Source organism: Achromobacter sp. 10T422 (genome assembly GCF_056394065.1).
Map to the genome: position 1 here is coordinate 56,749 of NZ_JBFTHD010000010.1, position 115,343 is coordinate 172,091.

89 protein-coding genes and 1 pseudogene (2 of these 90 only partly in view) are annotated in these 115,343 nt (G+C 64.9%); 58 read left to right on the forward strand and 32 right to left on the reverse strand.

Translation table 11 applies throughout. The features are described from left to right. The 7 genes from AC1DB0_RS25430 to AC1DB0_RS25460 form a co-directional block, all read left to right on the forward strand. Positions 1-465 carry the 3' portion of an NAD-dependent epimerase/dehydratase family protein gene (locus AC1DB0_RS25430; RefSeq protein WP_476758217.1) on the forward strand. Its footprint begins 369 nt before the window's first position, so the window shows 465 of its 834 coding nt (coding positions 370-834); the start codon falls outside the window, past its left edge; it ends in the stop codon at positions 463-465. A gap of 57 nt (positions 466-522) precedes the next feature. After that, entirely contained in the window at positions 523-1,437 is a 915-nt protein-coding gene (locus AC1DB0_RS25435) for an SMP-30/gluconolactonase/LRE family protein (RefSeq protein ID WP_054428006.1), read from the forward strand. A 193-nt stretch (positions 1,438-1,630) separates the two neighbouring features. After that, a complete protein-coding gene (locus tag AC1DB0_RS25440) occupies positions 1,631-2,152 on the forward strand; it encodes a lipid-binding SYLF domain-containing protein (RefSeq protein WP_454668776.1) in 522 nt (173 codons plus the stop codon). A gap of 114 nt (positions 2,153-2,266) precedes the next feature. Next, positions 2,267-2,899, forward strand: coding sequence for a paraquat-inducible protein A (locus tag AC1DB0_RS25445; RefSeq protein WP_476758218.1), 633 nt, complete (start codon positions 2,267-2,269; stop codon positions 2,897-2,899). Positions 2,900-2,967: 68 nt separating this feature from the next. Then, the gene (locus AC1DB0_RS25450) at positions 2,968-3,531 is read left to right on the forward strand and encodes a paraquat-inducible protein A (protein WP_476758276.1); all 564 of its coding nucleotides are present in this window, start codon (positions 2,968-2,970) and stop codon (positions 3,529-3,531) included. After that, positions 3,528-5,192 (forward strand): PqiB family protein, encoded by a 1,665-nt coding sequence (locus AC1DB0_RS25455; protein ID WP_054428002.1) that lies wholly within the window; start codon positions 3,528-3,530, stop codon positions 5,190-5,192. The genes AC1DB0_RS25450 and AC1DB0_RS25455 overlap by 4 nt, the downstream gene beginning before the upstream one ends. Then, positions 5,189-5,797 carry a PqiC family protein gene (locus tag AC1DB0_RS25460; RefSeq protein WP_476758219.1) on the forward strand — a complete coding sequence of 203 codons (609 nt, stop codon included), beginning with the start codon at positions 5,189-5,191 and terminating at the stop codon, positions 5,795-5,797. The genes AC1DB0_RS25455 and AC1DB0_RS25460 overlap by 4 nt, the downstream gene beginning before the upstream one ends. Positions 5,798-5,860: 63 nt before the next feature. Here AC1DB0_RS25460 and AC1DB0_RS25465 read toward each other — a convergent pair whose 3' ends face one another. Together AC1DB0_RS25465 and AC1DB0_RS25470 are read right to left on the reverse strand one after the other, a co-directional pair. Further along, positions 5,861-6,226 carry a VOC family protein gene (locus tag AC1DB0_RS25465; RefSeq protein ID WP_054428000.1) on the reverse strand — a complete coding sequence of 122 codons (366 nt, stop codon included), beginning with the start codon at positions 6,224-6,226 and terminating at the stop codon, positions 5,861-5,863. An 81-nt stretch (positions 6,227-6,307) separates the two neighbouring features. Then, positions 6,308-6,790 carry a DUF2165 family protein gene (locus AC1DB0_RS25470; RefSeq protein WP_476758220.1) on the reverse strand — a complete coding sequence of 161 codons (483 nt, stop codon included), beginning with the start codon at positions 6,788-6,790 and terminating at the stop codon, positions 6,308-6,310. A gap of 191 nt (positions 6,791-6,981) precedes the next feature. On the opposite strand from AC1DB0_RS25470, the gene AC1DB0_RS25475 reads away from it, so the two are divergent. Continuing rightward, on the forward strand, positions 6,982-8,193 hold the full coding sequence (locus AC1DB0_RS25475; RefSeq protein WP_476758221.1) for a diguanylate phosphodiesterase: 1,212 nt from the start codon (positions 6,982-6,984) through the stop codon (positions 8,191-8,193). A gap of 101 nt (positions 8,194-8,294) precedes the next feature. On the opposite strand, the gene AC1DB0_RS25480 is transcribed toward AC1DB0_RS25475, so the two are convergent. From AC1DB0_RS25480 to AC1DB0_RS25505, 6 genes are all read right to left on the reverse strand, one after another. Next, positions 8,295-10,292, reverse strand: a complete 1,998-nt coding sequence (locus AC1DB0_RS25480; protein ID WP_476758222.1) for an acid phosphatase — start codon at positions 10,290-10,292, stop codon at positions 8,295-8,297. A gap of 114 nt (positions 10,293-10,406) precedes the next feature. Then, positions 10,407-11,096, reverse strand: coding sequence for a peptide-methionine (S)-S-oxide reductase MsrA (msrA, locus tag AC1DB0_RS25485; protein ID WP_476758223.1), 690 nt, complete (start codon positions 11,094-11,096; stop codon positions 10,407-10,409). Between the two features lie 32 nt (positions 11,097-11,128). Further along, positions 11,129-11,629 carry a peptide-methionine (R)-S-oxide reductase MsrB gene (msrB, locus tag AC1DB0_RS25490; protein ID WP_476758224.1) on the reverse strand — a complete coding sequence of 167 codons (501 nt, stop codon included), beginning with the start codon at positions 11,627-11,629 and terminating at the stop codon, positions 11,129-11,131. Positions 11,630-11,724: 95 nt separating this feature from the next. After that, positions 11,725-12,066, reverse strand: coding sequence for a pentapeptide MXKDX repeat protein (locus AC1DB0_RS25495; RefSeq protein WP_476758771.1), 342 nt, complete (start codon positions 12,064-12,066; stop codon positions 11,725-11,727). 41 nt (positions 12,067-12,107) lie between these two features. After that, on the reverse strand, positions 12,108-12,899 hold the full coding sequence (locus tag AC1DB0_RS25500; protein WP_054427995.1) for a molybdopterin-binding protein: 792 nt from the start codon (positions 12,897-12,899) through the stop codon (positions 12,108-12,110). A gap of 10 nt (positions 12,900-12,909) precedes the next feature. Next, on the reverse strand, positions 12,910-13,542 hold the full coding sequence (locus tag AC1DB0_RS25505; protein WP_175168537.1) for a cytochrome b/b6 domain-containing protein: 633 nt from the start codon (positions 13,540-13,542) through the stop codon (positions 12,910-12,912). Between the two features lie 149 nt (positions 13,543-13,691). On the opposite strand from AC1DB0_RS25505, the gene AC1DB0_RS25510 reads away from it, so the two are divergent. Next, positions 13,692-14,420 carry a response regulator transcription factor gene (locus AC1DB0_RS25510; RefSeq protein ID WP_054427993.1) on the forward strand — a complete coding sequence of 243 codons (729 nt, stop codon included), beginning with the start codon at positions 13,692-13,694 and terminating at the stop codon, positions 14,418-14,420. Then, a complete protein-coding gene (locus AC1DB0_RS25515) occupies positions 14,417-15,889 on the forward strand; it encodes a sensor histidine kinase (RefSeq protein ID WP_346551952.1) in 1,473 nt (490 codons plus the stop codon). The genes AC1DB0_RS25510 and AC1DB0_RS25515 overlap by 4 nt, the downstream gene beginning before the upstream one ends. A 64-nt stretch (positions 15,890-15,953) precedes the next feature. Here AC1DB0_RS25515 and AC1DB0_RS25520 read toward each other — a convergent pair whose 3' ends face one another. After that, positions 15,954-17,111 carry an NAD(P)H-dependent flavin oxidoreductase gene (locus tag AC1DB0_RS25520; protein ID WP_175168538.1) on the reverse strand — a complete coding sequence of 386 codons (1,158 nt, stop codon included), beginning with the start codon at positions 17,109-17,111 and terminating at the stop codon, positions 15,954-15,956. A 99-nt stretch (positions 17,112-17,210) separates the two neighbouring features. After that, a complete protein-coding gene (locus tag AC1DB0_RS25525; protein WP_476758225.1) occupies positions 17,211-17,939 on the reverse strand; it encodes an IclR family transcriptional regulator in 729 nt (242 codons plus the stop codon). A gap of 178 nt (positions 17,940-18,117) precedes the next feature. On the opposite strand from AC1DB0_RS25525, the gene AC1DB0_RS25530 reads away from it, so the two are divergent. Genes AC1DB0_RS25530 through AC1DB0_RS25540 form a run of 3 tightly spaced genes read left to right on the forward strand, consistent with a single transcriptional unit; the run spans position 18,118 to position 21,284 of the window. After that, positions 18,118-19,056 carry a hydroxymethylglutaryl-CoA lyase gene (locus AC1DB0_RS25530; protein ID WP_476758226.1) on the forward strand — a complete coding sequence of 313 codons (939 nt, stop codon included), beginning with the start codon at positions 18,118-18,120 and terminating at the stop codon, positions 19,054-19,056. Between the two features lie 39 nt (positions 19,057-19,095). Continuing rightward, positions 19,096-20,301: a CaiB/BaiF CoA transferase family protein gene (locus AC1DB0_RS25535; protein ID WP_476758227.1), complete on the forward strand. Its 1,206-nt coding sequence runs from the start codon at positions 19,096-19,098 to the stop codon at positions 20,299-20,301. Then, on the forward strand, positions 20,298-21,284 hold the full coding sequence (locus tag AC1DB0_RS25540) for a Bug family tripartite tricarboxylate transporter substrate binding protein (protein ID WP_054427987.1): 987 nt from the start codon (positions 20,298-20,300) through the stop codon (positions 21,282-21,284). Before AC1DB0_RS25535 ends, AC1DB0_RS25540 begins: the two co-directional genes overlap by 4 nt. Positions 21,285-21,414: 130 nt before the next feature. Here the strand turns inward: AC1DB0_RS25540 and AC1DB0_RS25545 are convergent, their stop codons facing one another. From AC1DB0_RS25545 to AC1DB0_RS25555, 3 genes are all read right to left on the reverse strand, one after another. Further along, positions 21,415-22,803: a tripartite tricarboxylate transporter permease gene (locus AC1DB0_RS25545; RefSeq protein ID WP_054427986.1), complete on the reverse strand. Its 1,389-nt coding sequence runs from the start codon at positions 22,801-22,803 to the stop codon at positions 21,415-21,417. Then, the gene (locus AC1DB0_RS25550; RefSeq protein ID WP_476758228.1) at positions 22,800-23,291 is read right to left on the reverse strand and encodes a hypothetical protein; all 492 of its coding nucleotides are present in this window, start codon (positions 23,289-23,291) and stop codon (positions 22,800-22,802) included. Before AC1DB0_RS25550 ends, AC1DB0_RS25545 begins: the two co-directional genes overlap by 4 nt. A gap of 92 nt (positions 23,292-23,383) precedes the next feature. Next, entirely contained in the window at positions 23,384-24,670 is a 1,287-nt protein-coding gene (locus tag AC1DB0_RS25555) for a hydroxymethylglutaryl-CoA reductase, degradative (protein ID WP_054428060.1), read from the reverse strand. A gap of 154 nt (positions 24,671-24,824) precedes the next feature. Here AC1DB0_RS25555 and AC1DB0_RS25560 point away from each other — a divergent pair, with 154 nt between their 5' ends. Continuing rightward, complete coding sequence (locus tag AC1DB0_RS25560; RefSeq protein ID WP_342065689.1) at positions 24,825-26,252, forward strand: aminotransferase-like domain-containing protein; 1,428 nt, start codon at positions 24,825-24,827, stop codon at positions 26,250-26,252. Positions 26,253-26,294: 42 nt separating this feature from the next. On the opposite strand, the gene AC1DB0_RS25565 is transcribed toward AC1DB0_RS25560, so the two are convergent. From AC1DB0_RS25565 to AC1DB0_RS25585, 5 genes and pseudogenes are all read right to left on the reverse strand, one after another. Next, on the reverse strand, positions 26,295-27,095 hold the full coding sequence (locus tag AC1DB0_RS25565; protein ID WP_342065688.1) for an anaerobic ribonucleoside-triphosphate reductase activating protein: 801 nt from the start codon (positions 27,093-27,095) through the stop codon (positions 26,295-26,297). Next, positions 27,061-27,246 carry an anaerobic ribonucleoside-triphosphate reductase gene (gene nrdD / locus AC1DB0_RS25570; protein ID WP_476758229.1) on the reverse strand — a complete coding sequence of 62 codons (186 nt, stop codon included), beginning with the start codon at positions 27,244-27,246 and terminating at the stop codon, positions 27,061-27,063. Before nrdD ends, AC1DB0_RS25565 begins: the two co-directional genes overlap by 35 nt. Positions 27,247-27,294: 48 nt before the next feature. Beyond that, positions 27,295-29,013, reverse strand: a pseudogene (locus AC1DB0_RS25575) (ribonucleoside triphosphate reductase); the annotation flags it as partial. A 179-nt stretch (positions 29,014-29,192) separates the two neighbouring features. Beyond that, positions 29,193-29,537: a DUF3325 domain-containing protein gene (locus tag AC1DB0_RS25580; protein WP_420865352.1), complete on the reverse strand. Its 345-nt coding sequence runs from the start codon at positions 29,535-29,537 to the stop codon at positions 29,193-29,195. A gap of 2 nt (positions 29,538-29,539) precedes the next feature. Continuing rightward, positions 29,540-31,150 carry a PepSY-associated TM helix domain-containing protein gene (locus AC1DB0_RS25585; protein WP_427949091.1) on the reverse strand — a complete coding sequence of 537 codons (1,611 nt, stop codon included), beginning with the start codon at positions 31,148-31,150 and terminating at the stop codon, positions 29,540-29,542. Between the two features lie 261 nt (positions 31,151-31,411). Here AC1DB0_RS25585 and AC1DB0_RS25590 point away from each other — a divergent pair, with 261 nt between their 5' ends. The 5 genes from AC1DB0_RS25590 to AC1DB0_RS25610 all read left to right on the forward strand — a co-directional run bounded on the left by AC1DB0_RS25590 (position 31,412) and on the right by AC1DB0_RS25610 (position 38,709). After that, the gene (locus AC1DB0_RS25590) at positions 31,412-32,026 is read left to right on the forward strand and encodes a ferritin family protein (RefSeq protein ID WP_054427979.1); all 615 of its coding nucleotides are present in this window, start codon (positions 31,412-31,414) and stop codon (positions 32,024-32,026) included. Positions 32,027-32,035: 9 nt separating this feature from the next. Continuing rightward, the gene (locus AC1DB0_RS25595) at positions 32,036-34,438 is read left to right on the forward strand and encodes a catalase (RefSeq protein ID WP_476758230.1); all 2,403 of its coding nucleotides are present in this window, start codon (positions 32,036-32,038) and stop codon (positions 34,436-34,438) included. Between the two features lie 202 nt (positions 34,439-34,640). Beyond that, positions 34,641-35,168: a sigma-70 family RNA polymerase sigma factor gene (locus tag AC1DB0_RS25600; protein WP_054428058.1), complete on the forward strand. Its 528-nt coding sequence runs from the start codon at positions 34,641-34,643 to the stop codon at positions 35,166-35,168. A gap of 6 nt (positions 35,169-35,174) precedes the next feature. After that, on the forward strand, positions 35,175-36,152 hold the full coding sequence (locus AC1DB0_RS25605) for a FecR domain-containing protein (protein WP_476758231.1): 978 nt from the start codon (positions 35,175-35,177) through the stop codon (positions 36,150-36,152). 100 nt (positions 36,153-36,252) lie between these two features. Continuing rightward, positions 36,253-38,709 (forward strand): TonB-dependent siderophore receptor, encoded by a 2,457-nt coding sequence (locus AC1DB0_RS25610; RefSeq protein WP_476758772.1) that lies wholly within the window; start codon positions 36,253-36,255, stop codon positions 38,707-38,709. A gap of 52 nt (positions 38,710-38,761) precedes the next feature. Here AC1DB0_RS25610 and AC1DB0_RS25615 read toward each other — a convergent pair whose 3' ends face one another. Further along, on the reverse strand, positions 38,762-39,742 hold the full coding sequence (locus AC1DB0_RS25615; RefSeq protein ID WP_175168548.1) for a Bug family tripartite tricarboxylate transporter substrate binding protein: 981 nt from the start codon (positions 39,740-39,742) through the stop codon (positions 38,762-38,764). 42 nt (positions 39,743-39,784) lie between these two features. Further along, positions 39,785-41,203, reverse strand: coding sequence for a M20 family metallopeptidase (locus AC1DB0_RS25620; RefSeq protein WP_175168549.1), 1,419 nt, complete (start codon positions 41,201-41,203; stop codon positions 39,785-39,787). Positions 41,204-41,315: 112 nt separating this feature from the next. On the opposite strand from AC1DB0_RS25620, the gene AC1DB0_RS25625 reads away from it, so the two are divergent. Then, a complete protein-coding gene (locus AC1DB0_RS25625; protein ID WP_476758233.1) occupies positions 41,316-42,248 on the forward strand; it encodes a LysR family transcriptional regulator in 933 nt (310 codons plus the stop codon). Here AC1DB0_RS25625 and AC1DB0_RS25630 read toward each other — a convergent pair. The 4 genes from AC1DB0_RS25630 to AC1DB0_RS25645 form a co-directional block, all read right to left on the reverse strand. Then, the gene (locus AC1DB0_RS25630; RefSeq protein ID WP_476758234.1) at positions 42,233-45,373 is read right to left on the reverse strand and encodes a CheR family methyltransferase; all 3,141 of its coding nucleotides are present in this window, start codon (positions 45,371-45,373) and stop codon (positions 42,233-42,235) included. The genes AC1DB0_RS25625 and AC1DB0_RS25630 overlap by 16 nt on opposite strands. A gap of 244 nt (positions 45,374-45,617) precedes the next feature. Beyond that, on the reverse strand, positions 45,618-48,725 hold the full coding sequence (locus AC1DB0_RS25635; protein ID WP_476758235.1) for an efflux RND transporter permease subunit: 3,108 nt from the start codon (positions 48,723-48,725) through the stop codon (positions 45,618-45,620). Beyond that, a complete protein-coding gene (locus AC1DB0_RS25640) occupies positions 48,722-51,832 on the reverse strand; it encodes a multidrug efflux RND transporter permease subunit (protein ID WP_476758773.1) in 3,111 nt (1,036 codons plus the stop codon). The genes AC1DB0_RS25635 and AC1DB0_RS25640 overlap by 4 nt, the downstream gene beginning before the upstream one ends. A 20-nt stretch (positions 51,833-51,852) precedes the next feature. Beyond that, the gene (locus tag AC1DB0_RS25645; RefSeq protein WP_175168554.1) at positions 51,853-53,034 is read right to left on the reverse strand and encodes an efflux RND transporter periplasmic adaptor subunit; all 1,182 of its coding nucleotides are present in this window, start codon (positions 53,032-53,034) and stop codon (positions 51,853-51,855) included. Between the two features lie 150 nt (positions 53,035-53,184). Here AC1DB0_RS25645 and AC1DB0_RS25650 point away from each other — a divergent pair, with 150 nt between their 5' ends. Next, positions 53,185-54,132, forward strand: a complete 948-nt coding sequence (locus AC1DB0_RS25650; RefSeq protein WP_175168555.1) for a molecular chaperone DnaJ — start codon at positions 53,185-53,187, stop codon at positions 54,130-54,132. A 38-nt stretch (positions 54,133-54,170) separates the two neighbouring features. Here the strand turns inward: AC1DB0_RS25650 and AC1DB0_RS25655 are convergent, their stop codons facing one another. Then, positions 54,171-55,415, reverse strand: a complete 1,245-nt coding sequence (locus tag AC1DB0_RS25655; protein ID WP_441372027.1) for an NnrS family protein — start codon at positions 55,413-55,415, stop codon at positions 54,171-54,173. A gap of 248 nt (positions 55,416-55,663) precedes the next feature. On the opposite strand from AC1DB0_RS25655, the gene AC1DB0_RS25660 reads away from it, so the two are divergent. From AC1DB0_RS25660 to AC1DB0_RS25780, 25 genes are all read left to right on the forward strand, one after another. Beyond that, on the forward strand, positions 55,664-56,926 hold the full coding sequence (locus AC1DB0_RS25660; protein ID WP_175168557.1) for an MFS transporter: 1,263 nt from the start codon (positions 55,664-55,666) through the stop codon (positions 56,924-56,926). Between the two features lie 27 nt (positions 56,927-56,953). Next, on the forward strand, positions 56,954-58,339 hold the full coding sequence (locus tag AC1DB0_RS25665) for a NarK family nitrate/nitrite MFS transporter (protein WP_342065675.1): 1,386 nt from the start codon (positions 56,954-56,956) through the stop codon (positions 58,337-58,339). Positions 58,340-58,499: 160 nt separating this feature from the next. Beyond that, entirely contained in the window at positions 58,500-62,261 is a 3,762-nt protein-coding gene (locus tag AC1DB0_RS25670) for a nitrate reductase subunit alpha (protein WP_346551937.1), read from the forward strand. Next, positions 62,258-63,826, forward strand: a complete 1,569-nt coding sequence (gene narH / locus AC1DB0_RS25675; RefSeq protein WP_054427762.1) for a nitrate reductase subunit beta — start codon at positions 62,258-62,260, stop codon at positions 63,824-63,826. The genes AC1DB0_RS25670 and narH overlap by 4 nt, the downstream gene beginning before the upstream one ends. A gap of 14 nt (positions 63,827-63,840) precedes the next feature. Then, positions 63,841-64,503, forward strand: coding sequence for a nitrate reductase molybdenum cofactor assembly chaperone (gene narJ, locus AC1DB0_RS25680; protein WP_054427760.1), 663 nt, complete (start codon positions 63,841-63,843; stop codon positions 64,501-64,503). Between the two features lie 18 nt (positions 64,504-64,521). Further along, on the forward strand, positions 64,522-65,205 hold the full coding sequence (gene narI / locus AC1DB0_RS25685; RefSeq protein WP_054427758.1) for a respiratory nitrate reductase subunit gamma: 684 nt from the start codon (positions 64,522-64,524) through the stop codon (positions 65,203-65,205). A gap of 23 nt (positions 65,206-65,228) precedes the next feature. Further along, positions 65,229-66,038 (forward strand): peptidylprolyl isomerase, encoded by an 810-nt coding sequence (locus tag AC1DB0_RS25690; RefSeq protein ID WP_441372024.1) that lies wholly within the window; start codon positions 65,229-65,231, stop codon positions 66,036-66,038. Further along, on the forward strand, positions 66,038-67,117 hold the full coding sequence (locus AC1DB0_RS25695) for a GTP 3',8-cyclase MoaA (protein ID WP_342065739.1): 1,080 nt from the start codon (positions 66,038-66,040) through the stop codon (positions 67,115-67,117). The genes AC1DB0_RS25690 and AC1DB0_RS25695 overlap by 1 nt, the downstream gene beginning before the upstream one ends. A gap of 1 nt (position 67,118) precedes the next feature. Further along, positions 67,119-67,778 (forward strand): carbonic anhydrase, encoded by a 660-nt coding sequence (locus AC1DB0_RS25700; protein ID WP_342065673.1) that lies wholly within the window; start codon positions 67,119-67,121, stop codon positions 67,776-67,778. Then, positions 67,775-68,332 carry a molybdopterin-guanine dinucleotide biosynthesis protein B gene (gene mobB / locus AC1DB0_RS25705; RefSeq protein ID WP_427945558.1) on the forward strand — a complete coding sequence of 186 codons (558 nt, stop codon included), beginning with the start codon at positions 67,775-67,777 and terminating at the stop codon, positions 68,330-68,332. Before AC1DB0_RS25700 ends, mobB begins: the two co-directional genes overlap by 4 nt. A gap of 81 nt (positions 68,333-68,413) precedes the next feature. After that, complete coding sequence (locus tag AC1DB0_RS25710) at positions 68,414-70,351, forward strand: type IV pili methyl-accepting chemotaxis transducer N-terminal domain-containing protein (protein WP_054427745.1); 1,938 nt, start codon at positions 68,414-68,416, stop codon at positions 70,349-70,351. An 11-nt stretch (positions 70,352-70,362) separates the two neighbouring features. Next, on the forward strand, positions 70,363-71,025 hold the full coding sequence (locus tag AC1DB0_RS25715) for a response regulator (protein ID WP_054427743.1): 663 nt from the start codon (positions 70,363-70,365) through the stop codon (positions 71,023-71,025). A gap of 516 nt (positions 71,026-71,541) precedes the next feature. After that, positions 71,542-83,523: an ESPR-type extended signal peptide-containing protein gene (locus tag AC1DB0_RS25720; RefSeq protein WP_476758774.1), complete on the forward strand. Its 11,982-nt coding sequence runs from the start codon at positions 71,542-71,544 to the stop codon at positions 83,521-83,523. Positions 83,524-83,607: 84 nt separating this feature from the next. Next, positions 83,608-84,069 carry a DUF4019 domain-containing protein gene (locus tag AC1DB0_RS25725; RefSeq protein WP_175168564.1) on the forward strand — a complete coding sequence of 154 codons (462 nt, stop codon included), beginning with the start codon at positions 83,608-83,610 and terminating at the stop codon, positions 84,067-84,069. Positions 84,070-84,143: 74 nt separating this feature from the next. Beyond that, positions 84,144-85,160 carry a ubiquinone anaerobic biosynthesis protein UbiU gene (gene ubiU, locus AC1DB0_RS25730; RefSeq protein WP_476758239.1) on the forward strand — a complete coding sequence of 339 codons (1,017 nt, stop codon included), beginning with the start codon at positions 84,144-84,146 and terminating at the stop codon, positions 85,158-85,160. Continuing rightward, on the forward strand, positions 85,151-86,068 hold the full coding sequence (locus tag AC1DB0_RS25735) for a U32 family peptidase (protein ID WP_476758240.1): 918 nt from the start codon (positions 85,151-85,153) through the stop codon (positions 86,066-86,068). Before ubiU ends, AC1DB0_RS25735 begins: the two co-directional genes overlap by 10 nt. Beyond that, the gene (ubiT, locus tag AC1DB0_RS25740) at positions 86,065-86,484 is read left to right on the forward strand and encodes a ubiquinone anaerobic biosynthesis accessory factor UbiT (RefSeq protein ID WP_054427732.1); all 420 of its coding nucleotides are present in this window, start codon (positions 86,065-86,067) and stop codon (positions 86,482-86,484) included. Before AC1DB0_RS25735 ends, ubiT begins: the two co-directional genes overlap by 4 nt. 169 nt (positions 86,485-86,653) lie before the next feature. Next, positions 86,654-87,898, forward strand: a complete 1,245-nt coding sequence (locus AC1DB0_RS25745) for a class I SAM-dependent methyltransferase (protein ID WP_476758241.1) — start codon at positions 86,654-86,656, stop codon at positions 87,896-87,898. A gap of 12 nt (positions 87,899-87,910) precedes the next feature. Further along, positions 87,911-88,972, forward strand: coding sequence for a fatty acid desaturase family protein (locus AC1DB0_RS25750; RefSeq protein ID WP_476758242.1), 1,062 nt, complete (start codon positions 87,911-87,913; stop codon positions 88,970-88,972). A gap of 35 nt (positions 88,973-89,007) precedes the next feature. Beyond that, positions 89,008-89,880 carry an alpha/beta hydrolase family protein gene (locus AC1DB0_RS25755; RefSeq protein WP_054427725.1) on the forward strand — a complete coding sequence of 291 codons (873 nt, stop codon included), beginning with the start codon at positions 89,008-89,010 and terminating at the stop codon, positions 89,878-89,880. Further along, on the forward strand, positions 89,877-90,866 hold the full coding sequence (locus AC1DB0_RS25760) for an alpha/beta hydrolase family protein (RefSeq protein ID WP_454668799.1): 990 nt from the start codon (positions 89,877-89,879) through the stop codon (positions 90,864-90,866). The genes AC1DB0_RS25755 and AC1DB0_RS25760 overlap by 4 nt, the downstream gene beginning before the upstream one ends. Beyond that, complete coding sequence (locus AC1DB0_RS25765; RefSeq protein WP_476758243.1) at positions 90,866-91,744, forward strand: alpha/beta fold hydrolase; 879 nt, start codon at positions 90,866-90,868, stop codon at positions 91,742-91,744. The genes AC1DB0_RS25760 and AC1DB0_RS25765 overlap by 1 nt, the downstream gene beginning before the upstream one ends. 118 nt (positions 91,745-91,862) lie before the next feature. Beyond that, positions 91,863-93,197 carry an MFS transporter gene (locus AC1DB0_RS25770; RefSeq protein WP_054427717.1) on the forward strand — a complete coding sequence of 445 codons (1,335 nt, stop codon included), beginning with the start codon at positions 91,863-91,865 and terminating at the stop codon, positions 93,195-93,197. Then, a complete protein-coding gene (locus AC1DB0_RS25775; protein ID WP_476758244.1) occupies positions 93,194-94,213 on the forward strand; it encodes a histone deacetylase family protein in 1,020 nt (339 codons plus the stop codon). The genes AC1DB0_RS25770 and AC1DB0_RS25775 overlap by 4 nt, the downstream gene beginning before the upstream one ends. Positions 94,214-94,277: 64 nt before the next feature. Beyond that, positions 94,278-95,249: a LysR family transcriptional regulator gene (locus AC1DB0_RS25780; protein WP_447577680.1), complete on the forward strand. Its 972-nt coding sequence runs from the start codon at positions 94,278-94,280 to the stop codon at positions 95,247-95,249. A 36-nt stretch (positions 95,250-95,285) separates the two neighbouring features. Here the strand turns inward: AC1DB0_RS25780 and AC1DB0_RS25785 are convergent, their stop codons facing one another. Together AC1DB0_RS25785 and AC1DB0_RS25790 are read right to left on the reverse strand one after the other, a co-directional pair. Then, positions 95,286-97,445, reverse strand: a complete 2,160-nt coding sequence (locus AC1DB0_RS25785; RefSeq protein ID WP_476758245.1) for an ABC transporter permease subunit — start codon at positions 97,443-97,445, stop codon at positions 95,286-95,288. 123 nt (positions 97,446-97,568) lie between these two features. Next, the gene (locus AC1DB0_RS25790) at positions 97,569-98,606 is read right to left on the reverse strand and encodes an amino acid ABC transporter substrate-binding protein (RefSeq protein ID WP_054427714.1); all 1,038 of its coding nucleotides are present in this window, start codon (positions 98,604-98,606) and stop codon (positions 97,569-97,571) included. Positions 98,607-98,775: 169 nt separating this feature from the next. On the opposite strand from AC1DB0_RS25790, the gene AC1DB0_RS25795 reads away from it, so the two are divergent. From AC1DB0_RS25795 to AC1DB0_RS25805, 3 genes are read left to right on the forward strand one after another with little or no spacing between them, the layout of a single operon-like run. Then, positions 98,776-99,915: an aminotransferase class V-fold PLP-dependent enzyme gene (locus tag AC1DB0_RS25795; RefSeq protein WP_476758246.1), complete on the forward strand. Its 1,140-nt coding sequence runs from the start codon at positions 98,776-98,778 to the stop codon at positions 99,913-99,915. A 36-nt stretch (positions 99,916-99,951) separates the two neighbouring features. Continuing rightward, positions 99,952-101,247 (forward strand): O-acetylhomoserine aminocarboxypropyltransferase/cysteine synthase family protein, encoded by a 1,296-nt coding sequence (locus AC1DB0_RS25800; protein WP_054427711.1) that lies wholly within the window; start codon positions 99,952-99,954, stop codon positions 101,245-101,247. 3 nt (positions 101,248-101,250) lie between these two features. Then, positions 101,251-102,069, forward strand: a complete 819-nt coding sequence (locus tag AC1DB0_RS25805; RefSeq protein WP_254600400.1) for an alpha/beta fold hydrolase — start codon at positions 101,251-101,253, stop codon at positions 102,067-102,069. 68 nt (positions 102,070-102,137) lie between these two features. Here AC1DB0_RS25805 and AC1DB0_RS25810 read toward each other — a convergent pair whose 3' ends face one another. Then, positions 102,138-103,064 carry an AraC family transcriptional regulator gene (locus AC1DB0_RS25810; protein ID WP_054427785.1) on the reverse strand — a complete coding sequence of 309 codons (927 nt, stop codon included), beginning with the start codon at positions 103,062-103,064 and terminating at the stop codon, positions 102,138-102,140. A 222-nt stretch (positions 103,065-103,286) separates the two neighbouring features. Between AC1DB0_RS25810 and AC1DB0_RS25815 the strand changes: the two genes are divergently transcribed. Genes AC1DB0_RS25815 through AC1DB0_RS25835 form a run of 5 tightly spaced genes read left to right on the forward strand, consistent with a single transcriptional unit; the run spans position 103,287 to position 107,901 of the window. Continuing rightward, positions 103,287-103,841, forward strand: a complete 555-nt coding sequence (locus tag AC1DB0_RS25815; protein WP_054427708.1) for a carboxymuconolactone decarboxylase family protein — start codon at positions 103,287-103,289, stop codon at positions 103,839-103,841. Continuing rightward, on the forward strand, positions 103,841-105,037 hold the full coding sequence (locus AC1DB0_RS25820; RefSeq protein ID WP_476758277.1) for an acyl-CoA dehydrogenase family protein: 1,197 nt from the start codon (positions 103,841-103,843) through the stop codon (positions 105,035-105,037). The genes AC1DB0_RS25815 and AC1DB0_RS25820 overlap by 1 nt, the downstream gene beginning before the upstream one ends. After that, on the forward strand, positions 105,034-105,831 hold the full coding sequence (locus tag AC1DB0_RS25825; RefSeq protein WP_054427707.1) for an ABC transporter ATP-binding protein: 798 nt from the start codon (positions 105,034-105,036) through the stop codon (positions 105,829-105,831). Before AC1DB0_RS25820 ends, AC1DB0_RS25825 begins: the two co-directional genes overlap by 4 nt. Before the next feature lie 34 nt (positions 105,832-105,865). Beyond that, positions 105,866-107,056 carry an ABC transporter substrate-binding protein gene (locus AC1DB0_RS25830; RefSeq protein ID WP_346551919.1) on the forward strand — a complete coding sequence of 397 codons (1,191 nt, stop codon included), beginning with the start codon at positions 105,866-105,868 and terminating at the stop codon, positions 107,054-107,056. 14 nt (positions 107,057-107,070) lie between these two features. Beyond that, positions 107,071-107,901: an ABC transporter permease gene (locus AC1DB0_RS25835; protein ID WP_476758247.1), complete on the forward strand. Its 831-nt coding sequence runs from the start codon at positions 107,071-107,073 to the stop codon at positions 107,899-107,901. 31 nt (positions 107,902-107,932) lie between these two features. On the opposite strand, the gene AC1DB0_RS25840 is transcribed toward AC1DB0_RS25835, so the two are convergent. After that, the gene (locus AC1DB0_RS25840) at positions 107,933-108,502 is read right to left on the reverse strand and encodes a surface-adhesin E family protein (RefSeq protein ID WP_476758248.1); all 570 of its coding nucleotides are present in this window, start codon (positions 108,500-108,502) and stop codon (positions 107,933-107,935) included. Between the two features lie 147 nt (positions 108,503-108,649). Between AC1DB0_RS25840 and AC1DB0_RS25845 the strand changes: the two genes are divergently transcribed. Then, entirely contained in the window at positions 108,650-109,972 is a 1,323-nt protein-coding gene (locus AC1DB0_RS25845; RefSeq protein WP_427949514.1) for a hypothetical protein, read from the forward strand. A 34-nt stretch (positions 109,973-110,006) separates the two neighbouring features. Here AC1DB0_RS25845 and AC1DB0_RS25850 read toward each other — a convergent pair whose 3' ends face one another. Both AC1DB0_RS25850 and AC1DB0_RS25855 read right to left on the reverse strand, forming a co-directional pair. Further along, positions 110,007-110,426 (reverse strand): universal stress protein, encoded by a 420-nt coding sequence (locus AC1DB0_RS25850; protein WP_346551915.1) that lies wholly within the window; start codon positions 110,424-110,426, stop codon positions 110,007-110,009. Further along, a complete protein-coding gene (locus tag AC1DB0_RS25855) occupies positions 110,423-111,430 on the reverse strand; it encodes a TerC family protein (protein WP_476758249.1) in 1,008 nt (335 codons plus the stop codon). The genes AC1DB0_RS25850 and AC1DB0_RS25855 overlap by 4 nt, the downstream gene beginning before the upstream one ends. A 146-nt stretch (positions 111,431-111,576) precedes the next feature. Here AC1DB0_RS25855 and nhaR point away from each other — a divergent pair, with 146 nt between their 5' ends. Beyond that, positions 111,577-112,509, forward strand: a complete 933-nt coding sequence (nhaR, locus tag AC1DB0_RS25860) for a transcriptional activator NhaR (RefSeq protein WP_476758278.1) — start codon at positions 111,577-111,579, stop codon at positions 112,507-112,509. On the opposite strand, the gene AC1DB0_RS25865 is transcribed toward nhaR, so the two are convergent. Beyond that, positions 112,506-113,195 carry a GntR family transcriptional regulator gene (locus AC1DB0_RS25865; RefSeq protein ID WP_476758250.1) on the reverse strand — a complete coding sequence of 230 codons (690 nt, stop codon included), beginning with the start codon at positions 113,193-113,195 and terminating at the stop codon, positions 112,506-112,508. The two genes, nhaR and AC1DB0_RS25865, sit on opposite strands and share 4 nt — an antisense overlap. A gap of 124 nt (positions 113,196-113,319) precedes the next feature. Between AC1DB0_RS25865 and araD the strand changes: the two genes are divergently transcribed. Both araD and AC1DB0_RS25875 read left to right on the forward strand, forming a co-directional pair. After that, positions 113,320-115,050: an L-arabinonate dehydratase gene (gene araD, locus AC1DB0_RS25870; RefSeq protein ID WP_476758251.1), complete on the forward strand. Its 1,731-nt coding sequence runs from the start codon at positions 113,320-113,322 to the stop codon at positions 115,048-115,050. A gap of 71 nt (positions 115,051-115,121) precedes the next feature. Beyond that, positions 115,122-115,343, forward strand: the start of a protein-coding gene (locus AC1DB0_RS25875) for a ribonuclease activity regulator RraA (protein ID WP_476758279.1). It continues 489 nt past the right edge of the window; the window shows 222 of its 711 coding nt (coding positions 1-222); the start codon lies at positions 115,122-115,124; its stop codon lies off the right edge, out of view.

The following is a 115,343-nucleotide window of genomic DNA, read 5'->3' on the forward strand; positions in this document are numbered from 1 at the left end:
CACCGCAGGGAAAAATTTCTGGACAACAGTGTGGAACCCCGGCCGGACTCGCTGTACGGCGTCTCGAAAGTGTTTGGCGAGGCCCTGGGCAGGATGTATGCCGACAAGTACGGCATGTCGGTTGCCTGCCTGCGCATCGGCACATTCCGCACGCCCGACCGCCCAAGCGAAGCACGCCAGCTCCTGACCTGGCTCAGCCACCGGGACATGGCGCAGTTGGCGCGCCGCTGCATCGAGCACGAGTCCTATCACTTCGTTGTGGTCTATGGCGCGTCGAACAACCTGCGCAACCGGTGGGACAACTCCAACGTCAAATTCCTGGGGTACGAGCCGCAAGACGACTCCGAAGTTTTCGCCGCGGAAATACTCGCCCAGAACGTACCCGAGGACCCCATCGCCGCCCAGTTCCATGGCGGCTTCTATTGCCCCCTGGAGTTCGTTGGCACGACCGACCGCATTTCTTGAGCGGCCCGCGTAGAAATCGTTGCCGTCCACCAGCCATAAACCAGTTGCCGGGAAACCATGTACGCCGCACCGCCTGCCATTCAAGCCGAAGTCTTTGCCCGCCTGCCCGACGCCTTCCGCAAGCCGGAAGGCACGTCCGAGTGGCATCGCTACCAGCCGGGTAACCAGCCGCCTCATTCCCTGCTGGAGGGGCCGTCTTTTGACGCACAAGGGCGTCTGTATTGCGTGGATGTGCCTTGGGGCCGCGTGTTCCGGGTGGACACGCAGGGCGGGTTCGAATTGATCGCCGAATACGACGGCGAACCCAATGGCCTGAAGATCCACCGGGACGGGCGCATCTTCATTGCGGACTATGCGCGCGGCATCATGCAGCTTGATCCCGAAACGGGCAAGGCAACGCCCGTGCTTGAACGGGTGCACCTTGAGCGTCTGAAGGCCGTGAACGACCTGGTGTTCGCGTCTAACGGCGATCTGTATTTCACCGATCAAGGCCTGACCGGCTGGCACGACCAGACCGGCCGGGTATTCCGGCGTCGGGCCGACGGCCGTGTTGATTGCCTGTTGGACAATATCCCCAGCCCCAACGGTCTGGTGCTGGACCCCAGCGAATCGGTGCTCTATGTGGCGGTAACGCGGGCAAACGCCATCTGGCGCGTCCCGCTCACTCGCGAGGGGCAGGTGACCAAAGTCGGAACCTTCATCCAGATGTCCGGCGGAGGCGGGCCGGACGGCCTGGCCATCGATGAAGACGGCAATCTGGCCGTGGCGCATGTGGGGCTGGGCGCGGTCTGGTTGTTCAGCAACCGGGGCGAGCCCATGTTGCGCATCAATTCGCCGCTCGGGGCATTGACGACCAATGTTGCCTTCGGCGGCCCGGACCGCAAAACGCTTTACATCACCGAGTCCGAGTCAGGGTCCATCCTGCGAGCCCCGATGCCCACCGCGGGCCGGGTCATGTATTCGGGTGTTTGAAGCCCCTGGTTGGCATCAAATGGCAAGCTTGCCCTGAGACGTACGTATAGAGTACGTCGCGCTACGGCCAGCCACGCACACACATCGTTGGCGGAGCGCGCGTACAACCAAATCAGGGTTTTCCAAGTTCATGGCAAGTCATAAAAAGCTGAAATCTTTTCGACGCCCGTTTGCGCGTTGCCTGCGGTCGGCCTTGCTAGCGTTCGCCGCCTTGCTGCTGCCATCAGGCGTGGCCTTCGCCGATTCTGCACTCGCGATTCGCAATGAATCCGCCAATGCGCTGAAGCACCTTTACGCGGTCGAACCCAGCACGAAAGAACTGGGCGACAAAGCGGTGGCCGTCTTGGTTTTTCCCAAGATCTATAAAGCGGGCTTCGTGGTGGGCGGCGAGCATGGGCAAGGCGCCTTGTTCAAGGGCAAGGAGCCTATCGGTTACTACGAAATCTCTGCGGTGTCCTTGGGGCTTCAAGCCGGCGCCCAGACCTTTGGCTATGCGCTTTTCTTCATGAACCAGAAGTCGCTGAACTATCTGGAGAAGAGTGACGGCTGGGCGTTGGGCAGTGGCCCCAGCCTGGTGGCTTGGGATAAATCCATTGCTTCCACCTTGTCGACGACAACCTTGTCTCAGGAAGTGTTTGCCGTGCCCTTCGGCGCCCAAGGGTTGATGGCGGGTATGGGGCTTGAGGGCTCGAAGATTACCCATATCCGCCCCTAAGGCCCGGCGTCTGCGTCAGACGGCTTTCATGGGCAGGCCTGCGCAAGGCAATCGCAGCAGCCGCCGCCGCCGCCGCAGCAGCAGCAGCCGGCGCAGCGTTATGCCGCCAACGATATGAACATTTACCCACACCTGGTGGCCTGCGAGCATTGCGACAGCGTGTACCGGCGTTGCACGCTGGCGGCAGGCGAGGTCGCGCGTTGCCGTCGATGCGACGCCGTGCTTGAGCGCGCCAACCCGCTGGATGCAGACCGATGGCTGGCATTGACCATGACGACGGCTGTCGTATTTCTGATCGCAAACGTTTGCCCCATCGTCCGCATCAGCCTGAATGGCACGCACCGGCAGGCGACGTTGTGGGAATTCGCTTGGGCCTTGGCCCAGGGAAGCGTGGCGCCCCTTGCCATCGTTGCAGGCCTAGTGATGATCTTGGTGCCGCTTGCCCAGATCGCCTTGCTGACATGGGTGCTGAGCTATGCGCGGGTTGGCCGTCGCGCACCGGGCTTTTCCCGGGCGTTGAGGGCGCTGGCGATCTTGCGTCCCTGGAGCATGGTCGAGGTGGCCATTTTTGGGATTCTGGTGGCGATCATCAAGCTGGTGAGTCTTGTGGACGTGACGCTTGGCGCAGGCGTCTGGGCGACTGCCGCCCTGATGGTATTGCTGACGGTGATTGCTCACCGAGACCTGTCTGCGCTGTGGGATCAGACCGAAGATGAATCGGCATTGCGACGTGGCGGCGCGGCGTGAGCAGGACGCCATTCGCAAGCGATTTGTCGGTAGTGGGCTGCCACACATGCGGGCTGGTTTGCGAACGCGTGGACACGCCCGGGCGAGACGTTCAATGCCCTCGCTGCGGCGCAACGCTGCATCAACGGCGTCCCAACGGGTTTGCTCGCGCGTGGGCGCTGCTTGTGGCCGCCATCATCTGCTACATCCCCGCCAATGTGCTGCCGGTCATGCATTCCAGTCTGCTGGGCAGGGGCAGCAGCAGCACCATCATGGAGGGGGCCGTGGAGTTCTGGACATCGGGCTCCTATGGCATCGCGTTCGTTATTTTCATTGCGAGCGTGGCGGTGCCTTGCGCGAAATTCCTGATTCTTGGGCTGTTGCTCGTCACCTCACAGCGGCGTAGCCGATGGGCGACACGTGAGCGCGCCAAGTTGTACCGCTTGGTGGAGTTTGTGGGGTACTGGTCCATGTTGGATGTGCTGGTGGTGGGGGTGGTGGCTGCCTTGGTGCAATTCCAAGGCCTTACCGATATATCGCCGCGTGTCGGCATCCTTTTCTTCGGCATGGTCGTGATTTTCACCATGCTCGCAGCCATGTCGTTCGACCCCAGGCATATCTGGGATGGTGAAATCAATGGTGGTGCTGAATGATTGAATCTTCCAAGGATCTTCACGGGCTGGATGCGCCCACGGTGATCCCCCGCAGAACGTGGCGGATCTCGCTTGTCTGGCTGGTCCCCCTGATCGCCGCGTTGGTCGGCCTTTCCATGCTGGTGCAAACCTGGGTCACTGAAGGCCCGGTCATCACGATTACGTTTCGTACTGCCGCCGGTTTGGAAGAGGGCAAGACCCTTGTGAAATACAAGGACGTGAATGTGGGCACGGTGACGGCAATCAGCCTTAGCGAAGACGGTTCCCGTGTGGTGGCAACGGTGGCGCTGGACAAGGATGCGGCCAGCCTGGCGCGCGAAGGCTCGCGGTTCTGGGTGGTGCGCCCGCGCATCGGCATTGATGGGGTTTCCGGCGTGGATACGTTGCTGTCGGGGGCATACATCGGCGTGGATCGCGGGCAATCGGCGGAGCCTGCAAAAGAGTTCACTGGCCTGGAAAGTCCGCCCACTGTGATAGGCGACACGCCTGGCCGATCGTTCATTCTGCATACCGAAGATCTCGGCTCGCTGGATGTGGGGTCTCCTGTCTATTACCGACGCATTCAGGTCGGCCGCGTGGCGTCCTATCAGTTGGGCGACGATGGCAAGGCCGTCGCCCTGCGGCTCTTCATCAATGCGCCTTATGACCGCTTTGTCACCACGGCGACGCGCTTCTGGAACGCCAGCGGCGTGGATGTTTCGCTTGGCGCAGACGGGTTCAAGCTGCAAACCCAGTCTATTGCCACCATCCTGGCCGGGGGCGTGTCTTTCGGCACGGCCTTGGGGCTGACCGGTGAACCTGCCCAGGCGGATGCCACGTACGAACTGGCCAAGGATCAGCAGGCGGCGCTGGCGCCGCCTGACGGGCCATCGCAAACCGCTTATCTGGTCTTCGAGCAATCGCTGCGGGGGCTGGCCATTGGGGCACCCGTGCAGTTCGATGGCATGGACCTGGGCAAGGTCATCTCGATCAAGCCGGATTACGATCCCGACAGGCGGCGCTTCCAATCCAAAGTCGGCATCGTGGTGTATCCGCAGCGGCTCAATGAAATCATGGAAAAAATGCCGCCGTCCGACGGGACCGAGGAAGACAGGCTGGTACGCCTGCTGCAAGAAATGGTGGCCCACGGCTTGCGGGCGCAGGCCAGGACGGGAAACTTGCTGACCGGCCAGCTTTATATCGCCTTGGACTTCATACCCAACACGCCAAAGGTGGTATTCGATTCGCAACGGCGTCCGATCACGCTGCCCACGGTCAGTGGCACGTTCGATCAATTGCAAGAGCGCGTCGCCAACATCGTGGGCAAGATTGACAAAATGCCCCTGGACAGCATCGCGCGCAATCTTGATGCGTCGTTTGCCAACCTGAACAAAGCGCTGCTGCAAGTGAACGGCCTGGTTCTGCCACAGGCCACGCAGACCTTGCGCCAAGCGCAACAAACCATTGGAGCCGCCCACGGCATGCTGGCCGAGGACGCGACGTTGCGACAAAGCCTGGGACAAACCCTTCAGGAAATTCAGCGCGCCGCTCGTTCAGTGCGGACATTGACCGACCTGTTGAGCCGAAACCCCGAGGCGCTGGTGCGAGGCCGCCCCAAGAACGCCACGTTCGAGGCGTCCAGCACGCCTCCCGCAAGCACGATGGAGACGCTTCCGCGATGACCCGGTCTATTCGATTCAGCCTGTTTATTCTGACCCTGGGCCTGGCGGCTTGCACCACTTCTGCGCCGGTACGCTATTACACCTTGCTAAGCGCACAGGACGATGTCCGGCGCGAGGCGGCGCCCGCGCGCTTCCTGGTCGACGTGCTGCCTGTGACGGTGCCGGAATATCTGAACCAACCCCAACTCGTCGTCAGACAAGACGACAGCGGCATGCTCGCCGTCCTGGATGACGAACGCTGGCTGGGGCCGCTGGACGAAGAGATACGCAATGCGCTGTCTGCGCAGCTGGCCGATGGCCTGGGCACCCAGGACGTCGCCGGCTTGTCGTGGCCAAGCGATGCGCAGGTGATCAAAGTGAAACTTCAGGTCCGCCGCTTTGATGCATGGCCAGGAAAGCGCGTGCAGCTTGATGCGGGCTGGACCTTGCGGGATGCGCGTGACGCGGGCGGCGCCACGCTGGTTTGCCAAGGACGTTTTGAGCAACCTGCTGCCGCCGGTTATCCCGCGTTAGTGCAGGCGCAGCAGCGCTTGATTGCTGCGTTGGCCCATCAGATCGGCCAGGACGCGAAGGCGTGGATGGCTTCGCGGCAGTCGAAATGTTGACACTGGCCGCAACGCTCAACGACACGTCAACGTCTTTAACATCGACCTCTGCGCCTTCCTGATTCACTCTGGCTGATGGCACACGGCTTCCACGTTGTGGCCGTCCGGCCCGAGGACGAACGCGGCGTAGTAGTGGGGGTGGTAGTGCGGGCGCAAGCCTGGGGGGCCGTTGTCCTTTCCGCCCGCGGCGATAGCGGCTTGGTAGAACGCGTCGACGTCGGCTCGGGCGTGGGCGGCAATGGCGATATGCAAGGGCGGCGTCACGGCGGATGTGGCGTACAGCCACATTGATGGCTTGCCTTGCCGGCCCAAGCCGACGCTGTTGGGGCCTTCCATGGCCAGGCCCACGCCCAGCGGGGCCAGCGCCTGAAGAAAGAACTTGCGGCTTTCATCCATATCGCTCACGCCGAAACCAAGGTGATCAAACATGACGCCTCTCCGTTGGGGACGGCGGGCTTGCCGTCCATAAACCTAGATCGCCATTATTTCGCGTTTTCAGGCACGGGCGCTTCACTGAATCAGATTCAAGCTCAGGAACGCAATTCCGGTCCAGAGCAGCAGGGCGACATGGGTCAGTTGCAGCGTGTCTTGGCGAATCCAGTATCCAAACCACAAGCCGGCAAGATGCATGGCGAAGAGGCAGGCAGACATGGCGGCGAGCGCGCCATTCAGCCAAGGCCGTGCGGAGTCTAGGTCCCCCTGAATCAACAACAGGTAGCAACCCGCCCAGGCCAGTGCGGCGCCTATGGTTTGGATCAACAGCAACACACTAAGCGCCGCCCGATGCGCGTATGGCGCGGAAACGGCGCGGCTTAGCAAGGGAGTGGGAATGCGGGGCGGCTCTTTCAACGGCAGCATGGCCATCGTTGCGCCGACGGCTGCGGCGGACCCTAGAAAATCGCGACTATTGTTCAGTGCGGCAAGCGTGAGCCACAGCGCCAAGCCGACAGCCTGAACGGCCAGGAACAACCAAATGGCGGTAAACGGAATCAACAGGGCGCCTCTATTAAACAAGATCTGGCTTGCATAATATGAGCGCGGCTTTTTTCATGCGGTAAAGCCCCCGTGCGGGCTGGGGGCATTTGGCTCCCGATGCGACGGCAAGGTCGTGCAAGAGCGGGCTTATCCGGCCGTGATAGGCTTTTGGCATAAAACCGTCTCAATCGATGTAAGGGAGGACGCCCATGCTCTCAACCTTGATCTATCGCAGCCGCGTCGCGACGCCGCTTCAAGCGAATGACCTCAGCCGGTTAATGCAGAACGCTCAAGAACGGAACGCCGCGGCTTCGATTACGGGAATTTTGCTTTTCGATGGCGTGCATTTCGTGCAACTGCTGGAAGGCCCTCACGATGCCGTCGACGCACTGTTTGAAGTCATAAAACGCGATCCCAGGCACATCAACGTGGTCCATCTTTTGCGAGACGATGCACCAGATCGTCGATTCGATGGCGATGCGATGGCGTTGATCGACTTGCGAGACGCTTCGGAGGAACCCCGGAAGGCGATTCCTGCCAAGATGAAAGTCAGGGCGCATCTTGCCAGTAGTGACGACCGGGTGATCAAGATCCTCTTGATGTACGTGAACGCCCGCGGGATTGCGCACATCGTCGAAGGCGATCCCGCATCAGAATGGACCTTCGCGCCAGTCGCTTACCCCAGTCATCGCGATGGTGAGGAACCGGCGCACGGAAACCACTATCAATTTGCGCTTCAGCCGATTGTCGATCCGATGCGGCGCAACATCACCTCATTCGAATTTCTTATCCGCGGCCCGTCCGGCGGATCGCCTGAGCAGCTTTTTTCATCGCTTCCCACTGAGCTGCTTTATCAGACCGACCTTGAGTCCAAAGCACGCGCCTTTCAACTGGCGCATCGGCTCGGTCAGCAACACATCAAGATTTCGGTCAACCTGTTCCCGATGTCGTTGATTGCCATCCCCAATGCCGTGGACCTGCTGGTTGATCAAATATTGGCGAGCGGCCTATCGCCCAGCCAGGTGTTCGTAGAGGTGACCGAGCAGGAGGCCATTTCGTGCTTAGGCTCGTTCAGAGGCGCCATCAAGCAATTGCGCATTGCGGGCATCGGCGTGGCGATAGATGATTTCGGCGCGGGATACGCGGGGCTGTCGCTTCTGGCGGAGTTTCAGCCGGACAAGCTCAAGATCGACCGCAAGATCATCCAAGACATCCATACCGATGGGCCACGGCAAGCCATCGTGCTTGCCATCATCCAGGCATGCAAGGCAATGGGCATTACGCCGGTAGCGGAAGGCGTTGAGTCAGTGGAGGAGTGGTGCTGGCTGCAAGCCGCTGGCGTAGAGCGGTTTCAGGGGTATCTGTTCGCCAAGCCCGCGTTAAATCGCGTACCCGATATCTGGTGGCCGGAGCGCCGGTGACGGCCTCTGGCCCCTTCACTGAATGAGAACGGCGAAAAAATAGGCGGGGGAACCCCCGCCTATTTCTGACCCTATTCACTCAAGACAGGGAACGCGCCGACTCAGCTCGCAGCGTCCAGACGAACTTGCACGCTGTCTGCGTTGTAGATCGCCGTTGCCTTGAAACCCTTGACGGTGACGCCAGCAAATTGACCGTGCACCTTGCGCGCGCTCAACACCGTGATGGTCGAGCCCGCTGCGGGCGAGTAGCCCGGACGGAACTCGACGTTCAACTGGCCTGCCAGCGCGGCATCCGAACTCACGGCAAGTTGGCCGGCCTCATCATCGCCAATCGAGGCTTGCAGCGTGCCTGCGGACGTCTGGGTATAGCTCCCCTGGACCTGTACGGCCTCTTTTGCGTTCAGTGCCAGCACGCCTGCGCTGATGTACACCGCACCCGCACCCAACGCTTTGACCGAATCCGCCCGCAGCGTACCGGCCGCGACTACCGTGCCGCCTGTGTAGGCGTTCGCGCCAGCGATGGCCAACGTGCCGGTGCCGCTCTTGGTGAGCTTCCCCGCGCCAGAGATGTCGTTGCGCCACACGTCCAACGCGTTAAAGCCGCCAAGGCTGGCGTTCATCGTGACATCCACGTCGCCATTGAACGCGCCATAGCCGTCTGCGGCCGCAAACAGGTTCATGCGGCCAAAGCCCTCTGCATCGTCAAGAATGGGATAGCCAGAAGGCAATGCCGTGGTTTTCAGAACCACACGGCGTTGGTCATTGTTGAGGTACGGCAGACGGGTCTCCAACAAGACTTCTGCACCCTTGGGCACGACAGCTGGTTTGCCCGTGTCGCCGATCTGCGTGAAGCTGAACGTCAGGCGGCGGCGATACTCGGCCTTGTTGGCGTCATGATCGGCAAACCGGTCGCGGGTGATGTCCTGCGAATGCGCAAACGCCAGAAACTGTTCGGGCGTACTGGCGCCCACAGCGGCCATAAGCGTCTGGCGGGCCTGCGCGTAAGCGACCGAGCGAGTCCCTTCGCTGGCGGCAAAAATATTGCCTAGCGCGGAGGCTTGGCCAAGTATGCGACCGCTCATGACATCCAGCGGCGAGTGCATGCCGGCAATGATTCGGCTCTCACCCAACTCAACACCACGCGCGACGAGTTCCTGAAAGCGCTCCGGTACCAGGTAGGCCATGGCAATCGCGTTGCGCACCGATTCGGCGGTGTGGCCGCTGGGGTAGCCGCCATCCGTGGGCGCGGTCAGGCTTTTGGCGGGTTCCAGCTCCGGCACGACTTGCACGCTGCTGCTCCAGCGCCAGGGGCGTGCATATTTGTAGAACCGCTTGCCCGGCTCCGTCGAGGCGTTGTCGCCCATGCTTTGCACGAACGCGATGGCATCACCGAAAGCGGGGTTCGCCGCACCCGCCACGCCCGTGTTGTTGCCGGTGTCGTCATACTTCACCGTGGTGGCGTCGGGCGCGACGTCATTGATGCTGGTCGTCTGCTGGGCCGCCGTGCGCCACGCCGCTGTCAACGGTCCCAAGCCATCCGTGACGCTGTAATTCTTGCCGCGGCGGTCATCCAGATACGCAGCCTTGGCCTGCTCGGGTGTGCGGCTGGCAGTCGTGCGAACAACAAAGTTGATGTTCTCATCATGCACGGCTTTATTCTTTACGCGTCCGTCAGTGGCGTCACCGGGAATGCCAGTCCAGTCAGATGCGATGATGCCCGGGAAGCCGTCCGCGCCGACGGCGTTTACGCCCGCATCAACCAAGCGCGTGCGGGGTTCCCAAATATCCAGAAAGCCGCCCAGCACTCGAACGCCTGCGTTCGAGTCCAAGGTCGCGTAGCGCGGATCGCCGCGTTGATTGGTATTGGCAAAGTCGACAAACGCAGGCGTATCGACGACGGGTGCGGTGTCAACGCGGCCCAGACCCGCGGGAGGAGAAGGAATGACATACGCGACTTCTCCGCCGCTGCTGCCAGAATCGGCGTCGTTGTCTCCGTCGTCGTCACCGCCGCAAGCGGACAGTGCGAGGAGAACGGCCAACGACGTGACGCGCAACGAGTAAATGGGGAAAGTCCGACGCAAGGATCGCGCTTGGTACATGAATATTTGCCATGTGGGTTAAAGAACGCAGCATGGTAAGGACCCATTGTTTAGTCGCGATGACATGTCCTTAAAGTCGAAAAGGGACGTCCCCGTGGCGTTGATTCCCCGTTCTCAGTTCACCAGCACCGGCTTATCCCGCCACTTGTCGGGAAACGTTTTCGCCAGGTTCTCTACCTTGGGAATGTCGTTCACCACGATGTACATGCTGTTGGGATGGCGCACCAGATAGTCCTGGTGATAGCCCTCGGCCGGGTAGAACGCTTGCAGCGGTTCCACCGTGGTGGCTAGCGACTTGGGGTACACACCGGTTTTGTTCAACTGCGCGATATACGCTTCGGCCACTTTGCGCTGGTCGTCGTTGGCGGGGAACACCGTTGAGCGGTATTGCGTGCCGCTGTCGGGGCCTTGGCGGTTCAGCTGGGTGGGGTCATGCGCCACGGAAAAATAGATTTGCAGCAGTTGACCGTAGCTGATCTGCTTGGGGTCGTAGGTGATTTCGACGGCTTCGGCGTGGCCGCTGCGGCCGCTGCTGACGGTGTCGTAGTTGGCGGTGTTTGCTTTGCCGCCTGCGTAGCCGGACACGGCGCCGGATACGCCCTTGACGTGTTGGAACACGGCTTGCACGCCCCAGAAGCACCCGCCTGCGATCACGGCTTTTTGCTGGGCGGTGGCGTCATTCGCTTGATCGACCGCGGGCGGCGGGATGATGAAGGCGGACTCGGCGGCTTGCGTGGCGGCTGCGCCCAGCAGGCCGGTGGCGGCGGCCAGGCTGGCGCAGAGGTTGCGGATGGTGAATGTCATGATGAGTCGGTCCTGAAAATAGGCGTTTAGGATCAGGCTTGCGGGGCGAACGTCATGGCCACGCCGTTCATGCAGTAGCGCAGGCCGGTCGGGCGGGGGCCGTCGTCGAAGACGTGGCCCAAGTGGCCGCCGCAGTTGGCGCAGTGGACGGCGGTGCGGACCATGCCAAAGCTGCTGTCGCGGGTTTCACCCACGGCGGCGGCCAGCGGTTGCCAGAAGCTGGGCCATCCGGTGCCGCTATCGAATTTGGTGTTGGATGCAAACAGGTGCTGCTCGCAACCCGCGCACGAGAACGTGCCTGTGCGGTGTTCGTCGTTCAGCGGGCTGGTGTAGGGGCGTTCGGTGCCTTCGCGGCGCAGCACATCGAATTGCGCGGGCGTCAGGCGGGTGCGCCATTCGGCGTCGGTCAGCGTGTAGGGAAACGAGGCGGCCGCTTTGGGCGGCGCGCTGCGTGCGGCAAGCAAGGGGGCCATGCCGGCGGCCAGGGCCGCAACGCCGCCCAGGCTCAGGAAATGTCTGCGATTCAATGTCATGGCGGGCTCCGTAAAACGTGGCGGGGGCGGGCGGCGGGGCGGGCGAATGCTGTCGCCCCGCGTGCCGGCGATTGTTCGGGCTGAAAAGCGCAGCCTTACTTCTTCATGTCGTCCTTGCCMATGCCGTCCTTCGACATGGAATCCTTCTTCATCCCGTCGTGCGACATGCCATCCTTGGACATGCCGCTCTTGGACATTCCATCTTTCGACATCCCATCTTTCGACATACCGTCCTTGGCCATGCCGTCCTTCGCCATGCCATCCTTGGCCATCCCGTCCTTCGTCATTCCCCCCTTGGACATGCCGTCTTTCGACATGCTGTCCTTGGACATGGAATCCTTGGCCATATTGTCTTTGCCCATGGTGTCGGCGGCATGAGCGGCCACGGCGCCAAAGGCCAGGCACAGGGAAAAAGCGGCAGTGGTAAGAGTCTTCATGATGCGTTCCTTTGAGGGAGAGGGACTATTGGAATTTCCACCTAGCTTCCGCCGAACCAGTTGTAGCCCTGGTCCTCCCAGTAACCGCCTGGGTAGGTGTTGGTGACAAAGATCGCCTGTATGTGCTTGGGATTTTTGTAGCCAAGCTTGGTAGGCATGCGCAGCTTCATGGGGAAGCCGTACTCGGGGGGCAAGGTCTTGCCGTCATAGGTCAGCGCCAGGATCGTCTGCGGGTGCAGCGCGGTCGGCATGTCGATGCTGGTGTAGTAGTCGTCAGCGCACTTGAAGCCCACGTACTTGGCGGTCAGGTCGGCGCCCACGCGTTTCAGGAACGTGGAGAAGGGCACGCCGCCCCATTTGCCGATGGCGCTCCAGCCTTCAACGCAGATGTGGCGGGTGACCTGGTCGATCTGGGCCATGGCGCGCAGTTCCTCCAGGCGCCATTGGCGCTTGTCGGCAACCATGCCGGTCACTTCCAGCCTGAACGATTCCTCGTCGACGTGGCGAACCTCGTCGATGCCGTAATAGGCGTTGAACGGAAACGGCCGCGTGATCATGGATTCGGGATACGTCGGTGCAAGCTTGTTGGGGTCGAACAGCCAGCCCTGCACGCGGTCGTTAAAGCGCGACACGGTGGACAGCGCTTTTTCGACGTTTTCGTCATCCGACAGCGAACACCCGGACAGCATCGCCAGCCCGCCCAAGGTCAGGCTGTTGCGCAGGAAGGTGCGGCGCGAGGGTTGTTCAACCCGCTTGGCCAACAGGTTCTTGGCTTCTTTCAGGATGGCGCTGCCATCCAGGCCCAACAGCGACAAACGTCTTTTCTGGCTCACGTCAGGCTCCTTATTTGCCGCGGATCATTGCGATCAGGCTGCGCGGCACCAGCGCCACCATCACCAGGTGCACGGCCACGAAAGCCACCAGCAGCGCCATCGCAAAGAAGTGGATGCGGCGTGCAAATTCATAGCCGCCCAAGAGCTCGCGCAGCAGGTCGAATTGCACCGACTTCCACAGCACCAGGCCGGACAGCACCAGCACCACGATGTCGACGATGACAAACAGGTAGGCCAGTTTCTGCACCTGGTTGTAGTGGCGCAGGTCGTTGTGCGAGAGCTTGCCGTGCAGCGCCGCGCCCAGGTCGGCGGCGACGCCACGGGGGCTGACGGGGAAGAACTTGCGGAACAGCCGGCCGGTGCCTACGTTCAAGGCCAGGTACAGCAGGCCGTTGGCGAACAGCAGCCACATGCCGGCAAAGTGCCATTGCAGCGCGCCGCCCAGCCAGCCGCCTAGCGTGATGTCTTTGGGAAACACGAAGTTGAAGAAGGGGGCGGCGTTATAAATACGCCAGCCGCTCATCACCATGATCACGACGGCCAGCGCGTTGATCCAATGCATCACCCGCAACCAGCCGGGGTGAATGACGCCGGCGGCGCGCGGGGCGGCCGGGGTATCGGGGGTTGCGGGGCTTGCCATCATGGCGGGTCTCCGGGGGGCGTTTGCTTGTTGGAGCCATTCTTCCCCGGGGCCGATATCCAAGTCCTCACGCAAACTTAAAATAATTGTGATAACTCCACCGCCCCGTATTGGCGACAATGGCGGTACTGAACTGGCCCGAGCTCCCCCCCATGGATACGCCCCGACGCGTGCTGATTGTTGAAGACGATGCCCACATTGCCGAATTGCTGCGCTTGCACTTGCGCGACGAAGGCTATGCGGTGGAACACGCCGCCGATGGCAACGAAGGCATGCGGCGGCTGGAAGAGGGCAGCTGGGACGCGCTGGTGCTCGACCTGATGCTGCCCGGCATCGATGGCCTGGAAATCTGCAAACGCGCCCGCGCCATGGCGCGTTACACGCCCATCATCATCACCAGCGCCCGGTCCAGCGAGGTGCATCGCATACTGGGGCTGGAGCTGGGCGCGGACGATTACCTGGCCAAACCGTTTTCCATGCTGGAGCTGGTGGCGCGTGTGCGGGCGCTGCTGCGCCGCAGCGACGCCGTGGAGCGCAACGCGCGCATCGACGCCGGCAGCCTGGCGGTGCATGGCGTGTCCATTGACCCCATCGCGCGCACGGTCGACATCGACGACCGCCGGCTGGACCTGACGCCGCGCGAGTTCGATCTGCTGCATTTCTTTGCGCGCCATCCCGACAAGGTGTTCTCGCGCATGGATTTGCTGAATCATGTGTGGGGCTATCAGCATGAAGGCTATGAGCACACCGTCAACACCCACATCAACCGGCTGCGCACGAAGATCGAAGCCGACCCGTCCAACCCGCAGCGCATCCTGACCGTTTGGGGCAGGGGCTACAAGTTTGCGGCGGACCCGGGCGGCGCGGGAGCCGCAACATGAAACGCACAACATTGACCCAGCGCTTGTCGGCGGTGTTCGCGCTGCTGTTGCTGGCGTGCTGCGGCGCGTCGGCATGGTTGCAGATCGCCGCCAATTCCCGCTACGAACAAGAGGTGGTGCAGCGCTTGTCCAGCGGGCTGGCGCAGCACATTGCCGGCACCACCGAACTGATGGATGCCAACGGCTGGAAACCGGATGCCGTGCGCTCGCTGTTCGACATGCTGATGGCGGTGAACCCGGCGGTTGAGGTGTACCTGTTGTCCAACGATGGCCGCATCGTGGGCGATGCCGCGCCGCCGGGCCAGATCAAACGTGATCGTGTCGATCTGGCGCCCATCAAACAGCTGTTGTCAGGCGGCATGCTGCCGATTGTGGGCGATGACCCGCGCAACGTGGACGCGCAAAAGGTCTTCAGCGCCGCACCGGTGCGCGTGGGCGGGCAGGACAAGGGCTATGTCTATGTGGTGCTGCAAGGCCAGGCGCACGACGCGTTGGCGATGGCGGTGTCGCGCAGTTCCGTGTTGCGCACCACGCTGTGGTCGATTGCGCTGGTGGCCTTGTTGGGGTTGGTGGCGGGCTTGACCGCGTTTGCGCTGATCACGCGGCCGTTGCGCGGGCTGACGCGGGCGGTCAAGGCGTTTGATGGCGATGACGGCCAGGCGCTGGCGGCGTTGGAGCAACCGGGTGATGCGCAAGATAACAGCGGCGATGAAATATCGTTGCTGCGGCGTAGCTTCGTTCAGATGGGCCGGCGCATTTCAGATCAATGGCGCGAACTGACGCGGCAAGATCAGCAGCGGCGCGATCTGGTGGCCAATATCTCGCATGACCTGCGCACACCGCTGACGTCTTTGCACGGCTATCTGGAAACGCTGCGGCTGAAAGACGAAACGCTGGACGCAGGCGAACGCCGCCGGTATCTGGACATCGCGCTGGCGCAAAGCCGCAAGGTGGGCCGGCTGGCGCAGGAATTGTTTGAGCTGGCGCGGCTGGAATCGGGGCTGGTGCGGCTGGAGCCCGAGACGTTTTCATTGCCGGAATTAGTGCAGGACGTGTTTCAAAAATTCGAGCTGGCGGCCGAAGCGCGTCAGCAGCATCTAACCACCGATATCCCGCAGGCCTTGCCGCTGGTGCGCGCGGACTTAGGGCTGATCGAACGGGTGCTGACGAATCTGTTGGACAACGCCATCCGGCATAGTCCGCCGGGCGGCCGGATCGAATTGCAGCTGGGCGTGGCGCAGAACCGCGTGCAGGTGCAGGTCAGTGATTCCGGCACGGGTATTCCGCCGGAATTGCGTAGCGGCCTGTTCACGCGTGCGTCGGCGCTGAACCGGGGGCCGCGCGATGGCGGCGGCTTGGGGCTGGTGATTGTGCAGCGTATTTTGCAGCTGCATCAAAGCGAGATCCGGCTGGTGGAACGCCCCGAACCCGGCGCCGTGTTCCAGTTTGATCTGTCGGCGGCGCGGTAGGGCGGGGCGGTCGAGTCTTGCGGTGCCTTCCGGTGGTTGTTTCGGCGCTGTTGCTAATCGGCCATCACGCCGTGGCGGGCATCTGCCCGTGCAGCAGATAGTCCATCAGTTCACGCACCGAACGCATCGCGTGGCCAAACGGCAGTTTCGACGCGCCGCGGAAGAACAGGCCGCGGCTGACTTCGCCACGCAGGGCGGCGGCCAGCTTCAAGTCGATGCAGAATTGGCCGAAGCGTGACAGGCCATCGCGCAACCCGCATTGCGTCAGGCAATCCATGCGCTGGCTGCAACGCCGGGGATCGCAGCGCGTGCCGGCTTGCAGGGTCTTTTCCTGGCGCAGATAGCGCGTGAGCCACGGCGTGGCCACGGCACGTGCCGGCAGTCCTGCCACGCTGGTGAATTCCGCCAGCTCGGCCGGGTCGGCATCGATCAAGACGCGCTTGAAATTCTCGTGCGCATCGCCTTCATGCGTGACGGCAAAGGCGGTGCCCACTTGCACGCCGTCGGCGCCGTTGGCCAGCCAATGGCGCACCTGATCATGGCTGCCGACACCACCCGCCACGATCAGGCGAGGCGCGTCCTGGCCCAGTTGCAGCTCGTTGAACAAGGCATGGCATTCGGCCAGCACGCGCTGGAAATCGAAGCGTTCGTCGTGGATGTCATCCAGCCGCGCCGCGCCCAGATGACCGCCCGCATAGCCGGGGTGCTCAATGACCACGGCATCGGCCAGACGGCCTTTTTTCATCCATTTCTTCAGCACGACTGCCACGCCGCGCGCTTCCGACAGAATCGGCACCAGCGCCACCTTCGGAAAGTCCGCCGTCATTTCAGGCAGATCCATCGGCAAGCCCGCACCCATCACGATGGCCTGCGCGCCGCTTTCGCAGGCCTGGCGCACCAGCGCGGGGTGCCCGCGCACGGCCTTCATGACGTTCACGGCGACTAGACCCCGGCCTTGCGCCGTGTCCAGCGCGGCGCGGACTTCGCGGTCCAGGGCTTCCAGGTTGACGCGGTCGATCAGATCGCGGTCATTGCATTTGTCGGTTTGCTCAAGCAAATCGGGGTGGTGATGGCGCAAATCGATGCTGGCGATGGTGCCCACCGCGTTCTGGCTGGCGACCGCGCCGGCCAGACGATGAGCGGAAACGCCAACGCCCATGCCGCCCTGAACAATGGGCAGCAAGTCGCGTCCGGCGAGTTTGAGTGATTTGAACCACGTCATGATGAGTCTTTCCTCTGGTCAAGTGGACAGAGGCTAGAGCAAGGGGTGACGGGTCGCCTTGCGCAGGATCAAGCGGGGGGCAAAGGCGCGGCGTAGTGTTCAGCCCACCCGGCCGGTTAAGCGCCGCGCGGCGTTCAGCACGTGGCTCAGGTGGTTGGGGTTGTAGCGGTGCGCGGGCGCGGTCAGCGTCACGGCCGCCGCGATGCCGCCCGACAGCAGGAACACGGGCGCCGAGATACCCGCCACTTCGTTCAGCCGGTCTCCCATGGCGGCAAAGTAGCCGTCGTGGCGGATGCGCGCGTAAAGCGCCTGCTCGGGGCCGGGCGCGTGCCCCAGCACCTCGTCATAGGCCGTCAGCACGCGTCCGCCACTGCCGCGTTCCAAGGGCAGCAAGTCGCCCGCGCGGATGTGGTCGCGCACCGGGTGCGGGGAATCGACGCGGTACAGGCACAGGCGCGCGTCGCCTTGGCGCACGTGATACGCCGCGCTTTCGCCTGTGGCCGCGACCAATTCGCGCAGCACCGGCACGACGATGTGCTCCAACGAAAACGACGCCGAGTAGATGCCGTGCAGGCGGGCGACTTCGGGGCCGAGCGCATAGCGGCCGTCGTCCAGGCGCTGAATCCATTGCGCGTGTTCCAGCGATGCCAGCAGACGCAACACGGTGCTTTTGTACAGCCGCGTGCGTTCGGCCAGTTCACCCAAGGACAACGTGCGGTCGGTGGGGGTGAAGACGGCCATCAGGCTCAAGGCGCGGTCGACGGCCGCCACGCCGCCTTGGGCGGCATCGGCATCGGCAACGGATTCGGTGGCGGCTTTACGCGGCATAGGGTTCCTTGAATTGTGGCGGCAGGTTCCATCCTTCAGAACGGCTGCGCGCCATTGTAGGCAAACGCGGCGCCATCACTCCCGCTAAATCGCGCTTGACAGCAATTTTTGGTTTGGCGTTTAATTCTATTAGAAAGAACATGGTTCTATAAGATAGAATTTAACGGAGGCTCACGCCATGGCGAATTCCGCCGCAAGCGACACCGATGTGCTGATCAGTGAAGTCGGCCCGCGCGACGGGCTGCAATCGGTGAAGGCCACGATGCCCACCGCTGACAAGTTCCGCTGGATCGATGCGCTGGCCGCCGCCGGCGTGCGCGAAATTGAAGTGGCGTCGTTTGTGCCGGCGCGCTTGCTGCCCCAAATGGCCGACGCGGCTGAAGTTGTGGCCTATGCCGCGCGCATTCCGGGTGTGACAGTGATGGCGCTGGTGCCCAATCTTCGTGGCGCCGAGGCCGCGCTGCGGGCCGGCGTGCACAAGCTGACGATGCCCGTCTCCGCCAGCCGCGCGCATTCGCTGGCCAACGTGAGGAAAACCCCGGAAGACATGGTGGACACCGTGCGCGCCATTGCCGCGCTGCGTGACGACATCGCGCCCGGCGTAACGCTTGAGGCCGGCATTTCCACCGCCTTCGGCTGCACGCTGCAAGGTTTGGTGCCGGAAGACGAGGTGATTCGGCTGGCGGTGATGTGCGTGGAAGCGGGGGCCGATGAATCAGGCTTGTCGGACACCGTCGGCCATGCCAACCCGGCGCAGGTGCGCCGCCTGTTCCGGCGCTTGCGCAGTGAAATCGGGCCGAAGGCGGGCGCCGCGCACATGCACAACACCCGCGGGCTGGGCCTGGCCAATTGCCTGGCCGCCTGGGACGAAGGGGTGCGTACGTTCGACAGTTCGCTGGGTGGTTTGGGCGGCTGCCCCTACGCGCCAGGGGCGTCCGGCAATGTCGTCACCGAAGACCTCGTCTTCATGTTCGAGGCCATGGGCGTGCGCACCGGCATCGACCTGGAAAAAATCATCGCGGCGCGTCAGCCGCTAGCCGCCGGCCTGCCCGGCGAGCCGCTGTACGGCATGACGCCCGACGCCGGCTTGCCTCTGGGCTTTGTCCAGGCGCGCTAGCGGCATCCGCTTACCCCTCGCAATCAAGGTGCATTACCCATGACTAGCCGTGCAACGTCCCGCCTTCCATATGAAGGCATCCGCGTCGTCGAGTTCACCCACATGGTGATGGGGCCCACGTGCGGCATGCTGCTTGCGGACCTGGGCGCGGAAGTGATCAAGGTCGAACCGATAGGCGGCGACACCACGCGCCGCCTGCTGGGGTCGGGCGCGGGGTTTTTCCCCATGTTCAACCGCAACAAGAAGAGCATCGCGCTGGACCTGAAGCAGCCCGAAGGCGTTGAAGCCGCGCGGCGGCTGATCGATACCGCCGACGTCGTCAGTGAGAATTTCAAGTCGGGCGTCATGGACAAGCTGGGCCTGGGCTATGCGGCGCTGAAAGCCCGCAACCCCCGGCTGATCTACGTCAGCCACAAGGGCTTTTTGCCCGGCCCGTATGACAACCGCACCGCGCTGGACGAAGTCGTGCAGATGATGGGCGGGCTGGCCTATATGACGGGCCGGTCAGGCGACCCGCTGCGCGCCGGGTCCAGCGTGAACGACATCATGGGCGGCATGTTCGGGGCGATGGGTGCGATGGCGGCGCTAGCGCAACGCGAACACACGGGCGTCGGCACCGAAGTGCAGGCCTCGCTGTTCGAGAACAACGTGTTCCTGGTCGGCCAGCACATGATGCAGTACGCGATGACGGGCAAGGCGCCCGCGCCGATGCCCAGCCGCATATCGGCTTGGGCGGTGTACGACGTGTTCACCGTGAAGGATGGCGAGCAGATCTTCCTGGCCGTCGTCAGCGACAAGCAGTGGGACATCTTCTGCCGCGCTTTCGGCTTGCAGGAATGGCTGGCGGATACGCGGCTAAAGACCAACAACGACCGGGTGCAGGCGCGCGAGTGGCTGATGCCGCTGCTGCGTTCCCATCTGGCGGATTACCCCGCGGCGGCGCTTGCCGCGCGGTTCGAAGAACAAGGCTTGCCCTTTGCGCCTATCACCCGTCCCGAACAGCTGTTTGACGACCCGCATCTGAAAGCCACCGGTGGGCTGGCCCCGATCACGCTGCCCGACGGGCGCGAGAGCTTCGTGCCGCTGGCCCCCTTGACGCTGGACGGGCAGCAACCCCCCATCCGCTTGCAGCCGCCGGCTGTGGGCGAACACACCGACGCGCTCTTGCGGGCGGTCGGCTATCGCGACGACGAGATCGCGGCCTTGAAGGCAAGGCGCATAACAGAAGGAGACCAACCATCATGATCACGCTGACCCGACGCTCATTTTTGGGCGCCACGCTTTGCGCGGCCGCGTTGCCGTTGCGGCTGCATGCCGCGTCCGCCTATCCGGACGGCCGGCCCATCCGGCTGATTGTTCCGTACACGCCGGGCGGCGGCACCGATTCGGTGGCGCGCGCGATTGCGGCCAAGATCACCGGGGCCGCCGGGTGGTCTGTGGTGGTGGAAAACCGCCCCGGCGCGGGCGGAAACATCGGCCTGGATACCGTGGCCAAGACGCGCCCGGACGGCTTCATGCTGGGCCTGGGCCAAACCGCCAACCTGGCGATCAACCCGGCGCTGATGCCCAAGATGCCGTTTGATGCCACCAAGGATTTCGCGGCCGTCGCCATGGTGGCGTCGCTGCCCGTGGTGCTGGTCGTCAAGGCCAACGCGCGCTGGAACACGCTGGCCGATCTGGTCAAGGAAGCGCGCGCGCAGCCCGGCGCCATCAAGCAGGCGCTGGCCGGGTCCGGCACCGTGGGCCATCTGGCGGGCGAGCTGTTGGCGTATCAAGCCAAGTTTCAGGTGCTGAACGTGCCGTACCGGGGCGCGGCGCCCGCGTTGAACGACCTGCTGGGCGAGAACACCGACTACATGTTCGCCACGCCGCAGGCCGCGCAGGAAATGCTGAAAGGCAAGGTGCTGCGCCCCTTGGCCGTCACTTCCCGCGAACGCCTGTCGATCCTGCCCGACGTGCCGACCGTGGCGGAATCCGGGTTCGATGGCTTCGAGGCCGTGGACTGGAAGGCGCTGGTGGCCCCGGCCGGCACGCCGCCCGAGATCATTGATACGGTCAACGGCGTCGTTGAAAAAGTGCTGGCGGACCCGGCCACCATCGCCATGTTCACGGCGGAAGGCAGCAAGCCGATGGGCGGATCGCCCCAGGCCGCGCAGCAATACATCCGGGACGAACAACAGAAGTGGGCACGGCTGATCCGGGAAGCCAATATCCAGACGGCGGCGTAGATGACGGACGGGGCGCCCGGGCAAAAGGGCCGCCCCGGCAAAAGGGCCGCCCCGGCGAAAGGGCCACCCCGGCAATAAAATGGGCCGCCCGATTGCGGGCGGCCCTTGCATGCCAAGCGGGCGCAACCCGTCAGGCCATCAGCTTCACAATGGCCGGCACCGACAGCACCGCTGTGTAGTAGCCCATGAACTGCACGCCCGTGTTGAAGCCGAACAAGCGCGACAACAAGCCGCCGAACAGACCCATCGTCAGGATCACGAGCAGGCCCAGGAACTGGCCTTCCCAGATGCTGATCACGATGATCAGGCCGACGAACGTGGCGATGATGGCTTCGTGGCTGACCTTGCGCGACACGAACAACGCGGCGCGGCGTGCGAAGTTCATGGCGAAGGGGTAGGACACCACCGCGGCCAGCAGCACCGCCAACATGCCGTAACCCAGGAATTCCCAGTGGTTCAGCAGGTTGTGCAGGTTGTGGGTTTCGCCGGTGGCGGCGTCAACCGTAAAGCGCGGCGGCGCGTTGAACAGCGGCGCGGCGGGGCCGGCGGCCACGGGGCTGAGCGGCAGGCCGAATGCGATCAGCGGGATCAGGGCTTCGGCGATGTACGTGGCTTCGGTGACGCCATTGCGCGCCGACAGCACCGTCGTCAGCCGGTGATACGCGTGCTTGATGCGCGAGCCCACCAGCTCGCCCAGCACCACCGTCATGGCGACGGGGCTGAACACGAAGGTGGCGCTGGAGATGGCGGCGGTGGCCAGCGTCCAGCGGGTCTGCGTGCGGTCCATGACCTTCAGCGGGTTCGGGAAATAGCCCGACCAGCCCTTGACGTCGGGCGCCAGCGAGAACGTGCGGACCTTTTCGCGCATCATCTTCGCGCGGCCCATGGGCGAGATCACGGTGAACAGATCGGCAATCAGCGGCCCGATGGCGATGCCCAGGAAGTAGCTGATGCTGAGCTTGACGCCGTACTTGGCGGTCAGGCTTTGCAGCGCGATGATCACCACCACGAACGGCACCAGCAGCGCCACGGCGGCCCAGCGTCCTGCGGAAAAGTAGGCGATCAACACGGCGGCGGCCAGGAAAATCCACGGCGCAGACTTGGTGATGGCCGCGCCAAACGGCGCCAGCAGCACGGCGAACAGCACGGCCAGCGGCACCGCGACAAAGGCGGCGACGATGGCGCCCGACACCATCTTGCGCAGCGCGATGTGCGGCACGCCCAGCTTGCGCAACATATTCGCGTCTTGCAGCAGCGGAGTCGCCAGCGTGTCGCCGGGAATGCCGAGCAAGGCCGTTGGCACCGCGTGCGTCATGTGTTTGGCGACGGCGCCCGCCAAGAAGAACGTGAACACGCCGGCGGGCGGCACGCCCAGCAGCACGACCAGCAAGGTCAGCGGCGCAAGCGTGGTGGTTTCATCGGTGCCGGACACCAGGCCAATGGCGGCGAACACCACGGCGCCCAGCAGGCCCATGGCGGCGGCCACCATGATTTGTTCAAGCAGGATCGGGTCGCTCATGCCAGCGCCTCCTTGGATGCGCCTTGCGGCAGAGTGTTGGCGGTGGCGGTGGCCGAGTCAGCCGCTTTTGCTGGAGGCTCGGTGAACAGGTCGTACAGATCCAGTTCCTTCAGTTCACGCACCACGGCTTCCGGCAGGTCCGCCAGGGTGCCCAAACCGCCAGGTTGCTCGGCCAATTCAGCCAGCACTTCGGCGCGCCAGGCCGGGTCATGCGTGGACGTGTGTTCGATGACTTCGCGTTTGGGCGGGAACAGGCGCGCGCAGATCACGCCTGCAATCACGCAGCCTGCCAGCCCGGCCAGCATTGCGTAGGCGTGCGCCAGTTCCGGCGACGCGACCATGCCGCGCAACCAGCGGCTGGCGGCGTAGAAGCCCGCCACGCTGATGGTGATGCCGATGCCGATGGCCCAGGCCAGCTGGCGCAGGTCTACGGTGTCGCTCCATACCTCGGCCAGGCGCCAGGACGGCGCCGGGGATTTTGGTTCCATGTCTCTCTCCGTTGGGTTGGGCGGCGCCGGCGTTACCGTGCGCCGCCTCTGTTCTTATGGGGGCATGCTGGGTGGCCTGTGCTGGCCGGGCGTTATCGCTTGCGCAATTCCTCCAGCAAGGCCAGCGCGCGGTCGGTGCGCACGTCCTTTTCTTCGGCCATGCGTTTGGCGACGGCATCAATCTCGGCGCCCACGGCGCCTGCCACCAGCGCAATGTTGCGGGCGTGCAGCGCCATGTGGCCGCGCTGAATGCCTTCGGTGGCCAGGGCGCGCAGCGCGCCCAGATTCTGCGCCAAGCCGACGGCCACCGCCACTTCGCCCAGCTCTTGGGCGGAGCGCACGTCCATGATCTTCAAGGCCACGCGCGCCAGTGGATGCGTTTTGGTCGCGCCGCCCACCAGGCCCACGGGCATGGGCATTTCGATGGTGCCAACCAGCGCGCCCGACGTGTCTTTTTCCCATTGGGTCAGCGACGTGTAGCGGCCCGAGCGGGCGGCGTAGGCGTGCGCGCCGGCTTCCACCGCGCGCCAGTCATTGCCGGTGGCGACGATGACCGGGTCGATGCCGTTCATGATGCCTTTGTTGTGCGTCGCGGCGCGGTAGGGGTCGACGGCGGCGAAGGTGTAGGCGTCCAGCACGCCTTCGATGATCTCGGCGCCGCTGCGCTCCTTGGTGTCCAGCACTTGCGGGGTCAGGCGCACGCGGGCGCGCGCCAGCCGCAGGTCGGCCAGGTTGGACAGGATGCGCAGGCGCACCGAGCCGCCCGTAATGGTTTCGACCAGCGGCGCCACGGCTTCGGCCATGGTGTTGACGGTGTTGGCGCCCATGGCGTCGCGCACGTCCACGATCAGGTGCATCACGATCATCGGGCCGCGCGGCGTGTCGGGGAACACGTGGACCTCGATGTCCTGGCAGCCACCGCCCAGTTCAATCAGCACTTTGTCGCGGCTGTTGGCCAGCGTCACGATGCGCTCGCGTTCGCGCAGCAGCGCCAGCCGTGCGCCTTGCGGGTCGGTCAGCCCCAGCACTTGCACCTGGGCGCGCATCAGCGGCCGGGTGCTCGACGTTTCGAAGCCGCCGCATTCGCGCGCCAGCTTGGCCATGTACGACGCCGCGGCCACGACCGACGGTTCTTCCACCGCCATCGGCACCAGCACATCGCGGCCATTGACCTGGAAGTTGCCGGCCACGCCCAGCGGCAGCTCGAATGCGCCGATGACGTTTTCGATCATGCCATCGGCGCGGTCCAGGCCCAGCGCGCCGGGGTGGGCCAGCAGTTGCCGTTCTTCGGGGGTGAGCGAGGCGGCGTCCGCAATGGCGGCCAGGCGTTGCGCAGGGGTCAGCGCGCGGAAATTGGGCAGGCGTGAATCGGCCACGATGGCAGGTCTCCGTATAAGAATGTGTGGCCAGATTCTAGGTAAACTGTACCGCCATTGAGAGGTACAGTTTTGGCAAACAGTACCATTGCACTGCACCAATTTTTACGCCTTGGCCGTCATGCGCGACGACGGCCCATCACCCAGAACACTCGGCATGGACGACCTTAAACACCCCGGCAATTCGGGCCCGCGGCCGCGCGCTGCACCCATCGCGGAAAGCCTGGCCAAGCTGATCGGCCAGCAAATCGCCGACGGCGTTTACCGGCCGGGCGACAAGCTGCCTTCGTTACGCGAACTGTCCCAGTTGCATCGCTACGCCAAGAACACGGTGGTGGTGGCGTTTGAAATGCTGGTGGCGCGCGGGCTGGTGGAACCCCGCCGGGGTTCCGGCTTCTTCGTGCTGGATGGCGACTTTGCGCGCAAGGCGGCCGACGAAGAACCCGGCCAACTGAGCCGCGCCATGGACATCGTCTGGCTGATGCGCGAACAGCTCAAGACGCAGCCCGACGCCGTGCAGGCGGGCGATGGCTTTCCGCCCGTGGAATGGCTGGCCGACATGCGCATGGACCGCTATCACCAGAAGGTGGTGCGTACCGGGTTGGGCGCCTTGTTCCGCTACGGCAGCCGTTTTGGCTACGCGCCGCTGCGCGAAAGCCTGGTCCGCAAGCTGGGCGATGTGGGCGTGAACGTGGCGCCGCGCCAGCTGGTGCTGACGCATGGCGCGAACGAAGCCATGGACTTGGTGATTCGCTATTTCGTGCCGCCGGGCGCAACCGTGCTGGTCGACAACCCCGGCTACTACCCGCTGTTTGGCAAGCTGAAGCTGGCGGGCGTGCGCATGCTGGGCGTGCCGCGCTTATCAGATGGCCCTGACGTAGCCGCGCTGGAAGCCTTGTTGCAGCGCGAAAAACCGCGCTTGTTTTTCACGCAGTCGTTGGCGCACAACCCGACGGGGTCGGATATCTCGCTGGCGAAGGCGTACAAGGTCTTGCAGCTGTCCGAGCGCTACAACCTGATGATCGTGGAAAACGATGCGCTGGCGGATTTCAAACCGACGTCTGCCGTGCGGCTGTCGGCGTTGGACCAGTTGGAACGCACGATCTATATCGGCAGTTTTTCAAAATCGTTTTCAGCGGCGCTGCGCGTGGGGTTCATTGCGTGCAACGCCGCGTTGGCCAGTGACCTGGCCGACTTGAAGGCGTTGGTGCACGTCAGCAGTTCGGAATATTGCGAACGCATGGTGGACGTGATGCTGCGCGACGGCCATTACGAGCGTCATCTGGCGCGGCTGCGCCAACGCCTGGAAGCCGCCACGGGCCACGCCTTGCAGGTGCTGGACGCGCTGGGCGCCGAGGTGTTTGCGCGGCCGACCAGTTCGATGTACCTGTGGACGGCGTTTCCGGGCGTGCCAGATTCGCTGACGCTGGCAGCCGAGCTGATGCCGAAGAAGGTCATCATGGCGCCGGGCCGCGTGTTCAGCGTGGACCCGACCGCCGTGTCGCCCTGGTCGCGCTGCAACGTGGGGGCGATCGGGTCGCCGCGTTTCAAAGAGACGCTGGAAGCGGCCCTGGCACGCCGATGAAGCGACACAGTGAAGCGGCGTTGAAGTAACCATCAGGGCGCGCTAGCGATACGCAAACTCCTTGAACCACTGCGCCATCTGCGCTTGCGCCTGGGTGCCCAGCGCGCGGCCCGGCGGCGTGCCGGGTGAGCTGCGCGCGCCTTGCACGGCAAAGCGCTTGACGCCACGGCGCGCGAGTTCGCGGGCCAAGCCCAGCAGCCGCGTTTCGCTCAGCCAGTCCGGATGCCAGGTGATGCGGCATTCGAAATCCGTACCGGCCGACAGCAGCTGCGTCAGGCAGGCGAGCGCGGGGCGTTGGGAATCCCGGCGCCCCGTGATGTCGTCATAGCCTTCTGCATCGGCCTTGATGTCCAGCCCCACCCAATCCAGATGGCGCAGCACGTCGGCCAGCCGCAGCGGATAAATGCCCGCCGTGTGCAGCCCGACCCGATACCCCATGCGCCGCACATCACGGATCAGTGACGGCAGGCGCGGCTCGCTCAGCGGTTCACCGCCCGAGAACACCACGGCATCCAGCAAGCCGCGCCGTGTCTCCAGAAAGGCCCGGGTCTCGCGCCAGTCGTAGCGGGCGGTGCGCGTTTGCAGTTCGGTGTTGTGGCAATAGTGGCATCGCCACGGGCAGCCAGAGATGAAGACGACGGCGGCTAACTGGCCGGGCCAGTCCACCGTGGAAAAAGGAACCAGCCCGCCGATGGCCGGAGAATGCCGGGGCAGGGGCTGGGCAACAGGCTGGGGCGGCGCGGCGTAGGCCGGCCTTGCGGCCAGCCTGCGCGTCCCGGCTTCAGCATTTGCGTGCAGGGGTGCGCCCTCAGGCGCGCTGCTCGACGAAGAAGCGGCGTTCATTGAATTCGCCTTGTTTACCGGTGTTGAAGGAAGAAACGGGGCGGTGGTAACCCATCACGCGGGTCCAGACTTCGCAGCGCACGCGCTGGCTGTTGTCTAGTTGCGGGGCGGGGGCGGCGATGGCCGCGACGGGGTCCGTCAAGGTTTGCATGGAGTGGCTCCTGAAAAGGCCGGGCTTGTGCCCGGCGGTGGGCGCGCGCTAGGCCGGGGCGCAGCACGCGGTTTGCTTGGCCAAAAGTTCGGCGTCGCATTTGGGGCAGAACTCGTGGTGCCCGGCCAGATAGCCGTGGTTCGGGCAGATCGAAAACGTGGGCGTGACCGTGATGTAGGGCAGACGGAAGTTAGTCAGGGCGCGCCGCACCAGCTGCTTGCACGCGTCGGCTGATGACACGGCTTCGTTCATGTACAGATGCAGCACGGTGCCGCCCGTGTATTTGCTTTGCAGCGTTTCCTGCAATGCCAGCGCATGGAAGGGGTCGTCGGTATGGCCCACCGGCAACTGGCTGGAATTCGTGTAGTAGGGCTGCGCGTCGCTGCCCGCTTGCAGAATGCCGGGAAAGCGCTTTCGGTCTTCGCGCGCGAAACGGTACGTGGTGCCTTCGGCGGGCGTGGCTTCCAGGTTGTAGAGGTGGCCCGTCTGCTCCTGAAATTCCGTCATGCGGTCGCGCACGCGGTCCAGCAGCCGCACGGCCAGCGCATGGCCGGCGGGCGTGGTGACGTCGTCGGCATCGTGGGTGAAGTTGCGGATCATCTCGTTGATGCCGTTCACGCCCAGCGTGCTGAAGTGATTGCGCAGCGTGCCCAGATAGCGGCGCGTGTAGGGGTAGAGGCCCTGGTCGATGTAGCGCTGCACCACCTGGCGTTTGGTTTCCAGGACGTCGCGGCCCAGCCCCAACAGCGTGTCAAGACGCGCCATCAGCCGGGCTTCGTCCCCTTGGCACGTGTAGCCCAGCCGCGCGCAGTTCACCGTGACCACGCCGACCGACCCGGTCTGCTCGGCCGACCCGAACAGCCCGTTGCCACGCTTGAGCAGTTCGCGCAGGTCCAGTTGCAGGCGGCAGCACATGGAACGCACCATGTGCGGTTCCAGATCCGAATTCAGGAAGTTCTGAAAGTAGGGCAGGCCGTAGCGCGCCGTCATCTCGAACAGGCGGTCGGTGTTGGGATGGTCCCAATTGAAATCCGGCGTGATGTTGTAGGTGGGAATGGGGAAGGTGAACACACGCCCTTTGGCGTCGCCGGCCATCATCACTTCAATGTAGGCCCGGTTGATCATGTCCATTTCGGCTTGCAGGTCGCCGTAGGCAAACGGCATTTCTTCGCCGCCAACATAAGGCACCTGTTCCTTCAAGTCAGCCGGGCAGGTCCAGTCGAACGTCAGGTTGGTGAAGGGCGTTTGCGTGCCCCAGCGGCTGGGCACGTTCAGGTTGAAGATCAGTTCCTGCATGGCCTGCTTCACGTCCGCGTACGTCATGGCGTCGCGGCGGATGAAGGGCGCCATGTAGGTGTCGAACGAGCTGAATGCTTGCGCGCCCGCCCATTCGTTTTGCAGCGTGCCCAGGAAGTTGACGATCTGGCCAATGGCCGACGACATGTGTTTGGGCGGCGTGGATTCCACCTTGCCGGGAATGCCGTTGAAGCCTTCGGTGAGCAACTGGCGCAACGACCAGCCGGCGCAGTAGCCGCTGAGCATGTCCAGGTCATGGATATGGATGTCGCCGTCGCGGTGCGCCTGGCCCGCTTCGGGCGTGAAGACGTTCGACAGCCAGTAGTTCGCAGTGACTTTGCCCGCCACGTTCAGGATCAGGCCGCCCAGGCTGTAGCCCTGATTCGCGTTGGCGTTGACGCGCCAGTCGCGCTGGTCCAGGTATTCCTCCATGGCGCTTTCCACGTCCACCAGTGTGTGGGGCAGTGAGCGGTTGAGGATGTGTGGGATAGGCATTTCGACACCATATGTTGTGGGGTGTGAAAACTCTACCACCACATATGGTGCTGTCAGCGTGCCGGTGGCACGCGATATCAGCCGAGTTTGATGCGGGTCAAACCGGCTGAGCCGGCCTGCGCAAAACCGGGTTCAGGGCGCGTCGCCCCGACCGATCAGAATCCGATGGTGACGCCTGCCAGCGAGATCGCCACCGCCAAGGCGGCGGTGCCGGCGGCGGGGCGGGGCGCCCACGACAACATGCCCACCCACATCAGCGCGCCGGCCGACAGCCAGCCCAGCCACGCCACAACGCCTACCGTGTTGCCCCACAGGCCCACGCAAGGCAGAAGCGCCAGCGCCAGCAGCAGCACGCCGGCCCCGCGCAGCACGCGCGTGTGGCCGGCGGAGGGGTCGCGGCCCCAGACCTGGTCGTAATGGCGCGGCATGGCCAGGCTCAGGCAGGCCATGCCGGAGTAGGTCAGCAGCAATGCCATCACAATGGCGAATACGTCGTTCATGGTCATGCCGCTGCCTCTTGGTTCGCGCGGGGGGTGCGCTGGGCGGGCGCGGACTGAGGCTTCTTCCACAAACGGATCGCCGCCCAGGCGGATAGTACGCCAAAGGCGACAGCGGTCAATTCGACGCCCGCGCTTTCCCAATCGCCACGCGCGATCTGCGCAAAGGGGTGATCGCCCAGCGTCACAAAGGACAGCACCGGCAGCAGCAGGCACAGCGCGGCCAACAGGCCCAGTTGCGTGATCCAGGCCACGCGCGGGCGGCACAGCCAGGCGTGCGCCAGCATCAACGCCCACAAGCCAAAGAAGCAACGCAATTCCCAGAGCGCGCGGTTTTCCAACGCTACCGGCAGCAGCCGGTTGGCCCAGAAGAAACCGATACAGGCCACCGCCAGACCGGCCAGCCCCGCCACGTTCAAGCCTTCGAACAGGCGGTACATGCGCGCCGTGGCCGCGCCGAATTCATGGCCCAGCTTGGCGCGCCGCTTCACCATGAACAGCACTGCGCCTGTGCCCATCATCGCCGCGCCCGCCAGCCCGCACAGGAAGTACAGCCACTTGACGCCGAAGCCGCCGAACTGCGCCATGTGCAGGTCGCCCATCACCTGGCGCGTCAAGGTGGCTGCGCCGCCATTGACGCCGCCCGGCGGGCGCATGCGAATCAGCTCGCCCGTGGCGGCCGAAAATTCGGCCATGCCAGTTGTGGCGCTGATGTTGTGGAAGGTGTCTTGGTCTTCGTTCCAGCCATAGACGGCGATGCGCATGGCGGCGTCTTCGGGGTTGTTGATGACGATGGCGCGCGCGGTTTGGCCGATCATTTTTTCAGCCTGGGCCACGAGGGGTTCCAGCGCAGGCACCGCCAGCGGCTGGCCGGTGCGGGCGGGCTTTTCCTCGCCCTGCATTTCGGCCAGGTACAGGCGGGTGGCCTCCATGCCGCCGCCGTAGTTCGCCACCACAGGGGCGGGCATTAGCTGGGCGCTGGAGATCACGATGCCGGTGTACGCAATCATGAACTGAAAGGGCAGCGTCAACACGGCCACCGCATTGTGCGCGTCCAGCCAAGACCGCTGGCCCTTCTTCGCGCGAAAGGTGAAGAAGTCCTTGAAGATGCGCTTGTGGGTGACGATGCCCGAGATCAGCGCCACCAGCATCGCCATCGTGGCGAACGCCACGATCCACAAGCCGTAGCGGCTTTCGTGCAGCATGTAGTGGAAGTTCACGAAGTGCGTGCCGCCCATCGTGGCGCGGGCTTCGTCGTCGTGATGATCGTCAAGCTCCGCGCCCGTGACGGGGTCCAGCTCGGCGTCGGCGTACATGCCATTTTTGTCGAACCAATACACCGACAAGCCATTGTCGTGTCCACGATTGACGGGCCAGACCTCCCACATGCCGGCGCCCGCGTGGTGGCGCTGCATGTAATCGACGGCAAGGTCCAGGCGGCGCGCGCGGTCCACGGGCGCGCTTTCCTGTTGCGCGGCCAAGGCTTCGGCCGCGTGGTGCTCGGGCGTCATCCAGTGGGTGATGGGTTCAGCGAAGATCGCCAGCGACCCCGTGAGGAACACCGTGTACAGCAGCCAGGAAAACCACAGGCCGGCCCAGGTGTGCAACCAGGCCATGGATAGGCGGAAACCGGATTTCAGAAAAGGCCTCTTTTGTTGGCGCCGCCGCGAGCCGGTCAGCGTTGAGTTTTTATTGAGAATGGTTCCGATTCTAGTCGAAATGGGGTCAGCGTTGCGATGCTAAGCATCGTCGTGTGGCGTAAATCCGGCGGCCCGTGGCGCGGCTGGGCATGGCGATTGCTGGGGTGGCGGGTTCTACCGAGCGGCTGCCCACGCAGCGCGGCGGCAGTGGAGCACGCGATAGAACGAGGAGCCCCCATGAAATCCAAAGCCGGAAAATCCAAGCAGATCCACGAACTGCTCTATCAGGCGATCGAGACCGAGATCGGCGGCCTGTCGATCTACGAAACCGCGTTGTCCTGTGCGGTCAACGCAGACTTGAAGCAAGAGTGGAAGGAATACCTGGAAGAAACGCGCACGCACCACCGTGTGCTTTTGACCGTATTTGAACAACTGGGACTTGACCCCGCGGCGGCGTCGCCGGGCAGGGACGTGGTGCGTCACCTGGGCGATTCGCTGGTCAAGGCCATGAAGATGGCGATACACGCAGGCGACGCTGACGCTGCGCAGCTGGTCGCGACCGAATGCGTGGTGCTGGCCGAAACCAAGGACCACGCCAACTGGGCGCTGATCGGGCTGATTGCCGATCAGCAAACGGGCCGTGAAGCGAAGATTTTGAAGCAGGCCTATGACGCCGTTGCCGTCGATGAAGACCACCACCTGTATCACACGCAGGGCTGGTCGCGTGAACTATGGATTGAGTCGCTGGGCCTGCCCGCCGTGCTGCCACCGCCCGAAGAGGTGAAGCAGGTGGAGAGCGCCATCGGTGCATCGCGAGCCGAGCAATCGCGCGAAAAAATGTTGAACCACTAGGAGATCTCCATGGCAAGCAAGAAACCCGAGAACAAAGGCGCGGCAGGCAAAGGCGCATCTGGCGCGCTGGACACCGCCTATATGAATAGCGACAGCGGCCCCGCTGCCGGCCCGGCTGGCAAGCCCAGCCACCCCGCGTTGAAACGCGCGGCCGCCGTGGGCGCCACCGCAGGCGCCATCCCGCACAACGCCAACAAGGCCGCCGAATACGGCGACGAGGCCGCGCGTTGCCCCTACACCGGTACGCACGTGCCGGCTGCTGACGCTTCCGTGGGCGCCAGTTCCTTGTCGGAAAGCGAGGCGTCCGGCAAAACCGTTGATGCGGCGGCGCCCGCCGTCAACGCCGTAGACGGCCGCTTGTCGCGCGTGCGGTCGGACGCCAGCGACCAACGGCTGACCACCAACCAGGGCGTACCCATCAGCGATAACCAGCACTCGCTCAAAGCGGGCTTGCGCGGGCCGGCGCTGCTGAAAGATTTCATCCTGCGGGAAAAGATCACGCACTTCGACCACGAGCGCATTCCCGAGCGCATCGTCCACGCGCGCGGTTCCGCGGCGCATGGCTATTTCGAATGCTACGAACCGCTGACCGACCTGACCGCCGCCTCGCTCTTTGCCGAGAAGGGCAAGCGCACGCCGGTGTTCGTCCGCTTCTCGACGGTGGCAGGCGAACGCGGGTCGAAGGACACGGCGCGCGACGTGCGCGGTTTTGCCGTGAAGTTCTACACCGACGAGGGCAACTGGGACCTGGTGGGCAACAACATCCCCGTCTTCTTCATCCAGGACGCGATGAAGTTTCCCGACCTGGTGCACGCGGTGAAGGCCGAGCCGCACCATGGCATGCCGCAGGCGGCGTCGGCGCACGATACGTTCTGGGACTTCGTGTCGCTGATGCCGGAATCCACGCACATGCTGATGTGGGTGATGTCTGATCGCGGCATTCCGCGCAGCTATCGCATGATGCAGGGCTTTGGGGTCCATACCTTCCGCTTCGTCAACGCGCAGGGCGAATCGCGGCTGGTGAAGTTCCATTGGAACCCGGTGCTGGGCACGCATTCGCAAGTGTGGGACGAGGCCGTCAAGGTGTCGGGGGCCGACCCCGACTTCCACCGCCGCGACCTCTGGGAAGCCATCGACGGCGGCAACGGCCCCGAATGGGAGCTGGGCGTGCAGGTCTTCACCGAGGAAGAGGCGGCGAAATTCAGCTTCGATGTGCTGGACGCCACCAAGATCGTGCCTGAAGAGCTGGTGCCGGTGCGGCCCATCGGCCGCATGGTGCTGGACCGCAACCCCGACAATTTCTTCGCCGAGACCGAGCAGGTGGCGTTCTGTACCGCGCACGTCGTGCCGGGCCTGGACTTCACAAACGACCCGCTGCTGGCCGGGCGCATCCATTCGTATGTGGACACGCAGATTTCGCGGCTGGGCGGCCCGAATTTTCACGAGATTCCCATCAACGCGCCGCTGGCGCCGGTGCACAACAACCAGCGCGACGGCATGCACCGCCAGGCCATCCACCGTGGCCGCGTGTCGTATGAACCCAACTCGCTGGGGGGCGGCTGCCCGTTCCAGGCGGGCATGGACGGCTTTGTCTCGTTCCCCGAACCTGAAACCGGCGACGAGCTGCGCGGCCATCCCGAGAAATTCGCCGAGCATTACAACCAGGCCACGCTGTTCTTCAACAGCCAGACGGACTGGGAACAGCGCCACATCATCAACGCGTTCGCTTTTGAATTGAGCAAGCTGACGGTGCCGGCCATCCGGCAGCGCATGGTGGCGTCGCTGCGCAACGTGTCGGACGACTTGGCGCAGGCCGTGGCCGACCAGTTGGGCATGGCTTTGCCCGAGCCCTTGCCCCGTGCGATGCCAAAGCCGCCCAAGCCCGAAGTGGAAACGTCCCCGACGTTATCGCTGACGGCCAGGCCGGGGGACGGCGGCGTGGCCACGCGCAAGGTCGCCATCCTGGTGGCCGAAGGCGTGGATGGCCAGGCGGTGTCGGCCGTGGCGCAAACGCTGATCAAGGCAGGCGTGGTGGTGCGGCTGGTGGGTCAGCGTATCGGGCCGCTGCAAGCCGAAGACGGCAGCGCGCTGGACGCCGATGCTTCGCTGGACAATCACCCGTCGGGCCTGTTCGACGGCGCGGTGGTGCCGGGGGGCGACGCGGCAGCGAAGCGTTTGCAGGCCGACGGCCGTGCGCTGGAGTTCCTGCGCGACGCCTTCCGCCATGGCAAGACCTTGTTGGGCCTGGGGCAGGGCGCGCAGGTGTTCGGGGCGGCAGGCATTGCCCCGGACGAAGGCGATGGCGGCCTGTTGATGGGAGGCGGCGCGCCGGCAAAGAGCGCGGCGGCGTTCATCGAGGCGCTGGCCAAGCACCGGCATCCTGAACGCGAGACGACGCCGCCCGCGGTATAGGGCGCAACGCCGGCGTGCCGTGGCGGGCGCCACGGCACGCGCGGTATCGGCTGCCACGGCAAGCGCTCGGTATGAGCCGGTACGCCAGGCGTACCGGCGGGAAAGGGAGATGGCGGGCGGAGGTGATTCTCCATTGCCCGCCATCATCAATAATGATTACAATTCCCATTTCCAAAATTCAGAAAGCGGTCGCGCTACGTCCATGTCGTCATCGGAATCCCTGGAGCACCGGGAGCTCGGTTTGCTCTATCGCGACCATCATGGCTGGCTGCGCGGCTGGCTGCTGCGTCGCCTGAGCGTGCCGGCCGAAGCGGCTGACCTGGCCCAAGACACATTTCTGCGCCTGCTGGCATCGCCCGCGTCGCTGGCGCAGCTGCAAGGCGTGCGCCAGCCGCGCAGTTTTCTGGCGACGGTGGCGCAACGCACGCTGGTGGATCACATCCGCCGTCAGGTGCTTGAGCGCGCGTGGCTGGAAACGCTGGCCCAGCAGCCTGAAGCCACCGCCATGTCGCCCGAGACGCAGGCCATTCTGCTGGAAACCATCCGCGAAATAGACGCCATGCTGCATGGGCTGGGCGACAAGGTGCGGCGCGCGTTCCTGATGTCTCAGTTGGAAGGGGCAAGCTATGCCGATATCGCCGCCCAACTGGGCGTGACGGTCAGCTCCGTTAAAAAATACATGGCGCGCGCGACGGAGCATTGCCTCGTCTACGCGTTGGAAAGGCACTAGGCGGCCATGGCGAACCCGGCTATCTCCGCCGCCGCGCAATGGTATGCGCGCCTGTGCGCAGACGACGTCAGCGCGGCCGATGTGGCGGCGCACCGCCGTTGGCTGGCCGCCGACCCCGAACACGCGCGCGTCTGGCGCCAGGTTGAGCATCTGCGCGGCACGCTGGGCGCGGCGCCTGCGCGGCTGGCGGCCGATACCCTAAGCCGCGCTGACCGTCACTTTGCCCACCGCCGCGCGGCATTGCGCAAGGGCTTGGGCGCGGTGGCGCTGCTGGGCGCGGGCGGCGTGCTGGCGTGGCGCACGATGCCCGTCGAGCGGCTATGGGCCAACTACTTGGCCGACTACTTGGCCGACTACCGCATGGGCGCAGGCGAGCGCCGCGAACTGTTGCTGGCCGATGGCACGCAGCTGTGGCTGGACAGCGCCAGCGCGGTGGACGTGGCCATCGACGCGCGCGGCCGGCACATTACCGTTCACGCGGGCGAAATTTTGATCGATACCGAACACGCCGCGCGCGGCTTGCCGCCGCTGCGGGTGACTACGTTGCACGGCACGGTACGCCCGTTGGGCACCCGCTTCACCGTCAACCGCCAGGACGCCGCGACGCAAGTCGCGGTGCTGCGACACGCCGTGGTGCTGGAACCCGCCGCAGGCGGCGCGCCGCTGACGTTGAACGCGGGCGAACAAGGCCTGCTGGAACCGGCAGGTGCCCACTTTGCGGGCGCCATCACCGGCGAACCCGACGCCTGGACGCGCGGCCTGCTCATCGTCGACAACTGGCGCCTGGACGACTTCATCAGCCATCTTGACCGCTACCGCCCCGGCCGTTTGAGCTGTGATGCCGCGGTCGCGGCGCTGCGCGTGTCGGGCGCCTTTCCCATTGATGACACCGACCATGCCCTGGCCGCCGTGGAACGCGCGCTGCCGGTGCGCGTATCGCGCTTCACCCGCTACTACACCCGGGTCGTGGCGCGCGGTGGCTGATTGATTTTCATTTTTTTTCTTCAGGCATTGTCCTTTTTCCGATCTCGTCCGACTTAGCAGGGAATACGTCGGATTTGATTCACGGAAAACCTGAGCACTTATGCCTTTCACCCCACACTCCCATTGCCCTCCGGGCGCGTTGGCGCCGATTGCGCGCGCCGTGTTCGTTGCGCTGATGGCGCTGTCCGCCGCGCCGCAGGCGCTTGCGCAACCCGCGCAACCCGTGCCCGCGGCAGACGCCGCGCGCCGCTTTGAAGTGCCGGCCGGCCCGCTGGGCCTGGCGCTTAGCCGCTTTGCGGCGCAGGCCGGCGTGGTGCTGTCGTTTGACGCGCAACTCACGCAGGGCAAGCAAAGCCCCGGCCTGCAAGGTGATTACGGCGTGGCCTCGGGTCTGGCGGCGATGCTGTCAGGCACGGGCCTGGAAGCCGTCAGCCAGGGCGGCAACAATTACGGCTTGCGCGTTGCGGGCGCGCAGACGCTGGCGCCGGTTGAAGTGCTGGGCTCGCGCGAACCCGGCCCCAGCGAAGGCACGGACTCGTACACGGTGGGCTTGTCCACCAYGGCCACCAAGCTGCCGATGACGCTGCGCGAGACGCCGCAATCGGTATCGGTGATGACGCGACAGCGCATCACGGACCAAGGGCTGAATACGCTGGAAGACGTTATCGCCAACACGCCTGGCCTGACGTTCAAGAAGAAGGGCTCTGCCGACGACAACGAAAAGGGCTTGTACGCGCGCGGCATGGAAGTCACCAACATGCAGGTGGACGGCGTGCCTACCCACAAGGACTTCAATGCCCTGGGCCTGGACACCGCGCTGTATGACCGCATTGAAGTCGTGCGCGGCTCGACCGGCCTGCTAAGCGGCGCGGGCAATCCGGCGGCATCGATCAACCTGGTGCGCAAGCGGCCCACGCGGGAATTCGAGGCCGGTGTGGGCGTTGCCGTGGGCTCTTGGGACTACAAACGCACCGAGTTCGATCTGGGCAGCCCGCTGGACGAGTCGGGCAAGTTGCGCGGCCGGCTGGTCGGCGCGTGGCAGGAAGGCGGTTCGTTCATCGACCGCGTGAAGCAAGACTCGCAAATGCTGTACGGCGTGGTCGAAGCGGATCTGGCCGAACGCACCATGCTGACGCTGGGCGCGGAATACCAGCGCAAGAAATGCACGGCGTGCTCGTACTTCGGCTTTCCCAGCGTCTACGCCGATGGCACCGAAACCGATTTCCCGCAGCGCTTCAATTCGGCCACCAACTGGAGCCGCCAGGAACGCACGCGCTACAACGTGTTCGCCACGCTGGACCATGAATTTGCGCCGCTGTGGAAGGGCTCGCTGACCGTGTCGCGCACCAGCGACGACAACGACCGCACCTACGGCTGGTTCAGCAGCAACGGCTGGGCCAACCCGGAAACGGGGCAGGGCGCATCCGTGTGGGTGGCCAAGTGGCCCATCCCCAAAACCCAGAACGCCGTGGACGCGAGTTTGACGGGCGCATTCGACGCCTTTGGCCGTCAGCACGATCTGGTGGTGGGCGTGAACGCGTCGCGCACCCGGGGTGACTACGACATGTACCCCTTGTGGACGGCGCCGGGCTACAACCCGGCCATTCCCGATATTCGCCAGTGGAACGGCGACATGCCCGAACCCGATTGGCAAACTACCGGCAAGCGCTACTACACCGAGAAGCAGTCGTCGATTTACGGCGCGCTGCGCCTGCGCCCGACGGATGCCTTGTCGCTGGTGCTGGGCTCGCGCGTCACCTGGTGGGACCAGCAAGCGTCCTACGCCTATAACGACGGCTCGTCTTACCCGGACGACATGCGCGAACAAGGCGTCTATACGCCGTACGCCGGCGTGGTCTATGACCTGAGCCGCGACGTCTCCGTCTACGCCAGCTACACCAGCATCTTCCAGCCGCAACAGGCGCAGACCGTGTCAGGCAGCGTGCTGGCGCCCATCAAGGGCAACACGGTGGAAGTCGGGGTGAAGTCGGCCTTCATGGATGGCCGCTTGAATGGCTCGCTGGCCTTGTTCCGCACGCGTCAAGACAACTACGCCATGCTGGACGGCGACATGCTGGCGCCCAATGGCGACAACGCCTACGTGGCGGCGGACGGCGCCGAGATGCGCGGCGTGGAAGCCGAGCTCAGCGGCGAGCTGACGCCGGGCTGGCAGATGCAGCTGTCCTACGCGTATGTGGACCGCCGCCTGCCCCAAGGCTTCATCACGCAAGTGGGTTTGCCGCGCCATGGCGTGAAGCTCTACACCACGTACCGGCTGCCGGGCGACCTGAGCGCGCTGACCGTGGGCGGCGGCGTGCGCTGGGAAAGCGGCAGCAGCTATGCCGCGCGCGGGCCGGGCCGGGTGATGTATGAATCGTCGCAAAGCAGCTATGCGCTGGTGGACCTGATGGCGCGCTACCAGTTCAACCGCCAATGGTCGGCCACGCTGAACCTGAACAACGTGCTGGACAAGAAGTACTACGCCAGCACGAACGTCTACAGCAATTACTACGGCGCGCCGTTCTCCGCCATGCTGGGCGTGAGCTACAAGTATTGATCGGCAAAACGCCGGGGCGGACGCCGCCCCGGCGTTTGAATCAAACTTAGCTTCAATCCAGCTTGATGTCGGCCCGCTTGGCCACGTCGCCGAAGGTGCGCAGTTCTTTTGCGATCTGCGCCTGGAACGCCTGGCCCGGCAGGAACACGGGCTCCAGCGCCAGGTCGGTGACCGCCTTGCGCACTTGCGGGTCTTGCATGATTTTTTCGACCGCGCGGTTCAGCGTGTCAACGACCGGCGCGGGCGTGCGGGCAGGTGCCGCCAGCGCGTACCAGCCCACGAAAGACACTTCGGGAATGCCGGCTTCGGCAAAGGTCGGCACGTCGGGCAGTTGCGGCACGCGATGCTCGCCGGTAACGGCCAGCGCGCGCACCTTGCCGGCGCGCACTTGCGGCGCGGCGGACGACACGGTGTCGACGCCCAGCGCCACCTCGCCGCCGATCATCGCGGTGATGAGCTGCGCGCTGCCCTTGTAAGGCACCGGCATCATCTTCGCGCCCACGGCTTCGGCAAACATTTCACCGGCCAGGTGCGGCGCGGAACCCGGGCCGAAGGTGCCGTACATCAGCCCGCCCTTGTCGCTCTGCTGTTTGGCCAGCGTGGCGGCTTGCTGCACGGTGGTGGCCGCCAGGCCGTTTTGCGCAAGCAGCACCACGGGCGCCATGGCGACGATGGCGATGTGTTCGTAGCTGTGCATCGGGTCGTAGGGCAGGGACGCCTTCAGCGCCGGCAGCACGGTGTACGTGGTGCTGCCCGACAGCAGCAGCGTGTAGCCGTCAGGCTGGGCGCGCGCCACGGCATCCGCGCCGATCACGGTAGACGCACCCGGGCGGTTCTCGACGATGACCGATTGCCCCAGGCTGCCCGACAGCTTGTTGGCCAGCAAGCGGGCCACGGCGTCGGTCGCGCCGCCCGGGGTGAACGGCACAACGATCTTGATCGGCTGTTCAGGGTAGGCGGCGTGCGCATCGCCCGCATACGCGGCAACGGCAAGGTTGAACGCCATCACGGCGGCACAAAATCTAGCGGTCATTGCAACGCTCTCGGTCAGTCAGGGGAAATCGGATCAAGCAATTCAGGCGGCAGCGCGGGCAGGCTGGGCGGATGCGCACAGGGTGGAGCCCTGCTCGCCCAAGTCCCAGAACAGGCCGGCCATGATGGCCAGCCCTTCACGCGCCACGCTGCCCAGCAAATGTTCGTTGGGCGCATGCTGTGCGCAGGCCGGGTACGAATGCGGCACCCACAAGGTGGGCAAGCCCAGCTGGTCGGCAAAAATATCGTTGGGCAGCGAGCCGCCCAGGTTCGGCAGCAGCGCGGGACGCTTGCCGGTTGTGCGTTCCAGCGACGTGGCCGCCCAGCGCACCCAGGCGTTGTCGGGCGACAGGCGGGTCGCGCCCGCCTGCATGCCGATGCGCACTTGCACGTCTTCAAAGCCGCCTTGGCGCAGGTGTTCGCGCACATGGGTTTCCAGCGCGCGCCAGTCGGTGCCGACCACAAAGCGCAGTTGGCACCAGGCCACGGCTTCGGGCGGAATGGCGTTGACGGGTTTGGCGGGGTCGCCCGCGCCGAAAGTCAGCACGTCCAGGCTGTTCCAGCCGAATACTTTTTCGGGTGCGGACAGGCCCGGCTCGCCCCACCACGCATTGATCTCGGGGTCGTCCGCGCCGCCGCCCACTTCCAGGTCAGCCAGCGCGCCGGCAACGGCGCCGGGAATGGGGGGCGGGCGCAAGCCGGGAACGGTGATCCGGCCATTCGCGTCCACCAAGGTGCCGATGGCGTGCATCAGGATGATGGCCGGGTTGGCCAGCAGGCCGCCCCAGTTGCCGGAGTGATAGCCGCGTTCTCGCGCACGCAGCTTCAATTCAAAATTCACCGCACCGCGTGACCCCATGAACAGGGTGGGGCGTTCGGCGTTCAGGCGCGGGCCGTCGCTGGCAATGAACACATCGGCGGCCAGGGCGTCGCGCTGCGCCTCGCAAAAGGCGGCAAGGCCCGGCGAGCCGGCTTCTTCACCGGTTTCAATCAGCCACGTGGTGTTAAAGCCCAGCTTGCCGTCGCGCGCCGCAATCACTTGGCGCATGGCTTCCAGGTTGATCGTGTGCTGGCCCTTGTTGTCGGCCGTACCGCGCCCGTACCAGCGGTCGCCCTCGACTTGCAAGCGCCACGGGTCGCGCCCCGCTTCCCATTTGGCGGCGTTGCCGCGCACGACGTCGCCGTGGCCGTACATCAGCATGGTCGGCAGGCCGGCGGCCTCAACGCGGCGCGCCACCAGGATGGGCAAGTCAACGCCCGCAGGGTTGGCATGCACCTCACAGGAAAAGCCCAGTTCGGTCAGCAGCGGGATCAGGTCTTCATTCAAATAGGCATGCTGCGCCGGGGCCTGTTCGGGCACTTCGCTTTCCGTGGCGTAAGCCACCCGTCGCGTCAGCGCGGCGAGCAGCGCGCCGTTGTCATAGGCTTGTACGGCTTGAAGGACGGCTTGTTCGCGATTCACTGCGGCTCTCTGGATAACAAAAGATGCACAAAGTTATTACGCTTCACGACATGCCACAATTAGATAATTAGCATCTTTGCATTGCCTTTTAGGCATGTCTTTAGGAGGCGTGATGATTTCTTTGGCCTTGAGGTACTTCCTGGAGGTGGCGCGCAGCGGCTCCATCGCGGGCGCGGCCAGCGCGCAGCACGTGGCGGCGTCCGCCGTCAGCCGGCAGATCGCCAAGCTGGAAGACAGCCTGGGCATCGTGCTGTTTGAACGCCAGGCGCGCGGCATGGAACTCAGTGAAGCCGGCAGGCAATTGGCTGCCTACGCGAACGCGGCGGCGCTGGAGGCCGACCGCGTCACCACGCAGATCCGGCAGCGCGGACATCTGGGCGACGTCACCATCCGGCTGGCCTGCACGGAAGGGTTCGCCCACCGCTTTCTGCCGCTGAGCATGGCGGAATTCAAGCGCGTGCGGCCCGAGGCGCGCTTTCATTTACATGTGGACCGCCCGGAAGAGGTGACGCGGCACATCCTGGAAGGCCTGTCGCAGATCGCGTTGCGCTACACCACGGCGCAAGACGACCGCCTGAAAACCGAGCTGCTGACGCGCGCACCCGTCTACGCGGTCATGTGCCGCAACCATCCCTTGGCGGGCCGGCGCAGCATCAACATGCGCGAGCTGTCGGAATACCCTTTGTCGGTGGGCGACTACGGCACGACGGTGCGCCAGCTTTTCGATTCGGCCTGTGCGAACGCGGGCCTGCATATCGAACCCGCGTATGTGTCGAACCATTCGGCCGCGTTTCTGCCGATGCTGCCGGGCAGCCGGATCGTGGCGCTATCGGGCTACCTGACGCTGCTGGGTCACGGCGGCGGAGAAAAGCTCGCAGGCGTGCCGTTTACCAACCCAGAGATGCGGCAGCGTAGCATTCAGATGCTGACCTTGCAGGGCAGAACATTGCCCACGCTGGCGCGGGAGTTCATGGCCTTCATGGCGGAGCGCCTGACGGCGGCGCCCCGCTCGCCCGAGGTGGCCGACGCTCAGGGCTGGGCGTGATCAGCGGCATCATCACAGGCTTCCAGCGGCATGTCGATCCGGCAAGTGATGCCATCCTGCCGGAATTCCATTGAGGTTTTGGCGCGCAGCGTAAACGCCAGTGCCTGTTCGATGAGCTCGCGGCCATATCCGCGGCGGGTGGCGTCGGGGGGCTCGGGCAAACCGGATTCCGTCCACACAAGAATCAGGTGATCTTTATCCTTGTCGCCGTGCTCGGTGCGCCATTTGACGTCCAGCTTGCCCGACTCATAGCGCAGCGCGCCGTATTTGATGGCGTTGGTGGCCAGCTCGTGCACGGCCAGCGCCAGGGTCTGGATACGTTCAGGGCTGATATGCACCGCGGGCCCGCTCGTCGTGATCTGACGTTCGTTGCCCAGCGCATCAAGTTCGCGGCGCAACACACCGCCGAACTCGATCTTTTCGCCATTGGATTCGCTGAGCAGGCCCTGCACGCGGCCAAGCGCCGCCAGCCGGGTGTCGAATCGCTGGAAGGGTTCGCCTTCGCCCAGCGTGCGCCGCGCCACGCTTTGCACCAGCGCCAGCAGATTGCGCGTGCGGTGTTGAAGTTCCGAGATCAGCACGCGGTGGCGTCGTTCGGCCCGGGTGATGAGGGTGATGTCGATAAAGGTAACGACCACGCCGTCGACCTGGCTGTCGCTGCTGCGGTACGGCACCAGGCGCAGCAGATAGTGTTTGCCGTCCAGGGTGCCGGCGATGCGGCGTTCGATGGGCTTGTAGTGGGTGTAGACCTGGGCGATATCGTTGGCGAACGAAGGCAGGTCAAAGCGGCTGGCCAGGTCGGTGATCGGGCGGCCGCAGTCGGTGGGCAGGATGTTGAAGACATCGCCCATGGCCGGCGTGAAACTACGGATGATCAGGTCGCGGTCCAGGAACAGGGTGGCGATGGCGGTGCTTTCAAACAGGTTGTGCAGGTCGCTGTTGCTGCGGTCCAGTTCGTCGACCTTGCCGTGCAGCTCGGCGTTGACCGTGTGCAGCTCTTCATTGAGCGATACCAGTTCTTCCTTGGAGGCTTCCAGTTCTTCATTGGTGGACTGGAATTCCTCGTTCACGGACACCAGCTCTTCGTTGGACGACTTCAATTCCTCAAGCGCGGTTTCGTACTCTTCGATCATGGACTGCAACCGTTCGCGGGTGTCGCGCAGTTCCAGCTCAATCTGCTTGGCCGCGCCTTCCTGCGTGAATTGGGTCTGCGCAGCGGCGGCGTCGGGGGGCAGCGACGGCCCTTGATCGGTAAACAGAATCAAGAAGAGCGATTCGCCTTCCTTGTGGTCGGCCAGCGGCTCCACGGTCAACGTCACCTGCTGGACGCGGCCGTCTTCGCCCTCGACGGAAACGTTTTCACGAATCGCCGTCAAGCCGGAGTCGGCGGCTTCAGTCAATAATGTGCGCAAGTCCAGACGCAGCCCCTTGCGCGCCAAAGTCAGCACCTGGCGCGTAGGCACGCCGGCCGCCGCCTCAAGGTATTTGCCGGTGCGCCCTGAGTAATAAACGATGTCACCGCTGCTATCCACCAGAACATGCGGCGGGGCGTGCCGCGCCAGCACCTGGCTGTCCACCGAGTGGCGCAACGCGGATGCCGCCGTCGACGTGCGGCGGTGGCCAGCTGGAGGCGGGTCCGATTTATGCATGGAGGGCAGCGCCATAAAAGGTCGGGGCGGAGCGCCGATATCGGGTCGGCGCTGAAAAATCCGGTGCTTCTTGTCTGCGGGTGAGAACAGGTCGCTGAATTGCGTGACATTTTCCGACATGCCCAGGAATAAATAACCGCCCGGACGCAGGGAATAATGGAATGTCGGAATGACCTGCTTTTGAATGCCCGCGCCGAAATAGATCAGCAGGTTGCGGCACGACACCAGGTCGATGCGGGAAAAGGGCGGATCGCGCAGCACGTTATGCGGCGAAAAAATGCAGAGATCGCGTATTTGCTTGCTGACGACGAATGAGTCGCCGTCGGCGATGAAAAAGCGGCGGCGCCGTTCAGGCGATACGTCTTCAAGCAGCGCCCCGGGGTAGCGCGCGGCGCGGGCAACGGCCAGCGCCCGGTCGTCAATATCGGTGGCAAAGAGTTGCACGCGCGGCACGACGGCCAGGGTGTCCATGTGCTCGCGCAACAAGATGGCCAGGGAATAGACCTCTTCGCCCGTCGCGCAACCCGGCACCCAGACGCGCACCGTTTCCGTGGCGCCCCGGCCCTCTAGCAACTGAGGAATGACCAGATTCAGCAACGCATTGAAGGCGTCGGCATCGCGAAAGAAGTTGGTCACGCTGATCAGCAAGTCGCGAAACAGGGCGCCCGATTCTTGCGGTTCTTGCTTCAGGAAATCGATATACGCGCTGATCGTCGGCACCTGATTGACGTTCATGCGCCGTTGCACCCGGCGCATGAACGTCTTGCTCTTGTAGCCGCTGAAATCGTGGCCGATGCGCGTGCGCAACAAGCCATAGATTTCGTTCTTGGCGGCTTCGAGCTGCACGCGCTCCTGGCCTTGGGCGTCATCGCCGTTCAGGTCGTCCAGATGACTCAAGCCTGCCGCGAAGGTGATCAGCTTGGTGCCCATTTGATCGGCGGGAACGATGAAGTCCACCATGCCCGATGCAATGGCGCTGCCCGGCATTTCCGGGCTGCTGGGGCCGAAGCCGTCGGGCGCTTGCGCGAGCGTCAAGCCGCCGTGTTCCTTGATCGTCTTGATGCCAAGGGTGCCGTCCGAATCGCCGCCCGAGAGGACGACGCCTGCGGCGAAGTCGCCGATGTCCAGCGCCAGCGATGAAAAAAACAGGTCGATCGGGCGGGGGCCACGTTGCTCGGGCATGCGTTTGCGCAGCCGCAGGCGGCCTTCATGAATCGACATGACGGCATCGGCGGGCAGCACGTACACGTTATTGACCATCACCGGCATGTCTTGCTCGGCGGTTTGCACGGTCATTGCCGTGTATCGCTGAATGACTTCCGGCAGATGGCTTTCGCGCGTGGGACTCAGGTGGGTCAGCACCACAAAAGCCAGCCCGGGCTCGGGAGGCACGCCGCGGAAGAACCCTTCAAGCGCTTCGATACCGCCGGCGGATGCGCCAATACCCACAATGGGAAATTCCGTCTGGAGAATCATGGTCTCTTTGGCCTTGTGGACCAGGCAAACAGCGTATTAGGCATCGGTGAATCTGGGTCGGTGAAACAACGCGCTGTTCAATGGTCTCAAAGGAAGGGCTGACAGCGCGGCGCGTGCATATTCCTTTTTATTGCGTTCAATGTCGGAATACACGCAGCGACATTACCATGGCTGCTCCGTAAATTGGGGCGCAGGTTGCGTGCGGCTGACCTAGTACGATCAGCCTATCGGAATAGGCCGCGGTTTATGCGGTTGCACCGTTGCGTGCGCCGCGCCATTTCAGCCGTAATCGCTCCAGCCCCAAATAAACAATGGGTGTCGTATAGAGCGTCAGAAACTGGCTGATCATTAATCCGCCGACGATGGCGATGCCCAGCGGGCGTCGCAGCTCGGACCCTTCGCCCATGCCCAATACCAGAGGCAAAGCGCCTAGAAGTCCCGCCAAATTGGTCATCACAATGGGGCGCAGGCGCAGCATGGCGGCGCGGTGAATCGCCTGTTCGGGCGTCAGCCCTTCACGCCGTTCCAGGCTGAGCGCAAAGTCAATCATCAAAATGGCGTTCTTCATGACGATGCCGACAAGCAGGAACAGGCCTAGCAGCGCAATCAGGGTGAACTCGATGTTGGCAAGGCGCAACGCCAGCAGCGCGCCAACGCCCGCCGAGGGTAATGTCGACAAAATCGTCAGCGGATGCAGCGGGCTTTCATACAGGATGCCCAGCACCAGATAGATGGCGACCAGCACCGCCAGGATCAGCCAGGGCTGGTCTTGCAGGCTTTGCTGGAAGTTGCGGGCGTCGCCGCCCAGCCGCGTCTGGATTGTGGAGGGCACCATCAGCTTGGCCAGGGTGGTGTCGATGGCGGCCAACCCTTGCTCCAGCGACACGCCCGGCGCCAGCGAAAAACCCACCCCCACGGCGGCGAACAGCCCGTCGTGGAAGACGCGGTCATTGACCAGCCCGTTGTCATACGTGGCGAATGCGGTCAGCGGCACGCGAGTGCCGTCGGCAGCCACGACGTACACCTGTTCGAGCACCTCGGGGTCTTCCGTGTAGCGGGGGTCCAGCTCCAGCACCACGCGGTACTGGTTCATGGCGTCGTACAACGTGGCGACCTGGCGCTGGCTGAATGAGTTGCTCAGCACGCTGCTGATCGTGTTCATGTCCACGCCCAGCCGTTGCGCCGCGCTGCGGTCGATGTTGATCACGACCTGCTGCGTGGCGCCGTCGCCTTCGGCGTCCACATCGCGCAGTTCGGGGATGTCTTGCATGGCCTTGGAAATCTTGCGCGACCATTGCCGCAGCGCCGGCACGTCGCTGGCCATGATGGCCAGTTCGTGGTCGCCGGCGTTGCCGAACCCGCCAGGCATCCGCAAGTCCTGGTCTACGTTCAAAAAGAACATGCCGCCCGGCACGGCGGGCGCATTCGTGCGCAGCCAGTTGATGACGGCGGTGGATGATTCACCGCGTTCGGCCACGGGTTTGAGCCGGATCAGGAACAGTGAATTGCTGATGCCCAGGCCGCCACCGTTGTAGCCAATGACGTCTTGCACGGCCGGGTGCTTCAGCACCAGTTGGCGGTATTGATCAATCTTGGGCTGCATGACCTGGAAAGAGAAACCGTCATCGCCGCGTACGAAACCCATCAGCTGCCCGGTGTCTTGCACCGGCAGGAAGCCCTTGGGCGCTTCTATATATAGATAGACGTTCAAGCCAACGACGCCAGCCAGCAGCAACAAGGTCAGGCGCGCATGGCCCAGCACGCGCGTGAGGGACTTGCCGTACCAAGCATGCGCGCGGCCGAAGGCGGCTTGCATGCGGGACGGGCGGGGCGGGTGAGGCGATGGGCCGGCGCCCGTCGCAGGCGTGGCCGGATGCCCCCCCGGTTTGAGCCAGCGGGCGCAGAGCGCGGGAATGATCGCCACCGAGACCACCAGCGAAATCACCGTGGCGGCCACCAGCGTGATCGAAAATTCGCGGAACAGCCGTTCGACCAGGCCGCCCATGAACAGGATGGACACGAACACGACGCTTAGCGCCAGCGTCATGGCGACCAGCGTGAAGCCCACTTCGCACACGCCGCGCAGGGCGGCCTGGCGGGGAGACAGGCCACGTTCGATGTGGCGCGAGATATTCTCCAGCACCACGATGGCGTCATCCACCACCAGGCCGGCGGCCACGATCAGCGCCATCAGCGACAGGTTGTTCAGCGAAAAGCCAAACAGGTACATGACGGCGAAGGTGGCGATCAGGCACACCGGAATCGCTACGCTGGGAATCGCTGCCGCGCGCGCATTGCCCAGGAACAGCCACACCACCAGGATGACCAGCGCCGTCGCCAGCGCCAGCGTGATGTGGGCTTCGCGCAGCGTGGCGTTGATGCCGGGTGAGCGGTCCAGCGCCACGGTCAGGTCCACGTCGGCGGGCATCAGTGCGCGCAAGCCGGGCAAGGCGTCGTTGATGGCGCCGATGGTTTCAATGATGTTGGCGCCGGTCTGGCGGCTGATCGTCAGCACCACGGCCGGGTTGTGGTTGTGAAAGCCGCTGCTATAGCGGTTTTCGACGGAATCACTGACCTTGGCCACTTGCGATAGCCGGATCACCGCGCCGTCTTCGTGGCGCACGATCAGGCTGTTGTAGTCATGCGCGGTGCGGGGCTGCTCGGGCGTGCCGACTTCCCAGCGCTGGCCGGCCGAATCCAGCTGGCCCAGTGGGCGCATCGGCGCGGCGTTTGAGATGGCTTGGCGCACGTCGTCCAGCGCCACGCCGTAATGGGCCAGCGCGTTGGGGTTGACCTGCACGCGCACGGCGGGCAGCGAGCTGCCGCCCATGGTCACTTCGCCTACGCCATTGATTTGCGACAGCTTTTGCGCCAACACCGTCGAACCCAGGTCATACAGCTGGCCGGCGGGGCGGGTGGCGGAACTGAGCGCCAGCGCCATGATGGGCGCTTGCGACGGGTTGACCTTGCGGTACGTGGGGTTGCCCGGCATGCCCGCCGGAAGCTCGGCGCGCGCCGCGTTGATGGCGGCTTGCACGTCGCGGGCGGCTTCGTTGATGTCGCGGTCCAGGTCGAACTGCAACTGCACGCGAGTGGCGCCCTGGTTGCTGGACGAGGTCATGGCGCTGACGCCCGCGATGCTGCCCAGCGCCCGTTCCAGCGGCGCGGCCACGGTGCTGGCCATGCTTTCGGGGCTGGCGCCGGGTAACTCGGCGCGCACTTCAATGGTGGGGAAGTCGACTTGGGGCAGCGGCGACACGGGCAGCAGCCGCCACGCGACGGCGCCCAGCAACGTCAATGCGATCGCCAGGAAGATGCAGGCGACCGGGCGGTGCAGCAAGGCCCGGATCATGCGTCGGACCCGTCAGCGCGGGCGGTTGGCGTGGCGGAGGTGGTGGGGTGGGTGGGGTGGGTGGGAACACCGCGCCGTTGCCCCAGCCGGTGAAAGAACAGATACACGGCCGGCGTCGTGAACAGCGTCAGCACCTGGCTGACCAGCAGCCCGCCCACCATGACCCAGCCCAGCGGCTGGCGCAGTTCCGCGCCGGAGCCGGTGGCCAGCATCAGGGGCAACGCGCCGAACAAGGCGGCCAGCGTGGTCATCAGAATGGGGCGCAGGCGCAGCAGCGCCGCTTCGCGGATGGCGGCTTGCGGCGCCAGCCCGCGCGTGCGTTCGGCTTCCAGCGCGAAGTCCACCATCATGATGCCGTTCTTTTTCACCAGGCCGATCAGCAAAATAATGCCGATCACGGCAATCAGATCCAGCGGCCGGCCCGTGATCAGCAACGCCAGCAACGCACCCACGGTGGCTGACGGCAGCGTCGACAGAATGGTGATGGGGTGGATGGCGCTTTCATACAGCATGCCCAGCACCAGATACATGGTGACGACAGCGGCCAGCATCAGCCACAGCGTGTTCGACAACGACGCCTGGAACGCCGACGCCGCGCCTTGCAGGCGCAGTTCCACGCTGGGCGGCATGGCGATGTCTTGCTTGGCGGCTTCAATGGCGGCGATGGCTTCGCCCAGCGAACCGCCCGGCGGCAGGTTGAACGACAGGTTCACCGCCGGAAATTGCGACAGGTGGTTCACCGCCAGCGGCACGGCGCGTTCGCTGACGGTGGCCAGCGCCGACAGCGGAATCGCCTGGCCGTCTTCGGTTTGCAGGTGGATGCGTTCCAGCGCGTCGGGGCTTACGGCCATGGAGCGGTCCACTTCCAACACCACACGATATTGGTTCGACTGCGTGAACAGCGTCGCCACCTGGCGTTGGCCGAAGGCGTTGTACAGCGTCTGCACCACGTCGTCCATCGTCACGCCCAGGCGGGCGGCGGTGTCGCGGGACACTTGCAAATAGGCTTGGCGGCCGTCGCCTTGCAGGTCGGACGACACATCGGCCAGCGCGGGCGACTCGGCCAGGCGCTGTGTCAGCGCGTGGCTCCATTGCGTCAACAAGGCGCTGTCGGGCGACGTCAGGGTGAACTGGAACTGGCCACGGCTGACGCGGTCTTCGATGTTCAGTTCCTGCACGGGTTGCAGATAGAGCGAAATGCCGTGAACCTCGCGGGCACGCGCATCCAGCCGCGCCATCACGTCCGCCAGCGGCGCGCTGCGTTCGCCCCAGGGCTTCAGGTTGATCAGCAGGCGGCCGGTGTTCAGCGTCGTGTTCATGCCGTCGATGCCAATGAAGGACGACAGGCTTTCTACGTCGGGGTCGGCCAAGAGGCTGGCGGCCACGGCTTGCTGGCGGCGCGACATCGCGTCAAACGATGTGCTTTGGGACGACTGCGTCACGCCTTGCAGCACGCCGCCATCCTGCACCGGGAAAAACCCTTTAGGTACGGCCAGATAGAGCAGACCGGTCAACACCACCGTACCCACCATTACCAGCAGCGTCAGGCGCTGATGGCGCAGCGTGACGTCCAGCCAGCCGGCATAGCGCGCCTGGATGCGGTCCAGCAGACCGGGGCGGGATTCCACATGCGCGGGCAACAGGCGCGCGCACATCATCGGCGTGAGCGTCAGCGACACCGCCAGAGAAATCAGGATGGCCACGGCCAGCGTGATGGCGAATTCCCGGAATAGCCGGCCGACCACGTCTTCCATGAACAGCAGCGGAATCAGCACGGCGATGAGCGACAGCGTCAGCGACACCAGCGTGAAGCCGATCTGCCCCGCGCCCTTTAACGCTGCCGACATCGGGCTATGGCCCTGTTCGCGGTAACGGGCAATGTTCTCCAGCATGACGATGGCGTCGTCCACGACGAAACCCGCGCCGATGGTCAGCGCCATCAGCGTCAGGTTATTGGTGGAAAAGCCGGCCAGGTGCATGAAGCCGAACGTGCCGATCAAGGACAGCGGCACGGCCAGGCTGGGGATCAGCGTGGCGGGCAGATTGCGCAGGAACAGAAACGTCACCAGCACAACCAAGCCCACGGCGAACACCAGTTCCCATTGCACGCCGCGTACTGATGCGCGAATGCTCTCGGTACGGTCGGTCAGAATGCGGACCTGKGCGGCGGCCGGCAGGCTGGCGGTCAGTTGCGGCAGCAGCGCCTTGACCTGGTCGGCCACGGCGATGACGTTTGCGCCCGGCTGGCGCTGGATGTTGACGAGCACGGCGGGTTGTTTGTCGACCCAGGCCGCCAGGTAGCGGTCTTCAGCGCCGTCCTCGACGGTGGCGACCTGGCCCAGCCGCACCGGCGCGCCGTTCTTCCAGGCCACGATCAGTTCGCGGTATTCGTCGGCGCTTTGCAGCTGGTCGTTCGCGTCCATGATGACCGAGCGCACCGGGCCGTCGAAGCTGCCCTTGGGCTGATTGGAATTGGCCTTGCTGATGGCTTCCTGCACGTCAGACAGTTGCAGCCCGCGCGCGGCCAACGCCATCGGGTTGACCTGCACGCGCACGGCGGGCCGMTGGCCGCCGGCCAGGCTCACCATGCCCACGCCAGACAGCTGCGACAGGCGTTGCGTCATGCGCGTGTCGACCAGGTCATAGACTTTGGGCAGCGGCAGGGAATCAGACGTTACCGCCAGCGTCAGGATCGGCACGTCGGCGGGGTTGACCTTGCGGTAGACGGGCGGCGTCGGCAAGTCGTTGGGCAGCAGCGAGCCGCTGGCGCTGATGGCGGCCTGCACTTCCTGTTCGGCCACGCCCAGCGATACATCCAAGGAAAATTGCAGCGTGATGACCGAGATGCCGCTGCCGCTGGTGGACGACATCTGCTTCAAGCCCGGTATCTGCCCGAAGCGCCGTTCCAGCGGCGCCGTCACCGCGCGCGCCGTCACGTTGGGACTCGCGCCCGGATACGGGGTCGTGACCTGGATGATGGGGTAATCAACCTGCGGCAGCGCGGCCACCGGCAGCATGCGCCAGGCCAGAATGCCCGACAGCAGCAGGGCGATCATCAGGAAGGACGTCGCCACGGGGCGCAGGATGAAGGGGCGTGACAGGCTCATGCGCGGGTCAGGGTCAACAATCAGGTTAGGGATTCAACGATCTGGACGCCGCGGCCGTCATGCAGACGGTCCACGCCTTCGACCACAACGCGTTCGGTAGGGGCGAGCCCCGCTTCCACGACGACGCGGCCGGCGTTGGCGGGGCCAAGTTGCAGCACGCGGCGGGTGGCGCGGGTGTCCTCGCCAATGACGAATACGAACGCGCCTTCCGAGCCGTACTGCACGGCGGCCGACGGAATGGTGACGGCGTTGTCTTGCTGCACCACCGCCAGCCGGATGTTCACGAACTGATTCGGAAACAGCGATTCGTCGGCGTTGTCGAAGCGGGCGCGCAGGCGCACGGTGCCGCTGGTGGTTTGAATGCGATTGTCCAGCGCTTCCAGCGTGCCTTCGGCCAGCACGCGGCGGTCGTCGGCGTCCCAGGCTTCTACGCGCAGCACGGCGGTCTTGGCTTGCGCCCGGCGCAGAATGTCGAGCCGCGTTTCCGAAATGCTGAAGATCGCGGAAATGGGCATCGTCTGCACCACCGTCGTCAGCCCGTCGGTGTCGCTCGCCCGTACATGGTTACCGGCGTCGACGCGGCGCAGCCCGATGCGGCCGTCCTGCGGCGCCACGATACGGGTGTGGTCAAGCAGGCGCTGCGCGTCGGCCACTTGGGCGCGGTTCAGTTGGCGTTGCGCGAGGTAGGCGCGCACCTGGGCTTCGGCGGTGTCCAGTTGCTGCCCGGCCACGGCTTCCTGGCGGGCCAGCTTGCGGTAGCGTTGAAGGTCGGCTTGGGCGTTGTCCAGCAGTGCTTGCGTGCGCGCCAGCTCGCCTTCGGCGGCGGCCAGCGCGGTTTGATAGGGGCGGGCGTCGATCTCGGCCAGCAACTGGCCGCGCGTGACTGCCTGGCCTTCAGTGAAGTGCAGCCGCATCAATTCGCCATCCACCTGGCTGCGCAACACGACGTGCGACAGCGGCGTGATGGTGCCTAGCGCATGCAGATCGCGTTGCAGCGGGCCGACGCGCGCCGTCGCCACGCTGACCGCCACGGGAATTTGCCCGTATTCGGGAGGGCGGGGAGCTGCCGGGCCTTTTTCTCTTGTCAGCCAGTACGCGGCCCCGATCAGCACAGCCAGCAACAGAGCGGCGGTGATCAGGAACAAGCGCTTGCGTCTAGGAGTGTGGCCCGCAAAGGTGGGGTGAAACGGGGGCAGAGACATCTAGGCTGCCATTCCAGGGTGTTGCGGACAGCCGTGATTCTATATTAATAATAATGATTAGCGTTATTGATGAAGATTTTCAAGAGGGGTTTGCACGAATCGTTTAGAGTGGCGGCTAATTTCTATACCCGGTCAGCAAGGAGCAGGTCCATGGGCGAACATTCCCTAGAAAGTCCGCGTCAATATTTCGAACGTCTTCAGGCCCGGCTTGAGACGGAAAACGCCCGGTTGCAGCAGTGGGGCGCGGTGGAAGCCGAGTACCAGCGCAAGTACACCGAAGGCCTGGTGCCGCTGGAAACCCAGTTGCAGGAACTGCGCATGAAGCTCGTGCTGTGCTTTGATCACGCGCACAAGAACATGGGCTTGTCCAAGGCCGAACGCGAATTCGTGTCCGAGCTCGTCACCGAGTTCTCGGAAGAATTGCTGTTGCTGGCCGAGAAGGGCGAATTGCCAGCTGGCTGCGACGCCGAGCGTCTGAAGACGCTGTACAAGAAGCACAGCGGCGCTGACTACGATGTGGCCGCCGTCGAAGAAACCGAAGTCGCGAAGGCCGAACTGATCGAAGCGCTGGAGCTGGACCGGGACACCGACCTGTCCACGTTCACGCCCGCGCAATTGCTGCGCATCATCCAGGATCAAGCCGAGGACGACGAGGACGCCGAGGAACTCTTGGCCGTGGCGCGCGCCGCCACGCGCAGCACGACGCCCAACGCGGTGGTGTGGCAAGCGATGCAAGACGAGGAAGCGGCGCGCCGCCAGCAGGGCACAGCGGATCTGACGCCGGTGGGCGAGGTGGCCGACGACGGTCTGGCCAAGGCCAACGCCACGCTGCAAGCCCAGCTGGACGAAGTGCTGCATCAAGCCAGCTACGCGGAAGAAGGCTTCAAACTGCGTTACGACCTGGACCCGTTCGCGTCGTTCGACCCGGACACGGTGCTGGAAGACCTGGACGCCGATATCGAAGACATCCAGGAATACATCCGCGAACTGGAACACGAGGTGATGCAGTTTTCAGACCAGGCGCTGCTCAAGGGCTGGCTGAAGGCGATGAAGCGCGAAATCGCGGCGATTGAACGCCGCGAAGGCCGCGAAGGGTAATTCCCGCGCCTCGCCCCGCGCGACTGGGTGCGCGCCGCTCAGGTCTGCCTGGCAACCGGCACGACCCGCAACCCAGACGCCGCCGCAGGGGCGGCGTCTGCACGTGGGCGGATCATCAGCGGAAAGAAGCGCCACAGGTACAGGCCCAGCGCCAGCACCCAGGCGGCGGTTGACGCGTGCAGCAAGCCGATGCTTGCCACGGTAGGCAGCAGGGCGGCCAAACGCAGTGCGGCGGCCAGCAGCATCAGGACGTAGCTGGCGACCATGCTGCGGTCGGTGCGCAAGGGCCGGCCCAGATGGCCGAGCGCGGTGCGCGTCACCATGCCCAGAATCAATACCGAAAAGCCTGCGACGCCGATGGCATGCGCAGGCCAGGCGGCGCGGATGACATAGCCGCCCAGGTGCGCCGCGCCGACCAGCAGGCCGATGGCCAGCCCGCCGTAACCGGCATACAGAATCCACAGCAGCGGCACGCGGCGCACGGCCCAGGGCTTCCACGACAGCCATTGCACCATCGCAATGACTCCCGTGGCGGCCAGCGCCAGCGCGGCAATGCGGGGCTGGCCCGCCAGCAGGCAAACGATGGCGGCGATGCCCGTACCCAATTGCCAGTGGCCGCTACGCGTGTGCGGGGGAATTTCCAGCCCGGCCACCGCGCGCTTGGCGAAAAACGGAATGACGCGGCGGGCGATCAGCAAGGTCAGCACCGCCATGCACAACAAGCCGGCATTGAAGTAGCGCATCAAGGCCAGGTAATCGCCCTGGACGGCGGCCCAAAGATATAGCGCGTTGGTCGCCGCCAGCCCCAGCAGCAGCACCGGCACGCCTGCGTTGCGGCGGTTGCGCGTGACCCAGACGGCGCGGCCCAATGCGGCGGCGCCCCAGACGAAGAACGCCAGGTCCGCCACCACCGCGATCAGAAAAGCCGTGCGCCCCGGCACCAGATACCCGGCACGCGCCACGACCCACAATCCGCACAGCCCGGCCAGCGCGTTGCCGCGCAAGGGGTTCTTGCCCGTCCAGTTGGCGCCCGCCGTCAGCAAAAAGCCCACGGCGATGGTGGCGACAAAGCCCCACAACATTTCGTGCGCATGCCAGAACACGCCGCCCAGCAGGCCGGTGATACGGCCGGGCGCATGCACCCATAGCCAGACGGATACCAGCGCCCAGAAGCAGCCGGCGAGATACAGGGGGCGAAACCCCATTTCGGTAAAGGCCGCCCATTGCGGACGGGGGCGGCCGGCGGGCGATCCGGGTTCTTCCAGAGTGAGTAGCGGGGGCATGGCGGTGTCTCGCCTTTAAAGGTGTATTTGAAATGCATATTAATGCGCTCAGCGGCGCGCGGCCAGTGAAAAAGCTTGATCCCGCGCAAACGCAGGCGGGAAGCCGGGGTGACTAGACACATTGGCAGGGGCCGGATGGTCAGCTGGCGAATGGCCGCGGCGGGGCGGCGTGCCTAGGCTAGCCACATGTCTTCGTGAGCAAAGCGAGAGTAACCATGACAGCAGCAACATCCCCGTCCGGCAGGCCGATGCGGGTTCTGATTTCCAGCACGTTCGCCTTCACCATCTGTTTCGCCGTGTGGATGATCTTCGCGGTGCTGGGCATCCCCATCAAAGCGCAGCTTGGCTTGTCCGAAACGCAGTTCGGCCTGTTGGCCGCCATGCCGGTGCTGACGGGTTCGCTCGTGCGGGTGCCGCTGGGCATCTGGACCGACCGCTACGGCGGCCGCCCGGTGTTCTTCATTCTGATGCTGTTGGCGGTGGTGCCGATCTGGCTGCTGTCTTATGCCACCGAGTACTGGCAGTTTCTGGTGCTGGCGCTGTTCGTCGGCCTGACGGGCGGCTCGTTCTCGGTCGGCACGCCCTACGTGGCGCGCTGGTTCCCGCGCAACAAGCAGGGCTTGGCCATGGGCGTGTTCGGCGCCGGCAACTCGGGGTCAGCCATCACCAAGTTCGTGGCGCCGGCCTTGATGGCGGCTGCCGGCGGCGCGTGGGTCATCGTGCCGCAGGTGTATGCCGTGGCGCTGCTCGTCACCGCCGTGCTGTTCTGGATGTTCTCGGCGTCCGACCCGGCGCACCGCGTCACGCAACGCGCAACCTTGTCGGCGCAGTTCGCCATGCTGAAAGACCCGCGCGTCTGGCGCTACTGCCAGTACTACTCGGTGGTGTTCGGCGGCTACGTGGCGCTGGCGCTGTGGATGACCAAGTACTACATCGGCGAATACGGTTTCGACATGAAGCTGGCCGCGCTGCTGGCCGCCTGCTTCTCGTTGCCGGGCGGCGTGTTGCGCGCCCTGGGCGGCTGGATCTCGGACCGCTATGGCGCCTACAAGACCACGTGGTGGGTGATGTGGGTGTGCTGGGTGGCGTTCTTCCTTTTGAGCTACCCGCAAACGGAATTCACCGTCATGACGGCCAATGGCGCAAAAAGCTTTGGCATCGCGCTGGGCCCGGTCACGTTCACCGTGCTGCTGTTTGTGGTCGGCATCGCGATGGCTATCGGCAAGGCCTCCGTCTTCAAGTTCATCTCGGACGAGTTCAGCGACAACATCGGCGCCGTGTCCGGCATCGTGGGGTTGGCGGGTGGGTTGGGCGGATTCGTGCTGCCCATTCTGTTCGGCGTGCTGCTGGACCTGACCGGCGTGCGCTCCAGCGCCTTCATGTTGCTGTACGGCACGGTCTGCGTGTCGCTGATCTTCATGCACTTCAGTTTCCGGCCGGAAAGCACGGCGCGTGGCCAGGCCAGTGCGGCCGCCGCCATCGCCGCCAACGCCCGCAAGCAGGCCGCCTGATCTCTCATTTTCCGCAAAGAGCCTCTCATGTCCACTCAAGTTCTATCCCGTTGGGAGCCGGAAAACCCCGGCTTCTGGAAGCAGACCGGCGCGCGCATCGCCAACCGCAATCTCTGGATTTCGATACCCGCCTTGATGCTGGCGTTCAGCATCTGGATGCTGTGGAGCGTGGTCGTCGTGAACCTGGACCGCGCCGGTTTCATGCTGTCGAAGAATCAGCTGTTCTGGCTGACGGCGTTGCCCGCGCTGTCGGGCGCGACCTTGCGCATCTTCTATTCTTTTCTGGTGCCGGTGTTTGGCGGGCGCAAGTGGACGGCCATTTCCACGGCCTCGCTGCTGATCCCGGCGCTTGGCATGGGTTTTGCCTTGCGTGACCCCACTACGTCGTTTCCGACCCTGCTGATCCTGGCCTTGCTGTGCGGCTTGGGCGGCGGCAACTTCAGTTCCAGCATGGCCAACATCAGCTTCTTTTTTCCTAAGGAAAAGAAGGGCTTGGCGACGGGGCTGAATGCGGGCATCGGCAATCTGGGGGTGTCGCTGGCGCAGTTCGTGGTGCCGGTCGTGATCTCGGTCGGGGTGTTCGGCGTGGCCGGTGGCGCGCCGCAGGCAATCACCGTCAACGGCGCGCAGCAGAACCTGTGGCTGCAGAACGCGGGCTTCATCTGGGTGATTCCCATCGCCATCGCGGCCATCGCCGCGTGGTTCGGCATGAACGATATCGCCGATGCGCGCGCATCGTTCGCGGACCAGGCGGTGATCTTCAAGCGCAAGCACAACTGGTTGATGTGCTGGCTGTATGTGGGCACGTTCGGGTCGTTCATCGGCTTTTCGGCGGGTTTCGCCATGTTGACGAAGACGCTGTTTCCGCAGGTGGACCCGATGACGTACGCGTTTCTGGGGCCGCTGGTGGGCTCGCTGACCCGTCCGCTAGGCGGCTGGGTGTCCGACAAGCTGGGCGGCGCGCGCGTCACGCTGTTCACCTTCGCCGGCATGATCGCCGCGGTGCTGGGCGTGGTGACGTTCCTGCCCGTGGCGGGCCAGGGCGGCGACTTCAACGGCTTTCTGGCGATGTTCATCGTGCTGTTCGCGTTGACCGGCCTGGGCAACGGCTCCACGTTCCGCATGATCCCCGTGATCTTCCTGCGCGAACGCACGCAGGCCGCGCAAGGCAAGGGCGCGGCGGGCCAGAAGCAGGCCATGAGCGAAGCGGCCAAGGAATCGGCGGCGGTGCTGGGCTTTTCGGGCGCGATTGGCGCGTATGGCGGCTTCTTCATTCCGCGCAGCTTCGGCACGTCGCTGGAGATGACGGGCGGCGTGCAGGCCGCGCTGTATTGCTTCATCGGGTTTTACGCGACCTGCATGCTGATTACGTGGTGGTACTACGCGCGCCGCAACGCGCCGGTGCCGTGCTGATGGCCCGCGCGCAACCCATCACGCTTGCAGTGACTAGTCACTCTGCCGAGCTCGGGCTGTCCCACCGGCGAATGGCCGGGGGACGGACCAACGCCTACAGTGGTTTCAACGCATTGATCGCAGTACGCGCCGTTCAAACCGGCGTTCTTGGAGAAACACAATGAGTCATTTTCTGGACCGGCTGAAGTTCATGTCGCGGGTGAAATCCACCTTTGCCGATGGCCATGGCGAAACGGTCAACGAAGACCGCAAGTGGGAAAACGCCTATCGCTCGCGCTGGCAGCACGACAAGGTGGTGCGGTCGACCCACGGCGTGAACTGCACCGGGTCGTGCTCGTGGAAGGTTTACGTCAAGAACGGCTTGATCACGTGGGAAACGCAGCAGACCGACTACCCGCGCACGCGGCCCGATCTGCCCAACCACGAGCCGCGCGGCTGTCCGCGTGGCGCGTCATACAGCTGGTACGTGTATTCGGCGCAACGCGTGAAGTACCCGATGATCCGCGGCCGTCTGATGGAAATGTGGCGCGACGCCCGCAAAACCATGGACCCCATCGCCGCCTGGGAATGGATCAGCCAGAACCCCGCGCGCGCCAAGCGCTACAAGTCCGTGCGCGGCCTGGGCGGCTTCGTCCGCGCCGACTGGGACACGGCTACCGAAATCATTGCCGCCGCCAACGCGCTGACCATCAAGAAATTCGGGCCCGACCGCGTGATCGGCTTCTCGCCGATTCCGGCCATGTCCATGGTCAGCTACGCCGCCGGCGCGCGCTACCTGAGCTTGCTGGGCGGCGCTTGCCTGAGTTTCTATGACTGGTATTGCGACCTGCCGCCGGCCAGCCCGCAAATCTGGGGCGAGCAAACCGACGTGCCGGAATCGGCCGACTGGTACAACTCGACCTATCTGATGGTGTGGGGCTCGAACGTGCCGCAGACCCGCACGCCCGACGCGCACTTCTACACCGAGGTCCGCTACAAGGGCACGAAAACCGTCGCCGTTTCCAGCGACTTCGGCGAAATGGTCAAGTTCGGCGACATCTGGCTGGCGCCCAAGCAGGGCACGGACGCCGCGCTGGCCATGGCAATGGGCCATGTGATCCTGAAAGAATTCCACCTGTCGGCCAACCCTTCGCCGTACTTCCAGGACTACGTGCGGCGCTACACCGACATGCCGATGCTGGTCTTGCTGAAAGAGCGCGACGGCTTCCATGCGCCAGACCACTTCCTGCGCGCCTCGCACCTGGACGGCGCTTTAGGCGAGCAGAACAACCCCGACTGGAAGACGCTGGTGCTGGACGCCCATACCGGCGACTTTGTGGCGCCCAACGGCAGCATCGGCTTTCGCTGGGGCGAGGGCGCGGTCAATGGCGGCGAGAAGGTCGGCCGCTGGAACCTGGAATCCAAGAACGGCGGTGATGGCCGCGAGATCGGGCCCACGCTCAGCCTGCTCGGCCAGAACAGTGAAACGGTCGCCGTCGGCTTTCCGTACTTCGGCAGCGAACACGACGAGCTGCTGGTGCGCAACGTGCCGGCCCGCCGCATCCGCCTGGCTGACGGTTCGGAGGCGCTGGTCGCCACCGTGTATGACCTGCAAATGGCCAACTACGGGCTGGATCGGGGCCTGGGCGGCGGCAACGTCGCGACGTCGTTTGACGACGACGTGCCTTACACGCCGGCCTGGCAGGAAAAGCACACCGGCGTGCCGCGCGCGCAGGTGATCCAGGTGGCGCGCGAATTCGCGCAGAACGCGCACGACACCGAAGGCAAGTCGATGGTGATCGTGGGCGCGGGCCTGAATCACTGGTATCACATGGACATGATCTACCGCGGCATCATCAACATGCTGATGATGTGCGGCTGCGTGGGCAAAAGCGGCGGCGGCTGGGCGCATTACGTGGGCCAGGAAAAGCTGCGTCCGCAGTTCGGCTGGGCGCCGCTGGCGTTTGCGTCAGACTGGGTGCGCCCGCCGCGCCAGATGAACGGCACGTCTTTCTTCTACGCGCACACGAGCCAGTGGCGTCACGAAAAGCTGAACGTGCAGGAGGTGCTTGGGCCCACGGCCGACCGCGCCAAGTACGGCGACTTGAGCATGATCGACCTGAACGCGCGCGCCGAACGCATGGGCTGGCTGCCGTCTGCCCCGCAACTGCGCACCAATCCGCTGGATCTCGTTGCCCAGGCCGATGCCGCGGGCAAGGACCCCATCGCGCATGCGGTTGAACAGCTCAAGTCCGGCGCGCTGAAGATGTCTTGCGAAGACCCGGACGACCCCGCCAACTTCCCGCGCAACATGTTTGTGTGGCGCTCGAACATCCTGGGTTCCAGCGGCAAGGGCCACGAATACTTCCTGAAGTACCTGCTGGGCACGCAGAACGCCGTGTTCGGCGACGAAACGGCGGCCATCAAGCCCACGGAAGTGACGTATCAGGAAGACGCCGCCGAAGGCAAACTCGACTTGCTGACCGTGCTGGACTTCCGCATGAGCACCACGTGCCTGTACGGCGACATCGTGCTGCCGACCGCCACCTGGTACGAAAAAGACGACCTGAACACGTCCGACATGCACCCCTTCATTCACCCGCTGAGCGAAGCCGTGCAACCGTTGTGGGAAAGCAAGACCGACTGGGAAATCTACAAGCTGCTGGCCAAGAAGTTCAGCGAGATCGGCGGCCCCTATCTGGGCAAGCGCCGGGATCTGGTGCTGACGCCGCTGATGCACGACACCCCCGGGGAACTGGGCCAGGCGTTCGAGCCGCGCGACTGGAAGCTGGGCGAATGCGATCTGGTGCCGGGCAAGACCGCGCCGTCGATGACGGTGGTTGAGCGCGACTACAACGACATCTACCGCAAGTTCACCTCTGTTGGCCCCTTGCTGGACAAGCTGGGCAACGGCGGCAAGGGCATCAACTGGAACACCGAGCACGAAGTGCATGAGCTGGCCGGCATCAACGAAAGCGTCGGGGAAGCGGGCGTCAGCCAAGGCCGCCCGCGCCTGGACACCGCCATCGACGCGGCCGAGATGATCCTGACCTTTGCGCCCGAGACCAACGGCCATGTGTCGGTCAAGGCGTGGGAAGCGCTGGGCAAGATCACCGGGCGCGACCACACCCATCTGGCCGTGGGCCGCGAGCACGACAAGATCCGCTTTCGCGACATCCAGGCGCAGCCGCGCAAGATCATTTCAGCGCCCACGTGGTCGGGCCTGGAAAGCGAAGAGGTCAGCTACAGCGCCGGCTATACCAACGTGCACGAACTGATCCCATGGCGCACGCTGACCGGCCGCCAGCAGTTCTACCAGGACCACCGCTGGATGCTGGATTTTGGTGAAGGCTCCTGCGTGTACAAGCCCGCCATCGACACCAAGACGGTGGCGCCCATGCTGGGCAAGTATCCCAATGGCGAGAAGGAACTGGTGCTGAACTGGCTGACGCCGCATCAGAAGTGGGGCATCCACAGCACCTACTCGGACAACCTGCGCATGCTGACGTTAAGCCGGGGCGGCCCCCACGTGTGGGTGTCGGAAACCGAGGCCAAGCAAGCGGGGCTGGTCGACAACGACTGGGTCGAAGTCTTCAACGTGAACGGCACGCTGACCGCGCGGGTGGTCGTCAGCCAGCGCGTGCCAGTCGGCATGTGCCTGATGTACCACGCGCAGGAAAAGATCGTGAACGTGCCGGGCGCCGAAACCAGCGGCAAGCGCGGCGGCATCCATAACTCGGTCACGCGCACCGTGCTCAAACCCACGCACATGATCGGCGGCTATGCGCAGCAGGCTTACGGCTTTAACTACTACGGCACCGTCGGCGCCAACCGCGACGAATTCGTGGTGCTGCGCAAGATGAACAAGGTGGACTGGCTGGAAGGCCCGCTGGTCGAAGACCCGGCTGAAGACGCAACGCAACAAGAAGAGAAGCAATCATGAGGATACGCGCCCAAATCGGCATGGTGCTGAACCTGGACAAGTGCATCGGCTGCCACACATGTTCGGTTACCTGCAAGAACGTCTGGACCAGCCGCGATGGCGTTGAATACGCCTGGTTCAACAATGTGGAAACCAAGCCCGGCATCGGTTACCCCAAGGAATGGGAGAACCAGGACAAGTGGAAGGGCGGCTGGAAGCGCACCGCCGCCGGCAAGCTGGAACCGCGCCAGGGCGGCAAGCTGCGCATCCTGGCCAACCTGTTCGCCAACCCGAACCTGCCGGCCATCGACGACTACTACGAACCCTTCACCTTCGACTACGAGCACCTGCAGAACGCGCCGTTGTCGCAAACGCCGCCCACCGCGCGCCCGGTGTCGGTGCTGACCGGCAAGAAGATGGACAAGATCCATTGGGGCCCGAACTGGGAAGACGACCTGGGCGGGGAATTCAGCGCCCGCAGCCGCGACGCGCTGTTTGAAGGCGTACAGAAAGAGATGTACTCGACGTTCGAGAACACCTTCATGATGTACCTGCCGCGCCTGTGCGAACACTGCCTGAACCCGGCCTGTGTCGCCAGCTGCCCGTCGGGCTCCATCTACAAGCGCGAAGACGATGGCATTGTGCTGGTCGACCAGGATAAATGCCGCGGCTGGCGCATGTGCATTTCGGGTTGCCCGTACAAGAAGATCTACTACAACTGGAGCAGCGGCAAAGCCGAGAAGTGCACCTTCTGCTATCCGCGCATTGAAGCCGGCCAGCCTACCGTGTGCTCGGAAACCTGCGTGGGCCGCATCCGCTATCTGGGCGTCATGCTGTACGACGCCGACCAGATTGAACGCGCCGCCGCCGTCGCCAGCGAGCAGGACCTGTACGAATCGCAGCTGGACCTGTTCCTGGACCCGCATTCGCCCGAGGTGATCGCCGCTGCGCGCGAACAGGGCATTCCCGAGTCGTGGCTGGAAGCGGCGCGCCAGTCGCCCGTTTACAAGATGGCCGTGCAATGGCGCGTGGCGTTCCCGCTGCACCCGGAATACCGCACCTTGCCGATGGTCTGGTACATCCCGCCGCTGTCGCCCATTCAAACCGCCGCCGAGGCCGGCCAGATGCCGCAACGCACCGTGGGCAAAAGCGCCATGATTCCAGACGTGTCCAGCCTGCGCATTCCCGTGCGCTACTTGGCCAACCTGCTCACGGCGGGCAAGGAAGCGCCCGTGCTGCAAGCGCTGGAACGCATGCTGGCCATGCGCGCTTACAAGCGGTCGGAAACCGTGCACGGCGAACGCGACACCGAACTGCTCAAGCAAGTGGGGCTGTCTGAAGAGACGGTGCAGGACATGTACAAGATCATGGCCATCGCCAACTACGAAGACCGCTTTGTGGTGCCCAGCAGCCACAAGGAAATCGTGGAAGACAGCTTCAACGAGAAGGGCAGCTGCGGCTTCACCTTTGGCAACGGCTGCTCGGGCGGCGTGTCCGAAGGCACCTTGTTCGGCCGCAAGCCTCAGGGCAGCGAGATCTTCATCGAGATGCCGAAGTCCCGCAAAAAGGCCGAGCTGGCCCGCTAGAAGAGGAGAACTCCATGATGCTGTACCGCTTGCTTTCCGCCTTGTTGAGCTACCCCGAGCCAGAATTGCTGGACGCGCTGAGCGACGTCGAGGCCGCCTTGGCCGCCCACCCGGACGCCGAGGAAACCCTGCAACCGCTCGTTGCCTACCTGGCCACGAACGACCTGATTACCGTGCAGGAAAACTACGTCGCCACCTTTGACCGCAACCGCTCGCATTCGCTGCACCTGTTTGAACACGTGCATGGCGAAAGCCGCGACCGCGGCCAGGCCATGGTCGACCTGCTGGACACCTACCGGCAGCACGGCTTCGAACCGGTTGTGTCAGAGCTGCCCGACCACGTGCCGCTGTTCCTGGAGTTCCTGGGCGTGATTGAACCCGCCCAGGCGCAGGACCTGCTGGACGAGGCCATCCATGTGCTGGCCGCGATTGGCTCGCGCCTTGCGCGGGGCGACAGCCCTTACGCCGCCATCTTCGCGGTGTTGCGCGCGCAGTCGCGGGTGACGCCGCGCGAACAAACCGAAGCCCCCGTGCGCGACATGGACGAGGCCATGGACACCTTCGGCGTCAGCGCCGACGGCGTGGAACCGCTGCTGCGCCCGTTCGCGGGCGATGGCGCGCAGGCGGTGCGCTTCTACCCTCGGGCGCCCGCCAATCCCAACGCCGCTAACCTTTAGTGCTCAGGACGACGCATCATGAACTCCCTGAATCAGTTCCTTTTCGGCATCTATCCCTATATTGCGTTGACGGTTTTCCTGCTGGGCAGCCTGGCGCGCTTTGAGCGCGAGCAATACACCTGGAAGACCGACAGCTCGCAGCTGCTGCATCGCGGCCAGTTGCGGCTGGGCAATATCCTGTTCCACATCGGCATCCTGGGTTTGTTCTTCGGCCACCTGGCCGGGCTGCTGACGCCCGTGGTGGTGTGGGACACGCTGGGCGTCTCGCACACGCTCAAGCAAACGGTCGCCATGGTGGCGGGCGGCGTCATGGGCGGCATCTGCCTGGTGGGCCTGCTGATCCTGATCCACCGCCGTTTGTCCGACCCCCGCATTGCCCGCAGCACGCGCCCGGGCGACAAGCTGCTGCTGTTGTGGATCTTGATCACCTTGCTGCTGGGCCTGTCCACCATCGTGCTGTCGGCCGGCCACATGGATGGCGAAATGATGGTGCGCCTGATGACGTGGGCGCAGCACATCGTGACGTTCCAGGGCGACGCGGCCAGCCACATCGCCGACGTGCCGCTGCTGTTCAAGGCGCACCTGTTCATGGGGCTGACGCTCTTCGTGATCTTCCCGTTTACGCGGCTGGTGCACGTGTGGAGCGGATTCGCCTCGGTGGCGTATCTGGGCCGTGCCTGGCAACTCGTGCGTCCGCGCTGAAACCTGTACACCGGGAGACGAACATGCCTGTCATTGTCAATGGCATCGAACTGAACGACGCCGATCTGGAACGTGAACTGCCGCTGCACGCGGACGCCAGCAACCCAATGCGCCACGCCATCACCGCGCTGGTGCTGCGCCGGGTGCTGCTGGACGAAGCGCGACGGCTTCGGGTGCAGCCGGCGTCACCGAACGACGAGCAGGGCGCGCAGGACGCGAACGAGGTCGGGGACAACGAAGACGCGATCATCACCGCCTTGCTGGCGCGGCACGCCGCCGCGCCCGTGGCGGATGACGCCGTCTGCCGCCGCTTCTATCACGCCAACCCGCAGCGCTTCTTGGTGGGTGAACTGGTTGAAGCCGATCACATCCTTTTCCAGGTGACTCCCGACGTCAACCTGGATAGGCTGCGCGCGCATGCCAACACCGTGCTGCAAGACCTGCTGGCCGATCCGTCGCGCTTCGCCCAGGTGGCGCGCGAACAATCCAACTGCCCGTCGGCGGCGGTGGGCGGCAGCCTGGGCCAATTGGGCCGGGGCGATACCGTGCCCGAATTCGAACGCGCGGTGTTCGCGCTGCCCTCGGGGGGCCTGCTGCCGCAGTTGCTGCAAACGCGGCACGGCCTGCACATTGTGCGGGTGACGCGCCGCATCGAGGGGCGCATGCTGCCTTACGAACACGTGGCCCAACAGATCGCGGCGGCGCTGTCCAACATGAGCCGCGACACCGCGTGGCGCCAGTACACCAAGCTGCTGGTCGAACAGGCTGACGTGCAGGGCATCGACCTGGAAAGCAGCGAAGCGGATCGCGTCGTGGGCGGGAGGGCAGCGTGATGGACGGGCCTGCGCCAAGATCGCTGACAGACGGGTTCGGCCGCCGCATCGACTACCTGCGCGTGTCGGTCACCGACCGCTGCGACCTGCGCTGCACCTACTGCATGCCGAAGGACTTCAAGGGCTTCGAAACGCCCGCCAACTGGCTCTCGCACGCCGAGATGGCGCGCGTGATCGGCCTGTTCGTCGGTTTGGGCGTCAGCAAGGTGCGACTGACCGGCGGTGAACCCTTGCTGCGCCGGGGCCTGCCCGAGCTGGCAGGGGCCATTGCCACGATGCCGGGGGTAACGGACCTGTCGGTATCCACCAACGGCACGCAGCTGGCGCGCCATGCGGGCGCGCTGCGGGCGGCGGGCGTGACGCGCTTGAACATCAGCCTGGACACGCTGGACGCCGACGCCTTCAGCGAGATCACCGGGCGCGATTGCCTGGCCGATGTGCTGGCTGGGCTGGCGGCCGCGCGGGACGCTGGCTTTGCGCCCATCAAGCTCAACAGCGTGGTGCACGCCGCGTCGCCGCGCGCACAGGTGCGCCGCCTGCTGGACTACGCGATCGCGCAGGGCTTCGTGCTGCGCCTGATCGAACCCATGCCCATGGGCAGCTGTGGCCAGGGCATGCGGCATACGGACTTGAACGCGCTGGGCGCGGTGCTGGCGGCCGAAGCGGGATTGGTGCCGGCGATGCCGGGGGCGGGATCGGCGGTGGGCTCGGCGGTGGGATCGGGGGCGGCATTGGGCGCGGGCGCTGGGGCGGGTTCCATGGCCCGATCAACCCCCGGCTCCGGCCCCGCGCGCTACTGGACCACTGGGCACGGCGCACCGGTGCTGGGCGTCATCACGCCCATGTCGCGCCATTTCTGCGCCGCTTGCAATCGGGTGCGGCTGGGCGTGGATGGCACCTTGTACCTGTGCCTGGGCCAGGAAGACCAGGTGCCGCTGGGCCGCATGCTGCGCGCCGGCGCGAGCGACGCGGCGCTGACCCGAGCCATCCAGGCGGGCATCGCCGCCAAACCCGAACGGCACGATTTCGTCAGCCAACCCGAGCGCATTGTGCGTTTCATGGCGCAAACGGGAGGCTGAGATGCGAGACATCGAACGCCTCGTCGACGGCTTCCAGCGCTTTCAGCAGCAGTACTACGAATCCGCGCCCGCGCTGTACCGCAACCTGCGCGACGGCCAGCACCCCAGCACCTTGCTGATCGGCTGCTGCGATTCCCGCGTGGACCCGGCGATGCTGCTGGGCTGCGACCCCGGCGACATCTTCGCGGTGCGCAACGTGGCCAACCTGGTGCCGCCGGCTCGTGCCGACCGGGGCCTGCAAGGCGTGTTGGCGGCCATTCAATTCGCCGTGGAGCAATTGCAGGTCAGCCGCATCATCGTGCTGGGCCATGCGCACTGCGGCGGTATTCGCGCGCTGATGGAGCACCGCACCCGCAGCGACGGCGAAACCGATTACCTGGAACGCTGGATGGACATCGCCGAACCCGCCCGTCAGCGCGTGCTGAGTCAAATGCCCGACGCCACCGATGCCGAACGCCGCCGGGCCTGCGAGCAGGCATCCATCCTGATATCGCTGCGCAATCTGGACGAGCTGCCTTTCGTGCGCCGTGCGGTGCAGGCGGGCAGCCTGACCTTGCACGGTTGGTATTTCGACTTGGTAGCAGGCGCATTGCTGGCATACTCGCCGCGGGCGGACGCGTTCTTGCCCATCGTCTGTCCCTTGTTTTCGGAGCATGCATGAGCGCAGTGTTCGGTATCGCCGGCCGGTCCGGCAGCGGCAAAACCACCTTGATCGAGGCCATGCTGCCTCTGCTGGCCGCGCGCGGCCTGCGCGTAAGCGTCATCAAGCACAGCCACCACGATTTCCAGATGGAGCCGCCCGGCAAGGACAGCGCGCGCTTTCGGCTGGCAGGCGCGCAGGAAGTGATGGTGGCGTCGCCGTACCGGTATGCGATTGTGCATGAATTGCGCAATGCGCCAGAACCCACGCTCGCCGAACAGGTGGCGCGGTTGTCGCCGGCCGATCTGGTGCTGGTGGAAGGCTTCAAGCAGGCCGCCATCCCGCGCATCGAGGTTTACCGCCCGGCGCTGGGCAAACCCCCTCTGCATACGGAAGACGGCAGTTTCCTGGCGGTGGTGACCGACGCGGCGCTGGACACCGCTTTACCCTGCCTGCCGCTGAACGACCCCGCACAAGTCGCGGACTTCGTGTGCCGCACGCTGGGGTTGGGGCAGGGGTTGGGCCAGGGATTGGGGAAAGGTGGGGCGGCCGGGTCCGGCCAGCCCGCGCACTGAAGCCGAATACACTAGCAGCCGCATCGCATCGCATCGCACCGCACCGCACCGCACCGCACCGCACCGTAAGCATTGATCGTCATGACGTCCTCATCAACCCGCCCCGCCGACGACGGCCTGCCATCTCCCTGGCACCGCCTGTCCACGCGCATCATCGCCAGCTCTCTGGCGGCGCTGGTTGTCGTGCTGTCGATGATCAGTTGGACGCTTTGGCTGTCGTGGCAATTGGAAGGCGCGGGCGCCGCCATCAACGACACCGGCAGCCTGCGCATGCGCGCCAACCGGGTCGCCGTTGAACTGATGCGTCCGCAAGCGGGCCGCGCGGTGCGCACGAACGAACAGGTCGCCGTCATGGACGAGACCATCTCCCGTCTGGCGCGCGGCAATCCCGCCCGCCCGCTGTTCATACCCAACGACGACACGATCCGCGCGCAATGGCGCGACGTGGCCACTTACTGGCACGACATCATGAAGCCGGCGGCGCAAGCCGCGCTGGCGCAGCCGGACGCCGCCACGTATCTTCAGACCCTGCCTGAATTCGTGTCGCGGGCGGACACGCTGGTGCGGATGATCGAACAAGACAATGCCGGCAAGACCACCATGCTGCGCCTGTCGCAAGGCGTGCTGGCCGCGATTGCCAGCGCGGGCACGCTGGCGATGATCTATCTGCTGTACCTGTGGATCATCGCGCCCGTGCTGCGCCTGCGCGATGGCCTGCAACGGATGGGCGACCGCGACTTCAGCACGCGGCTGCCGGTTGATAGCCAGGATGAATTCGGCGTGCTGGCGCGTGGCTACAACCGCATGGCCGACGAACTGCAAGACCTGTACACCAGCCTGGAGCAGCGGGTAGAGCAGAAGACGGCGCAACTGGCCGCGCAGAACCGCGACATCGGCGCGCTGTACGACATGGCGGCGTTTCTGAATCAGCCTAACGATATTGAAGCGCTGTGCGATGGCTTCCTGCGCCGCGTCATGCTGCAATTCGACGCCGAAGGCGGCAGCATCCGCGCGCTGGACCCGGACAATGAAAAGCTCAATCTGGTGGTGTCGGTGGGCTTGTCAGACGAACTGGTTGAATCCGAGCACTGCATGAAGGTGGACGACTGCTATTGCGGCGTCGCCACGCGCCAGGCGGGCGTCATCGTCATTCAGGACTTCCGGCATACGCCGCCGGACATGGACTTGAACTGCGTGCGCGACGGGTTCGCCAGCGTGGCCGTGTTCCGTATCGTGACGCGCGACGAAGTGCTGGGGTCGTACTCGCTGCATTTCCGCCAGCAACGCCGCTTGGCCCCGTCTGATTCGCAGTTGCTGGAAACACTGGGCCAGCATCTGGGCGTGGCGCTGGACAACCGGCGCCTGAGCGCCCAGGCCCGCCAACTGGCCGTGGTGCAGGAACGCGGGCTGGTGGCGCAAGGGCTGCACGATAGCCTGGCGCAGGGCCTGAACTTCCTGAACCTGCAATTGCAAATGCTGGACGCGGCCGTCAAGCGTGGCGACGACGCCGAGGTCACCGAGATTCTGCCGCTGCTGCGCACGGGTGTCGACGAAAGCTATCAAGACGTGCGCGAACTGCTGACGAACTTCCGCAGCAAGCTGGGCCAGGGGGATCTGCAAGCCGCCATTGAAAGCACCGTTGACCGCTTCCGTCGGCAGACCGGCATCGATACCGAATTGCATTTCGGCCACGGCCAAGGCGCGCCATTGCCGCCCGAGCAGCAACTGCAAGTGCTGTTCATCCTGCAAGAGGCGCTGTCCAACGTGCGCAAGCACTCCGAAGCCAGCCGCGTACAGGTAGCGGTTGGCAATGACCGCGACTTCACCTTGCTGATCACCGACAACGGCCAGGGTTACGACCCCGCCGACGTCGCCGCCCGGGGCGAAGCGCACGTCGGCCTGCACATCATGCACGAACGTGCCGCCCGCATGCGCGCCGTGATAAAAATCGAATCACAACCCGGCGCGGGCACCCGCGTCGCGCTGACCTTGCCCGGCAGTGAACGCCAGGCCGCCTGACCCGAACGACCATGCCCATCCGTATTCTGCTTATCGACGACCACACGCTGTTTCGCTCCGGCGTGCGGCTCCTGCTGCAACGCCAGCCCGATTTCGAGGTGGTGGCCGAAGCGGGGGATGGCGTGGAAGGCATCAAGCGCGCCAAGGAACTCAAGCCTGATGTTGTGCTGCTGGACTTGAACCTGCCCGGCTTGTCGGGACTGGAGTCGCTGCAATTGCTGACGCAGGACTTGCCGTCGTGCGCCGTCATCATCCTGACGGTCTCGGAAGAGGCCGACGAGCTGGGCCAGGCCCTGCGTGATGGCGCGCGCGGCTACCTGGTCAAGAACATTGATGCCGACGTGCTGACGTCCGCCATCCGCCGCGCCGCGGCCGGGGAATCCGTCATCGCCGAAAGCATGACGGCCAAACTGGTGGAGCAATTCCGAGGCCAGGCCACGCTGGCGGCGCAGGCGCCGGGGCATGCCGAACGCCACCGGCTGACCGCACGCGAAACGCAGATCGTTCAATGCCTGGCGCGCGGCGCCAGCAATAAGGTCATTGCGCGAGAACTCGACGTCAGCGAAAGCACGGTAAAGATTCACGTGCAGAACGTGCTGAAAAAGCTCAATCTGACCAGCCGCGTGCAGGTGGCGGTGTATGCCGTGGAGCACGGCTTGCATTCTGAGGAATAGCGCTGCGGCGCATCAGATGATGACCGTTCCGACAGATATCGACTAAGACAAATATTGCGATTATTACGATCGAACATTCAATAATGGTCGTCTGAATTCTGTCATTTCTGATATTCCTTGTTTTATCGCCTGTAAGCATCAACGCCTTTTAGGCATCTACCTCACGCCCATCAATAAACGCGTTCTGATTGATGGGCGTTGACGCGTCAAACCCCGTCCCCATCACCCTTTCCACCGTGTTCACTGTGCTGATGCTTGGCGTGGCGGCTGCGTTCGCCTGCGCGCTGGCCACTGCACTACATCCCTATGGATTCAATTCAGTTATCTGATTAATCAAACGATATTTATATCGGGTTTCAGGTGATTGCTAGACAACACAAGTCGGCATCGGTGCGCTCACTAGGATTCCGCCCATCAATCTGGAAATTTGTTTGAGAAAAAACTCTGATTCTTACTAATTGAATCGGCTTTGAATGACTGCCTGCGGATGGCGCAATTCGTCAATGGAGAGTGGCCGTGAACAAGATCTATAGCCTTGTGTGGAGCGAGATTGCTGGTGCTTGGGTTGCCGTCTCCGAATTGACGAAGACCCGGGGGAAAGCCAACCGCGGCGCGCGTCTGGCAGCCATCCGCCGTGCAGGAAAGAGGGCGGCGCCATGGATGGTGGTGGCGGCAATAGCCGGGCCCGTCTGGGCGGGTACGGCCATTCAAGGCATGGTGATCAGCCCCATTACGACTGGCGGGCTGACACCGGCCACGGTGGATGCCAACTCCATCGCGATCGGCGGCGGGTTCGGCGCTACGGCCATGAACGTCAGTGTCGCGGTGGGCGATGCGTCCATCGCCACGGGCTCGAACTCGGTTGCGGTGGGGCGTCTGGCCAACGTCACGGGCAGCACGGCGACGGGCGTGGGGGCGCTGGTCGTGGCCAGCGGCACCAGCGCCACGGCCTTCGGGGCGGGGGCCAGCGGCACCGGCAACAACTCGGTGGCGGTCGGCGCGGGGGCCATCGCGTCCAACACCAGCGCCACGGCGCTGGGGCAAGGGGCGACGGCGGGCGGTAGCGGTTCGGTGGCGCTTGGCACGGGCGCGTCATCGGCGGGTACCAGTGCCGTGGCGCTGGGTCAGAGCGCAATTGCATCGGCCAACACGACGATTTCCATCGGGGTTTCCAGCACGGCTACCGCAACGGGTGCCGTGGCGTTGGGGACCTCTGCGGATGCGCTGGGCGCGTCCGCCTTTGCGGGCGGCGTCAACGCGCAGGCCTACAACCAGAACGCCTTGGCGTTGGGCGCCAACGCCATCGCGGGGGCGTCAATAGGTTCGCCGACCAATGACACGGCCTTGGGCAATAGCGCGCAGGCCACCGGAAGCAGCTCGCTGGCGGTGGGCAATAACGCGCGCGCCACGGCGCTGGGCGCGGTCGCGCTGGGCGGCAACACGAGCAGCGGCGCCAACGCGGCGGCCACCAATGCCATTGCCATCGGCGGACAGTCGTCGGTAAGCATCGCAGCGACGTCCGGTATCGCTATCGGGCGGGGCGCGCAGGCAACGGGCGTGTTTGGCATTGCTGTGGGCGATGGGGTCTCGTCAAACGGAACCGGCCAGAACGTGGCAATAGGCTCGTCAAACACATCGGCCAACAGCGCGACGGCGCTGGGCGCAGCGGTTGCGATTGGCCGCCAACAAATCGCGTCGGGGGATGGCGCGGTCGCCATCGGCGACCCCAACACGGCGACGGGTACGGGCGCGGTCGCCGTGGGCGCAGACAACAGCGCGACGGCAGCGGGCGCACTGGCGATCGGCAGCGGCAACTCGGCCTTGACACCGGGCGCGGTCGCGCTGGGTTCGTTGTCGCAGGCCATTGGGGGGAACGGCGCTTTCGGCGCCGGCATCTCGTCCGTCGCAGCAGGGCGAGGCGCCGTCGCCATCGGCAACCTGAACCCGGCGACCGGGCAAGGCGCCGTTGCGATCGGGGATATGAACACGGCGACAGGGTTAGCGTCGATTGCCATGGGTTCCGGCTCTTCCGCCACGGCAGGCAGCACCATCGCGTTGGGGTATCAGGCCAGCGCGACCGCAGGACAAGCCATCGCCATTGGCTACCAAGGCGCTGCCAGCGGCGCCAATTCGGTCATGCTGGGTTATCTGGGCAATGCCGGGGGGGCGAGCTCGGTGGCGGTGGGGCCGCAAGCCAAAACCGTGGGGGCCTCGTCGATCGCGATCGGCGATCAGTCGGTGGCGATGGCGGCGCAGGACACGTTCATCGGGTATCTGGCGGGTGGCGGCCTCAACGCGAGCATCGGCAGCAATACCGCAATTGGCGCGCAATCAGGCATGGCAGCCTCGGGGTCTTTCAACACGGCCATTGGCCGAAGCTCGGGCCAGAACGTCAGCGGCAACTTCAACGTCGCGGGCGGCTATCTGGCCGGCAACAACGTGACGGTGGACGGCACGGTTGCATTCGGATATTTGGCTACAGCAAACGTCGCGAACTCGGTGGCGCTGGGTAGCAACGCCATCACGACAGCCAGCCCGTCTGCCATTACCGCCGGTACAACCGCCTACAGCAGCAGCACCATCAGCGGCAATACCTACAATTTCCTGGGTGGGCAGGTGACGCCGACGGGCGTGGTCAGTGTGGGGAGCCTGGGCACGGTTCGCCGGATACAGGGCGTGGCGACCGGCCTGCTCAGTTCCACCAGCACGGACGCCGTCAACGGGTCTCAGCTGTTCGCAGTGGCGCAGCAAGTGTCGGCGTCGGCGCCCACGCCGACCAACTACTTCAACGCCAACTCCACCGTCACGGGCGTGGGCAGCAACACCCGGGCCAACTCGGGTTCAACAGGCACCGACGCCATCGCCATCGGCGGTAGCGCCAGCGCCACGGGTATCAACGACACCGCCATCGGCAGGACGGCGGCGGCCACGGGTGGCGGCGGCATCGCTTTGGGCGCGGCCACGCAAGCCTCGGCGGCCAACGCCATCGCGTTGGGCAACGGGGCGACGTCGGGTGTGGCGGGCGCCATCGCCTTGGGGGCGGGCGCAACGGGCTTGGCCAACGTGGTGACAAGCGGCGTGGTCTCGCCCAGCACGGCAGGCCCCGTCACCGGTATCGCCTTCAACAACACTGCGAACATGGCCGCGGGGGCCGTCTCGGTAGGAACGCCCGCGGCCAAGCGCCAGATCAAGAACGTTGCCGACGGCTCGGATTCGAACGACGTGGTGACGGTGCAGCAGATGACGGCCGTGGCCAGCGCCGCGAACTCGGGCATCAACAATCTGGGTACCAGCATGGCCAGCAACCTGGGCAGCGGGGCGGCCTACAGCAGCGCCACGGGCTCGGTCAGCGCGCCCAGCTACACCATTCAAGGCACGACCTACACCAACGTCGGCACGGCATTGACCGGCGCCAACACGGCGCTGACCAATCTGGTGACGGGCAAGATCGGCCCCTTTGTGTCGGACAACAGCGTGACAACGGTGCAAGCCGTGTCGTCGGGGGCAAACGCAGCGGCGGGAGGCTTTGCCGCGTCGGCCACGGGGGGGGCGTCCACGGTCGTGGGCAACCAGTCCACGGATAACGCGGTCGCCAACTCCACGATTCTGGGCCAAGGCGCGTCGGTGACGGTCGGGCTAACCGGGTCCAACGTCGTCTTGGGACGTGCTTCCGCGGCAACGGTGGGGTCGCAGGCTGGCTATACGGGATTCGGTTTGGCGGCAGCGCAAAACTCAGCGGGCGAGGTGTCGGTGGGTACGGCGGCCAGCCGCCGCAAGATCACCAACGTGGCGGCCGGCAGTGCGTTGACGGACGCGGTGAACGTCGCGCAGTTGACGGGCGCGGCGTCCAACCTGGGAACCAGCATCGCCACCAACCTGGGCGGCGGCGCGACGTATAGCGCCTTAGCCGGCACGGTCGGCGCACCCGCCTACACGATTCAAGGCACGGCGTATTCCAACGTGGGGGCGGCCTTGGGCGGCGCGAACACGGCCATCACCAATTTGGTGTCGGGTGACGCCGGCCCCTTTGTGTCGGACAACAGCGTCACCGCGGCGCAGGCGGTCGCGTCGGGCGCAAACGCCAGCGCGGGCGGTTTTGGCGCGTCGGCCACTGGCGTGGCGTCGACGGTGGTGGGCAACCTGGCCACGGACAACGGCATCGCCAATTCGACGGTGTTGGGGCAGGGGGCCTCCGTTGCCGCGGGGGTGGCAGGCGCGAACGTGGCGTTGGGTCAAGGGTCGTCGGCCGCAATAGGTTCGCAAACGGGCTATACCGCGTTTGGCCTGTCGGCCGCGCAGACGTCCGGGGGCGAAGTGTCAGTGGGTTCGGGCGTGCGACTGCGCAAGATCACCAACGTGGCGGCCGGCAGCGCGTTGACCGATGCGGTCAACGTCGCGCAGTTGAGTGGCGCGGCGTCGAACCTGGGTGCGAGCATCGCCACCAATCTGGGCGGCGCCGCCGCCTACAGTGCGGCGGCTGGCACGGTCAGCGCGCCCAGCTACACGATCCAAGGCACCGCGTACGCCAACGTCGGCGCGGCCTTGGGCGGCGCGAACACGGCCATCACCAATTTGATGTCGGGCGACGCCGGTCCCTTTGTGTCCGACAACAGCGTCACTGCCACGCAGGCGGTGGCATCGGGCGCAAACGCGAGTGCCGGCGGCTTTGGCGCGTCGGCCACCGGCGCGGCATCGACCGTAGCCGGCAATCAAGCCACGGACAACGGGGTCGCCAACTCGACGGTGTTGGGCCAGGGTGCATCGATTGCCGCAGGCTTGTCGGGCGCCAACGTGGCGCTGGGCCAAGGGGCGTTGGCGGCCTCGGGGTCTCAGACCGGCTACACCGCTTTCGGGCTGGGCGGGGCGCAGAACTCGGCGGGCGAGGTGTCCGTTGGCACCGCGGCCAGCCGCCGCAAAATCACCAACGTGGCGGCCGGCAGCGCGTTGACCGATGCGGTCAACGTGGCGCAGTTGAGTGGCGCGGCGTCGAACCTGGGTTCGAGCATCGCTACGAACCTGGGCGGCGGCGCGGCCTACAGCGCAGCGGCGGGCACGGTCAGCGCGCCCAGCTACACGATCCAAGGCACGGCGTACGCCAACGTCGGCGCGGCGTTGGGCGGCGCGAACACCGCTCTGACCAATTTGATGTCGGGTGATGCCGGGCCATTTGTGTCGGACAACAGCGTCACCGCGACGCAAGCGGTGGCATCCGGGGCAAACGCGAGTGCGGGCGGCTTTGGCGCGTCGGCCACTGGCGCGGACGCGACGGTGATAGGCAACCTGGCTACCGACAACGGCGTGGCGGGCTCGTCGATTTTGGGGCGCGGCGCATCGGTCGCGGCAGGATTGTCGGGTTCCAACGTCGTGTTGGGACAAGACTCAGCCGCCCTGGTGGGAGCCGAGACGGGCTACAGCGGCTTTGGCTTGTCGGCCGCGCAAACCTCTGGCGGCGAAGTGTCGGTCGGCACGGCGGCCAGCCGCCGCAAGATCACCAACGTGGCGGCCGGCAGCGCGTTGTCGGATGCGGTCAACGTCGCACAATTGCGCGGCGCGGCGTCCAACCTGGGCACCAGTCTGGCAACCAGTCTGGGCGGCGGCGCGAGTTACAACACGGGCACCGGCCAAGTCGGAGCCCCCAGCTACAGCATTCAAGGCGGCGCCTACAGCAGTGTCGGCAGCGCGCTGAGCCAACTGGATTCCGCCGTGGCAGGCATCAGCACCGGCAAGGCAGGCCCCTTTGTGGCGGACAGCAATGTCACGGCCGCGCAGCCGGTTGCGTCGGGCATCAACGCGGCGGCAGGCGGTTTTGGCGCGTCGGCAACGGGTGATGGTTCAACCGTCGTGGGCAACCTGGCGTCCGACAACGGCGTGCTGAACTCGGTCGTACTGGGCGAAGGCGCAATGATCGCGGCGGGCCTGACGGGCGAGAACGTGGCATTGGGTCAAGGCTCGGTGGCGGCCGTGGGCGCAGAAACCGGCTACACGGCCATCGGATTGGCGGCGGCGCAAAGCTCCAGCGGTGAGGTGTCGCTGGGCTCCGCAGGCGTCGAACGCAAGGTCACAAATTTGGCGGCGGGCAGTGCGTCTACGGATGCCGTGAACGTGGGTCAACTGACGGGCGTCGCTAACGTGGCGAGGACGGGCTTGAGCACCTTGGGTGCAAGCGTGGCGTCGAACCTGGGCGGGGGATCGACATACGATCCGACAACCGGTGCCGTCACCGCGCCAAGCTACGGCGTGCAAGGCATTACCTATTCGAACTTGGGTAGCGCCATCGGGGGCTTGGACACGGCAGTGACTAGCGTCAACAACGCCGTGACCAGCGTCAACAATGCAGTGACTAGCGTCAACAATGCAGTGACGAGCATCACCAGTGGCAAGACCGGGCCGTTCGTCTCTGACATCAGCGTGACGACGGCGCAAGCCATTGCGTCGGGTGCGGATACGTCGGCAGGCGGCTTCGGCGCGTCGGCGACGGGTGCGGCGTCGACCGTTGTTGGTAACCAAGCCACCGACAACGGCGTTGCAAATTCGACGGTGCTGGGTCAAGGCGCAACGATCACGGCTGGTTTGACGGGTTCGAACGTAGCGTTGGGTCAAGCGTCAACCGCCGCAGTCGGATCAGAGACGGGCTACACCGCGATCGGCTTGTCCGCAGCGCAAAGCTCCATAGGGGAAGTATCCATCGGGTCGGCAGGTTCGGAACGCAAGCTCACGAACCTGGCAGCCGGCAGCGCGTCTACGGATGCCGTGAACGTGGGTCAACTGACGGGCGTCGCCAACGCCGCAACGACGGGCCTGAGCACCTTGGGTTCAAGCGTGGCATCCAAATTGGGCGGGGGATCGACCTTCGATCCGACAACCGGTTCCATCACCGCACCCAGCTATGGCGTGCAAGGCAATACCTATTCGAACTTGGGTAGCGCCATCGGCGGCTTGGACACGGCAGTAACCAGCGTCAACAACGCCGTGACCAGCGTCAACAATGCAGTGGCGAACATCAGCAGTGGCAAGACCGGGCCGTTCGTCTCCGACAACAGCGTGACGACGGCGCAAGCCATTGCGTCGGGTGCAGATGCGTCCGCAGGCGGCTTCGGCGCGTCGGCGACGGGTGCGGCGTCGACCGTTGTTGGTAACCAAGCCACCGACAACAGCGTTGCGAATTCGACGGTGCTGGGTCAAGGTGCGACGATCACTGCCGGCCTGACCGGTTCGAACGTCGGGTTGGGTCAAGCGTCAACCGCAGCAGTTGGATCAGAGACCGGCTACACCGCGATCGGCTTGTCCGCAGCGCAAAACTCCAGCGGGGAAGTATCGATCGGGTCGGCAGGTTCGGAACGCAAGCTTACGAACCTGGCAGCGGGCAGCGCGTCTACGGATGCCGTGAACGTGGGCCAACTGACGGGCGTCGCCAACGCTGCAACGACGGGCTTGAGCACCTTGGGTTCAAGCGTGGCATCGAACTTGGGCGGGGGGTCGACCTACGACCCGGTCGGCCAGACAGTCACTGCGCCGACGTATGGCGTGCAAGGGTCGACATACTCGAATGTTGGCGGCGCCATCGGCGGTTTGGATACGGCGGTGACTAGCGTCAACAATGCAGTAACCAGTATCAGCAGTGGCAAGACCGGGCCGTTCGTGTCGGATAACACCGTGACGGCGGTTCAGGCGGTAGCGTCGGGTGCAGATGCGTCCGCAGGAGGCTTCGGCGCGTCGGCGACGGGCTCGGCGTCGACCGTTGTTGGTAACCAAGCCACCGATAACAGCGTTGCGAATTCGACGGTGCTGGGCCAAGGCGCAACGATCACGGCTGGTTTGACTGGTTCGAACGTCGCGTTGGGTCAAGCGTCGACCGCCGCAGTCGGATCAGAGACGGGCTATACCGCCATTGGCTTGTCCGCAGCGCAAAACTCCAGCGGGGAAGTATCGATCGGGTCGGCAGGTTCGGAACGCAAGCTTACGAACCTGGCAGCGGGCAGCGCGTCTACGGATGCGGTGAACGTGGGCCAACTGACGGGCATCGCTAACGCCGCGACGACCGGCTTGAGCACCTTGGGTTCAAGCGTAGCGTCGAACTTGGGTGGCGGATCGACCTACGACCCGGTCGGCCAGACGGTTACCGCGCCGACGTATGGCGTGCAAGGGTCGACATACTCGAATGTTGGCGGCGCCATCGGCGGTTTGGATACGGCCGTGACCAGCGTCAACAATGCAGTGGCGAACATCAGCAGTGGCAAGACCGGGCCGTTCGTGTCGGATAACACCGTGACGGCAGTGCAGGCGGTAGCGTCGGGTGCGGATGCGTCGGCGGGTGGTTTTGGCGCGTCGGCGACGGGCGCGGCGTCGACCGTTGTCGGTAACCAATCCACCGATAACAGCGTTGCGAACTCGACGGTGCTGGGTCAAGGCGCGACGATCACGGCTGGTTTGACGGGTTCGAACGTCGCCTTGGGTCAAGCGTCGACCGCAATAGTCGGATCAGAGTCCGGCTACACCGCGATCGGCTTGTCCGCAGCGCAAAGCTCCAGCGGCGAAGTATCCATCGGGTCCGTAGGTTCGGAACGCAAGCTCACGAACCTGGCGGCGGGCAGCGCGTCTACGGATGCCGTGAACGTCAGCCAACTGACGGGCGTCGCTAATGCCGCGACGACCGGGCTGAGCACCTTGGGTTCAAGCATGGCATCCAACTTGGGCGGGGGATCGACCTTCGATCCGACAACCGGTTCCATCACCGCACCCAGCTATGGCGTGCAAGGCAATACCTACTCGAACTTGGGTAGCGCCATCGGAGGCTTGGACACGGCAGTAACTAGCGTCAACAACGCCGTGACCAGCGTCAACAATGCAGTGGCGAACATCAGCAGTGGCAAGACCGGGCCGTTCGTCTCCGACAACAGCGTGACGACGGCGCAAGCCATTGCATCGGGTGCAGATGCGTCCGCAGGTGGCTTCGGCGCGTCGGCGACGGGTGCGGCGTCGACCGTTGTTGGTAACCAAGCCACCGATAACAGCGTTGCGAATTCGACGGTGCTGGGTCAAGGCGCAACGATCACTGCCGGCCTGACCGGTTCGAACGTCGCGTTGGGTCAAGCGTCGACCGCAGCAGTCGGATCAGAGACCGGCTACACCGCGATCGGCTTGCTCGCAGCGCAAAGCTCCAGCGGGGAAGTGTCCATCGGGTCGGCAGGTTCGGAGCGCAAGCTCACGAACCTGGCAGCGGGCAGCGCAGGAACGGACGCCGTCAACGTCAGCCAACTGACGGGCGTCGCCAACGCCGCAACGACCGGCCTGAGCACCTTGGGTTCAAGCGTGGCATCCAACTTGGGTGGCGGCTCGACCTTCGACCCGACAACCAGTTCCATCACCGCACCCAGCTATGGCGTGCAAGGCAGCACCTATTCGAACTTGGGTAGCGCCATCGGCGGTTTGGACACGGCAGTGACGAGCGTCAACAATGCGGTCACCAGCGTCAACAACGCCGTGACCAGCATCAGCAGCGCCGTGACCACCATCAGCAGCGGCAAGGGCGGCCCGTTTGTGTCGGACGACAGCGTCAACACGATACAGGCGCTGGCCGCTGGCGCGGATAGCGCGGCGGGGGGCTTTGGGGCGTCGGCAACCGGGGCGGCGTCCACCGTCGTGGGCAATCAAGCCACGGACAACAGCGTCGCCAACTCGACCGTGCTTGGCCAAGGCGCAAGCATCACTGCCGGCCTGGCCGGGGCGAACGTGGCGTTGGGGCAAGGCGCGGTGTCGGCCATCGGCGCAGAGAGCAATTACGCCGCCTTCGGCCTGAGCGCCGTGCAAAGCTCGGCAGGCGAGGTGTCGCTGGGCGTGGCGGGCGCGGAACGCAAGCTCACCAATGTGGCGGCGGGCAGTGGCTCAACCGATGCGGTCAACGTCGGCCAACTGAAGGGCTCGGCAGCGCTTTTGGGTTCTAGCGTTGCGTCCAGTCTGGGAGGCGGCTCCGTGTACAACCCGGCCACGGGTTCGGTGTCGACGCCCAGCTATACCGTGCAGGGCAACACCTACAGCAGTCTGGGCACGGCGATTGGCGGGCTGGATACGCTGGTTTCCAACATCAGCAGCGGCCGGGCGGGGCCGCTCGTGGCCGACGCCACGGTGACCTCTGCACAACCCCTGGCATCGGGCGCGAACAGTGCGGCGGGCGGTTTTGGCGCGTTGGCGACGGGGGCGGGCTCGCTCTCGCTGGGCAACCAAGCCAGCGACAACGGCGTGGCGAATTCCACGACGCTGGGTCAGGGCGCCAAGATCACGGCCGGGCTGACGGGCGCCAACGTGGCGTTGGGCCAAGGGTCCGTCGTCGCGGTGGGGGCGCAGACTGGCTACGTCGCCTTCGGTTTGGCCGGCACCATCAGCTCGGCTGGCGAAGTGTCGGTAGGGTCCGCGGGCAATCTGCGCAAAGTAACGAACGTGGCGCCGGGCAGCGACCTGACGGATGCGGTCAACGTGCGGCAACTGACGCAGGTGAGCACGCGAATCGGACAGGTTGGCACGGATGCCTTGATGTGGGACCCCACGGCCAACAGCGGCGTCGGCGCGTACTCCGCCGCACACGGAAGCATTGGCGGCCCCAGCATCATCACGCGAGTGGCGCCGGGCGTGCTGGCCGCCAGCAGCTGGGACGCCGTGAATGGATCGCAGTTGTACGCCACGAACCAGACCGTGACCCAGCTTGTGTCAACGGTGAACAGCTTTGCCGGCAAGACTGACCCGGCCGTCAATGGGCAAGGGGTTCGATACGAGCGCACCAACGACACTGGCCTGATGCAGATGGATGCGTACGCAACGGGACAAGGTGCAACCGCCATTGGCTACAACGCACAGGCAAGCGGCGCGGGCAGTCTGGCCCTGGGCGCGAATACGCAAGCCACCGTGGATGGCGGCATCGCCATCGGGCAAGGGTCTATCTCTGACCGGGCGTCCGTTACTCGGACCCTTGCACGGGCCGTTACGCCGGGGGCCTTCTCGGTGGGTGCGCCGGGCATGCTGCGCCAGGTCATCAACGTGGCGGACGGCACGCAGGCGCAAGACGCTGTGACGGTGCGCCAGTTGCAGGGCGCAATCGCGGCGGTCACCGTGACGCCTATCAAGTACTTCCACGTTGACAGCACCAAGGCCGATGCGTTGGCGGTGGGGGCGGATGCCATCGCGGTGGGGCCGGAGGCCATCGTCAATGGTGACGCCGGCATCGGGATGGGGCTGGCCGCGGAAGTGGACAGCACGGCGCCCAACGGCATTGCGATCGGCTCGTCCGCCCGCTCGGCCCTGGGGTCCGCCATTGCCTTGGGCACGTCGGCGCTGGCCAATGGGGCGCAGTCGATGGCGCTGGGGGCAAGTGCGGGGGCCAGTGGCGACAACAGCGTCGCGCTGGGTTCCACCGCTGCCGCCACCGGCGACAAGAGCCTGGCGCTGGGCGCAGGTGCACAGGCACAGCAGGCGGGCGATGTGGCGTTGGGCGCCGGGGCGGTGGCCAACATGGGGGCAGCACCGGTCTACACCGGCAAATACTCAGGCGTGTCCAACACGATAGCGGGCACGGTGTCGGTGGGCGCCACAGGGGCCGAACGCACCGTAAGCCACGTTGCCGATGCGCAGAACGCGACGGACGCCGTGAACCTGCGCCAATTGGACGGCGCGCTGACGCAGGCCAATCTCTATACCGACCAGCAGATTGCCACGGTCAATAGCGGATTGACGCAAGGCGGCAGCGGCATGTTCCAGGTCAATCAGACCAGCCCCACGCCGGCGCCCACGGCAACGGGCGCAGAGTCTACCGCAGGCGGCGCGGGGGCGGTGGCATCGGCGGCAGGCAGCACGGCGCTGGGCAATGGCGCGCAGTCCCGAGGCGCCAATTCCGTGGCGCTGGGCGCGGGCAGCTCGGACGGGGGCCGCGAGAACGTGGTGTCGGTCGGCGCGGCGGGCCAGGAACGGCAGGTGACCAACGTCGCCGCGGGCACGGCAGAGACGGATGCCGTCAACGTGCAGCAGTTGAATGCCTCCAAGCAGGGCACGGTGCAGTACGCCACCACACCGGGCACGAAGGCGGTGGATTATTCCCGGATCACGCTGGGCAATGGGGGCGGCCCGGTCACGTTGAGCAATGTGGCCGACGGGGTGCAGGACAACGACGCCGTCAACGTGCAGCAACTGAACGCGGGCTTGGGCGGCGCGGTGCAGCAGTCCAACGCTTACACCGACGGCAAGTTCCAGAACCTGCGCAACGATATGGACCGCTACCGGCGCGACGCGTCGGGCGGCACCGCCACGGCGATGGCGGTGGCGGGGTTGGCGCAGGCCTATCTGCCGGGCCGGGGCATGTTCTCTGTCGCGGGCAGCACGTACGACGGCCAGCAAGGCTTTGCGATGGGCTTGTCAACGGTGTCGGGCAACGGCAAGTGGGTCTACAAGATGTCGGGGTCCACGAACACGCGCGGCACGTTTGGCGCAGTGGTAGGGGCAGGTTTTCAGTGGTGAAGGTGCGCCGGCTGGCAAGGCATTGCCTTTGCCAGCCGGGGTGAACCTGTCAGTGCGGTGCTTTTCTTTTCATAGCGAGGACTTATGCAACAGACGAACCTGATCTCTCGTGGCGTGCGCGCCAGCGTGTTGTGCAGCGCCATGGCCTTGGCTGCGCCGGCGCTGGCCGCGGACCCGTCGCTGGACAGCGCGGTGTCGGCCGCCAAGCAATGGGTGTCGATGTCGGACGCCGGTTCCACGGACAAGATGTGGGGCGCCAGTAGCGACATCATGAAACAGCGCGTCGACAAGCAGGGCTGGTCTGATTATCTGAGCCAGTTGCGCACTGAAGTTGGCCGCTACGCCGGGCGCGAATGGGTGCAGGTGGTGCGCGTGACAGACCCGGTGGATCTGCCGCAAGGGCAATATGTGAACGTCATCTTCACCACCCAGTTCCGCAACATGCCCGCGACCGAGACGGTATCGATGGTGGCGAACAAGAACCGCTGGGTGCCGATGGGATACGTGGTGCGCAAAATTGCGGCGGACGCGCAGCCGGCCATGTAGGCAGGCTCGCGCGTCAGCCGCTATGTTGATCTGTGACAAGGTCCGGCCGATGGCCGGACTCTAGACTGCCAGGCATGGAAACATCTTCCCATCCCCTGGAATTGGTGGCGCCAGCGGGCAGCCTTGCCGCGCTGACCGCCGCCTTGGACGCAGGCGCCGACACGGTCTATCTGGGCTTGCGCAACGCCACCAACGCTCGCAACTTCGCCGGGCTGAATTTTTCGGAAAGCGATATCCGAACGGGCGTCGACCTCGCGCATCAGCGCGGCCGGCAGGTGCTGTTCGCCATCAACACCTTTGTGCAAGCGGGCAGGGGCCAGGAATGGCGCGCGGCGGTGGACGCCGCGCACGACCTGGGCGCGGACGCCGTCATCATGGCGGATGCGGGCTTGCTGGCCTATGCCAGCGACCGCTACCCCGATCTGCGCTTGCATCTGTCGGTACAAGGGTCCGCCACCCACACCGACGCCATCGAACTCATGAAAGAACAGTTCGGCATACGCCGTGTGGTGTTGCCGCGCGTGTTGACGCTGGCGGAGATTGCGCGCATTTGCGCCAACGTCAGCGTGGAAGTCGAGGTCTTCGGCTTTGGCAGCCTGTGCGTCATGGCCGAAGGGCGGTGCCTGCTGTCGTCCTACGCCACGGGCGATTCCCCGAATAACAAAGGCGTCTGTTCACCCGCCCACGCCGTGCGATGGGTGGAAACGCAGGGCCGGATGGACGCGCGTCTGTCGGGCATTCTGATTGATCGATACGAACCGGGCGAGCCTGCCGCCTATCCCACCTTGTGCAAAGGCCGCTTCGAAGTCGAAGGGCGCGCCGACCACGCACTGGAAGAACCCACCAGCCTGAACGCCATCGGCCTGTTGCCGCGCCTGGCGGAGATGGGGGTGACGGCCATCAAGATAGAAGGGCGGCAGCGCAGCCCGGCGTATGTCGCGCAAGTGGTGTCCACGCTGCGGGCGGCGCTGGACAGCGCGCATGCCGACGCCGCACGGTTTTCGCCGCTGCCCAAGTGGAACGCCTTGCTGGCGCGCCACGCAGAAGGTTCCCAAGTCACGCAAGGCGCATTCGAACGGCCATGGAAATAAATCCCAACCCCACCCTTGAACGCAACGTCTTCCAGATCGCTGTTGGACCGTTGCTGTATTACTGGCCACGCCAACACACACTGGATTTCTATGCAGAACTGGCCGACAGCGCCGCAGACATCCTCTATGTGGGCGAAACGGTGTGCAGCCGCCGCCACGAATTGCGCGCGGGCGATTGGCTGGACCTGGCGCGGGACTTGCGCGCCACGGGCAAGACGGTGGTGCTGTCGGGACGCACGCTGATCGAAACGGGCGCGGAAGCGCTGGCGTTAAAGAAACTGTGCGCGCAAGAAGAATTCATGATCGAGGCGGGTGAAGTCGGCGCCCTGCGGCATCTGGGCGGGCGGCCCTTTGTGGCGGGGCCGCACGTCAATGCGTATCACGGCGGCACCCTGCATTGGCTGGCAAGCCTGGGCGCAATACGCTTTGTGGCGCCGCTGGAAATGGATGGCAATACGCTTGCCCGGCTGCTGGAAGAACGCCCGGCCGGGCTGGCCGCCGAAGTGCTGGTGTGGGGCCGCATGGCGCTGGCGTTTTCGGCGCGCTGCTTTACCGCGCGCCATTTCCGCTTGAAGAAGGATGAGTGCGGATTCCGGTGCATTGAACACCCCGATGGGCTCGACATGCGGACACGCGAATCCAATGAATTTCTCAGCATCAACGGCATCCAGGTGCAATCCGCCGCCTGTCTGGACTTGTTGGCGCAGGCAAGGGAGTTGGCCAGCATGGGTGTCGAAGTTATGCGGGTGAATCCGCAGTCGGCAGGAACGCTTGACGCCATTGCCGCGCTGGATGCGATCCGCGCGGGGGGCGAGCCCAGGGCCGTGACGCCGCCCGCAGGGATGGGGCGCTGCAATGGCTATTACTACGGCCGCTCGGGCATTGAACTTCTGGAGACGGCAGCATGAGCGTCGCGATGGGGTTTCCGGGTCTGCTGGCAAAGGTGGGGCGGCGCCTGCCCGCGCCGCTCGTATCGATGCACTTCGTGGCCGGGCTGGAATTGGCGCGCCGCTTCAAATGGCTGTCGCCGCCGCCCGAACTGGAAGGGCGCAGCTTCGCCATCACCATCGAAGACCTTGGGCTACGCAGCAGTTTCGGGGTGCGGGGCGGGGCGTTTCGGCCGATGTGGCATGGCGCGCCCGCCGAGCTGGAACTGGGGGCAACGATGGCGGACCTGCTGAGCTTGATGCGCGCCGACACCGATGCGGACACCTTGTTCTTTCAACGGCGCCTGCGCATTTCGGGTGACACCGAACTGGGGCTTATCGTCAAGAATTGGCTGGACGCCGCCCCGCGCCCCGCGTGGCTGAAGCCAGCGGTGTAAGGTCCGCCACGAGCCCCCGCCGGCGCAAGCCTGCGGAGCCGGGGCTGCACCACGCGGCGTGAAATAGGAAGACTCAGATTTCACGTTCAGACGCTGGTTCAAGGCCAAAACGGCCGTCCATTTCGCCTAAGCTGCTGCTCAACTGCCATCAGGCAAGGGAGCATTCAGCATGCATAGCAACACCGGTGCAGAACTTCCCATTCCGGCGAAAGGGGCGCAGGCGGCCACTTCGTCGCGGGCGGAACGCCTGTTCATTGACCTGCTGCGCCAGCATCTGCGCGACGCATCGCTGCTGATCATTGATGGGGGCCGCCGTCACGCGGTGGGCCAAAGCGGGGCGGCTGAGCTCGTGCTGCGGGTTCACCGGCCTGACTTCTACGCGCGCGTGCTGTTGCAGGGCAACCTGGGCATGGGCGAATCCTTCATGGAAGGCGGCTTCGATGTCGATGACGGCCGGTTGGCGGATGTGCTGGCGGTCTTCCTCAAGGCGCGGATGGACCGCAAGACGGGGCGGCACTGGCGCTACGCCTTGCGGTATGGGGCGTTGCTGGCAGGCAACCTGCTGGCGGGCAAGACGCGCAATGTGCGCCGCCACTACGACGTCGGCGAAGACCTGTTCGATGCGTTCCTGCACGACCGCTATCAGGTGTATTCCTGCGGCTACGCGCGCAACGCCGACGCCGACATCGACACGCTTCAACATGACAAACTCGATCGCATTTGCCAGAAGCTGGAACTGGCGCCGCGTCAAACCCTGCTGGATGTGGGATGCGGCAAGGGCGGCTTGCTGATTCATGCGGCGCGGCACTACGGAGTCAAGGGCACCGGCGTCACGAACAGCCTGGCGCACTGGGAACGGGCGAATGCGCTGATCAACCAGCATGGGGTGGGCGACCGCGTCAAAGTGCTGCTGCAAGATTACGCGTCGGTTGCCGGGGTGTTTGATCGGGTCGTCAGCGTGGGCATGCTGGAACACCTTCCCCGGCGCGAGTACCCGCAATATTTCCGCACCCTTGCTAAAGCGCTTCGGCCAAACGGACGCGGTCTGGTGCACGCCATCGGGTGCAACACGCGCGTCAACCGTCACGACCCTTTCATCCAGCGCTACATCTTTCCGGGTTCGGATACGCCCAAGTTGTCGGCAATCACCCGGCAGCTAGAGAACCACCACCTGGCCATCCTGGATGCGGAAAACCTGGTTCGCCACTATGCCGTCACGGCGCAGCGTTGGCTGGAGGCGTTTCGCGCACACGCGCCGTCGCTGGATGCCAGCCGCTACGACGCGGCCTTCAAACGCATGTGGGAATACTACCTGTGCTGCGGCATTGCGGCCGCGAAGGCGGGCGAGGCCGCGTTGTACCAAGTGCTGTTCACCAACGATTACTACGCGCCGTACCGGTATCAGCGCGTTTAAGGAGACATCGCGATGCCTGCGAACAGCGACTTTGCCAGACTGCGCAATACGCTCATGGCCGCGGGGTTCAGCGAACGGACGCCTTGGGCCATCTTCGGTGAATGGCTGGTGTTTGTCGGGTTGACGATCGCGGGCGTCGCGGCGCTGGCGACGTCAGATGCGTGGTGGGTGCGCGTGCTGGCGTTTGTGGCCATCATCATGGGCAGCATGGGTATCACCACGAACGCGCATACCGCCTCGCATCACGCCATCAGCAAGCGGCGGTGGGTGAACGACTTCTTTCTATATTTCGGCTACCCGTTCTTCAGCCAGGTGTCGGCGAACTACTGGCGGCAAAAGCACTTGGTGATTCATCATCCGCACCCGAACATCGTTGGCGTGGATAACGATGCAAATCTGGCGCCGGTGTTCGCGTTGAACCAAACCGAATTGCATCGGGCGCGCGGCCTGCATCGCTGGTGGTACGCACACCAAGGCTATTTTCTGCCGTTGATGCTGGTGGGTAACGCCTTTGGCGTGGTGTTCCAAAGCTGGCGGTATCTGTTGCGCCGGCTGGCGGACCCGGCAAAGCGCACGCGCGCGCACTGGGCGGATTTGGCGGTGCTGCTGCTGCACTGGGTCGTCTGGGTGGGCGTGCCTTGCCTGTTTTTCACCCTGGAAGCGGTGCTGATGTTTACGCTGCTGCGCTATGCCGCGATGTCTTACGCCGCGTTTGCGCTGTTTGCACCCGCGCATTATCCGGCTGCCGCGGGCCTGTACGACCGCAGCACGCTGAATGGCAACTTCCTGATGCTGCAAACCGCCACCACCATCAACTTCCGGACTGGGCCAGTGGGCCGGCTGCTATGCGGCGGCGTGGAATACCAGATCGAACATCATCTGTTCCCGAGCATCAGCCCCAGGCATTACCGCGCCATCAGCCCCATCGTGAAGCGCTTCTGTGACGAGCACGGGTATCCGTATCGAACCGAAGGCTGGTTCGAGGCCATGTGGCATTCATTCGTGACGTTCTGGCGTCCCAAGGTGGTGCACGCCGCGCTGCCGGAACCCGAGCCGCGGCGCTCGCAGCGGTGACGGCGCGACGGCGCAACGCAGCCAAGGAGGGCGGCATGCAGGAAGAGCAGAACATTCAAAGTGACGTGGTGCGTTTTGCGGCCAGCGACGGGCGAACATTGACGGGAACGCTCTACGCGCCAGCCGATTCGAATCAGCGCTGTGTGCTGTTAAATGGCGCCACGGCCGTCAAACGGGGCTATTACGACGCTTACGCCCGCTATCTGGCTGCGGCGGGATTCACCGTGTTGACGTACGACTACCGCGGCATTGGCGATTCCTGTGTGCGTTCTGTCCAGCAAGAACCCGGAACGATGCGGCAGTGGGGCGAAGCGGATACCGCGGGCGCCATCGCCTTTCTGACGCAGCGCCATCCCGGCTACCGCCTGCTGGTGGTGGGCCATAGCGCGGGCGGACAGTTGTTCGGCCTGGCTGCCAACAACCGGCAGGCGGCGGGCATGTTGGCCGTTAGCAGTCAAAGCGGTTATTGGCGCTATTGGCCCTGGCCGCGCCGCTTGGGGCTGGCCGCGCTTTGGTTTGCGGTGCTGCCCGTGTTGACGCGGCTCTGTTCGCGCTTTCCAGCCCGCCGCCTAGGGCTGGGCAGTTCGGATCTGCCACCAGGCGTGGCTCGGGAATGGGCGCGCTGGTGCCGCCATCCCGACTACATCGTCGATGAATCCGGGCAGCCGCTGCGGCAACACTTCAAGGCGTACAACGGCAATATTCTGGCCTACACCATCGAGGATGACTGGATGGCGCCTTCCGCTGCCGTTCACGCCTTGCTGGCGTTTTATGCGTCGGCCAATGTCGAAACCCGGCCGCTTGCCCCGTCGGCATTTGGCTTGAACGCGCTGGGGCATTTCGGCTACTTCCGCCGCGGCAGCCGCGCGCTGTGGCCCGCCGGGTCGGCCTGGCTGCTGGCGCAATGACGGCGCCCGCTTCTGCGCCGCGCGCCTTGCGCATCCTGGCGGCGGATCAATTTCCCCTAAGCGCGCGCCACTACGTCGCGCCGGAGAGGGTGGCCATGCATCCGCCGCGCGTCGCTATTTTCCTGAATGCCACCGGCGCGTCGCAGGATCGCTTTCGTTCGTTAGCGGCCTATGTAGCGCAGTCGGGATGGCACGCGCTGACGTTTGATTACCGCGGCATTGGGCAGTCGGCAATTCCGCCAGGCATGGCGCAACGCGTGTCGATGCAGGCGTGGGGCGAACAGGACCTTGCCGCCATGATTGCCTGGGCAGACGCGGAATTCGGCCACCCACGCATTGCGTTGATCTGCCACAGCATCGGCGGCCAGATCGCCGCCTTGGCGCCCAACGCGCACCGGGTCGACGCGATGCTGGCGGTGGGATGCCAAAAGGGCTATTGGCGTTGGTGGCCCGACTGGCGCCGGTATGCGGTGTTGGCCTTCTTCCAGGGCGTCGTGCCGCTGTGCCTGGGCCTGTTCGGGCATGTGCCGCTGCAATGGATGGGGCTGCATCGGCTTGAGCGCGGCGTGGCCCGCGACTACGCGCGCTGGACGCTGAATGGCGGCTACACGGATGCGCAAGGCGGGCGGCTGGAGTCTGCGCATCGGCGCTTTCGGGCGCCGATCCTGTCGCTGAGTTTCGATGACGATGTCGTCTACGCACCCAAGCCCGCCGTGGACGCCTTGGTGGAGCACTTCTACGTGAACGCCGCCGTCATCCGCGCGCACTTGGTGGCCAGTGATGCCCGTGCGGCTTTTGACGTTCAAGCTGCCGGCCATGCGCGTGCTGCCTCCCGGCCCGGCCTGGGCCACTCCGGCTTCTTTGACCCCCGCCGTTGTGAGGAAGGGCTGTGGCGGGACTGTGTGCAATGGCTGTCTCACGTGGCGGATGGCGGGCATCCGCACGCGTTTGATTTTTGGCGCTTGCCGGCCAGCCGGTATCGGTGATGGCCCGATTCAGCCTGATGCTATGGCGCCGCCCGCGTTTGCCTGCGCACGCAGTGGGCCACATCATCGATTTGCCGCATACGCAGATTCGCGTCTTCGACAGCGGCAACGGTTCTGGCCGGGGCGCCTATGTGGTCGTGCCTGACCCGCCGAACGTCATCGAACATTGCCTGCCGCTGATACGCCGCGTGGCGGCGGGTCAACGCGTGGTGGCGTTTGAGCTGCCCGGTTTTGGCTATTCCCGGCCACGCCCCGGGTTTCGTTTCGATCTGGCGAGCCAAAGCGCCACCCTGCATCAGTTGTTCGACCGCTTGGGGCTGACCGAGACCGTGCTGGATATGTCCTGCCTGGGCGCATACGTTGGCCTGGATTTTGCCGCGCGCCATCCCGAGCGCGTCAGGCACCTGATTCTTCAGCAGGCGCCGGCCTTGGCGGACGCGCAACGCTGGGCGCGGCGCGCGGATCTGCATGGGCTGATCCGCACGCCGTGGGTCGGCCAATGCTTCATGTGCGCGTTCCGGCGGCAAGCCACGCGGCATTGGTATGGGGCCGCCTTGCCCGCGGGGCATGACGAAGCGCTGCGCCAAGCTTTCACCACGCCAGCCTTGCATGCCGTGGACGCTGGTGGCCTGTTTCTGCTGGCCGACGCCTACCAAGCGTTGTTGGCGCACCCCACAGGCGCGAGCGCGCCGCCGCAACCGGTCACCGCCTTGTGGGGCGGGGCCGACCGCACGCACGCCCACACGCCGCCAAAGTCCTTGCTGCATGACGTGCCCGCCGCAAGATGGGTGGCCTTTGACGACTGCGGACACTTCCCCGGGCTGGAAGCGCCCGCGCGTTTTGACGCGCTGCTCCGCGCGGCGTCGGTGCGAATTTAAGGGTTTTCACTCATTAGCCAAACGAATTCAGCGGATAAGAAATAAGAATTTTTCTTATGGTTGGGGCGGGGCTATAACGATCGTCTGCAAGACCTCAACTACGTAAAGAGAGATAAACATGAGGGGAAAACCCGTGACGGGCCACCAACCGGTGCGCGCGTCGACCGCCGCTTTTGTCGGCACGATGATCGAGTGGTACGACTTCTACATCTACGCGACCGCGGCCGCGCTGGTGTTCGGCAAGATCTTTTTTCCATCGGCCACCGGCTTCTACGGCACCTTGGCCGCCTTCGGCACATTCGCGGTGGGCTTTTTCGCCCGGCCGTTGGGCGGCGCCATCTTCGGCCACATTGGCGACAAGATCGGCCGCAAGAAATCGCTGGTGATCACCTTGGTGATGATGGGCACGGTAACCGTCTTGATCGGCCTGTTGCCCACCCACGCGTCCATCGGCATCTGGGCGCCCATCCTGCTGATCCTGCTGCGTATCGTGCAGGGGATCGCGGTGGGCGGCGAATGGGGCGGGGCGGTGCTGATGGCGGGCGAGCATTCGCCGGACCAAAGCAAGCGCACGTTCTTCGCATCGTTCGCCCAACTGGGCAGCCCGGCCGGCTTGATCCTGTCGATGCTGATGTTCAAGCTGGTGACGGGCCTGGACGACGAGGCGTTCCTGAGCTGGGGCTGGCGCGTGCCGTTCCTGTTCTCGGCGGTGCTGCTGGTGGTGGGCTTCGTGATTCGCTTGAGCGTGAACGAATCGCCCGACTTCATCGCGGAAAAGGCAGCGCAGGCCAAGCGCGCCAACCCGGCCAAACCCGCCCAGGCCCCGCTTGCGCAGGTGCTGCGCGGCGCGCCCCGGCTGCTGATACTGGCGGTGGGCGCGAACGTGTTGGGCATTGCTGGCTTCTACTTCACCAACACGTTCATGATTGCGTACACCACGCAGTACGTGGGCTTGAACCGGGCGGTGATTCTGGATTGCCTGCTGGTCGTGTCCATCATGCAGTTCTTCATCACGCCGCTTGCGGCCTACATCGCCAGCCGCGTCGGCAACCTGCGGTTCCTGGGCGCGATGGCGTTCGTGTCGATCTTCACGCCCTACGCGATGTTCAACCTGGTCGACCAGGGCTCGCTTTCCAGTATTACGCTGGGGGTCGGCGTGGCGGTACTCTTCATGGGCGCCTACTACGCGGTCATCGCGGGCTATGTCAGCGACAGCTTTCCGACCGGCATCCGCTACACGGGCATCTCGATGGCCTACCAGTTGTCGGGCGCCATCTTCGGCGGTCTGACGCCCTTGCTTGGCACCGTGCTGGCGGAGAATTTCAAAGGGCAGTGGTGGCCGCTGGCGCTGCTGTTCTCGGCGATTTCGTTGCTTTCCCTGGTTTCCGTTCTGCTGCTGGGCAATGTTGGTCAGCGCACCGAGCAATTTCACCTGAAGGATCAGCAAGCATGAAGGCATTTTTTCACGACGACCAGAAGCTGCATCATCCGCAAACCTATTTTTCGCGCGGCAAGATGCGCACCCCGCAGGAAGTGCCGGCGCGTCTGGATGGCCTGGTGCAAGCGGCACGCAAGCTGGGCTTTGACGTGCAGACGCCCGCCGACCACGGGGCCGGCGCCATTTCGGCCGTGCACTCGCTGGACTATCTGCGCTTTCTGCAAAGCGCCCATGACGACTGGATGAAACTGCCGGGCGACTGGGGCGGCGAGGTCGTGTCGAATGTCTTCGTGCGCGAACCCAACGCGTTACGCGGCGTGCTGGCCAAGGCCGGGCGCTATCTGGCGGATGGCAGCTGCCCGGTCGGCCCGAACACGTGGCAGTCGGCGTATTGGTCGGCGCAATGCGCGGTGGCGGGCGCCGAAGCGCTGCTGGCGGGCGACCGCCACGCCTACGCGCTGTGCCGGCCGCCCGGTCATCATGCGCGCCGCGATGCCGCAGGCGGCTTCTGCTACCTGAACAATGCGGCCATCGCCGCACAGCGCCTCACGTCGCGCTTTCCGCGCGTGGCCATCCTGGACACCGACATGCACCACGGCCAGGGCATTCAGGAAATTTTCTACGAGCGCAGCGACGTGCTCTACGTGTCGATCCACGGCGATCCCGAAAACTTCTACCCGGTGGTCGCAGGCTTTGAAGACGAGCGCGGCGCGGGCGAAGGCTACGGCTACAACATCAACCTGCCCATGCCGCACGGCTCGCCGGAATCCGTGTTCTTTGACCGCTTGACCCAGGCGCGCCAGGCCATCGACCTCTTTCAGCCGGATGCGCTGGTGCTGTCTTTGGGTTTCGATATCTTCGAGAAAGATCCGCAAGCCATGGTCAGCGTGACGGAAGACGGCTTTGAGCGCCTGGGGCGGGCGGTGGGCGGCATGCGTTTGCCGACCTTGATCGTGCAAGAGGGTGGCTACTATATTGAGGGCCTGGAATCCAACGCATCGCGGTTTTTCGCGGGGCTGACCGGCGCTTGACTCTTGGGGCGGCGGCCGGCTTGGGTTGGATTCAAATTTCTTACCCGCCGCCTTCCGGACCGCCATGCCCCAGCCTGCCCGCCGTACCCCTTCTGCGCTCTCGCTGGCGCCCGAACGCATGGACTGGAACCTGCTGCGCACGTTCATGTTTGTGGTGCAGGAACGCGGGGTGGGCAGGGCGGCGCAGGCGCTGCACCTGAGCCAGCCCGCGGTCAGCCAGGCGCTGAAGCGGCTGGAGGACGCGGTGGGCGGCATGCTGCTGCACCGGCGCAATGGCGAGTTCCGGCTGACGGGCTTGGGCGATGAAATCTACGCCATCGCCCGCGACATGTACGGCACCATGGCCCGCATTGAAAACGCCGCCACGCAAGACAAGGCCGAAGTGGCCGGCACGTTGCGGCTGCTGGTGATGAGCAAGGTCCAAAGCCCGGCCTATGACGACTTCCTGGCGCAATTTCATCGCCGCTATCCCAAGATCGAATTCCATATCGACGTGCTGCCCAGCGCCGCCATTCTGGACGCGCTGGCCAAGCGAGTGCCCGCGCTGGGCATCTGTTTGTGCCGCAAGCCGGTTGAAGGCCTGGAACGCCGGCTCTTTCTTCGGCATCACTATGCGGTGGTCTGCGGCCGGCACCACCCGCTGTTCTCAAAGCAGCGCATCAGCATCGAAGACCTGATGGACCAGAATTTCGTGTGCTTCGCCAGCGACCAGATCGGCGACACCTTGTCTCCGCTGACCATCTTCCGCGACCAGCAGGGCTTCACGGGCCGCATCGTGGGCACGTCGCCCAACATCGAAGAGGTCCGCCGGATGGTGGTGGCGGGCATCGGGCTGAGCTTTCTGCCCGAGCACCTGATCCGCCAGGACGTCATGAGCGGCGAACTGCGGCGCCTGCCGCCGGCCGAATCCGTGGCGGAGATCGACGTGTTTCTAACCTGGCACAAGCAACGCAAACTGACGGCGGTGGAAGGGGCGTATCTGGCCGCCTTCGACCGCTTCCTGGCCCGCACGCCGCTGGATTCGCGGGCGGGCTGAACCCGCGATAGGACGAGCGCGTAACCTCTGGCCCATCTACCCGCCGCGCGTTTCCATGCGCCGCGCAACGCGCGTCAACGCCAGGCTTGCCACGAAGTACAACAGCGCCACCGCCAGATAAACCTCGACGTGATAGGGCCGCCAGTCCGTGCCGGCCACCACCGCTTTGGCCGCGCCCAGCACGTCGAACACACCGATGATGCTGACCAGCGACGTGTCTTTCACCGCGCCCACGAACACGCCCAGCGCGGCGGGCGCGGCGATGCGGCGCGCTTGCGGCCAGATGACCGTGGCGTACGCGGTGGCGGGGCGCATGCCCAACGCGCGTGCGGCCATCATCTGGCCCGGCGGAATGGCTTGCAGCGCGCCGCGCAAGACTTCGGCCAACAGGCAGGCGGTGTGCAAGGTCAGCGCGGCCAGCGCCATGCTGAACTTGGATACGCCGCCACCCAGCAGCATCGGCAATACAAAGGACGCGAACAGCAGCTGCGTGACCAACGGCACGCCGCGTACCGCTTCGATCAGCCCAGCGGCCGCCAGCGACCCCGCGCGGCTGCCTGAGCGGCGCAACAACGCCAGCGCAAAGGCCAACGGCACCGCGGCGGCCAGCGCGGCGATGGCCAGGATCAGTGTGACAAGCAAGCCGCCCCAACGCTGCGGACCGATCAGCGCGCCGCCCCATGGCCAGCCGGTCAACGCGGCCACCACCACCGCCAGCAGGGCAATCAACAAGGCCCCGCGTACCTGGGCGGGCAGGCCGCGCACGCCGAGCGTCAGCGCGATGCCGGCCAGCAGCGCCGCGCAGGCGGCCAGCGCCGGGCCTCGGTCGGCCTCGGCCATGGTGCCGAAGAACAGCAGCGGCAGGTTTTCTCCCACCGCGGCCCAGCAAGCGCCCGCCGCGTTGGCGCAAGCGGCGGGGCCGCCTTGCCACACCGCGCGTACCACGGCCCAGTCCAGCAAGGCCCACGCTGCGGCCGCCAACAGCACGGCCATCGCGGTAGAGGCCAGTTTGCCGCGCCAGGGGTGCCGTTCGCCATCCGCCGCATTCCACAACGGCCGGTCGCCCAGCCGCGCGCCATGCGTGTCGCCCGGCCCGTGGCGCGTGTTGCGCGCGTTCCAGGCAGATAGCCCGCCGCCCAACGCCAGCGCCAACGTCAGATACACCGCTACCGCCAGCGCAATGCCTTCCAGCGCCAAGCCGGTCTGCGTGATGGCGGTGTTGATGACCGCCATCAATTCCTGATAGCCAATCGCGATGGCCAATGTGCTGTTCTTCACCAGCGACAGGCACTGGTTGGCATAGGGCGGAAGCGCCACGCGAGCGGCATACGGCGCGATCACCAGCCGCAGCACGGCGCGCGGCGTCAGGCCCATTGCCTGGCCGGCTTCCACCAGCCCGATCGGCACGGCGCGCACGGCGGCGCGGACGATGTCGGCAATGTAGGCCGCATGAAACACGACCAAGCCGATCAGCAACGCCGCGAATTCAATGCTGGGTTGCCAGCCGCCTTGCAAGCCCAGGCCACGCTTGATGGGCAAGTCGATGTGGATAGCGGGTAGCAGCGCCCAGGCCAACGCGGCGATGGCAAGGGAAGCGTAGACGGCCGGGTTGCCAACGCGCCGCCGCGCACGCCAGCCGACCATCAGCGCCACCGCCAAGACAGCGGCATAAGGCAGCCAGCCTTGCAAGGCTGGCAGGGCCAATCCGCGATTGGACAGCAGCACGTGTGGCAAGGGTTGCCATGCCTGGCGCACGTCTGGCAGGCGCAGCAGCAGGCCGTACCAGACGAACAGCTGCAACAGCACGGGCGTGTTGCGCAGCGGCGCAATGATGACGGCGGCGCAACGGGCGGCCAGCGGATGCGACGACAAGCGCATCAGCCCCAGCGCAATGCCCAAGCCGGTCGCCAGCGGAATGGCGACGGCGGCCACCGTCAGCGTGTTGACGAGACCCGCCGCAATCGACATCCAGTACGGATCATCGGGCGTTACGCCGAGCAGGCTTTCCGAAATTCGAAAGCCTGCTGGCTGGAATAGAAAGCCGAATCCGCCCTGGATGCCGCGCGCGGTCTGCACGGATTCAATGTGCAGCAGCAGCGTGGCGGCCATGCCGCCCAGCGCCAGAATCCAGGCAAGCGAGGGCAGCCAGCGGCGCAGCAGCGACGGGGCGGGCAGGGGAAGGGTAAGTGCAGTCATGGTGGTCGTGATGCCTGACAACAGAAGCAGGTCGGGCGCGGGGCGCTCGTACGTCGGCGCGGGCCGCGGAGCCAATGCAAAAGGCGGGCCATTGGCCCGCCTGCCGCGTTCAGGACGTCACGCTCATTGGAAGGGGGGCGAATACAGCAGGCCGCCCTTGTTCCATTGCGCGTTCAAGCCACGGTCCAGCTTCAGCGGTGTGGCTGCGCCCAGGTTGCGGTCCCAGACTTCGCCATAGTTGCCCACGGCCTTGATGGCGTTCTTCGCCCAGCTTTCGTCCAGGCCAAAGCTCTTGCCGATGCCGGGGTCCACGCCCAACAGGCGGCGCACTTGGGCGTCGGTGCTTTGCGCCTGGCTGTCGGCGTTCTTCGACGTGATGCCCAGTTCTTCCGCGGCGACCAGCGCGTTTACCGTCCACCGCACAATCGACGCCCAGTTGGGGTCGTCCTGCCGCACGAAGGGGCCTAGCGGCGACTTGTTGATGCGTTCGGGCAGGATGACAAAGTCGTCCGGCTTGGCAGCACGCGCGGCGCGGCTGGCGGCAAGCGTGGACGCATCCGACAAGTACACGTCGCAGCGGCCAGCGTAGAAGGCTTGTTCCAGTTCCACCAGGTTTTCGATCACCACCGGGCGGTACGTGAGCTTGTTCTTCTTGAAGTAGTCGACCAGGTTTTGCTCGTTCACCGTGCCGGGCTGCACGCAGACTTGCGCGCCATCCAGTTCGGCCGCGCTCTTCACGCCCAGCTTGCGCGGCACCAGGAAGCCTTGGCCGTCATAGAACACGATGCCGGCGGACGTAATGCCCAGCCCCGCATCGCGGCCCGATGTGATGGTGGTGTTGCGGTTCAACACATCGATCTCGCCGGACTGCAAGGCGGGAAAGCGTTGCTGCGAGCTCAGCGGCACGAAGCGCGTTTTCTCGGCGTCGCCCAAGACGGCGGCGGCAAGCGCGCGGCACAGGTCCGCGTCCAGGCCGGTCCAGCGGCCTTGCTTGTCGGCAATCGACAAACCGGCCGAACCTTGGCTGACGCCGCACACGAGTTCACCGCGTTTCTTGATGGTGTCGACCGTGCCGGCATGCGCGGCGCCTGTTGTTGCCGCGCCCGCAATCGCCAACGCGGCGGCCACGCCAGCCGTCTTGAGTAGAGGATTCAATCGCATGCCGTTCCCGTATTGTTTGTATGCAAGAAAGGCATGAATTCTAGGGGCGTGCAGGCGTTCGCAGAGCGACTATATGGTCATATGAATATAAGAACTAAGCCTTATCCAGATGCGCGTCATATACCTAGAATTCCGCCATACCAAGTTGGAATCACAGAGAAGGTTGCGCATGAGCTGGCAGGACGAATTCAGGCAGTTGTTTCCCATCACGCGTGACAAGGCCTACGCCAATATCGCCTACACCAGCCCGTTGTCGCCCAAGGTGGCTGACGCGGTGGCCGGCTTCTTTGACAGCATTACTTATGCCCGCAGCGACAAGCCGCAATGGCTGCGCGATGCCGACGCCTTGCGTGTGCGCCTGGCCCGCCTGATTGGCGGGGACGCGCGCCGCCTGGCCTTCACCAAGAACACCACCGAAGGCTTGAACACGGTGGCGCAAGGCCTGGCCTGGCAAGACGGCGACAACCTGATCGTGGATGATCAGGAACACCCCACCAACGCCTTGCCCTGGCTGAACCTGCGCCGTCGCGGCGTGCAGGTGCGCGTGGCCCAGGCGAAATCGCATCGCTATACGGTGGATGATCTGTGGCAGCACGTGGATGCGCGCACGCGTTTGATCGCGGTGTCGTGGGTGCAGTACGGCACCGGCTTGCGTACCGACATCGCCGAGCTCGGCCGCCGCTGCGCCGAACGCGGCATCTGGCTGATCGTGGATGGCATCCAGGGTGCAGGCCTGTTGCGCGCCAAGGTCGACGAATGGAAAGTGGACGCGTTTGCCTGCGGCGCGCACAAAGGCATGCTCGGCCCCTTGGGCGTGGGCTTGTTGCACGTGTCGCCCAAGCTGCTGGACGCGCTGGACCCCTTGTACGTGGGGCCGTCTGGCGTCACCACCTTGGACAAGTCCGGCCTGCAATGGCAGGTGGGCGTGTCGGATGCCGGGGACGCGCGCCGGCTGGAAACCGGCAACCTGAACTATCCTGGCATTGCCGGTTGGGCAGGTGCGCTGAGCTTGATCGAAGGCGCGCAGCCGGATCGTATCGAACCCTGGGTGCTGGAATTGTCGCAAGCGCTAAGTGAAGGCTTGCGCGCGCAGGGCGTACAGGTGGTGTCGCCGGCAGACGCCGAATTGCGCAGCACCACCACCGCCGTGCGCGTGGCGGACCCCGCCGCCGCCCTGGCGCACCTGACCCGCGAAGGCGTGGTGGCCAGCGTAGTGGAGTATGGTTACGTGCGCCTGTCCGTCGGCGCCTATAACAATCACGAAGACATCGAACGCATCTTGCGCGCCGCGCGCGCCTTGGCCGTTTGATTCGCTTTATCAAATTCGTATTTTCTGGAGAGACACATGACTGAACCGAAGAAGCCCAACTGGCGCCTGGAAACCGTGGCCGTGCATGGCGGCTACCGCCCCGATCCCACGACCCGCGCCGTGGCCGTACCCATTTACCAGACGGTTGCCTACGCGTTCGATGACACGCAGCATGGCGCCGACCTGTTCGACCTGAAGGTGCCGGGCAACATCTATACCCGCATCATGAACCCCACAACCGACGTGCTGGAGCAGCGCGTGGCGGCCCTGGAAGGCGGCATCGCCGCGCTGGCGCTGGCCTCGGGCCAGGCCGCCGTCACCTACGCCATCCTGACCATTGCCGAAGCGGGCGACAACATCGTGTCGTCCAGCACGCTGTACGGCGGCACCTACAACCTGTTCGCGCACACGTTGCCGCAATACGGCATCACCACGCGCTTTGCCAGCCCCAGCGACCTGGCCGCATTTGAATCGCAGATTGATGACCGCACCAAGGCCATCTTTGCGGAATCGGTCGGCAACCCCTTGGGCAACATCACCGACATCGCCGCGTTGGCCGACATCGCCCACCGCCATGGCCTGCCGCTGATTGTCGACAACACCGTGCCGTCGCCGTACCTGCTGCGCCCGATCGAACACGGTGCGGATATCGTCGTGCAGTCGCTGACCAAGTACCTGGGCGGCCACGGCACGAGCCTGGGCGGCGCCATCATTGATTCGGGCAAGTTCCCGTGGGCCGAACACAAGGCCCGCTTCAAGCGCCTGAACGAGCCGGACATCAGCTACCACGGCGTGGTCTATACCGAAGCCTTCGGAGCCGCCGCCTACATTGGCCGCGCGCGCGTGGTGCCGCTGCGCAATACGGGCGCCGCGATCTCGCCGTTCAACTCGTTCCAGATTCTGCAAGGCATCGAAACGCTGGCGCTGCGCGTGGACCGCATCGTTGAAAACGCCGTCAAGGTTGCTACCTTCCTGCGCGAGCATCCGAAGGTGGAATGGGTCAACTACGCGGGGCTTGCCGATCACCCCGACCACGCCCTGGCGCAGAAATACCTGGGCGGCAAGGTGCCGGGCCTGTTCACGTTCGGCGTGAAGGGCGGCCGCGACGCGGGTGCGCGCTTCCAGGACGCGCTGCAACTGTTCACGCGACTGGTCAACATCGGTGACTCGAAGTCGCTGGCCACACACCCGGCTTCCACCACGCACCGCCAATTGAATCCCGAAGAACTGCAAAAGGCCGGCGTGCGCGAAGAGACCGTTCGCTTGTCGATCGGTATTGAACACATCGACGATTTGATCGCCGACCTGGAACAGGCATTGGCGCAGGTTTAAAGCATGACGATGATTCCCCGCAGGACCCTGTTGAAACTGGCCGCCGGGCTGCCGGCCCTGGCGGCGGGCGCTTCGGCGCTAGCCGCCAACCCGGCCAAGAAGGCCAAGACGTATGTGCTGGCCCATGGCTCGTGGCATGGCGGCTGGTGCTGGCGCCCGGTGGCCGACCGCCTGCAAGCGGCGGGCCATCGCGTCTACGCGCCCAGCTATACCGGCATGGGCGACCGCGCGCATTTGCTGAACAAGAACATCACCATCGACACCTTCGTCGAAGACCTGGTGCAGGTCATCGAAACGCAAGAGTTGAACGATGTGATTCTGGTGGGCCACAGCTTCGGCGGCATTCCCATCAGCGGCGTGGCCGACCGAATCCCTGAGCGCTTGGCGCACCTGGTGTACTTCGACGCCATCGTGCTGCAAAGCGGCCAGGATGCGTTTTCGGTGTATCCGAAGGCGGATGCCGATGCGCGTATTGCTGCCGCGTCCAAGGCCACGGGGGGGTTGGCGGTGCCGATTCCCGATCCGATTCCCGCCGCGTGGGGGTTCACCCCGGGCAGCGCGGATTACGAATGGGTGAAGCGCCGGCTGACGGCGCATCCGCTGGCCAGCTACACCACGCCGCTGACGTTGAAGCACCCCATTGGCAACGGCCGCCCGCGCACGTACATCCATTGCACGCAGCCTGAATTGGCGGTGCTGGAGGAATCACGCAAGCTGGTGAAGTCGCAGCAAGGGTGGAAGTGGGTGGACATCGCCGCGCCGCACGAAGCCCACATCACGCATCCCGGCTTGCTGGCCGATCTGTTGCTGGGTTTGGGGTAAGGCGAAGACGCGCTAACGCCAAGGCGAGCGCCAGCAGGCAAGCGCCAAGGCAAGCGCCGGCGCTATTGCTAGCGCTTGCGCAAGGCCGAGGGCGCTACGCCCTCGGTCCGTTGAAACACCCGGCTGAACGCGGCTTGCGATTGATAGCCCACGCGTTCAGCCGCATCCTGAATTCCCATCCCCTGGCTCAAATAACGGCGCGCGACGCGCATGCGCAGCAGTTGCAGCAATTGCGCGGGTGTGGTGCCGCTTTGCAGCGTGAAGCGCCGGTGAAACGTGGCTTTGGACATATGCAGGCGGTCTGCCATGTCTTGCATGCTCCAGGGCGCGGCGGGGTCCGCCAGAATGGCTTGCAGCAGGCTGGCCATGGCGGGGTCGCGCGCCAGCACGAACAGGCCGTAGGCCTGGCGGTCATGCAGCGCCAGATGGCGCAGCATGAAGAAGATCAACAGATCGGTCAGCCGTTCCAGCACCACGGGCGAGCCGCCCGGCGGTTGCGACGTTTCCGCCAGAATCAAATCGAACACGCCGCGCGCGGTGCGAAAGCGTTCGTCTTCGGCGCGCAGCACCAGGTAGTCGGGCAGGGTGTCGGCCAGCAAATCGGCCAGGCCCGGCCGGAATTGAAAGAAGCCGCAAGCCAGCCCCGTGCTGTCTGCTTGCCGCGGCAATAGCGGCTCCATGACGCGGCACAGCGCCGTGCCGGGCGCCGGGGCGTCAAGCGGCGTCAACGCGTGCGGGATGTCGCGCAGGAAGAAAATGCCGTCGCCCGCGGCGAGCGTCAGCGCGTCTTGCTCAATGCCGTGGGCATCCAGCAGCGCCACCCGGCAGCGGCCATGCAGGATCAAATGAAAGCTTGCACGCGCCCGCCCGCTGGTGCTGGCGGACCAATTGCCGCAATACTGCCCCAGGTGATACAAGCTGGATTGCACTTCCAGGCTGGACAACAGCAGCGCATCAACAGCGGCTTGATCGGTGTGAGGAGCGTGGTGGGACAAGATAGGTGAGCCGGGCTTGAGCGGTGAACATGAACTGATCGGGTCCGATGACCGTAGCAGTTTGCGAGCATGATGGCGGACGAAACGCGGGTGGTAATTCTGGTTATAAGCGAATAGCTGAAAGTCGATAAGATCGAGCATCAAGTTGCGATCTTCGCGCATTGTCGCTTGTGGCCGGCCGCCCGCACAATATGGTTTTCAACGATACCCCAGGAGATCTTCATGGCCCGTTTGCCCGTCCATACCGCGCAAAGCGCTCCCGAACCCACGCGCGCCGCGCTGGCCGCCGCGGAGCAGGGCGCCGGATACCTGTCGAACCTGCTGGGCGTGCTGGCCAATGCGCCGGTGGCGCTGGAGGCCTATCAAACGCTGTCGCAGCTGAATGCGCGCGCCGGGCTCACCTTGCAGGAACGCGAAGTGGTGCAACTGGTGGCTGGCACGCGCCACGGCTGCACGTTCTGCGTGGCGGGGCACACGGCCATTGCGCGCAACAAGGCGCGGCTGTCGCCTGAAGTGATTGAGGCGTTGCGCGCTCAAGGCGTGTTGCCGGATGAACGCCTGCAAGCGCTGGCGGCCTTTACCGAAGCGGTGATCCTGACGCGCGGCCGTGTCACCGACGACACGCTGCAAGCCTTGCGCGATGCTGGCTACACGGACGGCAACGCGTTGGAGGTGATCGTGGGCGTGGGGCTGGCCACGATCTGCAATTTTGGCAATAACCTGGCGCAGACGCCGTTGAACGATCAGCTGCGCGACTACGCCTGGAGCGGCGCGTGATGACGGCGCTAGCGCTGCACACAGAAGGGAACTGGCGCTTGCCGCAGGATCTGGCGGCATGGCTCACGCAGCATGCCGACGCCTTGGACGACGGCAGCCATAACGCGGCCACGGTGCTGCCCAAGCTGGCCGAGGCCGGCGTGTTCCGCATTGGCGTGCCGCAGGCGCTGGGCGGCCAGCCCGGTACTGACATCGGCGACGCCATCGAAGCGGTATCGCAAGTGGCCGAACACTCGGTCGCCAGCGCCTTTGTGGCGTGGGGCCAGCGGGTGTTTATTGAATACCTGTTGCGCAGCCCGAACACGGCGCTGGCAGAGCGCTGGCTGACGCCGCTGCTGACGGGCGAACAAGCCGGAGCCACCGCGTTGTCGAACGCGATGAAGTTCCTGAGCGGCATTGAATCGCTGCAAATCAGTGCGCGGGAATCCGACGGCCACTGGGTGCTGGACGGCCGCATGCCGTGGGTCACCAATCTGCGGCCACAGGGTTTTTTGGTCGCGGCCGCCGTGACCGCGCCCGACGGCACGCCCGCCGTGGTGGCGCTGCCCAACGATATCGCGGGCCTGACGCGCAGCCCGGATCTTTCCTTGATGGCCTTGCAGTCCAGCAACACGGCGGCGCTGGAGGTGCAGGGCGTGCGCATCGGGCCGGACTGGCTGATCCACGCCGATGCCCGGCAGTATCTGCCCGGCGCGCGTCCGGCGTTCGCGGGGCTGCAATGCGGTTTGTCCATCGGGCTGGCGCGGCGCGCTTTGGACGCCGCAGCGCAGACCGGGCAGGGCCAGGCCTCGCGCGGCATTTTGGGCGAGCCGCTGGCCGCGTTGCGGGCGCAAGTGGAAGCGTTAAGCGCCAGCTTGATCGCCGGGGTGCGCAGCGGACGCTTCGTGACCGAGCCTTGGGCCTTGTTTGAAATCCGCATCGCATTGGCCGATGCCGCGCATCAGGCGGTGCAACTGGAGCTGCAAGCCAGCGGCGGCGCGGCCTATTTGAAACCGGCAGGCGCCAGCTTTGCCCGGCGCTGGCGTGAAGCGGCGTTCCTGCCCATCGTCACGCCCAGCCTTGTGCAATTGAAAACCGAGCTGGCCAAACGGCAGGCCAAGCTGGCCGCCGAGGCGACGGGAGCCGGCGTAGCGGGTGCAGGGCTGCAAGCGGCCCAAGCGTCTACCGTGGCGCCACAGGCGGGAGCCACCGCGTGACGGCGGGCGCGCCGCCGGTGTTGCAGGCGCGTGGCCTGGCCTTGCGCTATCCGGCTGCGCCGGCGCCGGTCTTTCAGGACGTGGACCTGGACTTGGCGCGCGGGGAAGTCGTGGCGGTGCTGGGCGCAAGCGGCGCGGGCAAGTCCAGCCTGCTGCGCGTGCTGGCGGGCTTGCAGTCCGCCACGGCGGGTTCGCTGCGCATGGAAGGCGCGCCGCTGAATGGCGTGCATCCGCGCGTGGCGGTGGCGTTTCAGGACCCCAGCCTGTTGCCGTGGCTGTCGCTGGAACGCAATGTGGCGTTCGGGCTGGACTTCAAGCATCAGCCCGCGCTGACGGACGCGCAGCGCCGGGCGCGCGTGGACCAGGCCATCGAAGAAGTCGGCTTGTCGCATGCGCGGCATATGCGCCCGGCGCAATTGTCGGGCGGCATGGCGCAGCGCACGGCTTTGGCGCGCTGCCTGGCGCGCCAGCCGTCGGTGCTGCTGCTGGACGAACCGTTCGGCGCGTTGGACGAAGTTACCCGCAGCGACATGCAGGGGTTACTGCGCAAGGTCGTAGCCGACTTCAACACCGCCGCCGTGCTGATCACCCACGATATTGACGAAGCCCTGGTGCTGGCCGACCGCATTGTGCTGCTGGGCGGCGCGCCCGGCCGCATCCTGGGCACGTGGCAGGTGGACCTGCCGCATCCGCGCGCCGACCTGCTGTCTGAAATGGGCGCGCTGCGCCTGGAAATCCTGACCCGTCTGCGCAGCGCGCTGCGGGCCGGGCGTATTGACGCCGTACCGGCCTGACCGGTTCGCCACCCCCCAAGCAAGGAGCTTATTGATGTGCCTGGAACACATGTCGCGTCGCGACTGGTTGAAACTCTCGGCCCTGCTGACGGCAGGTGGCGCGGCGTCTTTGCTGTCGGCGTTCAACGCCCGTGCGCAAACCGACCCGGACGCGCCCGTGCGCATCGGCTATCTGCCCATTACCGACGCCGCGCCGTTGCTGGTGGCGCATAACAACGGCCTGTTCGACAAGGCGGGCGTCAAGGCCGAAAAGCCCACGTTGCTGCGCAGCTGGGCGCAGGTGATCGAAGCCTTTATTTCGGGGCAGGTCAACGTGGTGCACTTGTTGTCGCCCATGACCGTGTGGGCGCGGTTTGGCAGCAAAGTGCCGGCCAAGGTGGTGGCGTGGAATCACGTGGGCGGATCGGGCCTGACCGTGGCGCCCGCTATCAACAGCGTGAAGGAATTGGGCGGCAAGACGGTCGCCATTCCGTTCTGGTATTCCATCCACAACGTCATGTTGCAGTACCTGCTGCGCGAAAACGGCTTGACGCCGGTGGCGCGCAAGGATGGCGCCGTGGGCGCCAACGAGGTCAACCTGATCGTCATGGCGCCCGCCGACATGCCGCCCGCGCTGGCGCAGAACCGCATCGCGGGCTACATCGTGGCGGAACCGTTCAATGCGGTTGCCGAAACGCTGGGCGTGGGCAAAGTGCTGCGCTTTACGGGCGACGTCTGGCGCAATCACGCGTGCTGCGTCGTGTTCATGCACGAGCGCGACCTGGAACAGCGCCCGGAGTGGTCGCAGAAAGTGGTGGACGCCATCGTCCAGGCGCAACTGTGGATACGCGACAATCGCGCCGAGACGGCGCAGCTGCTGTCCAAAGAGGGCATCAACCGCTATACGCCGCATGCGTTGCCCGCGCTGTCCAAGGTGCTGGCGCCGCCCGCATCCGACCGCGAGCAGTACCTGGCCAGCGGCGCCATCCGCCATGCCGATTGGGACGAACGCCGCATCGACTTCCAGCCCTATCCGTTTCCCAGCTACACCGAGGAACTGGTGCGCCGCCTGCGTGACACGCTGATCGAGGCCGACCGGGGTTTCCTGGCCGGCCTGGACCCCGCACGCGCCGCAAGCGAGCTGGTGGATGACCGTTACGTGAAGCGCGCGATTGAATCCGTGGGCGGCCTGAGCCGCTTCGGCTTCCCCAACGCCTACAGCCGGACTGAAATGGTGCAGGCGTGACGGCACGGGAGTCTGTGGCACAAGCGCCGGCTGGCGGACAGGCGGCGCCAGCCATCAAGCCCGCCAAGCCTGCGAGTGGCGCACGCGCCGGGGGCTTGGGCCTGCTCGCGCGTTGCGCATTGGGCCTGGGCGGGCTGGCTGCATTGCTGGCGCTGTGGTGGCTGGGCACGGATGTGCTGTCGCCCGCCGGCGGCATGGCCCGGCGCTTTTCGCCGGGCGCCACCTTTGTCAGCCTGGCCGAGCTGCTGACTGCGTCCGATCTGCCGCTGCATATCCTGGTCAGCCTGCGGCGCATTGCGGTGGGCTTGGGATTCGCGCTGGCGATCGGCGTGCCGCTGGGCCTGGCGATAGGCAGCTGGCGCCGCCTGGAGGCCACGGTGTCGCCCGCGATGCAATTCTTGCGGATGATCTCGCCGCTGTCGTGGATGCCCATCGCCGTGATGGTGTTTGGCGTGGGCGATGACCCGGTCTACTTCCTGCTGACGTTCGCGGCCGTGTGGCCCATCGTGTTGAACACGGCGGCCGGCGTGCAGCAGCTGGACCCGCGCTGGCTGCAACTGGCGCAAAGCGTGGCGGCCACGCGCTGGGAGACCTTGCGCCGCGTAATCCTGCCGGGCGTGCTTGGCCACATCCTGACGGGCGTGCGGCTGGCGATTGGCATTCTGTGGATTGTGCTGGTGCCCTGCGAAATGCTGGGCGTATCGGCGGGCATGGGGTATTTCATTCTGGACACGCGCGACCGTCTGGCCTATTCCGAACTAATGGCCATGGTGCTGATGATCGGCGTGCTGGGCTTTCTGCTGGACGCCGCGGCGCGCGGGCTGTACCGGTACTGGCGGGGGTAGGGCGCGGCGTGGCCGCCGCGCTCCCGGGCAACTACTTGCGTGCGTTCTTGCCCGGCGTGGGGCAGACCACGCCCCGTAGCTTGCGCTGCACGGGGTCGCGCGCGACGGGCGCGTTATGGATGCCCGCCACGGGTATCGATTCCACCAGCGCCCCGGTGGCGTCGTTACCGGCATAGTGCTGGGTGTGGGTGACGGTGTAGGTGTTGGCGGTGCAATTCAAGGTGATGGGCTGCGAGACCGATCCGTACGGTTGGCCATTGGTTTCGGACACGCGCGGCTGCGCATAGAACCAGGCCACGGTCACCGTCATCACCACGGGGCGCTCGGATACGGGGGCAATCGATGCGCTGTCGTAGAACACGCCGGGCATGGCCTGCGGGTCCAGCGGCGTCCAGGCCGGGCCGCCGCCGAAGGTGATGCCCGACACGTCAAGGCTGCGAGGCACGATGTTGACGGCGCAGGCGTCGGGGGGAATCGGGTCGCCTTCGCGCACCGTCACCGCCGCGCAGACGTCAGGCGTAGCGGCCAGCGCCGGCTGCCCCCATGCGATTGCCCCAAGAACAACCAGGGCGAAGGTGAGGGGGGCGTGCCTAGCGATCATGTCCGGGTTCCGTGTATGGGCCAATGCGGCGTAAGAGTATGTCACGCCAGTATAGAGAACCGCGCGTGACACGCTATAGTTTCGTCCGTTCCCCCAAACGTCACTGGCCGAATGGCTGGTGCTGCCGCCTCTGGATGCGTTGCCTTCATGAACCTTAGACTGCTTGCCAGCGCTGCCGCGATCGCCGTCGCCGCGGTGATCGGCTATGGCATCTACCAACTGGTTCCCATGGGCAAACCCTTGGCGCGCAGCGAGATCATCGGCGAACTCAATGGCCCGGCGCTGGCCTCGTCCTCGCGGGTGGCGCTGCAACGTTACGGCGAACGGCAGCTGCTGATCGGGCAGCGTCTGGTGTCGGCCAAGGACATGCCCGCGCTTGAAAAGGCCCCGCTGCTGGATGCGCAAGTGCCCGCGCTTGGCACGCGCCAGCAGAACCCCTGGCTGCAGGCTGATACGCGCAACCTGATCTATGGCGGGCAGGGCACAGGTGCTTTTGATCTGCTGGGGTCGATCAGCGGTGACGCCGGGGTCAGCCTGATCGGCACGCCGGAAGGGCGCGCGCTGTATCTGATCACCGCCATTGAACGCACACCCGAAGCAGGCGAACAGCCCGCCGCGTTTGAAACCTTGCGCTCGGACGACCTGGGCAAGACGTGGGCGCGGGACGCGGACGTGGTGCTGGGCCCCGGGCAGCAGCACACCGTGTTTCTGACGCAAGACCGCGTCATCGCAATGGAACGCCATGACGCGGGTTACCGCTTGCTGGTCAGCCAGGACGGGGCGCGCCAGTGGTCGGGGATCTCGCTGGATGAACAGGTGTGGCCGGATGGGGCCGCCTTTGAACGCGCCTTTCGCGACATGCTGGCCAAGGACGGCGGCGCCCGCGCCGAAGACCAACTGGCCTATGACTGGTCGCTCTATCCGCTGGATGAGCGGCGCGCCGTGGGCTGGAGCTGGCGCACGCGGATCAGCCTGAGCGCGTCGGACAAGAACGAGGTGCTGGAGACTCGCCGCTTTGAAGTCGAGCTGCAAGATGGCGTGTCGCCGGCCTTTCGCATCACGCAGGGCGTGGCCCCGGTGCCGCCCCAAGCGGCGGACGCGCGCGTGACGCGGGATGAGCCCGTGTTCGAGACCTCGGGCGATGCCATTTATGAGCTGGACAAGGCCGAACGCATCTGGCATCGGCGCGCCGATTCTCCGTTGGTGCAGGGCAAGCCCAGTTGGATCGGCGACGCCTGGTTCAGCGGCCGCGCCTGGGTGATCAAGACCTACGCCGACCACCTGTTCTCGTTTAACGAGTACACCAAGACCTATTTCTATACGCGCGATCAGGGCAAGACCTGGCGCCCGTTCCAACTGCCGCAAGACGTCGAGACGGGACTCTTGGGCATGGACGCGTCGGGCGACGCGCTGCTGTCGCTGGCCGAGCGCGACGGCAGGACGGTCATTCGCCGGTACCCCTTGGATTGACAGCCCGACAACTGCCGCCGCCGTCGCTTCGGTGTCAGATCACCAGCACCGGGCAGGTCGCGTGCGCCAGTATCCGACTGCTGACGGACCCCAGCACGGCGTTCATAAGCGGGCTGCGGTGATGCGAACCCAGCACAATTACGTTGGCTTTGACGTGCGCGGCATAGTCAATGACCTTTTGGGGCGTGAAACCGGTCATTTCGTGGCATTCAAAGTTGACGTTGCCGTTGCGCAGTATTTCCACCACTGAGCGCATCGCCTTGTCGCTTTCTTCGTGGTGCCAGGCATCGACTTCGTCCTTGCCGATGAATGACACGACATCCCCTCTGACTTCGGGCTCGCAATGCACGACATGCACGATGAAATCGCGGTTTAGCAAAGGGGTCGCGACCAGGTAGTGCGCCGCCTCATTGCTATACGTCGATCCGTCGGTGGCAAGAATGATTGTGTTCATGGCTGCTCTCCGGGTTGGGACTTCTTCACTTCGTTGCGGTTGGCGGTAGCCGTTCGCTTTGGCAGGGCCAGGCTGGCGCCAATGGAGGCGGCCAGCACCACCCCAATCACGCCGAGCGACCAATGCACCGGTACGTGCACCCACTGCGCCGCCAGCATTTTTGCGCCGATGACCATCAGCACAACTGCCAATCCATACTTCAAGTAGTGAAAGCGGTCCACCAAGTTGGCCAGCAGGAAGTAAAGCGCCCGCAAGCCCATGATGGCGAAGATGTTCGACGTGAAAACGATGAAGGGGTCGGTGGTGACGGCGAAGATCGCCGGGATGCTGTCGACGGCGAACACCACATCCGTCGCCTCAATCAGCAGGAGCACCACGAACATTGGGGTCGCGTAACGCATCCCATGGATCTGCACGAAGAAGGCCTGTCCATGGTATTCCTTGGTGATTCGCATGGTGGCCCGCATCAAGCGCACCAAGGGGTTTTGCGCGATGTCGGGCTGGCGGCCTGCGGCGGTCAGCATTTTGATGCCGCTCAGCACCAGGAACGCGCCCAGCACATAGAACAGCCAGGCAAATTGGGTCAGTAGCCAGACGCCGGCAAGTATCATTCCGATGCGCATGAAGATGGCGCCCAGCACCCCATACAGCAGCACCCGCCGCTGCAATTCGGGGGGGACCGCGAAGTAGGTGAAGATCAACGAAAACACGAACATATTGTCCGCAGACAGGGACAGTTCGATCAGGTATCCGGTGAAGTACTCCAGCGTCTTTTGATTGGCCACTGCCCGGCTTGCGGTGGCGTCAAGAAACCACCACATGAGCAGGCCGAACAGCGTTGCCAGCGTCGCCCAGGCAAGCGCCCAGAACAGTGCTTCCCGAGGCGACACGCAGTGTGCGCGGCGGCCGCCCAGCATATACAGATCCAGTGCCAGCACGGCGACCACGAAAGCGATGAATCCCACCCACATCGGCAGGGTGGCAAACGTTTCAACCCGGCCCATAAGCCGCCTCCCGCCATCGTCGCCTGCCGCCGGAAGGCGAGCGGAACCGTGAACGATGCAAGGTACGAGGCCAGTCTAGAGCGTGCCTATTCGTCGGACAATTCGCATAACATGAAGTCATAGTCAGATTTTTTGGAATGATCTCCATGGTCACTCTCAACTACAAACATCTGCGCTATTTCTGGGTGGTCGCCAAGGCCGGGAGCATTGCCCGCGCAGCGCAGCAATTGCAGCGCACCCCTCAATCGATAAGCGGCCAGTTGCAAGAACTGGAATCCGCACTGGGCTCCGCGTTGTTCCGGCGGGCGGGGCGGGGACTTGAACTCACGGATATCGGTCGGCGAGCGGTGCAGTACGCCGATCGCATCTTTACCCTGGGCGACGAATTGCTGGACGATCTGCGTGACCGCCCCGCCCGGCAATCCCTTGATTTCAGGTTGGGTGTTGCCGAAGGCGTACCCAAAGCGCTTGTGTACCGGATGATCGAGCCGGTGTTGCGGCTGGAAGAGAACGTGCGGCTGATCTGTCGTGAAGGCCGGCTTGCCTTTTTGCTGGCAGACCTGGCCGTACACCGCTACGACATGGTGATTGCCGATCGCCCGATGCCGAATCACGTGAACGTACGCGGCTATAGCCATTTGCTCGGCGAAAGCAGCCTGACTTTTTTTGGAGCGCCCGCGTTGCTTGAACAGTTGCCGAGCCGTTTTCCCAAGATGCTGGATCAGGCGCCATTTCTTTTGCCGGGTGAAGACGCGGCAATCCGCGTGCGGTTACTGCAATGGTTTGACGAGCACAACATCCGCCCGCGCATCGTGGGCGAATTTGATGACAGCGCGTTGTTGAATTCATTCGGCCAGACCGGGGTGGGCTTATTTGCCGCGCCTAGCGCCACCGCCGCCTACCTGGTCAAACAGTACCGGGTGCGCACCATAGGCACCGTCAGCGCCGTCAAGGAACAGCTTTACGCCTTGACGACCGATAGGCAGCTGCAACATCCGGCAATCATTGCACTGAGCAAGGCGGCCCAAGAAGACATCTTCGGCCCGTCGGCGCTGGGACGCGCACGCAACCGGGGTTAGGCGGCCAGCACGTACTCCGGATATCGCTTGCAGATCTCGGCAACCTGGCTCAGCGTGCCAGACAAATGTTCGCGCAGCACCTGTTGCGCCTGCGCGGGTTCCTGCGCCACGATGGCGTCCAGCAAGCGCTGATGGTCGTCCATGATGCGCTCGGCCTTGCCGGCTTCCGGCAGATGCAGCCGGCGCAGACGGTCCAGGTGGCCGCTGTAGCGCTGCTCCAATTCCCATAGGCTCGTCACGCCCGCGGCGGTATGCATGTCGCGGTGAAACGCCTGATCCGCATTGATGAACTGCTGGTATTCGCCACTGGCGTGGCTCGTGCGTTGCAGGTCGATGCTGGCTTGCAGCCGCTTGTGCAGCATCGGATCAGGCCGTTGCGCAAGCATGTGCACGATTTCCAGCTCCAGCGACTGGCGCAGGAAATGCGCCTGCCGGGCGGCGGGAATGTCGATGCGGCTGACGACGGTGGTGTGTTGCGGATAGATTTCCACCAGCGCTTCTTCGGCCAGCCGCATCAGGGCGTCGCGGATAGGCGTCTGGCTCAAGCCATAGGTTTCGGCCAGCGTCACGCGCGACAGCGGGGCGCCGGGGGCGAGTTCCAGCGACACGATCTGTTCGCGCAGATGTTCGAAAACCTGGGGCGCGGCGTGGCGTGAGCGGTCGAGTCGGAGCTTGGGGCTTTGCATCAGGGGGCCTGACGGGAGTACGGTAGTAAAGCCCGCAGTGTAGCGGGTTTTCACCTAGCTGACGCACTAATGTATTAGTGTTTAAATGCGTTCATCCCCACCACGCCTCACCCCCATTTCCCCTATGAAACGTACCTACGAAAGTCTGCGCAGCGCCGCCTGGATGGCCAAGGATGACCTGCGTTCGTTCGGCCACCGTTCCCGCATGATGCAAATGGGCTATGCGCCTGACGACTGGGTTGGCCGGCCCATCATCGCCATCATCAACACCTGGTCTGACCTCAACCCCTGTCACAGCCATTTCAAGCAGCGCGTTGAAGACGTGAAGCGTGGCGTGTTTCAGGCGGGCGGTTTTCCGGTGGAGCTGCCGGCCATTTCGGTGTCGGAATCCTTCGTCAAGCCCACGACGATGCTCTACCGCAACTTCCTGGCCATGGAAACCGAAGAGCTGCTGCGCAGCCACCCGGTGGATGGCGCGGTGCTGATGGGCGGCTGCGACAAGACCACGCCGGGGTTGCTCATGGGCGCCATCAGCGCCGGGCTGCCGTGCGTGTACGTGCCGGCCGGCCCCATGTTGCGCGGCAACTGGAAGGGCAAGATCCTGGGGTCGGGGTCGGACGCCTGGAAGCTCTGGGACGAACGCCGCGCCGGCAAGATCACCCAGGAACAATGGACCGAAGTCGAAGGCGGCATCGCCCGCAGCTACGGCACCTGCATGACGATGGGCACGGCCAGCACCATGACGGCCATTGCCGAAGCCATCGGCATGACCTTGCCCGGCGCGTCCTCGATTCCCGCAGCTGACGTCGGCCACATGCGCATGTCCGCCGAGTGCGGCCGCCGCGTGGTCGAGATGGTCTGGGACGACCTGACGCCCAAGCGCATCCTGAGCCTGGCATCGTTCAAGAACGCCATCAACGTGGCCATGGCCATGGGCTGTTCCACCAACGCCATCATTCACCTGGTGGCCATGTCGCGCCGCGCAGGCCATGCCGTCAGCCTGGAAGACTTTGACGCCGCCAGCCGCAAGGTGCCCGTCATTGCCAACATCCGGCCCAGCGGCGACACCTATCTGATGGAAGACTTCTATTACGCAGGCGGTTTGCCGGCACTGATGACGCGCCTGGACGGCCACCTGGACCTGTCGGCCATGACCGTCACCGGCAAGACGCTGGGCGAGAACATCGCGGGCGCCGAGGTCTACAACGACGACGTCATCCGCAAGGTGGACACCGCCATTTACGACGAAGGCGCGCTGGCCGTGCTGCGCGGCAATATCGCGCCCGACGGCTGCGTGATCAAGCCCAGCGCGTGCGCGCCGCAATTCCTGCAACACACGGGCCCGGCGCTGGTGTTCGACGACTACCCCAGCATGAAGGCGGCGGTCGACGACGAGAACCTGGACGTCACCCCCGAACACATCATGATCCTGCGCAACGCCGGCCCGCAAGGCGGCCCAGGCATGCCGGAATGGGGCATGCTGCCCATCCCGACGAAGCTGGTGAAGCAGGGCGTGCGCGACATGCTGCGCCTGTCTGACGCCCGCATGAGCGGCACGAGCTACGGCGCCTGCATCCTGCATGCGGCGCCCGAGTCCTATGTGGGCGGCCCGCTGGCCTTTGTGAAAACCGGCGACCTGATCACGGTGGACGTGCCGGCTCGCAGCATTCATCTGAACATCAGCGACGAAGAACTGGCCGCACGCCGTGCCGCCTGGACGCCGCCGCCCAAGCGCTACGAGCGTGGCTACGGCTGGATGTATTCCAAGCACATCCTGCAAGCCAACGACGGCTGCGATTTCGATTTCCTGGAAACCGAGTTCGGCGCACCCGTGCCGGAACCCGAAATCTTCTAAGCGCGCAGGCGGGCAGGGCCCGCCGCGCGTTTCTTTCATTCTGTTTTTTGTCCGGAGTCATCGTGTCCCAAATGAATCCCGAAACCCGTGCCCGCCTGTCCGGCATCAGCACGGCCACCCTGTGCACGGCGCTGTTCAAACGCGGCCTGCGCAATCAGTTCATCCAGGACGTGCGCCCGCTGAACGCCAACCTGCCCAACATGGTCGGCCCGGCGTTCACCCTGCGCTACATCCCCGCGCGTGAAGACTTGAACACCATCAAGGTGTTTGAAGACCGCTCGCACCCGCAACGC

What these genes read in the sequence shown, in the direction of transcription:
- AC1DB0_RS25800 (WP_054427711.1), top strand. Translation starts at nt 99,952, where the DNA reads ATGACTGAACCGAAGAAGCCCAACTGGCGCCTGGAAACCGTGGCCGTG.
- AC1DB0_RS25845 (WP_427949514.1), top strand. Translation starts at nt 108,650, where the DNA reads ATGAACCTTAGACTGCTTGCCAGCGCTGCCGCGATCGCCGTCGCCGCG.
- AC1DB0_RS25650 (WP_175168555.1), top strand. Translation starts at nt 53,185, where the DNA reads ATGGGCGAACATTCCCTAGAAAGTCCGCGTCAATATTTCGAACGTCTT.
- AC1DB0_RS25585 (WP_427949091.1), bottom strand. Translation starts at nt 31,150, where the DNA reads ATGGCCTGGTTGCACACCTGGGCCGGCCTGTGGTTTTCCTGGCTGCTG.
- araD (WP_476758251.1), top strand. Translation starts at nt 113,320, where the DNA reads ATGAAACGTACCTACGAAAGTCTGCGCAGCGCCGCCTGGATGGCCAAG.
- AC1DB0_RS25525 (WP_476758225.1), bottom strand. Translation starts at nt 17,939, where the DNA reads ATGCCGCGTAAAGCCGCCACCGAATCCGTTGCCGATGCCGATGCCGCC.
- AC1DB0_RS25630 (WP_476758234.1), bottom strand. Translation starts at nt 45,373, where the DNA reads ATGATTCTCCAGACGGAATTTCCCATTGTGGGTATTGGCGCATCCGCC.
- AC1DB0_RS25600 (WP_054428058.1), top strand. Translation starts at nt 34,641, where the DNA reads ATGTCGTCATCGGAATCCCTGGAGCACCGGGAGCTCGGTTTGCTCTAT.
- AC1DB0_RS25515 (WP_346551952.1), top strand. Translation starts at nt 14,417, where the DNA reads ATGAAACGCACAACATTGACCCAGCGCTTGTCGGCGGTGTTCGCGCTG.
- AC1DB0_RS25660 (WP_175168557.1), top strand. Translation starts at nt 55,664, where the DNA reads ATGCGGGTTCTGATTTCCAGCACGTTCGCCTTCACCATCTGTTTCGCC.
- AC1DB0_RS25460 (WP_476758219.1), top strand. Translation starts at nt 5,189, where the DNA reads ATGACCCGGTCTATTCGATTCAGCCTGTTTATTCTGACCCTGGGCCTG.
- AC1DB0_RS25655 (WP_441372027.1), bottom strand. Translation starts at nt 55,415, where the DNA reads ATGCCCCCGCTACTCACTCTGGAAGAACCCGGATCGCCCGCCGGCCGC.
- AC1DB0_RS25855 (WP_476758249.1), bottom strand. Translation starts at nt 111,430, where the DNA reads ATGGGCCGGGTTGAAACGTTTGCCACCCTGCCGATGTGGGTGGGATTC.
- AC1DB0_RS25785 (WP_476758245.1), bottom strand. Translation starts at nt 97,445, where the DNA reads ATGACTGCACTTACCCTTCCCCTGCCCGCCCCGTCGCTGCTGCGCCGC.
- AC1DB0_RS25775 (WP_476758244.1), top strand. Translation starts at nt 93,194, where the DNA reads ATGAAGGCATTTTTTCACGACGACCAGAAGCTGCATCATCCGCAAACC.
- AC1DB0_RS25625 (WP_476758233.1), top strand. Translation starts at nt 41,316, where the DNA reads ATGATTTCTTTGGCCTTGAGGTACTTCCTGGAGGTGGCGCGCAGCGGC.
- mobB (WP_427945558.1), top strand. Translation starts at nt 67,775, where the DNA reads ATGAGCGCAGTGTTCGGTATCGCCGGCCGGTCCGGCAGCGGCAAAACC.
- AC1DB0_RS25745 (WP_476758241.1), top strand. Translation starts at nt 86,654, where the DNA reads ATGCATAGCAACACCGGTGCAGAACTTCCCATTCCGGCGAAAGGGGCG.
- AC1DB0_RS25665 (WP_342065675.1), top strand. Translation starts at nt 56,954, where the DNA reads ATGTCCACTCAAGTTCTATCCCGTTGGGAGCCGGAAAACCCCGGCTTC.
- AC1DB0_RS25445 (WP_476758218.1), top strand. Translation starts at nt 2,267, where the DNA reads ATGAACATTTACCCACACCTGGTGGCCTGCGAGCATTGCGACAGCGTG.
- AC1DB0_RS25435 (WP_054428006.1), top strand. Translation starts at nt 523, where the DNA reads ATGTACGCCGCACCGCCTGCCATTCAAGCCGAAGTCTTTGCCCGCCTG.
- AC1DB0_RS25635 (WP_476758235.1), bottom strand. Translation starts at nt 48,725, where the DNA reads ATGATCCGGGCCTTGCTGCACCGCCCGGTCGCCTGCATCTTCCTGGCG.
- AC1DB0_RS25475 (WP_476758221.1), top strand. Translation starts at nt 6,982, where the DNA reads ATGCTCTCAACCTTGATCTATCGCAGCCGCGTCGCGACGCCGCTTCAA.
- nrdD (WP_476758229.1), bottom strand. Translation starts at nt 27,246, where the DNA reads ATGCAAACCTTGACGGACCCCGTCGCGGCCATCGCCGCCCCCGCCCCG.
- AC1DB0_RS25715 (WP_054427743.1), top strand. Translation starts at nt 70,363, where the DNA reads ATGCCCATCCGTATTCTGCTTATCGACGACCACACGCTGTTTCGCTCC.
- AC1DB0_RS25710 (WP_054427745.1), top strand. Translation starts at nt 68,414, where the DNA reads ATGACGTCCTCATCAACCCGCCCCGCCGACGACGGCCTGCCATCTCCC.
- AC1DB0_RS25565 (WP_342065688.1), bottom strand. Translation starts at nt 27,095, where the DNA reads ATGAACGCCGCTTCTTCGTCGAGCAGCGCGCCTGAGGGCGCACCCCTG.
- AC1DB0_RS25580 (WP_420865352.1), bottom strand. Translation starts at nt 29,537, where the DNA reads ATGAACGACGTATTCGCCATTGTGATGGCATTGCTGCTGACCTACTCC.
- AC1DB0_RS25700 (WP_342065673.1), top strand. Translation starts at nt 67,119, where the DNA reads ATGCGAGACATCGAACGCCTCGTCGACGGCTTCCAGCGCTTTCAGCAG.
- AC1DB0_RS25820 (WP_476758277.1), top strand. Translation starts at nt 103,841, where the DNA reads ATGACGGCGCTAGCGCTGCACACAGAAGGGAACTGGCGCTTGCCGCAG.
- narI (WP_054427758.1), top strand. Translation starts at nt 64,522, where the DNA reads ATGAACTCCCTGAATCAGTTCCTTTTCGGCATCTATCCCTATATTGCG.
- narH (WP_054427762.1), top strand. Translation starts at nt 62,258, where the DNA reads ATGAGGATACGCGCCCAAATCGGCATGGTGCTGAACCTGGACAAGTGC.
- AC1DB0_RS25790 (WP_054427714.1), bottom strand. Translation starts at nt 98,606, where the DNA reads ATGCGATTGAATCCTCTACTCAAGACGGCTGGCGTGGCCGCCGCGTTG.
- AC1DB0_RS25765 (WP_476758243.1), top strand. Translation starts at nt 90,866, where the DNA reads ATGGCCCGATTCAGCCTGATGCTATGGCGCCGCCCGCGTTTGCCTGCG.
- AC1DB0_RS25455 (WP_054428002.1), top strand. Translation starts at nt 3,528, where the DNA reads ATGATTGAATCTTCCAAGGATCTTCACGGGCTGGATGCGCCCACGGTG.
- msrA (WP_476758223.1), bottom strand. Translation starts at nt 11,096, where the DNA reads ATGACATTCACCATCCGCAACCTCTGCGCCAGCCTGGCCGCCGCCACC.
- nhaR (WP_476758278.1), top strand. Translation starts at nt 111,577, where the DNA reads ATGGTCACTCTCAACTACAAACATCTGCGCTATTTCTGGGTGGTCGCC.
- AC1DB0_RS25865 (WP_476758250.1), bottom strand. Translation starts at nt 113,195, where the DNA reads ATGCAAAGCCCCAAGCTCCGACTCGACCGCTCACGCCACGCCGCGCCC.
- AC1DB0_RS25595 (WP_476758230.1), top strand. Translation starts at nt 32,036, where the DNA reads ATGGCAAGCAAGAAACCCGAGAACAAAGGCGCGGCAGGCAAAGGCGCA.
- AC1DB0_RS25645 (WP_175168554.1), bottom strand. Translation starts at nt 53,034, where the DNA reads ATGTCTCTGCCCCCGTTTCACCCCACCTTTGCGGGCCACACTCCTAGA.
- AC1DB0_RS25755 (WP_054427725.1), top strand. Translation starts at nt 89,008, where the DNA reads ATGCAGGAAGAGCAGAACATTCAAAGTGACGTGGTGCGTTTTGCGGCC.
- AC1DB0_RS25735 (WP_476758240.1), top strand. Translation starts at nt 85,151, where the DNA reads ATGGAAATAAATCCCAACCCCACCCTTGAACGCAACGTCTTCCAGATC.
- msrB (WP_476758224.1), bottom strand. Translation starts at nt 11,629, where the DNA reads ATGACATTGAATCGCAGACATTTCCTGAGCCTGGGCGGCGTTGCGGCC.
- AC1DB0_RS25615 (WP_175168548.1), bottom strand. Translation starts at nt 39,742, where the DNA reads ATGACCGCTAGATTTTGTGCCGCCGTGATGGCGTTCAACCTTGCCGTT.
- AC1DB0_RS25750 (WP_476758242.1), top strand. Translation starts at nt 87,911, where the DNA reads ATGCCTGCGAACAGCGACTTTGCCAGACTGCGCAATACGCTCATGGCC.
- AC1DB0_RS25510 (WP_054427993.1), top strand. Translation starts at nt 13,692, where the DNA reads ATGGATACGCCCCGACGCGTGCTGATTGTTGAAGACGATGCCCACATT.
- AC1DB0_RS25550 (WP_476758228.1), bottom strand. Translation starts at nt 23,291, where the DNA reads ATGGAACCAAAATCCCCGGCGCCGTCCTGGCGCCTGGCCGAGGTATGG.
- AC1DB0_RS25520 (WP_175168538.1), bottom strand. Translation starts at nt 17,111, where the DNA reads ATGACGTGGTTCAAATCACTCAAACTCGCCGGACGCGACTTGCTGCCC.
- AC1DB0_RS25770 (WP_054427717.1), top strand. Translation starts at nt 91,863, where the DNA reads ATGAGGGGAAAACCCGTGACGGGCCACCAACCGGTGCGCGCGTCGACC.
- AC1DB0_RS25535 (WP_476758227.1), top strand. Translation starts at nt 19,096, where the DNA reads ATGACTAGCCGTGCAACGTCCCGCCTTCCATATGAAGGCATCCGCGTC.
- AC1DB0_RS25760 (WP_454668799.1), top strand. Translation starts at nt 89,877, where the DNA reads ATGACGGCGCCCGCTTCTGCGCCGCGCGCCTTGCGCATCCTGGCGGCG.
- AC1DB0_RS25505 (WP_175168537.1), bottom strand. Translation starts at nt 13,542, where the DNA reads ATGATGGCAAGCCCCGCAACCCCCGATACCCCGGCCGCCCCGCGCGCC.
- AC1DB0_RS25830 (WP_346551919.1), top strand. Translation starts at nt 105,866, where the DNA reads ATGTGCCTGGAACACATGTCGCGTCGCGACTGGTTGAAACTCTCGGCC.
- AC1DB0_RS25590 (WP_054427979.1), top strand. Translation starts at nt 31,412, where the DNA reads ATGAAATCCAAAGCCGGAAAATCCAAGCAGATCCACGAACTGCTCTAT.
- AC1DB0_RS25545 (WP_054427986.1), bottom strand. Translation starts at nt 22,803, where the DNA reads ATGAGCGACCCGATCCTGCTTGAACAAATCATGGTGGCCGCCGCCATG.
- AC1DB0_RS25795 (WP_476758246.1), top strand. Translation starts at nt 98,776, where the DNA reads ATGAGCTGGCAGGACGAATTCAGGCAGTTGTTTCCCATCACGCGTGAC.
- AC1DB0_RS25560 (WP_342065689.1), top strand. Translation starts at nt 24,825, where the DNA reads ATGGACGACCTTAAACACCCCGGCAATTCGGGCCCGCGGCCGCGCGCT.
- ubiT (WP_054427732.1), top strand. Translation starts at nt 86,065, where the DNA reads ATGAGCGTCGCGATGGGGTTTCCGGGTCTGCTGGCAAAGGTGGGGCGG.
- AC1DB0_RS25465 (WP_054428000.1), bottom strand. Translation starts at nt 6,226, where the DNA reads ATGTTTGATCACCTTGGTTTCGGCGTGAGCGATATGGATGAAAGCCGC.
- AC1DB0_RS25815 (WP_054427708.1), top strand. Translation starts at nt 103,287, where the DNA reads ATGGCCCGTTTGCCCGTCCATACCGCGCAAAGCGCTCCCGAACCCACG.
- AC1DB0_RS25605 (WP_476758231.1), top strand. Translation starts at nt 35,175, where the DNA reads ATGGCGAACCCGGCTATCTCCGCCGCCGCGCAATGGTATGCGCGCCTG.
- AC1DB0_RS25780 (WP_447577680.1), top strand. Translation starts at nt 94,278, where the DNA reads ATGCCCCAGCCTGCCCGCCGTACCCCTTCTGCGCTCTCGCTGGCGCCC.
- AC1DB0_RS25850 (WP_346551915.1), bottom strand. Translation starts at nt 110,426, where the DNA reads ATGAACACAATCATTCTTGCCACCGACGGATCGACGTATAGCAATGAG.
- AC1DB0_RS25690 (WP_441372024.1), top strand. Translation starts at nt 65,229, where the DNA reads ATGCCTGTCATTGTCAATGGCATCGAACTGAACGACGCCGATCTGGAA.
- AC1DB0_RS25530 (WP_476758226.1), top strand. Translation starts at nt 18,118, where the DNA reads ATGGCGAATTCCGCCGCAAGCGACACCGATGTGCTGATCAGTGAAGTC.
- AC1DB0_RS25695 (WP_342065739.1), top strand. Translation starts at nt 66,038, where the DNA reads ATGGACGGGCCTGCGCCAAGATCGCTGACAGACGGGTTCGGCCGCCGC.
- AC1DB0_RS25480 (WP_476758222.1), bottom strand. Translation starts at nt 10,292, where the DNA reads ATGTACCAAGCGCGATCCTTGCGTCGGACTTTCCCCATTTACTCGTTG.
- AC1DB0_RS25725 (WP_175168564.1), top strand. Translation starts at nt 83,608, where the DNA reads ATGCAACAGACGAACCTGATCTCTCGTGGCGTGCGCGCCAGCGTGTTG.
- ubiU (WP_476758239.1), top strand. Translation starts at nt 84,144, where the DNA reads ATGGAAACATCTTCCCATCCCCTGGAATTGGTGGCGCCAGCGGGCAGC.
- AC1DB0_RS25840 (WP_476758248.1), bottom strand. Translation starts at nt 108,502, where the DNA reads ATGATCGCTAGGCACGCCCCCCTCACCTTCGCCCTGGTTGTTCTTGGG.
- AC1DB0_RS25805 (WP_254600400.1), top strand. Translation starts at nt 101,251, where the DNA reads ATGACGATGATTCCCCGCAGGACCCTGTTGAAACTGGCCGCCGGGCTG.
- narJ (WP_054427760.1), top strand. Translation starts at nt 63,841, where the DNA reads ATGATGCTGTACCGCTTGCTTTCCGCCTTGTTGAGCTACCCCGAGCCA.
- AC1DB0_RS25540 (WP_054427987.1), top strand. Translation starts at nt 20,298, where the DNA reads ATGATCACGCTGACCCGACGCTCATTTTTGGGCGCCACGCTTTGCGCG.
- AC1DB0_RS25670 (WP_346551937.1), top strand. Translation starts at nt 58,500, where the DNA reads ATGAGTCATTTTCTGGACCGGCTGAAGTTCATGTCGCGGGTGAAATCC.